This window comes from Akkermansia sp. NBRC 115031 (genome assembly GCF_030268505.1).
GTDB lineage: Bacteria > Verrucomicrobiota > Verrucomicrobiia > Verrucomicrobiales > Akkermansiaceae > Akkermansia > Akkermansia massiliensis.
In genome coordinates this window covers 1-115,343 of the sequence record NZ_BSQU01000006.1, presented here as the reverse complement: position 1 = coordinate 115,343, position 115,343 = coordinate 1, and the positions used below count along the sequence as shown (strand labels likewise).

Annotated in this window: 80 protein-coding genes and 5 tRNA genes (1 of these 85 running past the window's edge); 32 read left to right on the top strand and 53 right to left on the bottom strand. The window is 56.9% G+C overall.

Going from position 1 to position 115,343, the window contains the following annotated elements; translation table 11 throughout:
* A protein-coding gene (locus QSJ36_RS09235; protein ID WP_285468401.1) for a hypothetical protein crosses the window boundary here: on the bottom strand, positions 1 to 241 show its beginning. It extends 947 nt beyond the left edge of the window; the window shows 241 of its 1,188 coding nt (coding positions 1–241); it begins with the start codon at positions 239 to 241; its stop codon lies off the left edge, out of view.
* Positions 242 to 423: 182 nt separating this feature from the next.
* Here QSJ36_RS09235 and QSJ36_RS09230 point away from each other — a divergent pair, with 182 nt between their 5' ends.
* Positions 424 to 1,302, top strand: a complete 879-nt coding sequence (locus QSJ36_RS09230) for a fumarylacetoacetate hydrolase family protein (protein WP_285468400.1) — start codon at positions 424 to 426, stop codon at positions 1,300 to 1,302.
* Between the two features lie 200 nt (positions 1,303 to 1,502).
* On the top strand, positions 1,503 to 1,871 hold the full coding sequence (locus tag QSJ36_RS09225; protein ID WP_215442733.1) for a rhodanese-like domain-containing protein: 369 nt from the start codon (positions 1,503 to 1,505) through the stop codon (positions 1,869 to 1,871).
* A 187-nt stretch (positions 1,872 to 2,058) separates the two neighbouring features.
* Here the strand turns inward: QSJ36_RS09225 and QSJ36_RS09220 are convergent, their stop codons facing one another.
* The 9 genes from QSJ36_RS09220 to QSJ36_RS09180 all read right to left on the bottom strand — a co-directional run bounded on the left by QSJ36_RS09220 (position 2,059) and on the right by QSJ36_RS09180 (position 13,198).
* A complete protein-coding gene (locus QSJ36_RS09220) occupies positions 2,059 to 2,850 on the bottom strand; it encodes a PEP-CTERM sorting domain-containing protein (protein ID WP_250715126.1) in 792 nt (263 codons plus the stop codon).
* A 363-nt stretch (positions 2,851 to 3,213) separates the two neighbouring features.
* Entirely contained in the window at positions 3,214 to 5,796 is a 2,583-nt protein-coding gene (locus QSJ36_RS09215; protein WP_022397025.1) for an ATP-dependent Clp protease ATP-binding subunit, read from the bottom strand.
* Between the two features lie 27 nt (positions 5,797 to 5,823).
* Positions 5,824 to 6,879: a protein arginine kinase gene (locus QSJ36_RS09210; RefSeq protein WP_102721370.1), complete on the bottom strand. Its 1,056-nt coding sequence runs from the start codon at positions 6,877 to 6,879 to the stop codon at positions 5,824 to 5,826.
* Positions 6,880 to 6,884: 5 nt separating this feature from the next.
* A complete protein-coding gene (locus QSJ36_RS09205) occupies positions 6,885 to 7,376 on the bottom strand; it encodes a UvrB/UvrC motif-containing protein (protein WP_102721371.1) in 492 nt (163 codons plus the stop codon).
* A gap of 112 nt (positions 7,377 to 7,488) precedes the next feature.
* Positions 7,489 to 8,352 (bottom strand): metal ABC transporter permease, encoded by an 864-nt coding sequence (locus tag QSJ36_RS09200; RefSeq protein ID WP_022397028.1) that lies wholly within the window; start codon positions 8,350 to 8,352, stop codon positions 7,489 to 7,491.
* The gene (locus QSJ36_RS09195) at positions 8,349 to 9,155 is read right to left on the bottom strand and encodes a metal ABC transporter ATP-binding protein (RefSeq protein WP_253231518.1); all 807 of its coding nucleotides are present in this window, start codon (positions 9,153 to 9,155) and stop codon (positions 8,349 to 8,351) included. The genes QSJ36_RS09200 and QSJ36_RS09195 overlap by 4 nt, the downstream gene beginning before the upstream one ends.
* The gene (locus QSJ36_RS09190; RefSeq protein WP_102721372.1) at positions 9,146 to 9,580 is read right to left on the bottom strand and encodes a hypothetical protein; all 435 of its coding nucleotides are present in this window, start codon (positions 9,578 to 9,580) and stop codon (positions 9,146 to 9,148) included. The genes QSJ36_RS09195 and QSJ36_RS09190 overlap by 10 nt, the downstream gene beginning before the upstream one ends.
* Entirely contained in the window at positions 9,577 to 10,509 is a 933-nt protein-coding gene (locus QSJ36_RS09185; protein ID WP_285468394.1) for a metal ABC transporter substrate-binding protein, read from the bottom strand. The genes QSJ36_RS09190 and QSJ36_RS09185 overlap by 4 nt, the downstream gene beginning before the upstream one ends.
* A gap of 67 nt (positions 10,510 to 10,576) precedes the next feature.
* Positions 10,577 to 13,198 carry a DUF2339 domain-containing protein gene (locus tag QSJ36_RS09180; RefSeq protein WP_285468393.1) on the bottom strand — a complete coding sequence of 874 codons (2,622 nt, stop codon included), beginning with the start codon at positions 13,196 to 13,198 and terminating at the stop codon, positions 10,577 to 10,579.
* 314 nt (positions 13,199 to 13,512) lie between these two features.
* On the opposite strand from QSJ36_RS09180, the gene QSJ36_RS09175 reads away from it, so the two are divergent.
* From QSJ36_RS09175 to QSJ36_RS09160, 4 genes are all read left to right on the top strand, one after another.
* Entirely contained in the window at positions 13,513 to 16,374 is a 2,862-nt protein-coding gene (locus tag QSJ36_RS09175; RefSeq protein ID WP_285468392.1) for a beta-N-acetylglucosaminidase domain-containing protein, read from the top strand.
* 307 nt (positions 16,375 to 16,681) lie between these two features.
* Positions 16,682 to 18,364, top strand: a complete 1,683-nt coding sequence (recJ, locus tag QSJ36_RS09170; RefSeq protein ID WP_285468391.1) for a single-stranded-DNA-specific exonuclease RecJ — start codon at positions 16,682 to 16,684, stop codon at positions 18,362 to 18,364.
* A 347-nt stretch (positions 18,365 to 18,711) separates the two neighbouring features.
* Positions 18,712 to 19,872, top strand: a complete 1,161-nt coding sequence (locus QSJ36_RS09165) for a 2-isopropylmalate synthase (protein ID WP_102731430.1) — start codon at positions 18,712 to 18,714, stop codon at positions 19,870 to 19,872.
* Between the two features lie 479 nt (positions 19,873 to 20,351).
* The gene (locus QSJ36_RS09160) at positions 20,352 to 21,383 is read left to right on the top strand and encodes a glycosyltransferase family 10 (RefSeq protein WP_102731429.1); all 1,032 of its coding nucleotides are present in this window, start codon (positions 20,352 to 20,354) and stop codon (positions 21,381 to 21,383) included.
* A 50-nt stretch (positions 21,384 to 21,433) separates the two neighbouring features.
* Here the strand turns inward: QSJ36_RS09160 and QSJ36_RS09155 are convergent.
* The 4 genes from QSJ36_RS09155 to QSJ36_RS09140 form a co-directional block, all read right to left on the bottom strand.
* Positions 21,434 to 21,509, bottom strand: a tRNA-Ile gene (locus QSJ36_RS09155).
* Between the two features lie 121 nt (positions 21,510 to 21,630).
* A complete protein-coding gene (locus QSJ36_RS09150; protein ID WP_285468388.1) occupies positions 21,631 to 23,136 on the bottom strand; it encodes an MATE family efflux transporter in 1,506 nt (501 codons plus the stop codon).
* On the bottom strand, positions 23,133 to 23,804 hold the full coding sequence (locus QSJ36_RS09145) for a ubiquinone/menaquinone biosynthesis methyltransferase (RefSeq protein WP_022397040.1): 672 nt from the start codon (positions 23,802 to 23,804) through the stop codon (positions 23,133 to 23,135). Before QSJ36_RS09145 ends, QSJ36_RS09150 begins: the two co-directional genes overlap by 4 nt.
* Positions 23,805 to 23,861: 57 nt before the next feature.
* Positions 23,862 to 23,936 (bottom strand) — tRNA-His (locus QSJ36_RS09140).
* A 640-nt stretch (positions 23,937 to 24,576) separates the two neighbouring features.
* On the opposite strand from QSJ36_RS09140, the gene QSJ36_RS09135 reads away from it, so the two are divergent.
* Entirely contained in the window at positions 24,577 to 25,341 is a 765-nt protein-coding gene (locus tag QSJ36_RS09135; protein WP_022397042.1) for a hypothetical protein, read from the top strand.
* A 37-nt stretch (positions 25,342 to 25,378) separates the two neighbouring features.
* Here QSJ36_RS09135 and dapF read toward each other — a convergent pair whose 3' ends face one another.
* From dapF to QSJ36_RS09105, 6 genes are all read right to left on the bottom strand, one after another.
* On the bottom strand, positions 25,379 to 26,203 hold the full coding sequence (dapF, locus tag QSJ36_RS09130; RefSeq protein WP_285468385.1) for a diaminopimelate epimerase: 825 nt from the start codon (positions 26,201 to 26,203) through the stop codon (positions 25,379 to 25,381).
* Between the two features lie 59 nt (positions 26,204 to 26,262).
* Positions 26,263 to 28,479: a primosomal protein N' gene (priA, locus tag QSJ36_RS09125; RefSeq protein WP_102726742.1), complete on the bottom strand. Its 2,217-nt coding sequence runs from the start codon at positions 28,477 to 28,479 to the stop codon at positions 26,263 to 26,265.
* A 27-nt stretch (positions 28,480 to 28,506) separates the two neighbouring features.
* Positions 28,507 to 29,421: a peptide chain release factor N(5)-glutamine methyltransferase gene (prmC, locus tag QSJ36_RS09120; protein WP_022397045.1), complete on the bottom strand. Its 915-nt coding sequence runs from the start codon at positions 29,419 to 29,421 to the stop codon at positions 28,507 to 28,509.
* Between the two features lie 15 nt (positions 29,422 to 29,436).
* A complete protein-coding gene (prfA, locus tag QSJ36_RS09115; RefSeq protein WP_022397046.1) occupies positions 29,437 to 30,513 on the bottom strand; it encodes a peptide chain release factor 1 in 1,077 nt (358 codons plus the stop codon).
* 239 nt (positions 30,514 to 30,752) lie between these two features.
* Positions 30,753 to 30,828: transfer RNA gene (locus tag QSJ36_RS09110), tRNA-Glu, on the bottom strand.
* Between the two features lie 88 nt (positions 30,829 to 30,916).
* Positions 30,917 to 32,326, bottom strand: coding sequence for a sodium:alanine symporter family protein (locus tag QSJ36_RS09105; RefSeq protein WP_285468382.1), 1,410 nt, complete (start codon positions 32,324 to 32,326; stop codon positions 30,917 to 30,919).
* 348 nt (positions 32,327 to 32,674) lie between these two features.
* Between QSJ36_RS09105 and QSJ36_RS09100 the strand changes: the two genes are divergently transcribed.
* Entirely contained in the window at positions 32,675 to 33,085 is a 411-nt protein-coding gene (locus QSJ36_RS09100) for a GNAT family N-acetyltransferase (protein ID WP_022397048.1), read from the top strand.
* Positions 33,086 to 33,215: 130 nt separating this feature from the next.
* On the opposite strand, the gene glsA is transcribed toward QSJ36_RS09100, so the two are convergent.
* From glsA to QSJ36_RS09085, 3 genes are all read right to left on the bottom strand, one after another.
* Entirely contained in the window at positions 33,216 to 34,157 is a 942-nt protein-coding gene (glsA, locus tag QSJ36_RS09095; RefSeq protein WP_022397049.1) for a glutaminase A, read from the bottom strand.
* The gene (gene gadC / locus QSJ36_RS09090; RefSeq protein ID WP_022397050.1) at positions 34,150 to 35,634 is read right to left on the bottom strand and encodes a putative glutamine/gamma-aminobutyrate antiporter GadC; all 1,485 of its coding nucleotides are present in this window, start codon (positions 35,632 to 35,634) and stop codon (positions 34,150 to 34,152) included. Before gadC ends, glsA begins: the two co-directional genes overlap by 8 nt.
* A 393-nt stretch (positions 35,635 to 36,027) precedes the next feature.
* Complete coding sequence (locus QSJ36_RS09085) at positions 36,028 to 36,417, bottom strand: hypothetical protein (protein WP_285468378.1); 390 nt, start codon at positions 36,415 to 36,417, stop codon at positions 36,028 to 36,030.
* A gap of 571 nt (positions 36,418 to 36,988) precedes the next feature.
* On the opposite strand from QSJ36_RS09085, the gene QSJ36_RS09080 reads away from it, so the two are divergent.
* The 3 genes from QSJ36_RS09080 (at position 36,989) to QSJ36_RS09070 (ending at position 44,402) form a co-directional block, all read left to right on the top strand.
* Positions 36,989 to 42,745: an RHS repeat-associated core domain-containing protein gene (locus tag QSJ36_RS09080; protein WP_285468376.1), complete on the top strand. Its 5,757-nt coding sequence runs from the start codon at positions 36,989 to 36,991 to the stop codon at positions 42,743 to 42,745.
* Positions 42,742 to 43,323 carry a hypothetical protein gene (locus QSJ36_RS09075; protein ID WP_285468375.1) on the top strand — a complete coding sequence of 194 codons (582 nt, stop codon included), beginning with the start codon at positions 42,742 to 42,744 and terminating at the stop codon, positions 43,321 to 43,323. Before QSJ36_RS09080 ends, QSJ36_RS09075 begins: the two co-directional genes overlap by 4 nt.
* Positions 43,324 to 44,126: 803 nt before the next feature.
* The gene (locus QSJ36_RS09070) at positions 44,127 to 44,402 is read left to right on the top strand and encodes a hypothetical protein (protein WP_146017916.1); all 276 of its coding nucleotides are present in this window, start codon (positions 44,127 to 44,129) and stop codon (positions 44,400 to 44,402) included.
* 210 nt (positions 44,403 to 44,612) lie between these two features.
* Here the strand turns inward: QSJ36_RS09070 and QSJ36_RS09065 are convergent, their stop codons facing one another.
* The 5 genes from QSJ36_RS09065 to QSJ36_RS09045 all read right to left on the bottom strand — a co-directional run bounded on the left by QSJ36_RS09065 (position 44,613) and on the right by QSJ36_RS09045 (position 48,874).
* A complete protein-coding gene (locus QSJ36_RS09065) occupies positions 44,613 to 45,125 on the bottom strand; it encodes a phage integrase SAM-like domain-containing protein (RefSeq protein WP_345783937.1) in 513 nt (170 codons plus the stop codon).
* Positions 45,126 to 45,152: 27 nt separating this feature from the next.
* The gene (locus QSJ36_RS09060; protein ID WP_285468374.1) at positions 45,153 to 45,473 is read right to left on the bottom strand and encodes a hypothetical protein; all 321 of its coding nucleotides are present in this window, start codon (positions 45,471 to 45,473) and stop codon (positions 45,153 to 45,155) included.
* A 161-nt stretch (positions 45,474 to 45,634) separates the two neighbouring features.
* Positions 45,635 to 45,709: transfer RNA gene (locus tag QSJ36_RS09055), tRNA-Gly, on the bottom strand.
* An 897-nt stretch (positions 45,710 to 46,606) separates the two neighbouring features.
* On the bottom strand, positions 46,607 to 48,127 hold the full coding sequence (gene proS / locus QSJ36_RS09050; protein WP_285468373.1) for a proline--tRNA ligase: 1,521 nt from the start codon (positions 48,125 to 48,127) through the stop codon (positions 46,607 to 46,609).
* Between the two features lie 54 nt (positions 48,128 to 48,181).
* Positions 48,182 to 48,874: a site-2 protease family protein gene (locus tag QSJ36_RS09045; RefSeq protein ID WP_102721397.1), complete on the bottom strand. Its 693-nt coding sequence runs from the start codon at positions 48,872 to 48,874 to the stop codon at positions 48,182 to 48,184.
* Between the two features lie 103 nt (positions 48,875 to 48,977).
* Here QSJ36_RS09045 and QSJ36_RS09040 point away from each other — a divergent pair, with 103 nt between their 5' ends.
* From QSJ36_RS09040 to QSJ36_RS09015, 6 genes are all read left to right on the top strand, one after another.
* A complete protein-coding gene (locus QSJ36_RS09040) occupies positions 48,978 to 49,697 on the top strand; it encodes a hypothetical protein (RefSeq protein ID WP_102721398.1) in 720 nt (239 codons plus the stop codon).
* Positions 49,698 to 49,772: 75 nt separating this feature from the next.
* Positions 49,773 to 50,681 carry a sugar phosphate nucleotidyltransferase gene (locus QSJ36_RS09035; RefSeq protein WP_285468372.1) on the top strand — a complete coding sequence of 303 codons (909 nt, stop codon included), beginning with the start codon at positions 49,773 to 49,775 and terminating at the stop codon, positions 50,679 to 50,681.
* Between the two features lie 12 nt (positions 50,682 to 50,693).
* Positions 50,694 to 51,788, top strand: a complete 1,095-nt coding sequence (locus tag QSJ36_RS09030; RefSeq protein WP_102726727.1) for an aminoglycoside phosphotransferase family protein — start codon at positions 50,694 to 50,696, stop codon at positions 51,786 to 51,788.
* Positions 51,789 to 51,816: 28 nt separating this feature from the next.
* Positions 51,817 to 52,743: an NAD-dependent epimerase/dehydratase family protein gene (locus QSJ36_RS09025; protein WP_102726726.1), complete on the top strand. Its 927-nt coding sequence runs from the start codon at positions 51,817 to 51,819 to the stop codon at positions 52,741 to 52,743.
* Between the two features lie 437 nt (positions 52,744 to 53,180).
* Positions 53,181 to 53,507, top strand: coding sequence for a hypothetical protein (locus QSJ36_RS09020; RefSeq protein WP_102726724.1), 327 nt, complete (start codon positions 53,181 to 53,183; stop codon positions 53,505 to 53,507).
* Positions 53,508 to 53,797: 290 nt separating this feature from the next.
* The gene (locus tag QSJ36_RS09015) at positions 53,798 to 55,108 is read left to right on the top strand and encodes a replication-associated recombination protein A (RefSeq protein WP_345783936.1); all 1,311 of its coding nucleotides are present in this window, start codon (positions 53,798 to 53,800) and stop codon (positions 55,106 to 55,108) included.
* Positions 55,109 to 55,373: 265 nt separating this feature from the next.
* Here the strand turns inward: QSJ36_RS09015 and QSJ36_RS09010 are convergent, their stop codons facing one another.
* From QSJ36_RS09010 to QSJ36_RS08995, 4 genes are all read right to left on the bottom strand, one after another.
* On the bottom strand, positions 55,374 to 56,591 hold the full coding sequence (locus QSJ36_RS09010; RefSeq protein WP_022397066.1) for a hypothetical protein: 1,218 nt from the start codon (positions 56,589 to 56,591) through the stop codon (positions 55,374 to 55,376).
* 26 nt (positions 56,592 to 56,617) lie between these two features.
* A complete protein-coding gene (locus QSJ36_RS09005; protein WP_285468367.1) occupies positions 56,618 to 58,846 on the bottom strand; it encodes a discoidin domain-containing protein in 2,229 nt (742 codons plus the stop codon).
* Between the two features lie 109 nt (positions 58,847 to 58,955).
* Complete coding sequence (locus QSJ36_RS09000) at positions 58,956 to 59,555, bottom strand: manganese efflux pump (RefSeq protein WP_102731414.1); 600 nt, start codon at positions 59,553 to 59,555, stop codon at positions 58,956 to 58,958.
* 791 nt (positions 59,556 to 60,346) lie between these two features.
* Positions 60,347 to 61,066 (bottom strand): GDSL-type esterase/lipase family protein, encoded by a 720-nt coding sequence (locus QSJ36_RS08995; RefSeq protein WP_285468364.1) that lies wholly within the window; start codon positions 61,064 to 61,066, stop codon positions 60,347 to 60,349.
* A gap of 142 nt (positions 61,067 to 61,208) precedes the next feature.
* Between QSJ36_RS08995 and rpoN the strand changes: the two genes are divergently transcribed.
* Positions 61,209 to 62,606: an RNA polymerase factor sigma-54 gene (gene rpoN / locus QSJ36_RS08990; protein WP_285468362.1), complete on the top strand. Its 1,398-nt coding sequence runs from the start codon at positions 61,209 to 61,211 to the stop codon at positions 62,604 to 62,606.
* 150 nt (positions 62,607 to 62,756) lie between these two features.
* Positions 62,757 to 63,911, top strand: a complete 1,155-nt coding sequence (locus QSJ36_RS08985; protein WP_102726718.1) for an MFS transporter — start codon at positions 62,757 to 62,759, stop codon at positions 63,909 to 63,911.
* A gap of 23 nt (positions 63,912 to 63,934) precedes the next feature.
* Here QSJ36_RS08985 and QSJ36_RS08980 read toward each other — a convergent pair whose 3' ends face one another.
* Together QSJ36_RS08980 and eboE are read right to left on the bottom strand one after the other, a co-directional pair.
* Positions 63,935 to 64,885: a hypothetical protein gene (locus tag QSJ36_RS08980; protein WP_022397072.1), complete on the bottom strand. Its 951-nt coding sequence runs from the start codon at positions 64,883 to 64,885 to the stop codon at positions 63,935 to 63,937.
* A 3-nt stretch (positions 64,886 to 64,888) separates the two neighbouring features.
* On the bottom strand, positions 64,889 to 66,154 hold the full coding sequence (eboE, locus tag QSJ36_RS08975; protein WP_285468360.1) for a metabolite traffic protein EboE: 1,266 nt from the start codon (positions 66,152 to 66,154) through the stop codon (positions 64,889 to 64,891).
* A 94-nt stretch (positions 66,155 to 66,248) separates the two neighbouring features.
* Here eboE and QSJ36_RS08970 point away from each other — a divergent pair, with 94 nt between their 5' ends.
* Together QSJ36_RS08970 and QSJ36_RS08965 are read left to right on the top strand one after the other, a co-directional pair.
* Positions 66,249 to 68,621 (top strand): glycoside hydrolase family 95 protein, encoded by a 2,373-nt coding sequence (locus QSJ36_RS08970; RefSeq protein ID WP_285468359.1) that lies wholly within the window; start codon positions 66,249 to 66,251, stop codon positions 68,619 to 68,621.
* 232 nt (positions 68,622 to 68,853) lie between these two features.
* Positions 68,854 to 69,606: a GNAT family N-acetyltransferase gene (locus tag QSJ36_RS08965; RefSeq protein WP_345783935.1), complete on the top strand. Its 753-nt coding sequence runs from the start codon at positions 68,854 to 68,856 to the stop codon at positions 69,604 to 69,606.
* Positions 69,607 to 69,948: 342 nt separating this feature from the next.
* On the opposite strand, the gene QSJ36_RS08960 is transcribed toward QSJ36_RS08965, so the two are convergent.
* From QSJ36_RS08960 to QSJ36_RS08950, 3 genes are all read right to left on the bottom strand, one after another.
* A complete protein-coding gene (locus tag QSJ36_RS08960) occupies positions 69,949 to 71,394 on the bottom strand; it encodes a Gfo/Idh/MocA family oxidoreductase (RefSeq protein WP_022397076.1) in 1,446 nt (481 codons plus the stop codon).
* A gap of 489 nt (positions 71,395 to 71,883) precedes the next feature.
* Positions 71,884 to 72,492 (bottom strand): hypothetical protein, encoded by a 609-nt coding sequence (locus QSJ36_RS08955; protein ID WP_022397077.1) that lies wholly within the window; start codon positions 72,490 to 72,492, stop codon positions 71,884 to 71,886.
* 112 nt (positions 72,493 to 72,604) lie between these two features.
* Positions 72,605 to 73,894, bottom strand: a complete 1,290-nt coding sequence (locus tag QSJ36_RS08950) for a DEAD/DEAH box helicase (RefSeq protein WP_102721414.1) — start codon at positions 73,892 to 73,894, stop codon at positions 72,605 to 72,607.
* A 343-nt stretch (positions 73,895 to 74,237) separates the two neighbouring features.
* Between QSJ36_RS08950 and QSJ36_RS08945 the strand changes: the two genes are divergently transcribed.
* Together QSJ36_RS08945 and QSJ36_RS08940 are read left to right on the top strand one after the other, a co-directional pair.
* Complete coding sequence (locus QSJ36_RS08945) at positions 74,238 to 75,191, top strand: hypothetical protein (RefSeq protein ID WP_285468355.1); 954 nt, start codon at positions 74,238 to 74,240, stop codon at positions 75,189 to 75,191.
* 11 nt (positions 75,192 to 75,202) lie between these two features.
* Complete coding sequence (locus QSJ36_RS08940; protein ID WP_285468353.1) at positions 75,203 to 76,027, top strand: hypothetical protein; 825 nt, start codon at positions 75,203 to 75,205, stop codon at positions 76,025 to 76,027.
* A gap of 45 nt (positions 76,028 to 76,072) precedes the next feature.
* Here QSJ36_RS08940 and pgsA read toward each other — a convergent pair whose 3' ends face one another.
* From pgsA to pheA, 4 genes are all read right to left on the bottom strand, one after another.
* Positions 76,073 to 76,681, bottom strand: coding sequence for a CDP-diacylglycerol--glycerol-3-phosphate 3-phosphatidyltransferase (gene pgsA, locus QSJ36_RS08935; RefSeq protein ID WP_253231547.1), 609 nt, complete (start codon positions 76,679 to 76,681; stop codon positions 76,073 to 76,075).
* A 253-nt stretch (positions 76,682 to 76,934) separates the two neighbouring features.
* A complete protein-coding gene (ligA, locus tag QSJ36_RS08930) occupies positions 76,935 to 79,319 on the bottom strand; it encodes an NAD-dependent DNA ligase LigA (protein ID WP_285468352.1) in 2,385 nt (794 codons plus the stop codon).
* A 24-nt stretch (positions 79,320 to 79,343) separates the two neighbouring features.
* A complete protein-coding gene (locus QSJ36_RS08925; RefSeq protein WP_285468350.1) occupies positions 79,344 to 80,960 on the bottom strand; it encodes an alpha-L-fucosidase in 1,617 nt (538 codons plus the stop codon).
* A 45-nt stretch (positions 80,961 to 81,005) separates the two neighbouring features.
* Positions 81,006 to 82,163 (bottom strand): prephenate dehydratase, encoded by a 1,158-nt coding sequence (gene pheA, locus QSJ36_RS08920; protein ID WP_285468348.1) that lies wholly within the window; start codon positions 82,161 to 82,163, stop codon positions 81,006 to 81,008.
* Positions 82,164 to 82,304: 141 nt separating this feature from the next.
* On the opposite strand from pheA, the gene QSJ36_RS08915 reads away from it, so the two are divergent.
* Positions 82,305 to 83,084, top strand: a complete 780-nt coding sequence (locus QSJ36_RS08915) for a hypothetical protein (protein ID WP_285468346.1) — start codon at positions 82,305 to 82,307, stop codon at positions 83,082 to 83,084.
* A 397-nt stretch (positions 83,085 to 83,481) separates the two neighbouring features.
* Positions 83,482 to 84,015, top strand: a complete 534-nt coding sequence (locus QSJ36_RS08910) for a TlpA disulfide reductase family protein (RefSeq protein ID WP_180971782.1) — start codon at positions 83,482 to 83,484, stop codon at positions 84,013 to 84,015.
* Between the two features lie 62 nt (positions 84,016 to 84,077).
* Here QSJ36_RS08910 and QSJ36_RS08905 read toward each other — a convergent pair whose 3' ends face one another.
* The 7 genes from QSJ36_RS08905 to dnaA all read right to left on the bottom strand — a co-directional run bounded on the left by QSJ36_RS08905 (position 84,078) and on the right by dnaA (position 92,893).
* Positions 84,078 to 85,049: an RluA family pseudouridine synthase gene (locus tag QSJ36_RS08905; protein ID WP_022397085.1), complete on the bottom strand. Its 972-nt coding sequence runs from the start codon at positions 85,047 to 85,049 to the stop codon at positions 84,078 to 84,080.
* A gap of 16 nt (positions 85,050 to 85,065) precedes the next feature.
* Entirely contained in the window at positions 85,066 to 85,842 is a 777-nt protein-coding gene (locus QSJ36_RS08900; protein WP_285468344.1) for a Nif3-like dinuclear metal center hexameric protein, read from the bottom strand.
* A 13-nt stretch (positions 85,843 to 85,855) separates the two neighbouring features.
* Complete coding sequence (locus QSJ36_RS08895; protein ID WP_285468342.1) at positions 85,856 to 87,910, bottom strand: DUF4340 domain-containing protein; 2,055 nt, start codon at positions 87,908 to 87,910, stop codon at positions 85,856 to 85,858.
* A gap of 27 nt (positions 87,911 to 87,937) precedes the next feature.
* Positions 87,938 to 89,509: a Gldg family protein gene (locus QSJ36_RS08890; protein WP_022397088.1), complete on the bottom strand. Its 1,572-nt coding sequence runs from the start codon at positions 89,507 to 89,509 to the stop codon at positions 87,938 to 87,940.
* A gap of 42 nt (positions 89,510 to 89,551) precedes the next feature.
* Positions 89,552 to 90,334, bottom strand: coding sequence for an ABC transporter permease subunit (locus QSJ36_RS08885; protein WP_022397089.1), 783 nt, complete (start codon positions 90,332 to 90,334; stop codon positions 89,552 to 89,554).
* A gap of 54 nt (positions 90,335 to 90,388) precedes the next feature.
* Complete coding sequence (locus QSJ36_RS08880) at positions 90,389 to 91,324, bottom strand: ATP-binding cassette domain-containing protein (RefSeq protein WP_022397090.1); 936 nt, start codon at positions 91,322 to 91,324, stop codon at positions 90,389 to 90,391.
* A 162-nt stretch (positions 91,325 to 91,486) separates the two neighbouring features.
* Positions 91,487 to 92,893: a chromosomal replication initiator protein DnaA gene (dnaA, locus tag QSJ36_RS08875; RefSeq protein WP_285468335.1), complete on the bottom strand. Its 1,407-nt coding sequence runs from the start codon at positions 92,891 to 92,893 to the stop codon at positions 91,487 to 91,489.
* 527 nt (positions 92,894 to 93,420) lie between these two features.
* On the opposite strand from dnaA, the gene QSJ36_RS08870 reads away from it, so the two are divergent.
* Positions 93,421 to 93,978: an NUDIX hydrolase gene (locus tag QSJ36_RS08870; RefSeq protein ID WP_285468333.1), complete on the top strand. Its 558-nt coding sequence runs from the start codon at positions 93,421 to 93,423 to the stop codon at positions 93,976 to 93,978.
* A 215-nt stretch (positions 93,979 to 94,193) separates the two neighbouring features.
* Positions 94,194 to 94,268 (top strand) — tRNA-Met (locus QSJ36_RS08865).
* 929 nt (positions 94,269 to 95,197) lie between these two features.
* Here the strand turns inward: QSJ36_RS08865 and QSJ36_RS08860 are convergent.
* Positions 95,198 to 96,382: a hypothetical protein gene (locus tag QSJ36_RS08860; RefSeq protein WP_285468331.1), complete on the bottom strand. Its 1,185-nt coding sequence runs from the start codon at positions 96,380 to 96,382 to the stop codon at positions 95,198 to 95,200.
* 252 nt (positions 96,383 to 96,634) lie between these two features.
* On the opposite strand from QSJ36_RS08860, the gene QSJ36_RS08855 reads away from it, so the two are divergent.
* Positions 96,635 to 96,985: a hypothetical protein gene (locus QSJ36_RS08855; protein WP_102728047.1), complete on the top strand. Its 351-nt coding sequence runs from the start codon at positions 96,635 to 96,637 to the stop codon at positions 96,983 to 96,985.
* Between the two features lie 19 nt (positions 96,986 to 97,004).
* On the top strand, positions 97,005 to 97,529 hold the full coding sequence (locus QSJ36_RS08850) for a helix-turn-helix transcriptional regulator (protein WP_285468328.1): 525 nt from the start codon (positions 97,005 to 97,007) through the stop codon (positions 97,527 to 97,529).
* A gap of 59 nt (positions 97,530 to 97,588) precedes the next feature.
* On the opposite strand, the gene QSJ36_RS08845 is transcribed toward QSJ36_RS08850, so the two are convergent.
* The 3 genes from QSJ36_RS08845 to secA all read right to left on the bottom strand — a co-directional run bounded on the left by QSJ36_RS08845 (position 97,589) and on the right by secA (position 102,757).
* Positions 97,589 to 97,828 (bottom strand): hypothetical protein, encoded by a 240-nt coding sequence (locus QSJ36_RS08845; protein WP_146021077.1) that lies wholly within the window; start codon positions 97,826 to 97,828, stop codon positions 97,589 to 97,591.
* Between the two features lie 399 nt (positions 97,829 to 98,227).
* Positions 98,228 to 99,328, bottom strand: coding sequence for a GNAT family N-acetyltransferase (locus QSJ36_RS08840; RefSeq protein WP_102721467.1), 1,101 nt, complete (start codon positions 99,326 to 99,328; stop codon positions 98,228 to 98,230).
* A 75-nt stretch (positions 99,329 to 99,403) separates the two neighbouring features.
* On the bottom strand, positions 99,404 to 102,757 hold the full coding sequence (gene secA, locus QSJ36_RS08835; protein ID WP_102726697.1) for a preprotein translocase subunit SecA: 3,354 nt from the start codon (positions 102,755 to 102,757) through the stop codon (positions 99,404 to 99,406).
* Positions 102,758 to 103,030: 273 nt separating this feature from the next.
* Here secA and QSJ36_RS08830 point away from each other — a divergent pair, with 273 nt between their 5' ends.
* From QSJ36_RS08830 to uvrA, 3 genes are all read left to right on the top strand, one after another.
* On the top strand, positions 103,031 to 103,348 hold the full coding sequence (locus tag QSJ36_RS08830; protein WP_146019629.1) for a hypothetical protein: 318 nt from the start codon (positions 103,031 to 103,033) through the stop codon (positions 103,346 to 103,348).
* Positions 103,349 to 103,441: 93 nt separating this feature from the next.
* On the top strand, positions 103,442 to 104,440 hold the full coding sequence (locus QSJ36_RS08825) for a hypothetical protein (protein ID WP_285468320.1): 999 nt from the start codon (positions 103,442 to 103,444) through the stop codon (positions 104,438 to 104,440).
* A 211-nt stretch (positions 104,441 to 104,651) separates the two neighbouring features.
* Positions 104,652 to 110,174 carry an excinuclease ABC subunit UvrA gene (gene uvrA, locus QSJ36_RS08820; RefSeq protein ID WP_285468319.1) on the top strand — a complete coding sequence of 1,841 codons (5,523 nt, stop codon included), beginning with the start codon at positions 104,652 to 104,654 and terminating at the stop codon, positions 110,172 to 110,174.
* Positions 110,175 to 111,097: 923 nt separating this feature from the next.
* Here uvrA and QSJ36_RS08815 read toward each other — a convergent pair.
* Positions 111,098 to 115,303: an RHS repeat-associated core domain-containing protein gene (locus QSJ36_RS08815; protein ID WP_285468318.1), complete on the bottom strand. Its 4,206-nt coding sequence runs from the start codon at positions 115,301 to 115,303 to the stop codon at positions 111,098 to 111,100.
* Between the last annotated feature and the right edge of the window lie 40 nt (positions 115,304 to 115,343).

Sequence of the window (115,343 nt, the reverse complement as noted above, 5' to 3'; positions counted from 1 at the left end):
GTGCTTGATTTGCAATTTCAATGCTTTTATGAGCATAAATTATATTTGATGTTGCTATAAGAATGGAAATTATAGCAATAAATACGGGCCATTTTTCCCACCACATAGCCTTCCGTTTTTCGTTTCCGGTGTCCGTTCCCTTTTCTTTGATCCCATTTTCGATTGGTATGACTTTAGACTGATTAGTGGGATTTCTATTATTAGCAGTTTGCTTTGGTAATCTTGTTTTGGAAGTTTTCATAGGATTTAAATTAAAAAAATATGTGTAGATTTATGTTATATAAAAAAAATCCATTTTCAATAAATATCTATAAACATTTAAAATCTAATTAGTTAAATGATTTAATTTGTGTAAAAATGGTATTTTCTAAGTATGACAAGTCTAATATTTGTCGATACGATTTCTTTTGTTATAAAAGTTAGATGCAAATCAGATTTTACCTGAATGACCAGGCGGAACGCATCATGGCCCTGTGGAGCGAAAGCCGCGGGGAGTACCTGGTGGCGGATTCCGTGTTTGCGGAGGTGGATGCCTGCATTTGCGGGGAAACGGATTCCAGCGGAGAGGAGATGAAGCGCATCGCTGCGTTTCTGGATAATCCAGCCGCCAAGGCTGTAGATCCTGACTGGATGATTGATACCGCGCTGCCCTGTTCCCCCTCCAAGCTGGTGTGCCTGGGAAAGAGCTATGCGGACCACGCGAAGGAGTTTGACGGCGATCCCGTGCAGGAGCCGGCCATTTTCCTGAAGTCCCCTTCCGCCATTACCTCCTGCAGCGACGTCGTTTTATACCCGCCCGGGTGTGACAAGCTGGATTATGAGATTGAACTGGCCGTAGTGATCAAGAATGTGCTGAAGAACGCTTCTCCGGAGGAAGCTGCGCTGGCCATCAGCGGCTATACCCTGATGTGCGATTATTCGGAAAGGGCCAACCAGCTGGAACATGGCGGCCAGTGGACCAAGGGGAAGAGCTACGACAGCTTTGCCCCGATGGGCCCCACTTTTATTTCCGCGGAGGAACTGGGGGACGGCTCCGGTATTCCGCTTGAATTGAAGGTGAACGGGGAAGTTCGCCAGCAGGGCAATACGGACGGCCTGATCTGGCCCGTTCCTCGCCTGATTGCCTATATTTCCCGTTTCATGACCCTGTGGCCGGGAGACGTGGTTTCCACCGGCACTCCGGGAGGCGTGGGCATGGGAATGAATCCTCCGGGTTATTTGAAGCCCGGGGACGTGGTGGAGTGGGGAAGCCCCGCTTTCGGCTATGCCTCCCAGGCTGTGGTGATTGATGACGAGGAGTAGGCCGGGCGTTCAAGCCTTTCAGGAAGTGGAGAAGGGAAAGGCTTCTCCGCGCGTGGACTGTGTTTTCTCCTGTCGCCGGAGCATCGTTTTTCCGGAGGACGGCCCCGCCGGTGTGGAGTGGGCAGCAAATACTGGCGGCATCCGGAAGAAAGGCATTGTTTTCTCTTGATTCCTCCGCCATGGTTTAGTGAAGTGGATGCGTGAAAAACGTGGTTCTGTACGTGGTGATGGTGACCGGGCTGACGGCCCTCTTCGTCTGGCTGAAGGGGAGGAACACGGAACGTGCTCCGGCTTCCTCCGCCATGGTGGTGTCTCCGGAGGATGACGCCGCGCACGATGTCGTGCTGGTGGATGTCCGTACCCCGGAGGAATACCGCGCGGGCCACAAGGAGGGAGCCTTGAATATTCCGGTGGATGAGGTGGAGCAGCTGGCTCCTCAACTGCTTCCGGACAAGAATGCCGTAATTCTGTTATATTGCCGGACGGGCAAGAGGGCGGACAAGGCGATGGAAACCCTCAGGAAAATGGGGTATTCCCATTTGGAGAACCTGCACCGGTTTGAGATGTAGCCCTCGGCCCGTTTTGCCGGTGCGCGGAGCCCGGAATGCGTACGGCCATGCCGGTTCCGGTTTGCGGAGCATTGTTTGATGTCAAAAGCACAGGCCATGAAATCCATCCATGCCTGTCCTGTAAATAAATCAAGCTCCGGACGCCCTGTAGAAGAACGGCCGGAGCTTGATGAAAATGAGGCAGGGTTTATGCCCGTTTGCGGCGCATCAGCAGAGCGCCCAGGCCCAGCAGTCCGAGGCTGGCCGTGGCCGGTTCCGGAACGGAGGCCAGCGCCAGGGCATTGATGCTGCCGCTTCCGCCCTGGGACTGGATATTGAGCTGGGTTCCGTCGGCAGCCACGTCGAATGTATAGGTCACTACCATCCAGTCTCCGGTATGCGTGTTGCCCGTGACGGTGGCGCCGTTCAGCGTAGCGCCGGACCCGGTGGAGTAGTCGTCCAGGCTGGCGGAAATGTTGGAGATTCCGGTGCCGTCAAGGCTGAAGGAAGAAGTGTTGCCCGCACCGTAGTTGTTTCCGCGTCCCACCAGCATGGTCAGCGTGTAGGTGCCGGCGGACAGGTTGTTCAGGGACATCGTGAAGTTGCCGTTGGCACTGTTTCCATTGATGACGCCGCCCATCGGGTTGCCGGTGGTCATATCCTGGCCGAAAACATCGTAAAACTTGTTGCCCTGGCCCAGAGCGGAGTCTTTGGCGGAACCATCCGTCAGAACGCCTCCGCTCCCGCAGCAGACGCCGCCGGTCGTCAGGGTGATGCCGGTAGCGTCGCCTCCGCTGGTCACCAGTGTTCCGGAAGTGTAGGAAGAGGAGCTGCCCGTGGAGATTTTGTTCACTTGTTGTCCGGATTCCCCTAGATACGTGCCGTCCACAATGGAGGTGCCATTGCCCGAATTGATCCCGAACGAAATCAGAACGGTGGAGGCTTCAGCCGCAACCGCTGCTGCCGCCATGGTTGCCAGAATGAATAATGTCTTCTTCATGCTATCAATGAGATACGTGATTGGAAATGATAGAACACCCTTCCTAGGAGTAGATAAATAGCGAATTATAAATCCGTGACGTTTAAAAATCAAAATCAAGATTTATTCAATAAGTAAAAAGGCTTTTATCCCAGCCTTGGAAAGTGCTGTTCCACCGTTGCCGGATAAGACTGTTTTTTCCCGGCAATTCTGGACAATGCCGCCCGGGCAGGAATCGTTCCTCTCCCTTTCCTGACGGCAAGCCCATAGAAGGGAGCGGGATGAAGATTCCTCCCGTTCCGGCGGGACGGCATTCCCTTCAAAGAAGAAAACCCTCCGCATGGAGTCATGCGGAGGGTTCCTGTTTAATTGTTGTCCGTAAGGTTATTCCGCCTTCGGCTTGCGGGGAGTCCTTTTACGGGGAGTTTTGGTTTTCGGAGCCGCCTTGTCCTTGACGTGCAGGAAGGTGAGCGTTTCCGTTCCGTCCGTTTCCACGGCTTCAATCTTGTCGCCTGGTTTCACGTCTCCCCTCAGCAGGGATTCCGCCAGGGGGTCTTCCAGCAGCCGTTCGATGGCGCGGCGCATCGGGCGCGCGCCGTACTGCGGATCGTAGCCGTTTTTGATGATCAGGCTCAGGGCTTCCGGGCTCAGGGCCAGCGTGATGTTCTTGGTCTTGAGGCGGGAGATGAGCTTGTCCGCTTCCAGCTGTACGATGCGTTCCAGGTCGTCCCGTTCCAGCATGCGGAAAACGGAGATGTCATCAAAGCGGTTCAGGAATTCCGGGCGGAATTGCTTGCGCGCCGCTTCCAGAATCTTTTCCTTCATGGCGGCGTAGTCCGCATTGTCGGCAGACATGGCGCCGAAGCCCATGGCGCTCTGCCGCTTGGCGGAGGCGGCCCCCACGTTGGAGGTCAGGATGATGATGGTGTTGCGGAAGTTGATCTTGCGTCCCAGGGAGTCCGTCACGCTGCCTTCCTCCAGAATCTGGAGAAGCAGGTTCATGACGTCCGGGTGGGCCTTTTCCACTTCGTCAAAGAGGATAACGGAATAGGGCCTGCGCCGGACGGCTTCCGTGAGCTGGCCGCCTTCGTCATGGCCTACGTAGCCGGGAGGCGAGCCGATGAGGCGGGACGTGGTGTGTTTTTCCATGTACTCGCTCATGTCCACCTGAATAAGGGCGTCCGCGGTGCCGAACATGATTTCCGCCAGGTTGCGGGCCAGGTAGGTTTTGCCCACCCCGGTGGGCCCCAGGAAGAGGAAGGAGCCGATTGGGCGGCGCGGGTCTTTGATGTCCGCGCGGCTGCGCCGCAGGGCGCGGGCGATGGCGGAGGCCGCCTCATCCTGGCCGATGACCTTGCTTTTCAGTTCTTCCTCCATGCGCAGGAGCTTGGTGGTTTCCTTTTCCTCCATCCGGGCCAGCGGAATGCCGGTCCATTTGGCGAGCACGCTCATCACGTCTTCATCCGTTACGGGGACGTAGTTGGTCTCGTAGGAGTTGCGCCAGGTGTCCAGCATGTTCTGGAGTTCCGCCTTGGCCTGTTTTTCCTCGTCGCGGAGGCGGGCGGCTTCCTCAAAGAGCTGGCCGTCCACGGCCTTGTCCTTGCGTTCCTTGATTTCCTCAATGCGGACTTCCATCTCGCTGATGTGGTCCGGGCGGGTCATCTGGGAGACGCGCTTGCGCGCTCCCGCTTCATCCAGGATGTCGATGGCCTTGTCCGGCAGGAAGCGGCCCGTCAGATAGCGGTGGGAGAGCTTGGCTGCGGCTTCCACGGCCTCTTTCGTATAATGAACCTTGTGGTGTTCCTCATACTTGGGCTGGATGCCGGCCAGGATCTGGATGGTATCCTCCACGGAGGGTTCCCCCACCTGCACCTGCTGGAAGCGGCGTTCCAGGGCGGCGTCCTTCTCAATGTGTTTTCTGTATTCATTGAGCGTGGTGGCGCCTATGGCCTGGAGCTCCCCGCGGGAGAGGGCGGGCTTGATGATGTTGGAGGCGTCCATGGAGCCTTCCGCGGAGCCCGCGCCCACGATGGTGTGCAGCTCGTCAATGAAGAGGATGACGTTGCCTTCCCGGCGTATTTCATCCATCACGGCCTTGAGCCGTTCTTCAAACTGGCCGCGGTACTTGGTGCCCGCCACCATCAGAGCCAGGTCCAGGGAGATGACTCTCTTGCTGCGCAGGAGTTCCGGAACGTGGCCCTGGGCTATTTCCTGGGCCAGCCCTTCCACGATGGCGGTCTTGCCCACTCCGGCTTCACCGAGCAGGACGGGGTTGTTCTTGTTCCTGCGGCACAGGATCTGGATGACGCGCTCAATTTCGGAGGCACGGCCAATCACGGGGTCCAGCTTGCCGTCCCGGGCCAGCTGGGTCATGTCCCGGCCGAAGGCCTGGAGAGCGGGAGTCTTGGATTTCTGCTGCCGGGAGTAGGGGGGGGAGGAAGGTTCGTCCGTCGGGATGGCGGGGGATTCGTTTTCCTCCTCGTCGTCATCGTCGTCCGGGATGATGTTGTCTTCATCCGCATCCATCTGGTATTTGGGCGTCAGTACGTCCAGCAGCTCGCGCCGCGCCTGTTCCAGATCCACGCCGAAGTGGCGCAGAATCTGGCCGGCCACGCCGTCGCCGTCCCGGATGAGGCCCAGGAGCAGGTGCTCCGTGCCCACATACGTGTGGTTGAGTTCCTGGGCTTCCCGGTTGGCCATCGCCAGGACCTTGCGGACTCTGGGGGTGTACGGGATGTTGCCCTCCGCCTGGGGCTCCGTGCCCCGGCCTATTTGTTCCTCCACCTGCCTGCGCACGGCGGTAAGCTCCACCCCCAGGTTTTCCAGGATGGTGACGGCTACGCCCTTGCCCAGCTTGAGCAGCCCGAGGAGCAGGTGTTCGGTCCCTATATAATGATGATTGAAGCGGTCCGCTTCCCGGCGCGCATGCGCCAGCACTTGTTGCGCCCTAGGCGTAAAGTTGTTCATGTATTGTAAAGAAGTTTTGTTGTTGCATCAGTTTCCGGAAAGTTCCTTCCGGATAATGTCCGCACGGATCTGGTCCCTGTCTTCGGGAGTTGTCTGGTCCGTAGTGGACAGGCGGGCCAGGTGGGCCGGCTGAATGTTCAGTATGGTTTTATTGACGTTTTTTAATGCCTGGTGGGAAAAGATGTCCAGGGATGCTCCCATCCGGAGGAAGGAGAGCAACGCCAGCGCCTCCTGCGTGGATAGCAGGGTGGCGTTGGTCAGGAGGCCGTAGGCGCGGGAAACGCGGTCTTTTACCTGGAGCGAGGAAGCCTGGAGCAGCCGCCTGCGGGCGTTCCATTCCTGGTGGGCCAGGTCGGAGGTGAAGCGGGTCATGCGTTCCACGATCTGGTCCTCGCTGTCTCCCAGCGTGGTCTGGTTGGAAATCTGGAAGAGATTGCCGGTGGCTTCCGTCCCTTCTCCGTACAGGCCGCGGACAGTGATGTTGAGCTGCACGGCCGCCTGGACGACCTGTTGCATCTGTTCGGAGATGACGAGGCCCGGCAGGTGCATCATCACGGAGGCCCTCATGCCCGTGCCCAGGTTGGTGGGGCAGGCGGTGAGGTAGCCCAGCCGCGTGTTGTAGGCGTACGGGAGCCTGGCTTCCAGTTCGGAGTCTATTTTGGAGATGGCTCCCCATGCTTTTTTAAGCTGGATGCCGGGCAGGATGTACTGAAGGCGCAGGTGGTCCTCCTCATTGAAGAGGATGCTGGCGTTCTGGCTGCGTGAGATGAGAACGGCGCAGCCTTCCGAGCGCGCGGCCAGTTCCCGGGAAATGAGGTGGCGTTCCACCAGCAGCTGTTTTTGCTGCTGGGTGAGTCCGGAGAGTTCCGCGTAATAGCCTCCCTTCATGACGGGGATTTGGCGCGCTTCACCGGAGGTGAGCTTCAGCGTTTCCTCCCTCTGCTGGCGCGTGGCCCAGCCGGGAAAAGGGGTGGCGGTCAGATTGCGTGCCAGGCGGATGCGGGAGGTGAGAACGATGTCGTGTTCATCCCGTGATTCCACCATCCATTTGGCGGGGTTGTTTAGTAAGTCGTCAAAGAGCATGTACGTTAATTGGTCGGCGTGCGCAATTGCTTGATTTGATCGCGGAGCTTGGCCGCGCGTTCATAATCCTCTCTTGCCACTGCCAGGGAAAGTTGTTGTTCCAGATCACTGATGGTATGGGTTTCCGTTTCGCGCTTTTCCGCCCGTTCGGGCGTTTTTCCGTGATGGTGGGAATCAGGCTGAATCTGGGTGAGAAGAGGGAGTATCTCTTCTTCAAAGACGTTGTAGCATTCACTGCAGCCCAGGCGTCCTACATTTTTGTAATCCTGAAGGGTGAAGGAGCAGATCGGGCAGCTTGTGAGCGGTAGGGACTGCAGGGCCGGAATGGGGGCGGCGGGGTCCGCCGCGCCTTCCTTGCCGAACTGGCCCTGAAGGTTCGGGAACAGTTTCTCCGCCAGATCAAAGGCGTCCGGGTCCAGCAGGCCCCGCTCCTGGGCGCATTTGGCGCAGAGGCAGAATTTGGTGGATTTCCCGTTGATGATCTGTGTCAGGAACACCGTTGCCGGTGCAGAGCATATCTCACATTTTTTCACAACCCGCATTATAATGGCGACCCCCACGGCGGACTAGTAGTCTGCGTGTCATGGATTGTCATGAAAACGGGCCTTGTTATTGTACGGAGGAAGAATTCTTTCTGCGCTGTTTTAGAAGCCCGCACCGTGATGAATACAAGTAGGCTGCGCAGAAGAAGGTTCCCAGCACCAGAATGATGGTTGCGCCCAGGTGCCAGCCCAGCGGGAAGGACAGGTAAAAGGCCAGCAAAGAGCCCAGTCCACCGATGATTCCGCCCCCCCAGAAGAGGTGGGAAGGCTTGTTGGTGAGCATGTACACCGTGGCGGCGGGACCGACGAGAAGCCCCAGCGTCAGGAACGCCCCCACGGCCTGGAGGGAAGAGACGAGCACCAGGATGATGAGGGTGAAGATGCCGTAGCTGATGAGGCGGGAGGGAATGCCCAGCGTGGTGGCGATGTCCGGGTCAAAGAGGTAGATCAGGATGGGGCGGCGGAAGAGCAGCAGGATCAGGACGCTGACGGAACTGATGGCGAAGGCGATCCACAGGTCGGAGTCGGACAGGCTCATGATGGAGCCGAACAGCCAGTCGTCAATTTTCTGCTGCAGGCCCAGCCGCACCAGTACGATGAAACCCGCAGCGAAGGCCGTGGTGTGCAGGATGGACAGGGCGGTATCCTGGTTCAGCCGGGACGTGCGGGAGACGAAGAGGGAACCCAGGCCCACCAGCAGGGCGGCCACCACGGCCCCCGTCAGGAGGCTCCAGCGGGTGAGGCCGAAGAGGAGCACCGCCACCGCTATGCCCGGCAGCAGGGCGCAGGAGAGCGTGCCGATCTGGAGGGCCGATTTTTTCAGGATGACCAGCCCGCTGACGAAGCCGTTGGCGAAGCCGATCATGACGCATGCCAGCAGGGAGCGCTGCGCGATGGGTTCGCGGAGGAATTGAAGAAAGTCGTCCATCATGAAACTTGGGTTTCCGGTTGAGGTTCCATTCCATACGTCTCCCGGATGCGTGAGGGAGCAAGCACTTCCCCCGGGGGGCCGAAGGCGACCAGCTCGCGGTTCATCAGCAGGATGGCGTCAAAAATGTCCGCCGCCGTGTTCAGGTCGTGATGGGAGGCGATGACCAGCCGTCCTTCCGCCGCCAGGGAATCCAGCAGCCGCCCCAGGGACTGGCAGGCCGGGGCGTCCAGCCCTGTGAAGGGTTCGTCCAGCAGCAGGACGTGGGCTTCCTGCGCCAGGGCGCGCGCCAGGAATGCCCGCTGCTGCTGCCCTCCGGAAAGTTCTGAAATCTGGCGGTCCGCCAGGGATTCCATGCCCAGCGCGTGAAGGGATTTTTCTACGATGTCCCGGTCATGGCGCCCGAATTTTTTCCACAGTCCCAGGGACGGATAGCGGCCCATTTCCACCAGCGCGCGAACGGTGATGGGAAAGGACCAGTCCACGTCGGAACGCTGGGGCAGGTAGGCGATTTCTCCCGGCGTATCGTGAAGAGGGCTGCCGTTCCACAGGATTTCCCCGGAATCAGGACGGAGCAGTCCGGCCAGGGCCTTGATCAGCGTGGATTTTCCCGCGCCGTTGGGGCCCATCAGGGCCAGCGTGTGGCCGCAGGTGATGGAAAAGCTGATGCCGTCCAGGGCAAGAAGGCTCCCGTAATACACGCTGAGGTTCCGCACTTCCAGCCGGTGGCGGTCCGGGTGGCTGGCATGCGCGCCCCAGCAGATGTGGTCCTGGGCGCAGTGGGGGGCTGGACTGTTTATTTCCATGAGAAGGAGTAGCTGTCGTTCAGGGAAGGGCCGAAGGACCAGCGGGTGGCGGAGGAGGACGGCCTGCCCTCCGGTTCCAGTTCCAGCGTAACGGGGGTGTCCGGCGTGCCTTCCGGCCAGCGGGCGGAAACGGTGAGCGTCACGGAGCCGTCTTCCAGCGGAAGGCCGCATTCCACTTCTTCATGCAGGCCGGGCGTCCCGGATTGCCAGAGGACACGGCCTCCATGGGAGATGGAAAGAAATTCCGGACGGTGGGCGCACCTGACCGTGATGACCGTGGGAACGTCCGCGGCCTGCGCCGCGGGGGAGGAGAGGTCCGCTTCCTGTGCTCCGGGGGTGCCTGCCGTCATGTTATAAAGGAAGAACCCCAGCAGGATGACGACTCCCAGAGTAGGGAAAAACTGGCGCAGGGGCGTGCTGGTCATGGCCTGGGGGACGGGGAAAGGGCTTCCTTGATGATGCCGACGTTTTGCTTGAACATGGACTCGAACGTATGGCCGTCCGGAGCCAGCCCGTCGGTATTGATCGGCTTGGCAACGGGGATGTTCAGGGATTTGGCGATCTCCGTGAGGCTCTTGGGGTTGGAGGAATATTCCGGGAACAGGGCCTTTACCCCGGCTGCGCGCAGCTTCTTCAGCGTGGAGGCCAGCTGGGCGGAATTGCCTTCGTCTTCACGGCTCACCCCCTGGATGCTGATGCTGCGGAAGCCGAATTCCTTGCAGAAATGGTTCATGGCCGCGTGCCCCGTCACCAGGATGCGGTCCGCTTCCGGAATGTCCGCAAGCTCCTTCCTGGCCCAGGAGGAAAGCTGGTCCATTTTTCTGTTCCACCGGGCCAGTCCGGCCTTGTAATCCTGCTCATGGGCCGGGTCCATCCGCGTGAGCGCGGCGGCCAGGGCGCGGGCGGCGCGTTTCATATTGGCCGGGGTGTGCCACCAGTGGGGATCGTTGGGGCCGTGGGCGCAGCAGTCCCCGTCGTGCCCATGGTCATGGTCTGCGGTGTCCGCCGCCACGGGAACGTCCGGAATGGAGGCCCCCAGGTCCAGAATTTGCGCCCTGCCGCCCAGGGCGTCCTTCAACTTGGGAAGGTACGGCTCCAGATTCTTGCCGGAGGCCAGAACCAGGCGCGCCTGCCCGGCGGCGGCGATATCCTGCGGAGCGGGTTCAAAGCTGTGCAGGTTGCCGTTGGGGCGCAGCAGGTCCGCCACCTGCACGTGGCTGCCGCCGATGGCGCGGGCCATATCCCCCAGAATTGGGTGCAAGGCCGCGATTTTCAGGCTGGGGACGTCCTGGGCCTGAAGAGTGCAGAACAGGCCCAGAAGACACAGAAAAGGAATCAGAATGCGCCGGAGCATGTTCCGCATTATGAACCGCCCTTCAAGTGATGCAATGGTCAAATTTGTCTTCCAAAGTGAGATGACGCTAACTTTTCGGAGCCTCTCCCTGGCTCTTCTTTTTGTTCCTCAGCTTCATGGTGAACTTCTGGTACAGGAAGGAGGAGATGAGCACGATGGCGGCCAGCCCCACCAGGGCTCCCACGCGGTAGAGCTGCCCGAGGCTGGAAATATCATAACAGACGGCTTTCAGCAGGGTGATGCCCAGCAGGGCAAGCCCCGCCATGCGCACCCTGGAAGACCTGATGTCAAATCCCGTGGCGATCAGCCCCAGGGCGAAAAGGCTCCAGGCGATGGAAATGGTCAGGTCCTGCGCCACGCTGCTCCCTAACTGGATCATCAGCGGGCGGTCTCCCGGCGCGGCGAAGCCGCAGGATATTTCCGTATTCATCCAGATGAAAAGCAGGATGGCCCCGAAAATATTCAGGGCCGCGACAAGAACGCGGAGGCCGGAGCTGCGGCCCCCCCGCAGGCGTGGCGTCACTTTCTTCTGGACCCACCAGGCTCCGGCCATGCAGCAGAAAACCATGGTGGCGAACATCGTGCGCAGGGCCGGCATTCCGGCAGGGTCAAGTTGCACGAAGGCTTGCGACAGGCCGTTGCGGACGAACAGGAAGGCCAGCAGGAAAAATCCCGTCCAAGCCAGCCTGGGCAGGGGAAATTTGCCGCACAGCAGCAGAAGGGCCAGCCCTTCCAGGGACCAGGCTACGGTCAGGGGGGCGCCCGTCCACTGGAGGCCGATGGCCAGCGTCAGCATGCCGATGGCTGCTCCATAATAAAAGCAGAGGATGGCGGAACGCTTCAAAAGCGTTTCCTCCGGCAGCCGCCGCAGGGCCAGGGCCGCCAGCAGCGGAGGTGCCGCACAGGCAAGCGCGACGGTGGAATCCCATAAATGGGTGGCCTCGGGATGGTGGGCCGTTCCGAAGAGCCACCAGGAAAGGTAGAAGAGGGGGAATGCCAGGGCGGAGGCGCTCCAGGCCAGCAAGCCGCTGCGGAACCGCCGGACCAGCAGCAGGGGCAGCAGGAAGATCGCCAGGAAAATCACCGCGGAACCGGCAGGGTGGATGTCCTGATAGGACGCCGCAATCGTGTACCCGGCCGCCGCGGCCATCAGGGCCTGCCCTCTCCGGTGCCATGCCGCCATTCCGCAGAACGTGGCCGCCGTCAGGAAAACGTAAAAGGGGGAAGGTGAAAGCGGGTGCATGACCAGCAGCCACGCGAGAGCCGCCGTGGCGAAGCAGGAAATCCTGACGCCGGGCTGAAGCTCCGCCAGGTAGGCCCCTCCGGAAGGCGTGCGTGCGGACAGCACCGCATAAGACGCCGGAATCATAAACAGGCAGAAAAGGCCCTGGAGCTGGGAGGATATCCAGAGGGCAGATTGCGAGGCTTCTTCCGCGGAAGACTGGTAAAAATAGAAAACGGTGAAAAGCCCCATGGGAAGAAAGCAGGACCAATACGTGCTTTTGGCGCGGGCCAGCGGGAGCAGGGCGATCATGGGGAGCATGCCCGCCAGCAGGAGAAGCAGGTGGGAGGAAGGGGAAAGGAACCGGAAGCTGCACTCCGCCTGAAGGCGGAATGCCGTCAGGCAGGTGACCGCAATGGCGCAGAAGGCCAGCAGGAAGGGACCTCCCTTCCGGTCCGGTTCAGCCTGCCGTGTGCCGGCATAAAGGCCGTAGCCCCCGTACAGGAGCAGGGTGCAGATGGACAGGATGACGACGGCGAGAATATGGGAGGGGCCGCCGTATTCGTCAAACCAGCCCATCAGCAGGATGGTATAGGCAGCCAGTCCGGCTCCTCCGGCTCCTGTCCACCTGGTTGCGGCCACGACGGCTAGCAACCCGGCGTTCAGGATGGTCATGTACAGGAACAGGGAGGCCGTATGGTCCTGGCCGGTGGACAGGATGACCGGGGTCAGAAAACCGCCGATGATGCCCAGGAAGGCAATTATGCGGAACCGCATGCGCACCGCCAGGATGAAGGCCGCCGCCGTGGTGGCCGCCAGCAGAACGGTCGCGATGGCCGTCGTGAAGAAGGGAAGCTCGTAAAACATGCGTCCGGCGCAGGTAGCCAGGTACAGGACCAGGATGCCCGTGGAGGTCAGCGTGCCGGAAAGGATGGGGTACTTCTTCCTCAGCCGCGACAGGCCGGCGCCCAACAGGCCGGCGGCAGCCAGATACGTGAGGGTTACCCTCCATTCCGGAGAGATCAGATCATTGTCAATGCTGTACTTGACGAAGAACCCGGTTCCCAGAAACAGCACAAACCCTCCTATCCAGGAGAGCAGCTTGGCGCCGATGAAGTATTCCCAGGAAAAGGACGCGGGGCGCGACGGTGCGGGCCTGGCGTTCCGGACCGGCTGCAGGCTGTGCCGGGAGGGAAGGGCGCAGGCGGGTTCCCGTACCGGGGCGGCGGCAGGAAGCGTACGGATGGGCTGCACCGGACTTTCCACAGGGGGCGGAAGGCTCTTTCTGGTTTCCGCGGGGGGCCTTTGGGGGGAGGAACGGGAATTCAGACGTTCCTTTAATCCGGAGACTTCCGTTTCCAGAGTGCGGACTTTTTGTTCCAGAGAAACGACCTGGCAGGCCTTCACAAAGGTGAAGACCATTCCGGAAAGCAGGCCGAGGACCAGCAGAAGAATGAAAAATTCCATGGGGAGGGAAGGGGTAGGGAAAATGTATTCTACACCGGAAGAATGGGACTGCAAGACGCAAAAAGGTACATGGCCGCCTGTCCTGAAAGAGCCGCACGGAACCGTCGGCTGAAGGCCGTCCCGGCGGTGGATTTCATGCGGGGGGTGGAATGGGCCAAGGCGGCACAGGAAACGTTCGCGGGGAAGAGACCGGAAGGCGCGCCGCCTGGAAGCCCCCTTCCGCGCCTTTCCCGGGTTGACGTATTGAGGAATGGGTGCGGACGGTTTTTTCTTGAGGTGGAAAGTGTTTTCTGATTCCATTATCGCGCATCATCATGAATGGTTTTCAACTTCTTCAATGTGGTTTGAGCGTGGCTGCCCTGCTGGGCGGCTCCGCCCTTGCGGCGTCACCTGCCGTGTACCCGGTTCCCCAGCAGTCCAAGCTCTCCTCCCAGACGGTTGCTTTCTCCGGAAAGCCTTCCGTGGTGATTCGCTCCGCCAAGACGGCGGCCAGCAAGCTGCTGAACGGCGTTCCGGAAAAATCCGGGGCCTACAAGCTGGTCGTCTCCCCGCAGGGCAAAGTGGCCATAGGCGCCCATGACGAGCGGGGCGCTTTTTACGCCATGCAGACGCTACGGCAGCTCGGCACGAAGGCCGGCGGCGAAGGCGTGACCTTGCCCGTAGGGGAAATCACGGACTGGCCGGACATCGAATTCCGCGGAACGGTGGAAGGCTTCTACGGCACTCCATGGAGCCATGAGGCCCGTTTGAGCCAACTGCGCTTTTACGGCCAGAACAAGATGAACACATACATCTACGGGCCGAAGGACGATCCCTACCACTCCTCCCCCCACTGGCGGGACCCCTATCCCGCGGACCAGGCCGCTCAGATCAAGGAACTGGTGAAGGTGGCGAAGGAAAACCACGTGGACTTTGTCTGGGCCATCCACCCCGGCAAGGACATCAAGTGGACGGAAGAGGACATGAACAACGTCATCAAAAAATTTGAGATGATGTACAAGCTGGGCGTCCGGTCCTTTGCCGTGTTCTTTGACGACATCTTCGGCGAAGGAAAGAGGGGGGACATGCAGGCGCTCCTGCTCAACAAGATCAACAACGAATTCGTCAAGGTGAAAAAGGACGTCACCCCCTTGGTCATGTGCCCTACGGAGTACAACCGCGGCTGGGCGGACTCCAAGCCGGGAACCTACCTGGACATTCTGGGCGACCGTCTGGACCCCTCCATCCACGTCATGTGGACGGGGGATTCCGTCTGCCATGACATCACGCTGGAAGGCCAGCAATGGGTGAACAAGAGAATCAAGCGTCCCTCCTACGTCTGGTGGAACTTCCCCGTAACGGACTACTGCCGCTCCAACCTGTGCATGGGCCGCGTGTACGGCCTTGCCACGGAACCGGGCGCGAAGGAATCCATGGGCGGCTTCGTCTCCAACCCCATGGACAAGCCGGAGGCCTCCAAGGTCTCCCTCTTCGGCCTTGCGGACTACACCTGGAACATCAACGGCTTCAAATCGGAGGAATCCTGGAAGGAAGGCGTCAAGCGCCTGTTCCCGCAGGCGGCGGAAGCCATGCAGGTCTTTGTGAACCACAACTCCGACCAGGGGCCCAACGGCCACGGCTACCGCCGTGAGGAATCCGTGGAAATAGAACCCGTGGTCAAGCGCGTGCTGGAAGCCGCCCGGGAAGGCAAGGTGGCCAAAGCGGATACGGCCCTGCTCAAGAAGGAATTCGCCCGCATGGCCGCCGCCGCGCCCGTCATCCGGGCCAAGGCGGACAACCCCCGCTTGATGAAGGAAATCGGCGCGTGGGTGGATGCCTTTGAACAACTGGGCCACGCCGGCCAGCATGCCGTGGCGGCGCTGGAGGAAAACAACACCAGGGACGCCGTGACCCAGCTGGTGCAGGCCACGCAGGCCCTGGCGGCCATGGATGGCATTTCCCGCCGCCACAACCAGGAAGGCCAGTTGTACCGCTCCGTGGTGAAAACCGGTTCCCGGGTGATGACCCCCGCCGTCAATGAACTGGCGGACACCGTTTCCAAAAAAGTTTTCCCCGCTATTGCGGGCACTCCGGCCCTTTCCCCCAAGCCCCTGGTCAAGGGGGGCAATATGGACAAGGCGGAACTCTTTTGTGACGGAGACCGCGGCTCCTACTGGCATTCCGGCGCCTACGGCCAGCCGGGAGACTGGTATGGCGTGGACTACGGCATGCCGATTCCCGTACGGAGCGTGGAAGTGCTGATGGGCCGCAATGACAAGGACGGCGACTATGTAGCCAGGGGGCAGCTGGAAGGCTCCCGGGACCTGAAAACCTGGAAGCCGCTGGGACCGGAAACCTCCGGCATGCAGGTGGTATGGAAGGCGCCCAAGCCCGTCTCACTCCGTGCCGTGCGCTACCGCGTCATTGAACCGAAGAAAACGGACAACGGCCGCGCCGTCTGGACCGCCGTGCGTGAAATAGCCGTCAACACGCCTCCTTCAGCCATGGCCGCCTCCAACGTGGCGGGGCTGGAAGGCGTCTCCGTGCAGAAATCCGACAAAATCGTGCGCATCAACCGCGTGATGGAAACGCACAAAATGAAGCCCGGCGAATTCATCTCCCTGCAATTGGAAGGCCCCACGGACGCCACCTGGCTGGAAGTCAACCTGGAACGGGATGACGTCAACTCCTGGGCGGAAGTGGAGCTGGACGTGGAAGGCTCCGCCAAGCCCGTGGTGCAGAAGCTGGACAAGCAGGGTAAAAACTTCATTGCCAGGGCGAACCAGCTCCCCAAGGGAATCAAGGGCATGAAACTGGTCAACAAAAGCGGCAAGGAACAGGACATCGTTCTGAACATGTTCAAATTTGACGTTCCCCCGTCGGACCCCGGCACCAGCCTGGTCTCCCTGAGCGACAGGAACCTGAAAACGGTTTGCCGCGCCGACAAGCCGCTGGACGTGATCGTCCCCAATCTGGACAACCCCAAGGCTGCCAAGGTAGTCGTGGTAGGGTCCGCCGCCTTCGCCATCCAGGCGCGCCGCGGCGAGGGATCCTGGACGCCGGTGGGCAAGCGGAACGCCGGACCCGGAGCTTCCGAGTTTGCCATTCCGGCCGGGACCACTGCCGTGCGCCTGACCTACAAGGCCCCCCAGCCGGACGCGATCATCAATGAGGTGATCTTTTCCTCCCGGAAATAGTTGTTTCAGGGCTGATGCCTGATGCTGCGGCTCCGTCCGGATTTTCCCCGGACGGAGCTTTTCTCTTTGAAAAGATGGAAATGCAGCGTGAAGGCCGTTTCCATGCATCATGGGGGAAGGAGGAACCCGCATTCCGGCGGGACCGGCGGCCATTCTCCCGGAAACAGGTTAGGCACCTTCTTCTTCCCGCTTTGGCAGCTTGTTGTGGAAACAACCTTGACCCTGTTGGATGCGGGGCTAAAATACTGCCATGACACCGGGCTTTCATTGGACTCTCCGCCCTTCCGTGAAGGAGGATGATCCGGTCTTGAAAGCGTTTCCCGCGGAACTGCCCCTGCTGGTCAAGCAGCTTCTGCTGCAGCGCGGATTCACCGGGGGGACGGAAACGGAGCTCTTTCTGGACCCCAGGCTCTCCCACCTGAGCGACCCTTTCCTGATGGGGGAAATGAGGGCCGCCGTGGAACGCATCTTCCAGGCCGTGGACGAAGGGGAAACCGTGTGCATTTACGGGGACTACGATGTGGACGGAGTCACCTCCGTGGCGCTTCTCCGGGCCATTCTGATGTCCTATGACCTGGACCCGCAATACTTCATCCCCGTCCGCTCACGGGAAGGCTACGGGCTCAGTGAAGCGGGCATAGAACGCTGCCTCTGCGAATGTGCGGAAAAGCCCAGCCTGCTCATTACGGTGGACTGCGGCACCTCCTCCGTGAAGGAAGTGGAGATGCTCAACAGCCTGGGAATAGACGTCATCATTCTGGACCACCATGAAGCGGGGCCGCTGGGCCGGCCGGACGCCGTAGCGGTGGTCAATGCCAAAATTGAGGAAAACAGCCCGTACACCTACCTGTGCAGCGCGGGCGTGGTCTTCAAGCTGGCGCACGCCCTGCTGAAGGACCGGAAGCTGAAAACCTTTGACCTGAAACTTTATCTGGACCTGGTGGCCGTGGCTACCGTGGCGGACATCGTCCCCCTGGTGGATGAAAACAGGATACTGGTGCGCCACGGCCTGGGAAGGCTGGCGCACAGCCGCCATACGGGCCTGAAAACCCTGACGGAAATAGCGGGCATCCGCCCTTCCGACTCCGCCAACCACGCGGGCTTCCTGAACGCCGCGCACGTGGGATTCAGGATAGGCCCCCGCATCAATGCCGCGGGGCGCATGGACTCCCCCATGGATGCGCTGGAACTTTTGCTGACCATGGACAACAGGCGCGCCGTGCAGCTTGCCCAGATGCTGGACTCCCACAACCGCAAGCGGCAGGAGGAAGAGGAAGCCATCCGTACGGATGCGGTGGAAATGCTTCACAACTCCTTTGATCCGGAGCGGGACAACGTCATCGTGCTGGGTTCCCGCGCGTGGCATCCCGGCGTGGTGGGCATCGTGGCCTCCCAGCTCATGAGGCGGTACCACAAGCCCACCTTCGTTATCGCCTTTGATGAAAGCGGCGTGGGGAAGGGGTCCGGCCGCTCCATTCCCGGCGTATCCCTGGTGCAGGCCATCCACCACTGTGCGGATACGCTGGTTTCCGGCGGCGGCCATGACATGGCGGCGGGCCTCGTGATTGAGGAAGCCCGCATGGATGACTTCCGCCGGGCCTTCAACCGGTACGTCTCGGAAACCACCACGGAGGAACAGCGCAGCCCCGTGCTCAACATAGACATGGAAGTCTCCTTCCAGGCGCTGACGCTGGACCTGCTGGACAGCTATGAAAAGCTGGAACCCTTCGGCAACTCCAATCCCCAGCCCCTCTTCATGAGTTCCGACGTCTTCCCCACGGAGCCGCCCAAGCGCGTGGGAACCAACCACCTGAAACTCTTCATGCGGCAGGGAATGGTGGAGCGTGACGCCATCTTCTTCAACGGGGCGGAGCGGGAACTCCCCAATCCCCCCTGGGACATCGCCTTTACGATTGACCGGAACGTGTACCGGGGCCGCGCCTCCCTGTCCATCTCCATTCAGGAAATACGCTCCCACCGGGAAATGTAGCTTCTCCTCAAAGGGGGGAGCGTGCACGGTTTTTTCTGCGGAAAAAGTCATGCATCCCGCCGTTCTTGACAAAACCGTGTCAAAAATGCATCGTCTGCCTTGTTCCTCCATTCAGGGCGGAGTTATGGTAAAAATAAGCAAGATGAACACCCTGTTCCTTCAAGGTCGTCTATTGCTGCTTCTCGGACGGTAGTCCGTGAAGATATCTTGATATGCGCCGGTGAGCCGTTCCGGCGCGAGGGAAGTAAACGGCTGGTCTTGATTTGCGCCAAAGGAATGATTCCATAACAGGAGCGTTTTCCGTGCGCAGTTTCCGAAGGAACGAACCCTTAACATTTTTTACTGTAATGAAAGAACATATACACATTTTTGATACGACGCTGAGAGACGGGGAACAGTGCCCCGGCGCGGCGATGACCGTGGAGCAGAAAATACAGGTCGCCATGCAGCTGGAAGCTCTGGGAGTGGACGTAATTGAGGCGGGCTTCCCCGTCATCTCGGACGGCGACTTCCACGCTGTCCGCACCGTGGCGGAACGCACGGAAAAAAGCCGCGTCTGCGGGCTGGCACGCTGCGTGGAGAAGGACATCGTTGTCGCCCATGAGGCGTTGAAGGCTGCCGGAGACCGGGAACGCATCCATCTGGTGGTGGCCACGTCCCCCATCCACCGGAAATACAAGCTGGAAAAAAGCCGGGGGCAAATCAGGGAAATGGCTGTCAAGGCCGTCGCCATGGCTTCCGGATTATGCGGGGAAGTGCAGTTCTCCGCGGAGGACGCCTCCCGAACGGAGCCGGAATTTCTGGCGGAAATGGTGGAAGCCGTGATTAATGCGGGCGCCGCCGTCGTCAACATTCCGGATACGGTGGGTTACACGATGCCGGAGGAATACTACCGCCTGATTTCCTACCTGAAATCCAATGTTCCCAATGTGAGCCGCGCCAGGCTGTCCGTCCACTGCCATGACGACATGGGAATGGCCGTAGCCAATTCCCTGGCAGCCATCCGCGCCGGAGCGCAGCAGGTGGAGGGCACTATCAACGGCATTGGTGAACGGGCCGGAAACACCGCTCTGGAGGAAGTCGTCATGGCGCTGCATTCCCGTCCGGATTTCTTTTCCGGTGCGGGGACCGGAATCCGGACGAAGGAACTGGTGAGGACCAGTCGCATGGTGGCCGCCATGAGCGGGTTGCCCGTCTCGCGCTCCAAGGCTGTGGTTGGGGCGAACGCCTTTGCCCACGGTTCCGGCATTCATCAGGACGGCGTTCTGAAGAACCGGAGCACTTATGAAATCATGGATCCGGAGGAAATCGGCTGGGGAGCTACGGAACTGCCCCTGACCAAGCATTCCGGGAGGCATGCCGTGAAAATGCGCTTGGATGCGCTGGGCTTCTCCGTTCCGGATACGGACATGCCGCGCCTGTTTGAACTGTTCAAGCAGCGTGGGGATCAGTGCAAGTTCGTGTATGACGACGACCTGGCCGCCATGGTGAACGCCATGCGCGCGTGAACCTCCTCCGTCCGGGAATTCTGCGGAGAATTCCCGGACGTTTTGTTTTTGTTCACGATGAAAGCCATCTCATCCTTTACGGTGAAGAATTCCTGTCAAGGGCGGGCTATCCTGGTTTGCTCCGGAAGGTTTACCATTTCTTTTTTGCTTCTTTTGCAGGCTGCGGGAGGGAATGGTGGACGAATGGATTTTTGTGCGGGAATGGTCTTCAAGGTTTTAATGCCGCCTTCATTCTGCCTGAAGAAGGCGCATGGCCGCCCCGCATAGCCGTCCTTGGGATTAGTGGAGAGTTGATGAAGCCGTGATTGATGCGGGCGCCGCCGCACCGTTTTGGTGGATGAAATTCCGCTGATGCGCAAAAAGTATTTTAAACAAGCATATTACGGGAGGCAAATATCTATGGCTTCATTCCCTGCACATTGACTATCCGCCTTGGACCTGTATAATCATCCCGCTGGTATTTTAGAAAAAATGGGGCAATGAAGGTAAAGATCGGATTCATGGAAGGTGCCGAGGAATGGCAGATCAAGGTGTTTTTATACCGTTTCAGGAATATTGATCCATCCATTCTCGAGTTTGAAATTGATAAGAACAATGCGGATTTTCTTATTGCCTTTCCATGGTTGTATAGGTCAACTAAAGAAACATTTCTTCAATTTTTACAGGAATCTGTAGGAAAAATCACGATCATGGACGTATTGGGGGAAGCTATCGCCCCCAATTTGAATCTGTTTGACTACCATATAGGGTTTGATCCGTCCGGCCAGGACGGGCGCGTGCTGGAAGCTCCCTATATTTTTTCTTACCGTGTTTTACTGGACAGCCTGTCTCCGGAAAATTTGTCCGGAGTCCTGGCCGGAAAAAGCGGCTTCTGCAATTATATTTATTCCCATGGGGAGGGGCATCCGTACCGCATCCAGTTATTCTCCCGCCTTTCCGCTTACAAGAAAGTCAATGCCATAGGCAAGCATTTGAATAATACGCCCTGTAATTTTCCCAGGGAGTCCGATGATTGGATGAAAGGAAGCGTGCTGCTGAAGGAACCTTATAAGTTTTCCATCTCCTGTGAAAATGCCTGGTACAGGGGATATTCCACGGAAAAAATAATCACGAGTTTCCAGGCCCGCTCCATTCCTGTTTACTGGGGTAATCCGTTAATTGAAGAAGAATATAACCCCAAAGCTTTTATCAATTGCCACCGTTTTTCCTCACTGGATGAAGTAGTGGCAGAGATCAGGAGAATTGATGAGGATGATGAGCTGTGGCGTTCCATGGTGGCGGAACCCAAGTGCCTCCCCTGGCAGATCGAACGCACACAGGAGAAGGAAGATAAAATGATGGCGGCGCTGTTGGAAATTTTTACATCGCCCGTGGAGCAGGTGAAAAAAAGGGGTGACGGCTTGTGGCTGGATCATTACAGGAATTTTTTCATCCGTCATTTAGGCAGCAGGAAGAAAACGCCTAAGGAAAAGCTGGAAATTAGATTGAAGAAGCTGTTCCGGCGGTCTTGAACGGTGCAAAAGAAAATCCCCGCAAGTTTTTAACTTGAGGGGATTTGTTTTGGTAGGCCCGGTAGGGTTCGAACCTACGACCAAGGGATTATGAGTCCCCTGCTCTAACCGCTGAGCTACGAGCCCGTTGAAGAACAACGTGGACGAATGCTAGCAGAATTTGAAGAGGAAAGCAAAGTTTTTATCCTGCTGTAAACGTTTTGGATTTGCAGACGGAAAGGCATGGAGGGTGAAGCGGAAAAAGGGCTCAGACCTGCAGTTTCGTCCAGCTCCGGCCCTTGACGATTTTATAGAGGATGGTGGACTGGACGGCCATTTCAAAGGCGAAGAGCAGCCAGATGCCCCACAGGGTCATGGTTTCCGGAGCCAGCTTGAACCAGACCCAGGTGCAGACGACGCGGAAGAAGCCCATGATGCCGTAGGAGATGAACATGACCCTCCGCGTGTCGCCCGCGCCGCGCAGGGACATTTTCATCACGATGCAGGCGGCAAAGAAGGGCTCCACCAGCAGCATGGTGCGCAGCACGGGAATGCCGGTGTCAATGAGCGTCATGTTCCCGTTGGAGAATATCTCCATGAAGAGGGAGGGGAAGGCGCAGAAGAGCACGCCCAGCCCCGTCATGAAGATGATGGCGTACCGCATGCATTTCCAGATGGTGATGCGGGCCATGAGCGCGTTCCGGGCGCCCAGGTACTGCCCCACCAGGGTGGAGGCCGCCATGCCGATGGCGAATCCGGGCAGGAAGCTTAGCGATTCAATGCGGACGGCGATGTTGTGGACGCCAAGCACGCCCTTGATGGGCAGTTCGCTGATGATGGAGAGGCAGAACATCTGGATGCCCCACATGCCGAAGACTTCCACGGCCTGCGGCAGCCCGATTTTCAGGATGCGCTTCTGCATGCCCATGTCCGGCCGCAGATGGGAGAAGCTGAGGTACAGCGGCGGAGCATAGTGTTCCCCGCGTTCCTTGACGAGTTCTTCCAGGGATTCGTTTTCTCTTCCCGCGAATATTTTTTTCCTGCGCCGCAGCATGATGAAGAGGAGCGCGCACATGCTGATGCCGTAGCCGCAGACCGTTCCCGCCGCAATGCCTCCGATGCGCCAGCCGCCCAGCGGGGCGTCCGCAAAGACGAAGGTGACGCTGAAAATGACGTTGAGGATGCCCACGCCCATCATGATCCAGAAGGGCAGCCGCGTGTCTCCGGAGCCGCGCAGGGCGGCATTGATGGCAAAGACCACGCCGCTGAAGGGAGCGGCGAACGCGGCCACATAGACGTATTGCAGGGCGTAGGCCCTGGCGGCTTCATTCATGGTCAGCACGTGCGTGACCAGGAAGCCGCTGCATGCGAAAAGCAGCCCGCAGGAGATGATGCCGGCCAGCAGCCCCAGCATGGCGGCCTGGTGCAGCCCGTGCTGCGCCTGGGGGTAATCCCTGGCTCCGGTCATGCGGGAGACGATGGCCGTGGCCCCCATCATGATGGACCCCTGGATGACGAAGCCGAACCACATGAGGAAGACGACAGCCCCCATGCCGTCGGAGATGTTGATGGTGTCCTGCGCGTCCAGCCCGATTTTGGTGGCAATGAAGAGGTCGGAGGAGGTGACGAAGAAGCTCAGAAGCTGTTCCAGGAAGGGCCAGAAGGCAATGACGGCGATCTGGCGGGGCAGGGACAGTCCGGCAAGTTTACCCCCCAGGCGGGCGCGCGACGCCCTGCCGCGGATAATGCCCTCTCTCGCGTCACCCGCACTCATCGCTGGGCGGTGTAGATGCTGGCGATCCCCCCGTTCAGGGGTTCCGCCGTGATGTTGCTGTAGCCGCAGTCCCGGAGCAGGTCCTGCATGGCCTGGCCGCTGGGAAAGGCTTCAATGCTTTCCGCCAGGTAGTCGTAGGCTTCCCGGTGGCCGGTCATCCAGCCTGCAATGACGGGGAGGATGCGGTGCAGGTAAAAACGGTAGGGGCTTTTCAGCAGGTTTTCAGGCAGGGAGAAATCCAGAATGAGCAAATGGCCCCCCGGCCGCAGCATGCGGCCCATTTCCCGCAGGGCGTCCGGATAGCTGGCCATGTTCCGCAGGCCGAAGGCGACGGTGACTGCATCATAGGATGCGGAGGAAAAGGGCAGGTTCATGGCGTCCGCACAGACCAGGTTGTCCAGTCCCCGTTTGGCCGCTACGTCCAGCATGGGCTGGCAGAAGTCGGAACCGGTCAGCCGGATTTCCGGCATGGCGTTCAGGATGGCCAGGGCCAGATCCCCGGTTCCCGTCGCCAGGTCCAGGAGGCGTTCCGGCTTCCATTCGGAGACGAGCTGCACGACGCGCTGCCGCCACAGCAGGTCCACGCCCATGCTCAGTACATGGTTGGTGGCCACATAGCGCGGCGCAATGGCGGAAAAAGCGGCTTTGACGAATTCTGGATTGCGCATGCGGATGGATAGTAAAAAAGAGCACCATAAGTGCTCTTTTTCATGAAGGAAAGGGGATGGGGTGTCGGACGGGGCTCGAACCCGCAACAACCAGAATCACAATCTGGGGCTCTACCATTGAACTACCGACACCATTTAATGTTGTGGTGCGGCAGACATTACCCGTCCTCTTCCGTTTTGGCAAGAAGAAAATGAGTTTGATGAGTTTTTTAGACGGAATATTTTCTCAAAAATAAAATAAGGGACGGGTAAAGCAATTATTTGTTTCCCATTTGGAAAGTTACGGGGTGTTTGCGTGGTCTTCTATTGAATCCTCCTGGATTTGATGTAGACTTTTTTATTGTGGGAATTGATGTAATACACACCGCCTTTCGGGCCAACCCGGTAGGTTCTGTTTTCCCGTGCCTGGAGGGCGCGGGGGGAGGTGTGTTTTCCGGGCACCATTCCGGCACACAGGGGCGTGTATTCCGGAAGGAGCGGCTTGCGGCTGCATTGGGGCAGAGAGAGGAGAAGAGGAAGGATGGCCGCCGGGAGGAAAAGAGAGTGCTTCATCAGAGCGTTATTATCTTTTCCAGAAGGTTGTTTTGTCAAGTTGGAGAGTCGTGCTGAACGGTTTTTTATGAGAAGAATATGATTTTTTCTGCATTATTTGAAAACGAATGTTTGAATTTATTTTATTTCCAATTATTGTTGCCACAGTCACAGATGCCTTTGAGTCGTTAACCAGCCAGTTGTCCCTATCCAAGCCATGAATTTCTTTCCTCACATTCCCATGTTGTCCACTGTGTTCAGCAGTATCGGCTGCTATTTACTGCCTTTTGGCGTCGTTTTACTGTGGCTTCTGTATGAATCAAGAAAAGTAAAGGCCATCCTCCTTGCCGGGCTGGTGATTCTGAGCATGGTGTGCATGTTTTTTCATGAGGCATGTGCTCCCAGCAGGGAATATCCGTGGGACTGCATGGTGGAGCACATATTTACAGGAACGCTTCTCCCGTTCCTCTGTCTGCTGGGATATATTCTGTACGTGTTTCTTTGCGCCTGCATCCCGGTGTACAGGAAGGTGTGGAAGGGCATCGGCTTTTTTGCCCTTGGAGTAATGAGCCTGGCTTTTGAGTACGTGAATGTTTCCTTTCCGGTGATGCTGCTGGCGGGTTATTTGTTCCGTTTCTTCCTCTTCCGGAAGTTCCGGAACCACATCCCCTTTGTCAGGAAGTGCCACGGAGTGCTTGCGATAGGAGTGGTGCCCGGAATTTGCCTGATCAGCGTTGTCAGCGCCATTTTGTTTCCCCCGCCGGAGAGTTTTATTTGTGAGAAGATCAATGAGGAAATGGCGCGTGACATGGCCCTGTGGAATTACCAGAGCAACCTGGTTCTGCTGTCCAGCCGTTTTCTGAATGTGGAACGCAAGAAGGACTGCATTACCGTAAAGTATTATTGCGAGACGAATATGGGCCCTGCCGTGTACAAGGCATTCTGCAACAATTACGGCGGTTATGTAAAGGCGGAGTGTTCCCTGCTGAACAGGCATGCTCCCTGATGACGGAGGACAACGGCGTTTTTCCGCGAGGGGCCGGTCAGAGTTCTATGTCTCCGGTAAAGACGAGGTCTGCCGGTCCGGTCAGCGTCACGTTGGTAAAGCGGTCTCCCGTGCGCTGGAAGCCTACTTTGAGCGTGTCCCCTCCCGCTACGTCCACTTGAATGGGTGAAGGGGCATCCGTCAATACGGCGTGCAGCAGCGCGCTGGCGGTCATGCCCGTTCCGCAGGCAAGCGTTTCATCCTCCACGCCGCGTTCATAAGTACGTATGGCGATGTGCCCCGGAGACAGGATTCTGGCGAAGTTGGCGTTGGTGCCTTTTGGAGAGAATGCGCTATGGTAACGCAGGTAGGCGCCCAGACGGGGAACGTCCAGGCCGTCCAGCTTGTCCAGAAACGCTACGGCGTGCGGAACGCCTGTATTCAGGAAGTGGACGTCCGCCCCCACCGCCGGGTCCGCATTCAGCACAAAGAGCTGCAGGGAGTGGGGATCCGTCAGGTTCACGGTGACATTCCCGTCCTTTTCAAAGGTGGCGGTCACGATGCCGGCCATCGTTTCAAAGGGGAGGGGAGCGGATTTGTCGTGATGAAGCAGGGCCGCGGCGAAGTTGCCGAAGCAGCGGGCTCCGTTGCCGCACATTTCCGCTTCTCCGCCGTCGGCATTGTAATAGCGCATGCGCACGGTTCCCCCTTTGCCCCGGGACGGTTCCACGGCAATCAGGCCGTCCGCCCCGATGCCGAAGCGGCGGTCGCACAGGGCTTCAATGGTCTCCTTGTCCAGCACGGAGGAAAGTTCCAGGTCACGGTTGTCCACCATGACAAAGTCATTTCCGGCGCCCGTCATCTTGTAGAAATGAAGCAGCATAATAGTAAGTTGTGTTGTGCCGGAATTTTAATGCGGCCGTCCGGATTTGGCAAGGCGGCTTACATGAATGACATGGCGTCCACGTCGATCACGGCGGTCAGGTCGTCCCCCAGCCCGGCTTCCTGCACCAGCTTCCGCAGGGTGCGGGAGAGGATGCGGGCGGACGGCCCCTTGACCGTGATCTGGAATCTGAACTGGCCGTGTGCGCGGGGAATGGGCGCCGGCATGGGGTCCGTCATCGTGGCTGGAGGGGGCAGCATGCCGCGGAGGCGCGCCGCGAGCGTGCGCGTGGCGAATTCCGCCATGTTTTCATGCTGGGAGCGTATGGTCAGCACGGCGATGTGGGTGAAAGGCGGCAGGTCGAAGGAGCGGCGCATTTCCAGCTCCTGCGCCGCAAAGCCGTCCGTATCGTGATGGCGGGCGTACTGCAGGGAAGGGGACTGGGGGGTAAAGGTCTGGATGATGACCTCCCCGGAAAGGTCGCCGCGGCCGGCGCGGCCCGCCACCTGCGTCAGAAGCTGGAAGGTGCGCTCTCCCGCGCGGGGATCCGGGATATGGAGACCCAGGTCCGCGTTCAGCACGCCCACCAGCGTCACGTTGGGAAAGTCCAGCCCCTTGGCAATCATCTGGGTGCCAAGGAGAATATCTATCTTATGGGCGCGGAACTGGTTCAGAATGGTTCTGACGGCGTTTTTGCGCCGGGCCACGTCCGCATCCACGCGCGTGATGCGCGCCGCAGGAAAGGTGCGCCGCAGGATTTCCTCCACCTTCTGGGTACCGTACCCCTGGAGCAGGATATTGGCGGACCTGCACTCCGGGCAGGTGCGGGGCGGCAGGGCCTTGAACCCGCACAGGTGGCACATGAGGCGGTCCTCCGTACGGTGGTAGGTCAGGGGCAGGGAGCAGTGCAGGCACGTCACCACGTGGCCGCAGTCCGGACACTGGATGGAGCGTGCGAATCCGCGCCTGTTGAGCAGAAGGATGACCTGTTCCCCCTTGTCCAGCCGCCGGTCGATGGACATTCTGAGCCGCTCGGAGATGACGTTGGGGCCGGATTTGTTTCTGCCCTCCGTCTTCATGTCCAGAATGCGGATGAGGGGGAGCTGCTGGCCGTCCGCCCTTTCCGTCAGCTTCACCAGGGAATATTTTCCGGTCAGGGCGTTATGGATGCTTTCCAGGGAAGGGGTGGCGGAGCCCAGGACCACGGCGCAGTCTTCCAGATGGGCGCGCAGCACGGCCAGGTCCCGCCCGTGGTAGCGGGGGGAGCTTTCCTGCTTGTAGGACGCGTCATGCTCCTCATCCACAATCACCAGCCCCAGGTTCTGAAGAGGGGCGAAGACGGCGGAACGGGGGCCGATGACGATGCGTGCTTTTCCGGAACGGATGGCGTGCCATTCGTCAAAGCGTTCTCCGTCCGATAGGAGGCTGTGCAGCACCGCCACGGAAGAGGGCAGTTCCGCAAAACGGGATTTGAAGCGCTGGACGGTCTGGGGCGTCAGGGAGATTTCCGGTACCATGATCAGGGCGGATTTTCCGGATTTCACCATTTGGGAGACGGCCTGAAGGTAAACCTCCGTTTTGCCGGAGCCGGTGACTCCTTGCAGGAGCACCGGTTTTTTGTGCTCCGCCGTGCACATGGCCGTGATTTCTTCCAGCGCCTTCTGCTGCTGGTCGTTCAGCTTCATGGGCTGGCTGGGGACGAACTGCTCTCCGGTGCTGGGGTCGCGGTGCACGGATTCCTCCTTCAGGGAGATGAAGCCCTTGGCCGCCAGGCTGCGGGCGATGTTCAGAGCCCCCGTGCCGAATGCGGCCAGAGGCGCTTCCATCTGTTCCGCAGATGAAAAATAATCCAGCATTTGGGCCTGCCGGGGCGCTTTGCGGTACAGGGCATCCAGCTCCTCACGGGACGGACGTTTTTCCAGATGCACCATTTTCCGCATTTTTTCCGCCGTGTTTTCCTGACGGACGGTTTCCGGGAGCAGGCAGCGGATCATTTGGTCCAGCGCTACGGAATAATAGTCCGCCGCCCAGGAAGCCAGATTCATCATGACCGGAGAAATCAAGGGTTCCGGGTCGATCAGTTTCAGAATGGGCTTGAGCCTGTCCTTCCAGGCAGGGTCCGGCTCGGACAGCGTAAGAACAGTGCCGGTGGCCGTCCTGTTGCGCAGGGGAACCTGCACGCGGCAGCCCGGCCTGACGTCCCCCGCTTCCGGCGGAATGCCGTAGTCCAGCACCAGATCGCTTTGTCCGTCAACCAGAATGCGCGCCGCCTGCATGGAGTGAAAGGGGGGAAGGAATAATTGTTAATGATAACCGAAGGGGAAGCGGGCTACGCCGCTCATGTCTTTCAGCACTTCAATGTAATTATAGCCGTAGCCGTCCATGATCTGCGTGACGGCTGCCGCCTGGTCATGTCCGATTTCCAGGGCTACGAAGCCGTTTTCATTCAGGTAGTCCCGGGCGCGGGCCAGAAAGCGTTCAATGATTTCCCAGCCTTCCGGGCCTCCGAACAGGGCCGTATGGGGATCTTTCATAACTTCCGGGGCAAGCTCCTCTCCATCCGCAATGTAGGGCAGGTTGGCCACGATGACGTCAAAGCGCATTTCCCGTCCGGCATCCTTCTCTTCCTCCTCAGGCACGGAAGCGGAAGAATCCGCTCCTTCCTGGCGCAGGACCGGTTTTTCCAGGGGGATGTTTTCAAACAGGTCCGTCTGGACGGTGGAGACCCTGGCTCCCAGCCGCATGGCGTTTTCCAGCGCCAGGTCCAGAGCCTGCGGGGAAATGTCCGCCAGAACGACTTCCTTCGCGCGCTCCTTGAGTTCCAGAGCCAGCGTGACGCCGATGATGCCGGAACCGGTACCCATGTCCAGCACGCGTACCGGACGGTCCGGGATTTTCTTTAACACCATTTCCACCAGTTCTTCCGTTTCCGGGCGGGGAATCAGGGCGCGCGCGTCCGTCAGGAAATCCCTCCGGAAAAATTCCGTGAACCCCAGCAGGTGCTGCAGCGGTTCTCCCGCCGCCCTTCGTTTCAGCAGCTCGCGGAGGGGAGCCAGTTCCGCTTCTTCAACAGGCCTGTCAAACCGGGAGTAAAGAGCCGTGCGGTTGCAGTGCAGAACATGGGCCATCAGGTGCTGCATGGTGGCGCGCGCCTCGTCACAGCCCTGGCGCGCCAGGTAGTCCGTGCCGGACTGAAGAACTTCCAGTAGGGTTTTCATGAAAGGAAAAGGGGGTTAGGACATGCCGGCTTCCGCCAGGCGTTCCTGCATTTCCGCATGCTGGAGAGCCATGATCAGGTCTTCCATCTGCCCCATCAGGATGCCGTCCAGATTGTGGGACGTATAGCCGATGCGGTGGTCCGTCAGGCGGTTTTGCGGGAAATTGTACGTCCGGATTTTTTCTTCACGGCCGCCGGAGCCAATGAGGTTGCGGCGTGCGGCGGAATATTTTTCCGCCTCTTCCCGCTTCTTGGCTTCAAAGAGCTTGGCGCGCAGAATCTTCATGCCTTTTTCACGGTTCTTCATCTGGCTGCGCTCTTCCTCGCAGCGGACATAGACGCCCGTAGGGATGTGCCAGATCTGCACGGCGGATTCCGTCTTGTTCACGTGCTGGCCGCCTGCGCCTCCGGAACGGCACACTTCAATGCGGAGGTCCTCCGGGCGGATTTCTATGTCCACTTCCTCCGCTTCCGGCATGACGGCCACGGTGGCGGTAGAGGTGTGGATGCGTCCCTGCGTTTCCGTGGTGGGCACGCGCTGCACGCGGTGCACGCCCCCTTCATACTTCAGGAAGCGGAACACTTCTTCCCCGGCAATGCGGCAGACGACTTCCTTGAAGCCGCCCACGTCTGACGGGCTGCTTTCCAGATGCTCAAAGCGCCAGCCGCGTTCTTCCGCAAAACGCTGGTACATCCGCAGCAGGTCTCCGGCAAACAGGGATGCTTCATCCCCGCCCGTTCCGGCGCGGATTTCAATAATGGCGTCCCGGTCTTCCGTCGTGTCGCGGGGGAGAAGGCTGTACTGGACGTCACTGCGCAATTTTTCCAGCGCCGCTTCCAGTTCCGGGATCTCCAGGGAGGCCAGCTCCGCCAGTTCCGGATCATCCGTCTTCGCCAGCTCCTGGTTGTCAGCCAGCTGCTGTTCCGTGGCGTTCAGGGCATCCCACGTGTCCATCAGTTCCTTCAGGCGGCGGTGCTCCCTCATGGTTTCAGAGGCCCGCTTCTGGTCATTGAAAAAATCCGGTTCGGCAATGACCGTTTCCAATTCTTCCAGGCGCTGGCGGCGTTTTTCAATGAGAGGTGTGTAATCCATGGCGTTTGCGTGTAAGGAATTCTAAAAGATAACAGGGCTTTCTGAAAGCCAAATCCGGGGGATGTAAGACATGTTCCGGCATTTGAAAAGGAGGGGGATACCGCTTCCTGCCGTCCTGTCCGCGCTTTCCTGATTCCGGAGGAACCGGACCAAAAGAAAACCGCAGCCATTACGTCTTTCCAATATGCCTTCCCTGGTAAGGAGGGGCGGAAGCATCGTAACTGCTGCGGCGGTAAAGCTGGCATCGCGTACGGGACTCGAACCCGTGTTGCCCGCGTGAAAGGCGGGAGTCCTAGACCGCTAGACGAACGCGACTTTTAGGTTTGCAGGGACTGCGCGGCGAAGTAAATACTACCGGAGGCTGAAAGGCAAGAATTATTTGAATCTGAATTTAAAAAAATCGTTATTTGCCTTCCGGAATGTGGGAATCGTCATAATCGTCCAGCCTGTGCTGCCAGAGGTAGTGCCGCGTTTGCTGGACAAGCACTCCGGAAAGGGCCAGCAGTGAAATAAGATTGGGAAGGGCCATCAGGCCGTTGGCGCAGTCCGCAAACACCCATACCAGGTCTATCTTGGAAACGCAGCCGGTAAAGACCGCCGCCACCCAGATGACGCGGTAAGGCGTGATCAGCCGGATGCCCCCCAGGTACTCCAGGGCTTTTTCCCCAAAGTAGGACCAGCCCAGGATGGTGGAGACTACAAAAGTGACCAAACTGACCGTCAGGAGGGGGGAGCCCACATAAGGAATTTTACTGAATGCCAGCGTAGTGAGCCGGGGGCCGTCACTGGACGAAATATCCGGGTGGGCGAGGATGCTGGTAGTCAGCACAATGCCCGTGAGTGCGCAGATGACCACGGTATCCCAGAACGGTCCGCTGGAAGAGATGAGCGCCTGCCGTACGGGGTTGCGGTTCTGTGCGGCGGCGGAGGCGATGGCGGCGGAGCCCAGCCCGGCTTCATTGGAAAAAAGGCCGCGGGCCACGCCGGTCCGCATGGCTGTCATGACGGCGGCGCCCACCACGCCCCCGGCGGCGGCTTCCCCGGTAAAGGCGCAGTCCAGAATGTACCGGATGGCCGGAAGAATGTAGTGGGACTGCACGGCCAGGATGTAGACACAGCCTATAATGTAAATTACCGCCATGAACGGGACGAAGAAGGCGCATGCCTTGGCAATGCTCCGGATGCCTCCCAGCATCACCAGGGCCGTCAGGATGGTCAGCACCGCAGCCGTTCCCCAGGAGGGAATGGCAAAGGCGTGGTGGAGCTGTTCCGCCGCGGCATTCCCCTGCGTCAGGTTGCCGATGCCGAAGGCGGCAATGGCCGTGAACACGGCAAAGGCTACGCCAAGCCATTTGCATTTCATGCCGCGTTCCAGCACAAACATGGGGCCGCCGCTCATGTTGCCGTCCTTGTTTTCCACCCGGTACTTGATGGCGAGCAGCCCCTCGGAATACCGTGTAGCCATGCCAAGAACGCCCGTCAGCCAGCACCAGAAAATGGCCCCCGGCCCTCCGGCGGCAATCGCCACCCCCACGCCGATGATGTTGCCCGCGCCGATGTTGGCGGCCAGGGCCACCATCAGGGAACTGAACGGGGAAATGTCCCCCTTGTCCGTATGGTCCTTCACAAAGTACAGTTTCAGGGCCTTGAGCAGGTAGCGCTGCGGAAAGCGCAGAATGACGGTGAGGTACAGGTGAGTGCCCAGCAGCATGATGAGCAGAGGCCATCCCCACAGGAAACTGCTGAAGGCGGACAGCCAGGTTGTGAGCGCGTCCCCGGTCTGGAAGAAGGCGTTTTGCAGGGCTTCAAGCATACCGGAAAGACTCTAAGGAAAAATGCTGTGGTGGCAAGTCCTTAAAACACGGGAAGGGCACGGAAAAACAACTTCTGCGGTTCCGGCGGCGGAAAGCCATTTATAAGGGCGCACTGGCTTCATCTGCCATGGAGAACGGCACGGGCTGGTCCGGAAGCCAGCTTCCATGTGATCCATGTGGAGGAATGCCTCAGGCGCCTCCGGCTCTCCTCATGCTGTTTAATGAAGAATGAAGGAATGGATGATCGTTGCTTGTCTCCGGGGTCTGCGGCCTTTATCATAAGGCCCATGGCCTGGCATGCGGACGTCATGCCGCGTTCCGGCCATCAGCTTGAACCAAGAGGGAAAATGATTGTTTTTACGGAAGAAAAGAAGTTTACCAGGGAAAAAGTGCAGGAGCTGTTCCTGTCCGTTGGATGGATTTCCGGCCAGTATCTGGCCCGGTTGTACAAGGCCCTGATGAATTCGTCCACGGTATTTACCGCGTGGGATGGCGACCGGCTGGTCGGGCTGGTGCGGTTGCTGGACGACGGCGAGCTGGTAGCCTACATGCACTATGTCCTGGTGCATCCCGACTATCACGGCAGGGGAATTGCGGGAAAAATGATGGAAATGGTCAAGGAGAAGTACAAGGACTACCTGTACATTGAAATCATGCCGGAGGAGAGCAGGAACGCCGCCTTTTATGAAAAGCATGGCTTCCATGCCATGGAAGACGGCGTACCCATGCAGTGGTGCAATTTTTCAAACAGGACTTAACGCCCGCGGCTGGACAGTCAATTTCCGGCAAGCGCGGAAGGCGGGGCGTTATTTCGTGTGGCCGGGATACAGTAAACCCGCGGGTATCCTTTCGGATCTTGGCTCCGCGGGTTTACCTTCTCATCCCGGATTAGCTCCGGAAAAGGTTCAGATTCAATTCCTTGATAATGGATTGAAGAGCTGCCTGGCCCTTCACGGTGTTTCCGGCGGGGTCCAGGGGCGGGGAGAAGGCCGCCATGGCCATCTTGCCGGGGACCACGGCCACTAGGCCGCCACCCACGCCGGACTTGGCCGGAACGCCTGCCTTGTACATCCAGTCCCCTGTGGAATCATAGAGGCCGGACATGCACATTTCCGCGAGGATGGGAGAAACGTTCTCATCCTTCACCACCCGCTTTTTGCTGACGGGGTTGACGCCCCCGTTGGCATAGCAGGCGCCCATCAGCGCCAGCTGGGAGGTGGTGATGTTCAGAGAGCACATGCGGGTGTACAGGTCCACGATCATGGGCGGCGTATTGTAAAAATAGCCGTAGCTGTCCAACAGCCACGCGATGCCGCGGTTGTGCTGGTTGGTGGCGCTTTCCGACTTGTAAATCTCCTGGTTCACGGTCAGGGCCGTATTGGCGAAGTTGTTGAAATTATGGATCATGTTCGCCCATATTTCATCGGAGTCCGAACCGTTGACCAGGCTGACTGTCGCCATGGCCCCTGCGTTGACCAGGGGGTTGAGGGGCTTGCCGCCGTGCAGCTCAATCGCCATCACGGAGTTGAAGGGCTCCCCGGTGGGGTCTGCCCCGATCTTCGTGCGCAGCTCCTTCATTCCGATCAGATCCATGACGTAGGCCAGGTTGAAGGCCTTGGAGATGGATTCAATGGCAAAGGGCGTGTCCGCGGAGCCTGCGGTCAGGATATCTCCGTTGACAGTGACTACGGCAATCGCCAGCAAGTCTGAGGGGACTTGCGCCAGAGCGGGGATGTAGGAGGCGTTTTTGCCTCCCTGGACCGTTTTGGCGTAGGCGTACGCGTTGTCCACAGCCGTCTGGATTTGTTCATTGGAAGGGACGTTACTCATGGGATATGGTATGGATTGGGGTTACTGTAGAATGGGTTCCATTAGTTTTTTCCCATCCGAAGGGTTCGAAGGCGTCTTCAGGATCCACAGGCCGCTTCCAGGAGGGCTTGGCCATGGCATGGATGATGAAAGGAATGCCGGCGAAGATGAAGGTGCCTATCACCAGAAGCATAATGTACATCGTATTGCTGCCGACGGTAATTTGGTTCGGCGGAATGAAGCTCACCAGGAAGGCCGCCAGGCTGGCCAGGAAGCCGAGGCCGCCTACAATCCACATGCCGAGGGTCTTGCCTCCGGGAATGCGGAAAGTGCGGGGCGTATTCGGTTCCCGGTAGCGCAGATAAATGCCGGAGGCGAACATCAGCATGTACATGATGAGGTACAGGATGATGGTAAGCTGGGAAATAATCTGGTAGGCGGACTGCACGGAAGGCATGATCACGAACATGATGGAAAGCAGGGTGACGATGCAGCCCTGAATGAGCAGGATGCCCATCTGGACGTTGTTCTTGTTCCGCTTCTGCATGACGGGCGGCAGGTTGCCGGCCAAGCCTACCTGGTACAAGCCTTTGGAAGGACCTCCCACCCACGCTGTTACCTGGGCCAGAACGCCTACGGCCAGCGCAAGCGCCAGAATCCAGTTCATCCAGCCGAGGCCGAAGAAGCTGAAGTAACTGTCATAAGAAATCAGCAGGCTCTGCACTAGGTTGATCTGGGAGTTCGGAATGATGAAGCCGATGGCCAGCGTGCCCAGAACGAAAATGAGTACCGTAATGATGGCGGAAATCAGAATGGCCAGCGGATAGTTGCGGCCGGGATCATTCACGTCCTTCACATGCACGGCGGACATTTCCATCCCTGCATAGAACAAGAAGATGCTGGCGGCCAGAACGAGGTTGTTGAAATTGCTCATATCCGGTATCAGCTTGTCCCAGCTCATGTCCAGCAGAATCGGGTTGCCTCCGGCCCAATAGCTCAGGCCCAGCAGAATCAGGATGGCGCCCGGAATGATGGTTCCGATGATGGTGCCCCATTTGGTGACGCCTGCGGAAGTTTTCATGCCGCGCAGGTTGAGCAGGGTAGCCGCCCAGTACACGCACAGCACCACGATGAGCACATACCACTTGTTGGCGGCAAGAGCTTCATCCCATCGCTGTCCGGGTCCCATGAAAGCCAGGGAGACGGCGGCGAAGGTTAGCACGGTCGGAAACCAGATGGTGCTTTCAATCCATTGCAGCCAGATAGCCAGGAACCCCCATTTTTTGCCGAAGGCTTCGCCTACCCAACGGTAAACGCCGCCTTTCTGCGGCCATCCGGTGGTGAGTTCCGCGGCTACCAGGGAGACGGGCACCAGGAAAAAGACCGCTGCAAAAATATAGTAAAAAACGGAACTGAGTCCGTACGTGCTTTCCGCCGGCATGCCGCGCAAGCTGACAATGGCGGAAACGTTAATCATGGCGAGCGTAAATACCCCCATGCGAAGGACGGATTTTACCGCCGGAGCGTTATTGGTTGTAGCGGGACCTGTTGGAGAGGTCCCTGATTGAGTCGTATTATTCATTGGTTTATTCCGGGTTGAGAATTGGGACGGCGTATAGAAGTGCCGACACCGACCTTATCTGAACGACCAGAAAAAGAGCTCTTTCGTTGAAGAGATGGTGCAGATAGGGGTGCCGGAGTCTGTCTTAACAGCGGTTACCGCTTTCCGGATGGAATGGGAAAGGCCGTCCGCTTTCATGCTGGCGCTTTTTTGAGCGGCAAAGCAGGAGCATACGGGCAGAACGTCCGGAATGGCTCTCCGGCTGCGGGGGATTATCTGCCAGGAATGAAAATGAACGCTGCTAATGCCACTTAAGGGGATTCCATTGTCTCAACCCAGTTTTCTGTTTCCCGGGGGACGGCTCCGTGTAGAAAAACGGGTAAGAACGGAAAATGGATTGGTATGGTCCAATTTTTCCCTTCTGGCGGAATTCCGGAGGGGGCTTCGGCTTGTAAGGATCATCGCCCCTTTGACGGGGTTCCACTCGTAGGAATAAACCTTGACGGGAGCTCCCTGCGGGACGGCTTCTCCGCGAACATTCCTGGAAGCCTGGGAGACTCCGTATTGGGAGATGATGAGGTTGTTGGAGGAACGGCTGAAACTCAGCATGCCGTCCCTGGAACTGGTGATGCTGTTGATGTTCCCCTGGCTGTTTTTGGAAATCTGGACTTGGGAATCGTAGGACTGTTTCGAAATAACGGCCCCGGTTTTGGTGGTCATGGAATGGACGCTACCGGTGGAGAGATTCAACGTCTGGGAAGAACCGTCCGGCTGGACAACTTTAGCGAATGCGGCGTTGCCAGTGGTGCAAATATCATCGCAGGGATCAGAACAGGATTGGCAGGGATTGCTTTCCTTGGTCGGTGGAACGCTGCTGGAGCTGGAGGACTCGGAGGGACGCGCAGTTCCGCGTGGAGGCCCGTTCCGAATACGTGGACGTGCGCGAACAGATTACCGTGAAAGCTGCCCTGGGGACTACGCGCCCGGACAACAAGACCGTTTTCCTGATGTCCTGCAAAGAGGCATAGGTACAAATGTGCGATAGCATAACGTGTCCGGATGTTTGCCTGTAAAGTAAAGATCATCAATTATTCAGATAATAAAAAATCCATTATTTTACAAAAATCCGACGTTGTGCTATCACACCTCCTGAATGGCCGAGGGAGATAACCCACTGCACTTTTTTTTCTGTTTATTTCTCCCGGAAAGGTCCCTGGCAGCCGCCAGCCTTCCGGGCATTTTCCAGGGCGGTTGCACCTTCATATCAACATCAACAAATTAAATTAAAATCATGAATACTCCTGTTACTTTACTTGAAGCGGAATTTCCCCTGGACAAATGGGAAGGCCAACTGAAAGGCGACCAGCCCCATTTGAATGTGGAAGCTCCCGCTCCCGAAAAGACGACCCTTTGGGACGGCTACATCAAAATTGAAACCGCAGGCTCTTATGAAATCAAAATCGGCGCGGACGATTATGGTTATTTTACGCTGGGAGGCCAGGCAGCCAGCCTTGCCAACCCGGGACAATACCGGGAATCCGATCCTGTCACCGTGGAACTGGAAGCGGGATGGCACCAGGCCTTCCTTTCCCACACCAACATCGACTACAAGCCGGAATCCGGCAACGTCTCGCGTTTCGACTCCTACCTCAACGGAGTCCAGGTGGAGCTCTACGACATCGTGCCCGCAGAAAACAAGCCGGTGGTATGCAAGAAGGGATGTGACGGCAAGGAAGTTTGTGAGGACCCGGACGCCCCCAGCGGGGGAACCACCCCCAGTTCCTCCCCATCCTCCGCCCGCATGTCCTCCCGGCTGGCCCGTTCTACGGTGTCCGGCTCCTCCGCAGGAACGAACGTGGCGGCGGATGCCTCCCAGGAAAGCATGTATTGGCAGTGCAACTTCGGCCTGTTCCGGGGATTGCCCGGCGTACCCGGAGGCCAGATTGAAATCGTGGAGGAGGAATTTACAGAACGCCTCTGGTCCCCCTCCGCCCTGTTGTTCCGCCATGTGCTGCACAGCAAATTGCTCAAACCCACGGAAGGCTTGAGCAACAACTGCATGGTAGCCGTTCGGAAAGGTTCCCTGCTGGCCTATTACTTCATCACCCAGGGGGAAGAGGACAACGGAAGTGTGGGCAACATCGGCTACAACACGCGCCTGACCAACCGCGCCCGGATGCTGGGAGAAGATTTTACACCAGTCGTTTCCAATCCGGTTTACATTGAAGTGGCGGAAGCCAATGGCAGCAAGATGGTCTATTCCGTGGAAACGGGAGATCCCGTGCGTTTTACGGCATCCAGCGGCCAGCAGCTCACGGAAGCGGATTTTCATGCCTTCATGGATGTGGTGTATGCGGAAGATGGTTCCCTGCGGCAGGTGAGCAATATTTCAGACGGCCTTGCCAGCGTGCAGGACGTGACGGAAGCGGGCTATACGCTGGCCCTGTACCTTCCTTCCCAGGTAGGAGCCAAGGATGAGACGACAGGGCTTTATGCCGTGACGGGAGAGCCGTTCAAGCGCTTTGTTTTTGCCCGCAATGAGGAAGGGGACAAGGCGAGCGTGACGGAAAGAACGCCCGGAAGGAATGATTTTGTCACAACCTGGTGGAAGAATGGAGAGGTATGGTGTCTGGGCAAGGGCACGGGAGACTCCGCTATTCATACGGTCAGGACGCGCACGGAGGTCTCCGAAAAGGAATGGAACCTGCTGACGGAAGTGCGGATGGGGGAAGAAGGAATGGCGGTTTCCAGCCTGATGGAGAACTACAAATCCACCCCGCAGGGCAATCTGCTGATGAGCAGAACGGAAGGTTACGGTTCCGACATGGCCCGCACGACTTCTTATGAATATTCCGCCAACGGGGTTCTGACGAAAGAAACGCGTCCGGACGGTTCCGAAGTCAAGTACGAACAGGATCGTCTGGGTCGTCAGACTCTCGTTTCCACTCCGTATAAAGGCTTTGCGGAAAAGAGAGTGAAGACGACCTACTGCGAAGCGAAGTTCAACGATCACGATCCTGCAGAAGTGACCACCATACTTCGGCAAAAGAACAAGGCGGACGTGCAGTTGAACCAGACGCTTTATACCTATACGGAAGAAAACGACGTCAGGCGCGTGGAAGAAAGGACGACCGCGCTTGGGGCTGAAGGAACGCGGCTGGAAGTGACGGAAACATGGCTGGCCTCCGCGCCCAATCCGTATGCCAGGGGACGCCTCAAGATGCGCCAGGGTATTGACGGCGTACAGAGGGTTTATTCTTACGAACTTACAATCTGGCATGGAGCGGCCTATACCGTGACGGAGGAAACGCAAATCGACGGAGCGCCCGTACCGGGGCAGAGCCGCCGAATGGTGTCCTTCATCTCGGCGGAAGGCAACACGGTCAGGACGGAGGAATACATCCTGCTGACGGATGGAACCTGGTCGCTGCTGGACAGCGCCGACTACGAGTTCGACCTTCAGAACCGCTGGATCAGGAAGACGCGCGGCAACGGACGAATAACGGAACGGGAACTGATGTGCGACGGGCGTCCCCTATTGGAAAAAGACGAAGACGGCATCCTGACCAGCTATGGCTATGACAGCGCAAGGCGGTTGGTGGAAATGATCCGCTCTGCGACGGAGACTACCCCTGAAACCATCATCTCCTATACGAGGGATGCCCTGGGGCGTGTAGTTGAGGAGAGAAAGGACATTGGAGCCATGAGCACTGTGCGCCGGACGGCTTATGACGTGCTGGGGCGCGTCAGCTCCGAGACGGATGAACTGGGAAGGGTTACGACCTACGCCTATAGCGACGACGGATTAACGACGACGGCGACGCTTCCCCATGGAGCAACCCTGATTCGGACGACTGCCCCTGACGGTACTCTTCTCTACCAGGGAGGGACGGGACAGAAGGAACTGTCCCACAGGATTGACATCATTGAGGATGGCATCCGGAAAGTCACATTGGAACCTCAGCCAGAAGGAGACCCGGTAGCAACGTTCCGGGAAATCACCAACGGTTATGGGTTAGTCATCCGCACGGCTACAGCCAACGCCTTGGGCAGTTTCTATTACAGCCGGTTCACGTATGATGAACGGGGGTATCTTGTCAAGACGGAGGTGGATGCGGGAACGCCTGCTACCGCCATGGCTCCAACCTTGAAGGAATACGACGCCTTCGGCAATGTAACGAAGGAAACATGGAAGCTGGACGATCATCCCGATGCCACCAATTCCCGCATCACGATTTATTCCTATGCGGCTGAACAGGGGGATGACGGCATCTACCAGATCACGACCACGACTATGAACAACAGCCAGGGAACAACCTATTCCCTTACGGAAAAGGTTTTGATTTCCTCCCTGTCCGCAACTTTGGAAGACAAAACGGTTTCTATTGACCCGAGAGGGCAGGAATCTGCTTCCTGGACGGAGTATGCCGGAGATGCCAAGCGAATCAGCAAGAACAAAATCCCGGGTTGTGAAACTGCGGCAATCTCCCTGATCGTGGATGGCCTGGCTGTGTCCCGCACTGATTATGCCGGAGTAACGACAAGTATTGCCCGCAGCTACACGGAAACAGGCATTGTTCTCGCCTCCACGGATGTCCGCGGCAATGTGACAACAACTGTCCAGGACATCGCCGGGAGGACAGTCAGCGTAGCGGATGCTGCGGGGAATGCCACTACTTACGCTTATGGGGAACCGATCGACTCTCCTACGGTCATCACGGACGCTTTGGGGCATACTTCCTACTACGCCTATGATATGAGAGAAAGGAAGATCGTGGAATGGGGAACGGGCATCCAGCCTGCCGTCTTTGCCTACGACAACGCCGACCATCTGATCAGCATGCGAACGTTCCGGGTGAGCGGGGAAACCATTACAACCGACCCGCGGGAACGGACTGATGGCGACACGACTACCTGGACTTACGAGAAGGCCAGCGGTCTTTTGCTGTGCAAGACCTATGCGGATGAGACTCATGAGAATATATCTTATAACGTTTTCAATATGATTACTTCAAAGATAGATGCAAGAAATGTGACTGTTTCTTTTATTTATGATCTCAAAAAAGGAGTAAATACTTCTATTATTGCCGATGATGGAACTCCAAGAATTACCTATGCTTATAACCACTTGGCGCAGATGACCCGTGTGACGGACGATGCCGGTACCAGGGACTTTACCTACAACCAGTACAATGAACTGGTGACGGAAACGACGACGGGACTGGCTCAAAGCGCTTTGACTCACCAACGCGACAGCCAGGGCAGGGATGCGGGCTACAGCCTGCAATACGGCAATTCCACCGTCCAGCAGACGGCGCTGGGTTACGATACTGCCGGAAGGCTCTCAACCGTGGAACTCAACGGAATGGCAACTCCTTTTGCCTATGGCTACAATGCCAATAACGGCCTGCTGGAGACGCTGAATTATCCCAATACGCTGAAGAGATGGTACACACGGGAAGAAAAGCGGGACCTGGTTATTAAAGTGGATTATCTGCGTCCGGGAGGTCAGAATTATCCGGCCAAGGTTGATTACACCTATGACTCCCTGGGGCGTCCCGTGACGAAAAAGGATTATTTCAACACACCCGGTCCCGATTTGACACATGCCTACACGTATAATGACCGTGGCGAGCTGACTGCCGATGCCATGAGCCGGGGAGGAACCTACAGCTACGCCTATGACAATATCGGCAACCGGGAAATGTCCCGGGAAGGCACGGCTGTTCCCACTGCCTATGAAACCAATGAACTCAACCAGTATATTTCCATTGGAGAAGGAGAGCAGGCTGTGTTCGTTCCGGAACATGACGCTGCCGGGAACCAGACGAAAATCAGGACCGCCACGGGAGAATGGACCGTTGCCTACAATGCCTTGAACCAGGCGGCGAGTTTCACGCAAGGCGGCAAGCGCGTGGAATGCCGTTACGACTACATGGGAAGGCGAGTGGAGAAATCCGTTTATGAGGGAGAAGATCTTGTTTCCCGCAAGCGCTTCCTGTACCGCAATTACCTGCAAATTGCGGAACTGGATGCCACCGACACAACGGAGGAGGCAACACCCATTCTCCGCAAAACCTACCTGTGGGACCCGATGGAACCGGAAGCCACGCGCATTCTTGCCATGAGCCTGTTTGATGAAACGGGAACGTACCAGGAAGACTTGTATTACACGCATGACTTCATGAAAAACACGATAGCTCTGTTTGGCATCCAGGCAGGAAGAAGAGCCTTGTATGAATACGGGCCTTATGGTAGTGTGGTCAAGATGGAAGGTAATGCAGCCGAGCTGAATCCGTTCCGCTTTTCAAGCGAGTATTCCGATGACGAATTGGGATTGGTCTATTATAATTACAGATATTATCATGCCCTCTCCGGGCGGTGGCTGACGAAAGACCCCATGGAAGAATATAGTACGTTGAATATGTACAGATTTCTCAATAACAATTTGGGAATTGATCAACTTGGATTAATCAGCGTGTCTCAACAACAGCCTTTGCCCAGCGGGCCTCCTCGCGTGGAAGGACCTCCCGAATTAGGCTATAAAAGCATCTCAAAGAAAGCGGGTGAGTGTGGACACTTTCGCTGGGATATTCAATGGATTCTTAAGGGAAAAACGAACCCAGATGGAGTAATATATCAGGAAGTCAAAATAAAGGGAAAAATTAAAAACTGTGATAAAGAAGATCCTAATTCTGTTCCTCTGTCGAGCTTAGAAAAAGAAAGCTGGAATGTGAGTGGAACGATGAAAGATACATGGTCATTTGCTAAACTGTTTTCTCACGAGGAACGGCCTACGGAAGGAACAGCTACCTTTGAGGGAACGGCTTACTATACATCGAAAAAACCTGGTATGGGAAAACCTCCTGTATGGACATATGCAGGAGACGAGGCGGAACCTCTGTGTAAAGGAGGAGTTTGCCTTGCCGATACATCCCACAATGGACTTGAAAAAGAGCCGCCAGCCAACTCTAACAAAGTCACAAGAACCTTGAAAATATCATGGTGCTGTTGTAAATCCAATAAAAAGACTAAATTTGAATCATGAGAATATTACCCTCTGCCTGTTGTATTGGATTTCTATGTACGTTGATTTCCTGTACTCACAACAATATTGGACAAAACGATATTGAGCATATTGAAATCATTCATGATCAATTTAATCCAAAAGTAGATGATTTGTATTTACCTGGTTACAAACGTTATTCTTGGACGGATTATCCCTCCGACAGTATTCGGGAGATCAGGGAGAGGGCGAAACGCCTGAAACAAGGAATGGATGAACAACAGGTGATTGCCCTGATGCGTCCTTTGGTTGTAAGTTCGTCTTTTTCTTTTCTGCTGGCAAAGTACAGGGATCCGGAAATTATAAAAAAGGAGTTTCATTTTAATGAATCTTCAAAAGATTTGGTGAAGATCAATCAGTCATCTTATGATCCAAAACGTTCTGATAGATTCTACATCTTCATGGAAATTCCCTTTTCTGAGAAAACAGGGAAACTCCGGAAAGATGGACGGGAGCTTGAATTGGATGTAAAAAGAATTCGTCATGGGACGGATGCTTTAGAATTTGAGGGATATCGCCTGCCCGTTTCTGAAAAACGTCCGATGTATCGGTATAGATAACAGATGAAATGAGGTTTCCATGAGGATACATGAAGAGCCCCGAAATATTTCGGGGCTCTTTTTTGCTCAATGGTATTTTACCTGTTTTCTTATCATGTGACTTTTGATGCCGAAAAATGGCTTGAAATGAAAAATGTGAAGTAGCCTTATGATAGTGTAATCAGGATGGAAGGTAATGCAGCCGAGCTGAGTCCGTTCCGTTTCTCAAGCGAGTATGCTGATGACGATGTAGGATTGGTCTGTTATAATTACCATTATTTCAATCTTATGGATGGCAGATGGATCAGTAGATATTCTATTCAAGAATCTGATAGCTGAAATTTGTATGAATTTACTAGGAATAATAGTATTTACATTTCTGATTTTTTAGGACTGCTGTTTTTGTTCTTTCTACCTTCGATCCGAATGATCCTCAACTAAATGGGTCTCAAGTCAAAATAGCCGATAAAGATATAAAAGCTATAGATGATTTTTTAGCGGATTTTGATGCAGTAGATGAAGATATGCGGATAAAACTTAAGTAAAACACTGGTAAAGAGTGGTTGATCAGTAGATCAGTAAAAAACTCCCAGTTCCTGCCTTGATGAGGTTCTCCCTTTAGGCAGGAATTTTTGTGATCTGATATTATCAGGAGACCAAGTTTTTATGGATGATTTTCCAAAAGCGCATAAAGCCCTCATGAAGAATCCATATTTTATTGTAAAGGGCTCCCGGATGTTCCGGGAGCCTTTTTGTTTTTCCATTTTCCTGATGGATTTTTCGGGAAAGAAGAAGTAGGTCGGGAATTGTTTCCCTGTCTCTCCATGAATATTCCTATTCATTGCCTGCTGCTCCAGACTCCGGGAGAACTCCTGGAAGGTGAAAAAGACTTCCTCCGGCTGGGGTATGCCGTGGAAGCCTTTCCTTCCACACAGGACGCCTCCTGCCTGGATGATGCGGAACCGGAAGAACTTCCGCTGCATGCCTATGCCCCCGGCTGGCGCCATGGCGACCTGCCTGTGGTTCGTTCCCGCCGTGCTTCTCTGGTCCGGATGCTTGCCGATCCCCGCTGGCAGAAGGAGGATCATGCCCGACAATGAACCGGCACAAGTCCGCAGGAACATTCGCCAGACGCAGAACAGTAACTGCCGTTGCGCGCAGACTGTGGAAACTCAGAGGGGCAAGTCTCCGCCTGTTTCCTTTCGCTGCTGGAGGATTCTTTTCAATGTATCCGAATTTCTTCAGCAGAGCGTTGAATTCGATGGAAAGTTTGCTCGACGTATGATCCGCCTGCGCGTGACGCATTGCCGCTACCGGAAATACGTAATCGCTCGCACGGTTGCAAGCCGTCTGTCCAGAACTTCCTTCAAAGGCAAGATGATGGGCTTGTTCATGTGCCTTTTGGTTTTTTGGGCCGTCATCAAAATGCTTCCACCTTCCATGTCAATTTGCTTCCATTGGAGGGTAGCGATGTTGTCCAAACGCTGGCCTTCCGTATAAAGGCAGACGCGTATCATGTCGGGCCATTCTCCCGGCAGGATTTCGGTCAATCGTTGAGCTTCCTCGACTGTGAAAGCGCGCCTTTCGGTAGCATCGGCACGGTTGATCTTGCTGGGACGCACCCCCTTGAAAGGATTGTACGGAAAGAGCCGTTCGTTGACTGCCTGTTGAAAGGCTGCATTCAAACCGTATAGGTAAATGCTTACCGTCTTGGAACTCAGCAATTCCAAATATTTTTCCATGAACCTTTGCGCCTGGGCCTCCGTCACCGTGTCCAGGGGCATTTCCTGTTTGGGTCCCAGAAAGTCGAGAAAACACCGGATAGCCTTCCCGTAACGAAGATTGGCACGTCAGTTGGGGCGGGTTGCCAGCCATTGATGCGGATAATCCTTGTCGCTGGGCATGTATTTTTTGTTTCGCAGGACGGACTTGGCCTTGTTCCCGGCGAGTGAAACGATAACATCGGCATTTAGAAGTGCCCCTTTTGCTTCCTTCTCCAGCTCTTCTGCGATGATGCGCGCCTGAAGTTCAGCTTCTTTCATGGCGGCGTTCTTCAATTTGCCTGGAGTAACCAAGGGAGTGATCTTGATGCCGGTGGTACGAACCTTGAGTTTGTCTCCAACTCGGAAGCAGGCGTACCATGTGTCTTTTCTTTTGATAATTCCAGCCATAATGTTGTGGTGTTAGCGGTTTTGAATCTGCTATGCACCGGAAAGTCGATGTATAGCACAGTGCATAACAAAACCATGTAATAGGACTGAATATCACACAATCTGCTACCAAGGGAGGCCTTGTAAAATGAGGGGTTTACAATAAACCCGAAGGCAAAAAATGGAGCGGATGATGGGATTCGAACCCACGACATCAACCTTGGCAAGGTTGCGCTCTACCCCTGAGCTACATCCGCTTTGGATGACCGGAGCCTTGCGGCATCCGTGTGGCAGAAAATATATAGGGTTATCCGGATTTGGCAAGATTTTTTTAGAGAAAAATTCATGTTCACCGGAATAGGGCCATGCTGCCGTACCTTTTAAAGAGGACTGATGGTTCTGTGGAAGGAGCGGGGAGGACGGGAAGGTGCCAGGCTGCTTTTTCCGGTTGTTCCGGTTTGACTTCGGGGAAGGCGGCGTTTTGTTGCTCTTTCAATTCCGCGGCCGTTTTGGTTCCATGTTCCAGCAACAGTTTTCCTTGGCGGCGTCATGGCGGTTCCTGGCGTGGGCCAGCATGGAAATCGTTCCCCTATGTACGGCATTGACGTTGGCTCTCTGTTCCAGATAAAATTAACCTGCTCCGTATTGCCGCGGCAGATGGTATTCTTGAGCGCCGTATCTTCGTTAACCGATCGTTTGCAGTGTGGTTCCGTAGGTTTCAGCAGTTGCTGGGCCTGGGGCGTACGGATGACGGTAAAGGCGTACGGGGTGAATTCATCCGGCTCCGGGGCCAGGCGGTTTTCCGCCACGGCGCGGACGAGCCGCTTGACGTTTTCCGCCAGCAGGTCTTCCGAGTCCACGCTTTCAACCGGGCGAAGGCCAGCAGGTTGTCCCTTCTGTCCCGCCATCAGGAGACGCAATCCTCCAGAGGATGACTGTGGTCGGCATCTCGGGGTGGTCTTAACCGGAAGAGCATGTATTTATCCCTTATAACGGCGGAATGGCGTCGGTGTCCGAAATGAAGCGGTTTTTACGGCAAGAATACGGAAAATCATGAAGGGCTCCCTGTTGCCATAAAAAACGGGACTGTTCCGGAAGGCGCGTTTTCCTTGCCTTGGAACAGTCCCGTGAAGAAAGGGAGCCAATGGAGGAGATCAATAGCTTCTGGCCCAGAGGACGCGGCGTTCCGTCATGCGGCCGGTGAGGATGCAGGGGGCGGGTTCCCCGCGGCCCAGTTCGCCGAGCGGGATGCAGCGGATGGAGATGCGCAGGCGCTTGGCGAGTTCCTCTTCCTCTTCCGGAGAGCCGTCCCACGGCACCTGGAGCCAATCGGCGTCTCCTTCTCCGGAGAAGTTTTCTTCCAGCTCCCGCAGGGTGGAGGCGGGGCGGATGTGGGCATCCCGGAAGGCGATGGCCCGTTGAAGCAGGGTATCCTGGATGTTCTGGAGAATGTCCGTAACGGTATCAACCAGTTCCGTTTCCGGGACAAAGGATTTTTCATTGACGGGCTGGACGCGCCGCTGGAGGCAGACGGAGCCTTTTTCCAGGTCCCGGGGGCCGATTTCCAGGCGCACGGGCACTCCCTTCTTCACCCATTCCCATTTCTTGGCGCCGCCGCCCAGGTCGCGCCTGTCCACCAGCACGCGGAGCGGCTGGCCATGGAAATTCTTGGCGCGGAGGGTGCGTGCCAGTTCCTCGCAGTGGTCCAGAATGGCCTGGCGGCTTTCTTCCTTGGGCGTAACGGGGATGATGACGACCTGCTGGGGAGCCACGCGGGGCGGGCAGACCAGGCCGTCGTCGTCGGAGTGCATCATGATGAGCGCCCCGATCATGCGGGTGGAGACACCCCAGGAGCTGGTCCAGGCGAACTGCTGGGTATTGTCCCTCCCGGCAAAGCAGATGTTCTGGGATTTGGAGAAGTTCTGTCCCAGGAAGTGGGAGGTTCCGGCCTGGATGGCCTTGCGGTCCTGCACCATGGCTTCCACCGTGTAGGTCTGTTCCGCGCCGGGGAAGCGTTCCGCCTCCGTTTTTTCCCCGGGGATGGTGGGAATGGCGAGCACATCCCGCTGGAAGTCCTCGTAAACCTTGTGCATGGTGAGGGTTTCCTCAATGGCCTCCTCACGGGTTTCATGGGCCGTGTGGCCTTCCTGCCACAGGAATTCAGCCGTGCGCAGGAAGATGCGGGGCCTCATTTCCCAGCGCATCACGTTGCACCACTGGTTCACCTTGAGGGGCAGGTCGCGGTAGCTGGATGTCCAGCGGGCGAAGGCCGCGCCGATAACGGTTTCCGAGGTGGGGCGGATGACGAAGGGTTCCGTGAGCTCCCCGGTAGGAATCATGCGGGTCTTTCCGGTGGCTTCATCCTTCTGCGCTTCCAGCCTGTGGTGCGTGACCACGGCGCATTCCGTGGCGAAGCCTTCGGCGTGCTCCGCTTCCTTCTCCAGATAGGAAATCGGAATCAGGAGGGGGAAATAGGCGTTTGTGTGGCCGGTGTCCTTGAAGCGCTGGTCCAGGTCCTTCTGGATGAGTTCCCAGATGGCGTAGCCCCACGGCTTGATGACCATGCAGCCGCGCACCTCGGAATTCTCCGCCATGTCAGCGGCCTTGATGACTTGCTGGTACCACTCGGGAAAGTCCTGGGCGCGGGTGGGGGTGATTGCAGTTTGTTGAGACATATTGGATGGTATGTTGAATGGAGCGGGCGCGGCCCGCAAAGGAAGCTCGGAATATTAAAAGGGGGCGTTTCTGTATTCCCGGTAATTGCTGTAGGCGAAGAGGGCCATGAATATGGGAATGAAGTAGCCGTGGAAGAGCTGGAAGCTGAGCAGCCCGATAATGATGGACGTGATGAATCCGGTCATGAACACTTTTTTGGGGGAGCGGATGAACTGGGCGATCAGCTGGCCGCCGTCCAGGGGGTAGATGGGCAGCAGGTTCAGGATTGTCCACCATTCCCCGATCATGATGAGGCAGGAGAGGATGTAAAGCTGGGGGGAGATGGCCGCCGCCGTGAAGGGGCTGATGGCCAGGTCCCAGAAGGTCAGGTTGTGCGCGGTCATGACCGGGGCGACGATGTTCCAGGTAATCCACAGGCTGATGATGCCCAGCAGCAGGGTCATCATGGGGCCCGCCAGAATCATGAGGGCCCTTCCTCCGCGCGTCAATTGCATGCCGTGGCTGCTCGTCAGGCCGCCGAAGAGTTCCAGAACGATCGTCTGCTGGCCCCCGCCCAGCCTGCGGCCCACCAGAGCGTGCCCCATTTCATGGGACAGGATGGCGACGAAGCCGGCAATGACGAACAGGGCCGGATAAATGAGGCCTTCCACACTGTTGATGCTGAGAGCGCCGCCGAAGATGGCCAGCACCACCCAGAAGCTGGGGCGGATGTAAACAGGTATCCCGAACAGGGTGAAATGAATCATGCGCGAGAGGGTAAGGGCAGATTCCCCTTTTGCCAAGCCCGGAGAATGTGCATGCACCGTTTTGGCGTTGGTGCGGTGCAGGGGATTGTGTTAAAAGGCCTTCATGAGGCTGTTTCCCATCATCCTGTGCTGCGCCGTGCAGGCCGTACGGGGGTATGACGGACCCCCGCCCCTGACGGAGGTGGACGGCCGTTCCCCCATCCGCATGGGGGGGGAATTGCTGGGCGGCTACCGTTCGGACTACATCCACCGCGGGGAAAAGATGGGGCCCAATTCCGTGGAAGGCCAGATTTCCGGCGGGGCCTCCCTGTCGGACTCCTGGGCGGTCAGCGGGGAATTCTTCGCCATCCGCAACTGGCAGGGGCGCAATTTCAGCCAGACCACCCTGCACGGGGAACTTCAGTATTACCTGGCGGACGAGTGTACGGCCGGACTGTTTGTCAACGGGCAGTGGTATGATTCCTGCCCCCTGAAAACAGGAACGGAGCCCGGCCTGTCCCTCAAGTGGAACCCCATGCCGTCCTGGTCGTTCAGCGGCTCTTTCCTGTATGATTCCGGGCAGGAGGGGATGTACTCCCAGTGGGGCGTTACCTGGCAGCCCCTGCTGTGTGAATCCGTCGCCATGGTGAATACGGTTTCCCTGGGGTTTTCCCATGATTACCTGGGGAGAAACGGCTTGAAGGAACTGATGGTGCGCACGGGCGCGCGGTGGGCCGTTTCCGGCAGTCTGCGGTTGGAGCCTTTCCTGGGGTGGTATTGCGGCTACGGGCGGGACGATTTCAAAAAAGTGGTGCTGGGCCTTTGGTGCTCTTACGTTTTTTAACGGGCGGATTTCTCCGGTTTTCCGGCATTTTCCAGTTGCCAAACGGGGAGGCTTGGTCATAATGGCCCGCGTATTATGAAGCCTACACTTCTTGTTTTAGCAGCTGGTATGGGTAGCCGTTACGGCGGTCTCAAGCAACTTGACCCGATGGGTCCCAATGGTGAAGTCGTTCTCGACTATTCTGTTTATGATGCCATCCGGGCCGGTTTTGGAAAAGTGGTATTCATTATCCGCCGTGACTTTGAAGATATTTTCAAGGAAAAGGTCGGCAGCCGCTTTGCCGGCAAGATTGAGGTGGATTACGCCTTCCAGTCCCTGGACGACCTGCCTGAAGGCTTTTCCGTGCCGGAAGGCCGTGAAAAGCCCTGGGGCACCGCCCATGCCCTGCGCGCCGCCCGCCACGTGGTAAAGGAACCCTTTGCCGTGGTGAACGCGGATGACTTTTACGGCGCGGACGCCTTTGTGCAGGCCGCCAAGTTCCTGACCTCCACTACGGATGAACCCGGAAAGGCCCATTACGGCATGATCGGCTATCCGCTGAAGAACACCCTCTCCGACAACGGGGACGTGAACCGCGGCATCTGCTCCATCAAGGAAGGCCTGCTGGACGGGGTGGAGGAATTCGTGAAAATCCAGGCTGATGAAGACGGCGTGGTGCGCGGCAACAACCTGAAGGGCGAACGCCTGCCTGTGGACCCCGGCGAACTGGTTTCCATGAATTTCTGGCTCTTCTCCCCCTCCTTCATCGATCTGACGGAAGACCGTTTCATTGACTTCCTGAAGGAACACGGCCAGGAGCCCAAGAGCGAATGCTTTATTCCCACCGTGGTGGACGCCCTGATTCATGAAGACCGCGCGGACTGCGCCGTTCTTCCCACCTCCTCCACCTGGTTCGGCATGACCTATCCCGGGGACAAACCCATGGTCGTGGAGGGCATCAACAAACTCATCAAGCAGGGCGTATACCCTGAAAAGCTCAACTAAGCCTCTTTTCCCATGCACGATCTCAAGGCTGTATCATCCCTGTTCGATCTCCGGGGCGACTTCGTCCACGGTTACTCCTACGGCAGCGGCCACATCAACGACACCTACTGCATCTGGGTGGACCAGGCGGGCCAGCGCATCCGCTACATCCTCCAGCGCGTGAACCATAACGTGTTCAAGCAGCCCATCCCCCTGATGGAAAACGTGAAGCGCGTGACGGACCACGCCCTGAAGCGCCTGAAGGAGGAGGACTGCCCGGAAGCCTACCGCCGCACCCTCACGCTGGTTCCCTCCGTGGACGGCAAGCCGTACGCCCTGGATGCGGACGGCAACTGCTGGCGCGTGTACCCGTTCATTGAACGCGCACGCACCTATGACCAGATTGAAACTACCAGGCAGTGCCAGGAAGCGGCGCGCGCCTTCGGCGAGTTCCAGAAACTCACGGCGGACCTGCCCGGAGAACCCCTGTTTGAAACCATCCCCGATTTCCACAACACCACTTCCCGCCTGGAGGCCCTGAAAAAGGCCATCCAGTCCGACCCCCTGGGCCGCGTGAAGGAAGTGCAGAAGGAAATAGACTGGTACCTGGCCCGTGAAGCGGACTGCCATCTGGTGGTGGACTACCTGAAATCCGGCGAACTGCCCCTGCGCTGCACGCACAACGACACCAAGCTGAACAACGTGATGCTGGACGACGTGACCGGGGAAGGCATCTGCGTGATCGACCTGGACACCACGATGCCCGGTTCCGCCATTTACGACTTCGGGGACATGATCCGCACGGCTACGTCCCCCGCCGCAGAAGATGAAAAGGACACCTCCAAGGTCACGATGCGCATGTTCATGTTTGAGGCGCTGGTGCAGGGTTACCTGAGCTCCGCCAAGAGCTTCCTGACGCCTCTGGAAAAGAGCCTGCTGCCGTTCTCCGGCAAGCTGCTCACGATGGAATGCGGCATCCGCTTCCTGACGGACTACCTGTCCGGAGACGTGTACTTCAAGATCCACCGCCCGGAACACAACCTGGACCGCTGCCGCACGCAGATGGCCCTGGTGGAATCCATCGAGGCGCAGATGGATGAAATGAAGGCCGTTGTGGACCGCTACTAACCAATACCTACCAACATCGGAAAAACATATGAAGATTCTCGTAACCGGCGGCGCCGGATTCATCGGTTCCCACATTGTGGAACACTATCAGGACAAGGCGGAGGAAATCCGCGTGCTGGACAACCTGCGCACGGGCTACCTCAAGAACCTGGACGGGCTCAGGCACACCTTCATTGAAGGCTCCATCTGCGACCGCGAACTGGTGCGCCAGGCGGTGCAGGGAGTGGACTACATCTTCCACATGGCCGCGCTCGTCTCCGTGCCGGAATCCATGAGCAAGATCGGAGAATGCATTGACATCAACGTCAACGGCCTTCTGAACGTGCTGGAGGAAGCTTCCGCCGCCGGGGTCAAGAAAATCGTGCTGGCGTCTTCCGCCGCCATCTATGGTGACAACCCCACCGTGCCCAAGCTGGAAACCATGTACCCGGAACCCAAGAGCCCCTATGCCATCACCAAGCTGGACGGGGAATACTACCTCAACATGTTCCGGGCGGAAGGCAAGGTCAACACGGCCGCCGTGCGCTTCTTCAATGTCTTCGGCCCCCGGCAGGACCCCAAGGGGGCCTATGCCGCCGCCGTGCCCATTTTCATTGAAAAAGCCGTCAAGGGAGAAGACATCACCGTGTACGGCGACGGCACCCAGACGCGCGACTTCATTTACGTGAAGGACATTGTGGGGGCCCTCACCTTCGTGGCGGAGCATCCGGAAGTCACCGGCGTGTTCAATGCCGGGTACGGCGGCCAGATCACCATTGAAGAACTGGCGGACAACATCATCAAGGCCGCGGGTTCCTCCTCCAAGGTGCTCCATGCCCCGGAACGCGCCGGCGACGTGAAGCATTCCCGCGCCTGTGCGGACAAGCTCCGGAGCGCCGGATGGCAGCCCAAACACACCCTGCCGGAAGGCCTGGCGACTACGCTGGAATATTTCAAGGGCATCCTGGGCAAGTAACTTTCCGGAACCTCCGGGTTCATCATCATTCAGGGACTGTCTCCGCTCCTGCGGCGGAGACAGTCTTTTTTCATGCCGGAATGGCTCATGTATGACAAATTCCGCCGATGCTATCATCTGAATCATTCAAAAAGACATTTTGCCATAACGGGAATGGCAGAAGCGCAGCATTCCGATAGGAATGAAAATTCATTCATCATCAAGCAGGTTTCCCGGAATGAGGCAATACTTTGCAGCTACAATAAGATGATTGGCGGAAGTTGATATTTCGTATTTGTTAGAGAAAAAGATTTCTTACAGGAAGGGCGGTCGCCGGGATTGAATATCATTGACAGGAGGAAGGGTTAATAATAGAGACCAAAAACGATATGCATCCCTTCAGAAGTACTTCTGCCAATCATCTAGCTGCGTTTAATGATCCCTATCTTGAACTGGTCATGGCCCGCCGGAAGGAGGAAGCCCGCTGGGGATGGATACCTTTTGCCGCATTCGTCTCCTTTTTATTCGTGTACCGTATCTTCGGCTTGTTCATGCCGAGCAATGATGCGGACGGCTCGGAACCCTGGCTTTTCGTGCTGGCGCTGGCAGGCTGGGGGCTTCTGGCGCTCATCCACATGATTGTGCTTCCCATCTGGATGCTGATCGCCTCCCTCCGTTACTGGGAGGTGAACCGCAGGATGCTGGCGGTGACGGGGCTTCTGTTCAGTATTCTTGCCCCTGTCTGCATGGTTCTGATGCTGTCCTGCTGGTCCGTGTCCGGTTGAAGCGGTGCTTGACCGTTCCACTGGACGCCGCGGGGAAGGGGCATTCTGCGGCGTGAGTCCGGTTGCCGCGGGCTCCCCTGGCTGATGGCCGTTTGGCGGGGCGGGTAATTTCTTCTCCTCTCTTTTTCCTCCTCTTTCTGCGGGGAGGGGACGGCGTTCCCTCCGTGAAACTTGCCGGATTCCGGGGATTGGCCTTTTCTCCGGTCTTCCCAGCGGGTAAAATACCTCCAATGGATCTGTTCAGTTTACAGGAAGCGGACGCGAGAGAAGGCTTCGAGCCTGGAGCGGATATGTCCGCCATGCCCCTGGCCGCGCGCATGCGTCCGCGCACTCTGGATGAAGTGGCGGGACAGAGGCACCTGCTGGCGCCGGGAAAGCTGCTCAGGCGCGCGATTGAAACGGACAGGTTCACCTCCCTGATTTTTTACGGTCCTCCCGGCTGCGGGAAGACCACCCTGGCCGCCGTCATCGCCCGGACGACGAACGCCCATTTCATGATGCTCAACGGGGTGGAATCCAACGTGGCGGACATCCGGGAGAAAATCGCCCAGGCGCAGATGAGGATGAGCATGCACGGGCGGAAAACCGTCCTCTTCGTGGATGAGCTGCACCGATTCAACAAGGCGCAGCAGGACGTCCTGCTCCCCCATCTGGAAAAGGGAACGGTCAGGTTCATCGGCGCGACGACGGAGAACCCCTACTTTGCGATCAACTCCCCCCTGCTGTCCCGCTCCCAGGTTTTCCCGCTGGAACCCGTGCCGGAGGAAGAGCTGGCCGCCCTGCTGAAGCGTGCCCTGGCGGACGCGGAGCGCGGGCTGGGAGCCTCCCGCGTGGACATGGAGGAGGAAGCCCTGAACCACCTGGCCGCCAAGGCGGACGGAGACGCCCGGAAGGCCATCACGGCGCTGGAAGTGGCCGTTCTGTCCACCCCTGCCGGGGAAGACGGCGTTATCCATGTGAACCTCTCCGTAGCGGAGGAATCCATCCAGCGCAAGGCCATCAAGTACGACCGCCTGGGAGATTCCCATTACGACACGATTTCCGCCTTCATCAAGTCCATGCGCGGCTCTGATCCTGACGCCGCCCTGTACTGGCTGGGGATGATGCTGGAAGCCGGGGAGGACATCCGCTTCATCGGGAGAAGGCTTGTCATCGCCGCGTCGGAAGACGTGGGGCTGGCAGACTCCAACGCCCTGCGCGTGGCGCTGGACGCGGCGCGCGCGGCGGAAATGATCGGCATGCCGGAGGCGCGCATCCCGCTGGCGCACGCCACCGTTTACCTGGCTACGGCCCCCAAGAGCAATTCCGCCTACATGGGCATCAATGCCGCCATGGATGACGTGCGCAACGGAAAAACGCTGGCCGTGCCGGAGCACCTCCGGACGCCCACGCGCAAGAAGCTGGCCGCCGCCGGCGGTGCGGACGCCGCCAGGCTGGAATACCTGTATTCCCATGATTACCCGGAACATTACGTCCCCCAGGCCTACCTGCCGGAAGGCCGCGTTTACTACACCCCCACCGGAAACGGGCTGGAACTGCGCATCAAGGAGCGCATGGAATACCGCCGCAAGCTGGCGGAGGAAGGCGGGAAAAAGGGCTGAACAGGGCGCTTCCCTTGTCCAAGCTGACGGCGCCAGCATGCCGGCAGATGCACGGGCCGCCTCTCAATTCGTTTTGATTTTTCCGGGAATGCGGCTCCATTCGTCGACAAAGAAGGAAGGAAACGCTTGCGCCAGCTCCTGCATGGGAGCGGGCAATCACTTTTTCCGGGAAAAAGGGGAAGGCAGGAATTCCCGCGGGAACATCCTGCCTTTTTGAAGGTTTTGATAGGGAGAAGGCTTGTGCGCCTCCGCTTTCCGGAAGGAATCAGGGTTCCTTGGTTACGATGATGTCGCAGTCCGCGTCAAACCAGCCCTGGCCCTGGCAGTCGAAGACCAGGTCCGGTTTTTCGGAACCGGAGAGGCGCAGGGTGAATTCGCGCCCGTTTTTGTCTTGCTGGTCCTTGGGCAGTTCGCTGACCACGCGGCTGCCCCTCATGAAGCGGGGATTGCGAATGTTGCAGCCGCCGCTGTTCATCTTGAAGGTGATCTTGTAGTTGCCGGGGCCGTTGAGCATGCTGCCGATGTTGACGCGGGTGGGCGTAAATTCCGGGCGCAGGTCATAGCCCGTGAAGCGCGGCTCCTTGAGGGTGACGGGTTCCGTCAGGAAGCGGTAGTAGTTCTGCGCGCCTGTTCCCATCAGGGTCTTGGGGGAGATTTTGGCGATGTCCGCCAGAGTTTTCAACGCCTGGTCCTTTTTCCCCTCGCTGCGGTAGAGCCAGAACCTGGCCGCCATGACCTGCTGTTTTTGCAGGGGAGTCAGGCCGGGGATTTTGAGCTGCTTGTCCACATAGGCATGGGCGGCCTTGTAGTCTTTCTGGCCGCCGTTTTTGCCGGAGTCTTCCACCATCCGCTGCACCTTTTCAATGTAGGGCAGGTGCTTGAAGGTGTATTTGAAGTGCATGCCCCTGGTGTCTTCCGGGTCCGCCTTCTTGATTTTTTCCAGAATGTCCTTCCTGGCGGAGGCCGCGTACGGGGGAAGCTGCTGGAGGCCTTCCCCGTAGAGAAGGGCCGCGTTCGCGCCGGAAGAGGCGTCCGCCTTTTCCCACAGGGCATTGGCCTTCTCCTGCTGCTTCACGGCTTCCAGCGCCTGCTTCATGACGGCGGGCAGCGTTTCCTTGGAAACGCCTTCGGACAGGAAGACCATGCCGCCGGCGGGGGAAACCACCTGGATGGCCGGGATATTCCAGATTTCACCGGGAGGCTTGGGCAGCTTCTTTTCCTCTTCCGTCATTTCCTCCCGTTCATCCTGGATGCACCAGAGGACGGGTTCCGGGGAGTCCTTGGCCAGGTGCTCCACGGCGCGGGTGACTTCGCGCGATTTGGGGGACCAGTCCGTGCCGGCCCACACGACGATCATGTATTTGTTGACGGTTTTGGCCTCGTCCTTCACGGCGCTGTAGGCCGGAAGGGCCGCCTGGACGGGCGCGGACAGGAGGAGGGCTGCGGCCAGCAGGCCGGGAACGATGTTGAGATGATGAAACATGGCGTTAATGGAAAAGGGTGCAGGGGTTATTTTTCGTAAACGAGGATGTGGCGCAGGTGCATGAATTCCGGCTGGGCGTTCTTGGCTTCCACCTTGATCCACTTGGCCTTGGTTCCTTCCGGAGCGGTGATGACCCATTCCTTGGGCATGTTTTCCGTGGCGGCCAGGGGGAACCAGGTGGCTCCGTCCGTGGAGGTGGAGACCTCCATCTTCTTCATGCGGTCTTCATTGCCGTTGCGCTTGGTGACCACCAGCCCGGCCAGGTCCACGCCGTTTTTCAGTTCCACAATGACGTTGGGGTTCGCTTCCTTGTCCGTATGCTGGGAGCCGCCGCAGGGGCGCAGCAGGTTGATGTGGTCCCACGGGCTGTCCCACTGGCAGGTGGTGGAGCACCGGACCATGCCGTCCGCGGGCACCAGCTTCCAGCCCTGGGGGATGGCTGCATTGACCGTGTTGGCAGACGTATCGGCGTCAGAGAAGGAGGCGGCCGCTTTGCTCAGGGTCTGGAAGGCCGGGATGGAGCGGGCCATTTCCGTGGCGTAGATGGCTTTGCCGTAGGCTTCCTTCAGCTTCTTGGGATCGGGGGCTTTTCCGGAGGCTCCGGCTTCCCCCGTCTGCTGGGCTACCTTGGCGAAGGCGTTGGAGAAGACGTCCGCCTGTCCGTTTTCCACAAAGGTTTTAACGGCCCATTCCAGCGCCTGGCCGAAGTTGGTGCCGTCTCCCGTTTTCAGGTGCATGGAGAGGACCGTTTCCAGATAGGCCGCCTTTTCCTGCGGATTGGTCAGGAAGGCGGACTGGGAATCCAGCACGGGCTGGAATTTCACCGCCCAGGAGGTGGGGGTGGTGGCGATGGTTTCATGCAGGTCCCGGAACCAGGCGATCCGGTCCTGGGACGGGATGTCCATCAGGAACTTGTTCTGCACGTCTTTCAGGATGTCGAACGCGGCAAAGCCGTTCCCCTTGTAGTGGGAGAGGGCGTCTTTGGCGTACACGTACCAGTCGATGGGCTGCATGCCTTCCTTTTCCATCAGCAGGCGCTGAAGCTCCGTGCGGAAGAACGGGTGCAGCGGGGTTTGCTTGAGCGCTTCCCCCCAGGCCTGGATGGCCTTGTCCTTGTTGCCGGCTGCTTCGTCCAGGCGGGCCTGCGCGGCCCACAGGTAGGCTTGGTCCGCCTTGGCGTTGTCCGCAAAGACGTTTTCCATCAGCAGGTAGGAGGTGGGGGCCTGTCCGCCGAAGATGTGGTTGTGCATGCCTCCGTCCGGTCCGCCGAAGCCGCCTTTCCATTCACCGCGCTTCACGCGCACCGCATAGGCGCAGTGGCCGGGCTGCCCCACCGGGTAGGCCGGGATGCCGTGGGCCTGGGCAGCCATGGTGCCGAAGTAGGAGAGGCCGCCGCACACGCCGCCGATGACCTGCGTGTTTTCCGCGGAGGTGTTGACGTCGCGCCACGGCACGTAGAAGAGGGGCCCCTGGATGGTGTCTCCGAAGAAGTTGTTGCCCGTATAGGGGGCGGCCCAGCAGGCGTCCGTATAGCGCCGCCAGGGGAGGTTGACGTGCTCATTGCTCCATTCGTAGGATTTGTCGTCCCACGTATGGCCCACGACGAAGCGCATTTCCCACGGGCGCAGCTTGATGAAGCCGGGATGCAGCTTGTTTTCCTGATGCAGCTTCTTGAAGATCTGGTAACGGCGCACCGGGTTGCTGTTGGCGGAGTTGGTTTTCAGCTTTCCCGCCATGGGGCCTGTGGAGAAGACGGAGGCCAGCCCCGTGGCGAGGGACTGGTAGTCCCGGAAGTCCGCGTTTTTACCGTCCGCCTTCCAGATGTCGGAAAGGATTTGAAGGCCCTCCGGGGAGTTTTCCGGAATCAGGCCCGCGCCCAGGTAGAGTTCCATCCATGCCGGGTCCTGTAAAAAGGCCTTGATGAAAGCCGCGTCCTGCGGGCTTTTGGAGAAAACGGCCTTCACGTTGTCCGGTCCCGTGACGCGCAGGAGTTCGTGAATGTCCAGCAGGTGGCGGTATTGCTTGTCCTGAAGCAGTTTTTGCCCCGATTTGGTTTGTTCCCCAGCCTTCAGGAGGGAGGAGCGAAGTTCCGTTTGCAGCCCGGCAAAGTCGCCCGCGGCTATTTTCTGCGCCAGGGAGGTCGGCAGCTGGCTGGCGGCAGACGGCGCTTCCGTTTCAGGTTCCGTCAGATCCTGCGCCATGCAGACGGGCGCGGCGAGCAGGGCGGTGCAGAGAAGAAGGTGTGAAATATTCATGTGGAAAAGCTTGTTTAAGGATAGCGGAAAAAAGGGGCCGGAGCCAGTTTGTTTTCCGACTTACTACGGCGCCGGAACAGTATTTTTATCATCCGCCGCGGGGCATCTTTCAGCATAAATGGTCACAGAGCATTTTCACGCCCAGGCCAATGAGGATGAGCCCGGCCCCCGCTTCCAGGTGGAAGGTGGGGAAGCGGTGCAGCCGCCGGGTCAGGAAGAAGCCTGCCGCCGTGCACAGGAAGGTGGTGAAGCCGATGACGGCGGCGGGGAAAAGTACGGCGTGGAGGGTGGGGGATGCGCCGCACTGGGCGGAGGAGAGGTAGATGCTGACGCCCGCCACCAGGGCGTCTATGCTGGTGGCAATCCCCACGGCCAGGAGGGTGGGCAGCGTCAGGCTGGTGACATGGGGCATGTGCTCCTCTTCATCACGGTGGTTCCAGCCTTCCCTGATGACGTTGATTCCCAGAAAGGTGAACACGGCAAAGCCCAGCCAGTGGTCCCAGGCGGCAATGTACTGGTGGACGGAACCCGTAAGCAGGAAACCCAGCACGGGCATCAGGAATTGTCCCGCCCCGGTGGACACGGAAAGCTTGATGCCGTTGACCAGACGTTTTTGCTTAATGAGCAAGCCGTAGGTGAACGCCACGACAAAGGCGTCTACGGACAGGGCGAAAGCCAGGAATAACAAGTCGGCAAGCGGCATGCTCATTGCGGAGAGGCACTCTAGGACATCCCCGGGAAAAAGCAATTTTTTTGTTCCCCGCGGTTTTTTCCGGGTTCCGGGTGCATGGGAGAGAGAAGAATCGGCACGTTCCCCATGAGGGACTGCCCAAATGCATGGAAGTCTGTTGTAGAGAGACTTTTCCGTTTTTCGTCAGGAGATTCGCCTATGCAATATTACCTTTTCAAATGCAAAAACTGCTGAATAACAGCCTTTGCGTGATCGGGGGATCAGTTAATTTGGCGTTGGCGGTTTCTTTTACGCCCAGGTGCAGTAATTCAACGGAATAGCGATTGTCATGAAGAAGATAATGAGAATGGGAAAATTCGTGGTGTTCTCTGTTTTTAGAATTTCCCCTTGATAGATAAAAATTTTTTTTATTCATTAATTTACTCAACGTCAATATTTTAGATTACTTGCATATTTTCTTGCTTAAGAAAATGAATGAGACGGTAAAAAGTAATGCAGCAATAGATGAAAATATAATAGAAAATGTGCTATGGAACCATTCATCAAAACACAGTTCTCTAAGTCCGGAACATACACATAATACGTTGAAGATAGCTACACTAACGAGAATAAATTTCATTTTCAAAGGGTATTAAGCGAAGTAATTTAATCCTGAGGAGTGAAATTCTCAAGCATAAAGGCCTGAAAATGTTTCTGCAGGAGCCGTAAATTTCCCCCAATGATATTCCCGGCGCTACGGCTCCATAAACTGAATGCTGGAAGAGGGACATTTCTTCCGTCCGTCATGCGGTGAAGAAGAAAGGAGAGGATTACTTGCAGTATTTTTTCATGTAGGGCAGCACGGCGTTTGCCCAGATGGCATAACCCTTTTCCGTAAAGTGCAGGTTGTCCCTGCTGATGCCGGGCAGGAGCTTTCCTGAGGGGTCCAGAAAGCGCTTGTTGATGTTGGCGTAGGTGGTGCGGGGCAGTTTGCACTGGGCCAGGACGGCATTGATTTTGTCATTGTGCTGGCGCAGCTTGTCCTGCGGCCCCGTGCCGCGCGGGAAAATGCCCAGCAGCAGAACGTGGGTGTCCGGGAACCTGACCAGCAGGTGCTGAACGGCTCCCAGAATGCCCATGGCCGTTTTTTCCGGAGCTTCTCCTCCCTTGAAATGGCCGGTGTTGTTGGTGCCGATCATGACGATGCAGAGTTTGGGTTCCGTCTGGGCCGGAATGCCGGAGTCCGTGATGCGGTAGATCAGGTTGGTGGTCTGGTCCCCGGAAATGCCGAAGTTGCAGGGATGGTAGGGTTTGAACGCCTTTTCCCATACTTGCTTTCCTTCTCTTTTCCAGTAGTCCGTGATGGAGTCTCCCAGGAAAAGGACGCCGCAGGAGTTGTTTTTTACCTGTTCCACCTGCTGTTCATACTGCTGCCTCCACCATTGGGGCTGTTCCCGCGGCAACGGGAGCAGGGGGGACGGCAGGTCGGCCGCCGTCGCCATGGAGAGGGAGGCCAGGAGGGAGAACGCAATTGCATGCAAGGTTTTCATTTACTTTCATAGTATACGTATGTTTTTTTTAAACGTTACATGAAAGTTGTGGTCTTTTTCCGCTTCTGCTGTGCGCTGGCAGCTCTTGCGCCGGGGCGTTCCCCCTTGCCAGATTCCGGGGGGTGGTGTAGCTTGTGACGGTATGAGTGAGGTATCCCTGCAGCATGGAATGGCGCGCCAGATGGCCGCCTCCCAGTCCATGCAGGCCGGGATGCAGATTCTCCAGGCCTCCGCTCTGGAATTGAAGCAGCTTCTCCGCCACGCGCTGGAGACCAATCCCATGCTTGAGGAATTGCCGGACGCTTCTCCGGAAGCTCTGGAGGACGGTCCGGACGGAGACGCCTGGAATGAGCGGGAGGACGGCTGGAACGAGTTTACGCCGGAAGGCCGCCCATCCGCGGAGGCCGCCGCACGCCGCGATTTCATGTATGAGTCCGTGGTGGCTCCGGAGTCCCTGAAAACCCATTTGATGGACCAAGCACAGCATTCCGCGCTGACCGGGCGCGCCCGGGACGCCCTGTTCCTGCTGATTGACGCCCTGGACGACCGTGGCTTCCTGACGGAGTCCCCGGAGGAGCTGGAGGAACGGGAGTGCTTCAGTATGCGGGATATGCAGGAGGCCCTGGCCGTACTGAGGGGGATGGACCCTCCCGGCGTGGGGGCGGTGGATTTGAGGGATTCCCTGCTGATTCAGCTTGAGCAGCGCGGCCTGAAGCGTTCGCTTGCCTTCCGCCTGGTCAAACGCTGCTGGCGGGAGCTGGCGGCGCACAAGTATGAGGAGGCCGCGCGCTTGCTGGACGTGGAGCCGGAAGCCGTGGCGGAGGCTCTGGAAGTGATCCGCAGCCTGACGCCGGATCCCGGCTGCGCCTATGCTCCCGGCGGCAATCCCCATCTGCTTCCTGACGTCGTCGTGGAGGAAGGGCCTTCCGGGGTTCTGGATGTAGTCCTCACTTCCGAGTACCTGCCGCGCCTGTCCATGAATGAACGGTACATGGAGCTGATGGCGGAGAGCTCCGGCAGCCGGGAGCTCCGGCAGTACCTCCGCAAGGCCTTCCGGGAAGGGCAGGAGCTGCTGCGCGCCCTGGACATGAGGCAGGAGACCGTGCTGCGCCTGGCCCGCGCCATTGTGCGGCGGCAGAAGGATTTTTTCAGGTTCGGCCCGTCCCGGCTGAAGGCCATGGGCATGGAGGAGGTGGCGGAGGAAATGGGCGTGCATGTCTCCACGGTTTCCCGTGCGTGCCGGGACAAGTACCTGTTGTGCAAGTGGGGAATGAAGGAGCTGAGGGCCTTTTTCAGCGCGGGCGTTCCGGCTGAGGGGGGCGCTTCCCCGGACGGAGCGGGCGCGGAGGCCGTGGCGTCCGGCGCCGTTCAGGAGCTGATGCGGCGGTTGATTGCAGAGGAAGATTCTTCCAAACCCCTCAGTGACGCCAGGCTGGCCGCCGCGCTGCAGGAGCAGGGGGTGAACATCGCCCGCCGCACGGTGGCGAAGTACCGGGAGCAGATGAAGATTCTGCCCGCCTCCCTGCGCCGGGGGATATGACAGTCCACTATATTTTTTTAATGGTTTATTGATAGTTTATTATCAATAATTTATGTCTTGTTCTGCGGGAATGCTTTCCCTGTTTTTATTTCCGGCGGAAGAGGCGGTTGACTGATGCGGCTTTGGTGCTATAGTCCCCGCTTTATCGTGATGCGTACATTTACCTGGCCTATTGCCCTGCTGCTGGCGGGGCTTCTTTTTCAGACGGTGGCGTTTGCCGTTCTGAATACGGTGGTTCCGCTGTGGATGGAACAGTCTGACGCCGCCACCTGGGAGGCCGGGCTGGTGGGGGCTTTTTTCTTTCTGGGGAACCTGGCGGGCACGCTGATGGCCGGCGGGGTGATCCGCAAGGCCGGGTTCAAGGGTAGCTACCAGTACGCGTGCGTTTTATGCGCGGCGTCCACCCTGCTGCTGCTTGTGTTTCCCGGCGCGCTGGCCTGGAGCGGCCTCCGGCTGCTGACGGGGATAAGCTGCGCCCTGGTCTGGGTGGTGGTGGAAAGCGCCCTGCTGAGGGCCGGAACGCTGAAAACCCGCGGCATTCTTCTGGCATCCTACCTGGTGGTTTATTATCTGGGAACGGTGCTGGGCCAGCTCCTCCTGGGCTGGTTCCCCAGTGACATGTCCTTGGTGGTGACGGAGGTATGCGTTCTGTCCGCAGTGGGCATGATTCCCCTGCTGTTTGCCCGCCTGGAGTCTGATTCCGCGGGCGCCCTGTCTTCCACCCATGTGGAGGTTCGGACGCTGCTGAAACGCCGCAGCGTATTCCTGGGCGTGGTGGGGTGCGTTATTTCCGGCGTGGTGCTGGGAACGATTTATTGCCTGATGCCCCTGTTCCTGAAACACCAGGGCATGAACCACTCCTCCGTGGGGTACTGGATGGCCCTGCTGATTGCCGCGGCCATTCTGGGCCAGTGGCCCATGGGACGGCTGGCGGACAAGTACGGGCGCGCCTTCGTCATGAAATGCCAGTCCCTGCTGGTGGTGGCCGCCTGTGCCGGACTGGTGCTGAAAGGCGGCCTGATGGCCCCCTCCCTGATCGCGCTGGGGCTGGCGGGTTTCTCCCTGTACCCCGTCGCCATGGCCTGGGGGTGTGAAGAGGCCTCACGGGATGAGCTGGTGACCATGAACCAGCTTCTGCTGCTGAGCTACTCCATTGGCACGCTGGCCGGGCCTTCCCTGACCTCCTTCCTGATGCAGCGGTATTCCGACAACTGGATGCCGATGGTCATTGCGCTGGTGGCGCTCTCCTTCATGCCCGTGCTGATGCTGGGCGGCGGCCACGGAAGAAGAAAGCTGTCCCGGTAAAAGAAGAGGGGGAGAAAGAGGCGTCAGGGTTTTTTCTGGTCCGCCGCGGCGTTTTTCTCCGGTTTGGGCACGTCATTGTCCGCCACCTGGTGAATCATGTCCGTCAGGGCGTGCACATAGTCCTCCGTATGGGAATCCGTAATGGCGTACTTGCACAGGCATGAGACCGTGGGGATGCCCAGCGCCGCGTAATGGCGGTCATTGCCCGCAATGGCGGAGGGCTCCCGGTGGAAGGTGGGGGGAGCCTGCTCCCAGGATTTGGTGAAGGGAGTGGCGCACTGGCCCGCGAATTCCTTGCCGCGGAGCGTGGTCATGAACAGCACGGCTTCCTGCGGGGATTCCGGTTCCGGCTGTTTCTGCTCCGCAGCGGCGGCCAGTTCCTGCGGTTCCAGGTTGATCATGCCCAGGATGTTGGCCGCGCCGATGCTGCCGCTCAGGGTTTTGGCGTGGACGGAGGCTCCTGAGGAGGCGGATGCGGGTTCCGCTCCGTTTGCATACGCGACGAAGTAAATGTTGTGGTTGGTGGGAATGTCCTTGAGGCCCCTGGCCGTTTCCAGCAGCAGGGCCGCTCCGCTTCCGTTGTTGAACCGTTCGCTGGAATCGTAATTGGCCCCCACCACGATGCTCTGGTTGTTGGAATACAGTCCGGGCTTGTAAACCAAGACGTTGTAGATGGCGGTCCCCTTTTTCGCATCCCCTCCGGAAACGGGCTGCAAGGTGACGGCATAACCCATGTCCGAGAAGCTTCCGGCGATGTATTTGGCGGCGGCTTCCATGGATTTGGGCTGCCGGGCGTTTCTGGGCCCGATGTCTTTTTGCAGGACTTCCGTATGCTTTTCCATGCGCGCGCCCAGGCTCCGCGGCGTATCCGGGCTGCCGGAGGAGGAAGCGGGAAGGAGGGTGCAGGAGGAGAGGCCGGAGGCCAGCAGCAGGAATCCGGCGGTCAGGGCGGCGTGTTTGTGAATGCGGGTCATCTCTTACAGGGTTTCAACGTAATGCAGTTCACGGGCAATCTGGGCGGCCAGGGGAATTTTCAGATGGTCCGGCAGGACGCTCCACGTATAGGTTTCCACCTCCAGGTGCGGGTTCAGGCCCGGATGGCTGCGGAGGAAGGCGTGCGTTTTCAGGATGAAATCCTCCGTGCCCCGCAGGGGCGGTTCCGGGGAGGCGTACAGGGGAATGTGGTAATGAATGCGCCATTGGGAATCCCGCGTTTCCTCCGCGTAATCCCGCCCGTAGGCCAGGGCGTTCGGCAGGTCCGGGAAAAGCATGGTTCTGCCCCGGTGGAGAATGCTTGTCTGGTGGAAATAAACGCCGTCGTCAAACTGGCGGAGGAGTTCCAGGTCTTCCTCCCCGCGTATGCGGCATTCCAGGGCGTTGGAGAACTGCACCTTGCAGAGGGAGATGTTGTTTTCCTCCCAGGCGGAGAGGGTGTCTGCCGATTCCTCCCGCAGGATGGCGAAGTGGCAGGTGTCATACGTCAGTCCCAGATGGCGTTCAACGAGTTCGGGGCGGCGGGAGTGGTTGCGCAGGCCGTTGAAAAAGCGGATGGCGCCCTCCGTATCGTGGAAATGGCCGAAAGGCTCCGGCTCCAGCCCAAGCTGCATCAGGCGTCCGGTCTGCCTGCTCAGCACGTCCAGGAATCCGCTCATGGCGTCCAGACGGGAGAACATGCGCTCCTCCTCCGCATGGAACCAGCTGTGGGAGGCGGGGAGCGTGCTGACGGTCAGCCTGTCTGCGTTTTCATCCCCGATGCGGGCCAGGATGCGGAAGAGGTTGCAGGTGTATTCAAAACGTTCCGGCGTGGTCCAGTCCGGCTGGAAAACGTGTTCCTTCACCCGCTGGCCGTGAAAGTTCCCGTAGGGAAAGCCGTTGAGGGTTTCCACGCGCGCGTCGTGTTCGTCCAGCCATGATTTCAAGGCTTCCACGGCGTGCGGCGTTTCCAGCAGTTCCGCTGCCGCCCTGGCGGACAGGCGCAGGCCGATGCCCAGGGGGCGGTCCTTCAGGGGGGAATTCAGTGCGGCCAGTTCCTGCCGGATGCGGGGAACGTGGGTCTGGAGGGCTTCCCGGGTTTCCGCCCAGGATTCGGCGGGATGGATGTTGGTGCAGTAGGAAAGCATGGCGGGGCAGTATGTGCTGGTTTGGGGAACGGCGTTCCACTCCGGGGGAAAATAGTGGAAGATGCGTGCGCATGGGGCGTTCCTCAAGCCTACATACGGTTCCGCAGTGAGGAAAAATTTCATGGAATTGCGGCTTTTGGCGTCATCCGGAAGCGTCCTTTCCGGCGGAAAGAATGGCTTTGAAAAGGCTCCGGATATATGGTAGTATCTTTCCGTAATGCGTCCGTTCTTCTTTCTCCTTCTTGGTGTTCTGTTCCACGGGGACGTCCTGCGCGCGGCGGAGGAATCAACGGCCTGGAAATCCTCCCTGATCCGGTTCAGCCGTCCGGCGGAATGGAAGGAGACGCGGCCCCAGAAGGGAACCGGGGACAACTCCTGGGCGAAGGACGCCACGCCGATCGGCAACGGAAGAATAGGAGCGCTCATTTACGGAGGCGTGGAAAAGGACCGCCTGGAGCTGACGGAAATCAGCATGTGGTCCGGAGGTTTTTGCAGTGCGGAAGTCAAGGACAAGGGGCCGGATTCCGTCAAATTCGGATCCTACCAGCCGTTCGGCACGCTGGAAATCACGTATCCGGCAGCAGAGAACGTGCAGGATTATAAAAGGACGCTGGATGTGGCGGAGGCGCTGGCCTCCGTGTCCTACAACTCCGGGGGAGTCCGTTACCGGAGGGAGTATTTCGCCAGCGTTCCGCACCAGGTGGTTTCCATTACGGTGCAGGGGGACAGGCCCCGTTCCGTGGAAGCCTCCTTCCGCCTGGCGACCTTGCATCCTCAGGACAGGATTACGGCCACGGCCGGAGGGGGCAGGGGAATGATTCTGATGCAGGGTTCCCTGAAAAACGGATTGACCTATGAGGCACGCATTGCCGTTCTTCCCAGGGGTGGAAGTGTCACGGCTGACGGCGGCTCCATCACCGTCCGGCAGGCTGATTCCTGCCGCGTGCTGGTTTCTCTGGCTACGGATTACGTGCTGGACGCTTCCCGGAACTGGAAGGGGGAGCCGCCCCGCAAGAGGAATGAAGCCGTTCTGGCCCGTGCGCTCAAGGCGGCTCCGGAGCAGCTGAAAGCCGCCCACCGGGGCGCCTACGGCAAGCTTTACCACCGCGTTTCCCTGGACCTGGGAGAGACGGAGGACGCCACGGCGGAACTCCCCGTCAACGAGAGGCTGAAGAGGTACAGGCAGGCGGTGGACGCCGGAAGGGACGCCCGTGATCCCGATCTGGAGGAACTGGTGTTCAACTTCGGCCGCTACGTCATCCTTTCCTCCTCCCAGCCGGGGAATCTGCCCGCCAACCTCCAGGGCCTGTGGAATTACAGCCTGATTCCGCCGTGGGATTCCGACTACCACAATAATATCAACATCCAGATGTGCTACTGGGGAGTGCTCCCCTCCAACCTGGCGGAATGTTATGACCCGCTGGTGGATTACATCCGGGAAATGGCGCCCGCCGCGCGTAAAATCACCCGGGAGGAGAAAGAGTTCAGGACGGCTGGCGGCAAGCCCGCTCCGGGCTGGACGTCCAGGACGGCCCAGAACATTTACGGGGGCCAGGGATTTAAATGGAACAAGCCCGCTTCCGCGTGGTATGCCCTGCATCTGTGGGAACGCTACCTGTTCACGATGGACAGGGAGTATCTGAAAACGACGGCTTACCCGATGATGAAGGAAATCTGCCGTTTCTGGGAAAGCCAGCTCAAGCCCCTGCACGCGGGAGGAAGCAATTTCCGGACGGAGGACAGGAAGGTGACGCCGGAAATAATCTCCCGGAAGTTGAAGGACGTGAAGGAAGGAACGCTGGTGGCTCCGATGGGCTGGTCCCCGGAACACGGCCCCAGGGAGGACGGCTGCGCGCATGACCAGCAGATCGTGTGGGAATTGTTCAATGATACCGTACAGGCCGCGGAAACCCTGGGCGTGGACGCCGCCTGGAGAAAGGAACTGACCGCCAAGAGAGACCTTCTGGCCGGTCCCAGGGTGGGGGAGGACGGCCTGCTGCTGGAATGGATGATCGCCCGCAAGCCGGGCGGCTCCTGGGACCCGCGCCACCGGCACACCTCCCACCTGTTTGCCGTTTATCCCGGCAGCCGGATCAACCCGGAAAAGACGCCGGAATGGGCGGAAGCCGCCCGCAAATCCCTGCTGGCGCGCGGAACCACGGGGGATTCCCGCCGTTCCTGGACCTGGGCGTGGCGCGCCAGCCTCTGGGCGCGTTTTCTGGACGGGGAAAAGGCTTATGAGATGATTCGGGGCATGATGCGCCACAGCATGATGGACAGCCTGTTCACCACGCATCCGCCCATGCAGGTGGACGGGACCATGGGCATCGTGGCCGGTTTTGCTGAAATGCTGCTCCAGTCCCGCACCGGCCGCCTGCATCTTCTGCCGGCCCTGCCGGAAGCCTGGAAAAACGGGAGCGTGCGCGGACTGAAAGCCCGCGGCAACATTACCGTGGACATGGACTGGAAGGACGGCAGGGTAACGCAGTTCCGCCTTTCCTCCCCGATGGCGCAATCCGTCCGGGTGGCCGCCAATGGCACGGAAAAGACGTATGAACTGACGCCGGAGACGCCCGTCAGGGGCAGTTGAGGAATCTTCAGAACGGTTCAGGACCGATGTCTCTCACGCCGTTACAGCTGTTTTTCAGCAGGTACAGCCTTGTTTCTGTTGTAATGCGCCCCATTTGCCAAGGGAGTAATGCGCCCGCTGATGCCCGGATGAACAAAAGGGCTTGTGCCTGCAACGGGAAGTCGGGGCACGGAATGAGTTTTTGACATTTCCGCAGGCGGATATTAAAATTAGTAGAATGGAAGATGCGCCTTTGAATACGGATTTTATCAATTTAACGGCGGACAATCTGGCCAGTGAACATTTATGCTGCATTATCCGCAGCCGGGCCCCCCATCCGGGCGTTGAAGCAAAGCGGCAATGGCTTTCCGGCCGGATCAGGGAAGGCCACGTCTTTAGAAAGTTAAATGCCAAGGGAGTGGTTTTTATTGAATATGCCCCTCTGGAGACGGCCTGGGTTCCCATCCTTGGGGACAACTACTATTATATATATTGCTTGTGGGTTTCCGGCAGCTACAAGGGGAAAGGGTATGGAAAATTGCTGATGGAATATTGTCTGGCTGATGCCAGGGAAAAGGGCAAATCCGGCGTTTGCATGCTCGGAGCTGAAAAACAAAAAGCCTGGCTTGCCGATCAATCCTTCGCGAAGAAGTTCGGCTTTGAGGCGGTGGATGCTGCCAGCCATGGCTATGAACTGCTTGCTCTTTCCTTTGACGGCACAACGCCGAGGTTTGCGCCGAATGCCAAAAAGGGGAGAATTGAGAGCCGGGAGCTGACAATTTATTATGATATGCAATGCCCCTTTGTGCATCAAAACATTGAGATCATAAAACGGTACTGTGGAGAGAACGATGTTCCGGTATCTCTCATCAGGGTGGATACGCTGCAAAAAGCAAAGGAATTGCCCTGCGTCTTCAATAACTGGGGCGTGTTTTACAAGGGGAATTTTGAAACGGTGAATTTGTTATTGGACATTGCCAATCTAAAGAGAATCCTCAAGAAATGAGTTGAGTCGGCGCTTTCATAAATTATTCAGGCTGTGTGGTTGTACCTTCCGGGTGCAAGGCATTCTTCCTTTCCTGCCTTTTTCACTAACAGCAGGCAGGGAACCAATGCTTATTGCGGGTTTTCATGCTCCGTCTTTATGAACGTGAGCGCCCGTTCCATCAAGGAACAGGGGGGCTGCCAATGGAACAGCCTGCTTCCTTTTGCCCCTGCAACCGCTGTTCACGCCAATAAAAAACAGGCACGCCTTGCAGCGGCCTGTTTTCTGAACGGGAAATCCGCTCCGGCCTGGAAGCCCGCTGTAAAGGCGGAAAAGCTCCAGGCCGGATGGGGAATGAGTTTTTTACTGAACGATGCCCAGCGGGGCGGTCGTCTTCCAGTCTCCGCGGGTGAAGTCCGGGAACACCTGGGGCATGCCGCCCTGGGCCACGGAGTATTCGGAAAGCTCGGAGACGGAGGACCAGAAGGCGCCTTCGTATACGTTCTGGTCCATCGGTTCGCCCTTGCGGAGGCATTCGATGATGCGGTAAAGCATCACGAAGTCCATGCCGCCGTGGCCGCCCATCTTCAGGGCCAGCGGGCCGACTTTCTTCCAGAGCGGGTGATCGTACTTTTCAAAAATGGGGGCCAGTTTTTCGTTGCCTTCAATCCATTCGTGATAGTTGCCGTTGCCCAGCTTTTCACCGGCCACGCGGGTCGGGAAGCCGGCCAGCGTGCCCAGGGTGCCCTGAATGAGGTTCAGGCGGGAGTAGGGGCGCGGGCTGGTTTCATCCCATTCCACCAGGATGGTGCGGCCCATGGTGGTCTTGATGATGGAGGTGTTCATGTCGCCGCAGGCGAAGTCCAGCTTGTTCCACTTGTGGTCCGCCGGGAAATTCTTCTTGGCATAGGCGGCGCGGCCCAGGGCCGGGCTGGAGAAGGAAACGAGCCTGCCGAAGCAGTCGTCCTTGCGGGCCAGGTTCATGTACTGGGCGATGGGGCCGAGGCCGTGCGTGGGGTAGACGTTGCCGTTGCGCTTGGCGTAGTGGTAGGTTCTCCAGGAGCCGGTGCCGCGGTCCACCTGCTTCATCTGGCCGCGCAGTTCGTGGATGTAGGCGGCTTCCCCGTACAGCAGGTCGCCGATGACGCCCTGGCGCACCATGTTCAGGTACATGAGTTCTTCACGTCCGTAGTTGACGTTTTCCATCATCATGCAGTGTTTCCGGGTTTCCTCGGAGGTGTTCACGATTTCCCAGAGCTCCTTGATGGAGACGGCCATGGGCACTTCCACAAAGGCGTGGGCGCCCATCTTCATCACGTCGCAGGTGACGCGGCAGTGCCATTCCCAGCTGGGGCAGACGATGACGGCGTCCGGCTTGACTTCCTTCATCATGCGCTTGTAGTCTTCCGGGCCGTTCGTGAAAATGGGAGGGCGCTTGCCCGTCTTCTTTTCCACCAGCGCCGCGTTGCGTTCCGCCCAGTCCTTGTACAGGTCGCAGATGCCGACGACTTCCGCGCCTTCAATGACGGCCATCTGGCCCACGTGCATGGAGCCGCGTTCACCTACGCCGACGAAGGCCACGCGCACCTTGTCCAGCTTGGGGGCCCTGAAGCCGCCCATGTAGATGGCGCCGGGCTTGCGCGGGGGCCACGTGGTCATGGGACCGATGTTGTTCGGGTCCGGAACGATGATCTTTTTGGGAGCCAGGGGAGCTACTTCCTGGGCGTTGGCGAAGGAACCGGCAGCCAGGGCGCCAGTAGCCAGACCCAGGGTCTGAAGGAAACGACGGCGTGATGATGAATTATCCATGGATGGTAATTATATGGAAGGATTTGAGTCCTTAGTTTGCCATACATACCCGGACTTGAGAATCTTTCTTTCACGGATGGTGCAAAAAATGCATTCTCCTGCGGGAGAGAGGTGCTCCGCGCCGGAGGCGTCAAAAGAGGGGAAGGCAGGCTCCTTCCGGGAGGCGGGCATGAAAAAGGCCCCATTCCTGCCGCAGTGCGGGAAGGACGGGGCCTGTCAGGTGCATCACCCGGTTGTGCCGATGTTGCATGCCGTTGCTTGGGAGTGAAGGGGGGTGAGCGTATCGCTGCACCGCGGTCCGAAGGATCGGCCCTGCATCGGAGGACATCCGGAGAGTGTTGCGTGGTGTCGCCGGCGCTGGCTGTTGTTTCCTTTCCTGGCGACGGGGAAGATCATTCCGTTTCCTGCGGCTTCTGTTCAGGGAACCTTGACGGGGTCCGCATGCCGTGGAATCGGGATCATCTTCCCGGTCGTTTTGAAGTGGTCCGGTTACTGAGCCGTGCCGGCGGCGGGAAGTTTTGACGCGGCAAGCCTGGCATAAGCTTCATTCAGCGCCTTGCCCAGCCTGGGGCGGAAAACGGTGGTGGTCGGCAGCTGCGTGCCTTCCATGTCACAGGAGCGGAGGATGTCGGGAATGGACGGGGCCAATGCACGTTTCATGATATTCATGCAGTCTTCCAGGTCCACTCCGTATTTTTCCTCCATCAGGTTTTCAATACGGTCCGCCATCTGCTCCATCCTCTCAATCTGTTTTTTAGTCAGAATCGGCTGAATGGTCGCGTTCGGGTCGGGGACGTAGCTGGTCAGCATTTCAATGGCCCGTTTCAGGTCGTCCGGCAATTCCGTTGCATTGCCGCTGTTGAGAACCTGAGCCAGAACCTGATAGCTGCTGGTAGCGTTTTCGTCATAATCATGAATGCCTGAGGCCAGCGCCACGCCTGCGATGCTCTGCACGTAGCGGGCTACTTCCGGGGAATAGTTGCCTTCCACAAACGTGGAGGGAACGTCATCCGCGTAAGCCTGCATGGCGGCCTGGCAGGCGAGGGAACCGACGGTACCCACGCACAGTGTCTTGATGATGGACGAGATGATTTTCATGATTGAAACTCCGGTTGAAGCTTCCCGACTGGAACGGTCCGGTGAACCGTTTGTAGCAAGTGAGACTGTGCAGCCCCTGATTTCGTTCAAAAGTTTTTTTGAATGATTAAAATCATGCGCCCGCACGGCTTCCCTGCCTTCCGGCGGAATTCCGCCTTCCGTAACTTTTCCGCGGCCCCCTGCGGGAGGCGGAACGGTTTTCCTGCATGGAGTTTTTCCTTTCCCGGTGCGTGCCGGGAACCGTCTGCAATTCAGACGGTATGGTGGCGCTGGAGGAATGGACGGGAAGGAGGCGCCCCAGCAGCTTGTGCACGTCCCTGGCTTTTTTGATTTCATCCGGGGAACAGAGGGCGATGGCTTGCCCGGCGGCTCCGGCGCGTGCCGTGCGGCCGATGCGGTGCACATAGACTTCCGGTTCTTCCGGCAGATCGTAGTTGATGACGAGCTGCACGTCTTTCACGTCAATGCCGCGGGCGGCGATGTCCGTGGCGACGAGAATGGGCGTTTCCCCGGAACGGAATTCCCGGAGCATGCGTTCACGCGTGCCCTGGCTCTTGTCGCCGTGGATGGCGGAGGCCGGGTGGTCCTTTCCGGTCAGGAAGGAGGCCAGGCGGTTCGCGCCGTGCTTGGTCCGGGTGAAGATGAGCGTGCGGCCCGGCTGTTCCTGCTGTTCCAGCAGATCCAGGGTAAGGGGCCTTTTTTCCGCCTGGGAGCCAACCATGCAGAGGGACTGTTCCACCCTGTCCGCCGTGGCGGCCGGGGGGGTGACCATCACCGTTTCCGGTTCCTGAAGCAGGGACTGGGCCAGTTGCAGAATGTTGTCCGGCATGGTGGCGGAGAACATCTGGGTATGGCGTTTCTTCGGGATTTTGGCGACGATCTTTTTCAGGGCCGGAGCGAAGCCCATGTCCAGCATGTGGTCCGCTTCGTCCAGAATCAGGGTTTCCACACCGCCCAGGTTGACGGTCTGGCGTTCCAGATGGTCAATCAGCCTGCCGGGCGTGGCTACCAGAATATCCAGGCCGCCGGCCAGCTTCTTGAACTGGGGGGCGTACCCCACGCCGCCGAAGATGACGGCGGTGGACAGGTTCAGCCCTTTGGCGTAGGCGCAGATGTTGTCATGAATCTGCGCGGCCAGTTCCCGGGTGGGGCTCAGGATGAGCGCCCTTACCTGGCGGGCAAGCGGCTTTCTGGGATGTTCTGAAAATTGTTGAATAAGGGGCAGGGCGAACGCGGCCGTTTTGCCGGTTCCGGTCTGCGCCAGTCCCATCAGGTCCTTGTTCTGCAGCAGCAGGGGGATGCAGGCTGCCTGGATGGGGGTGGGGGTCTTGTACTCCAGTTTCTCCAGCTGGCGGAGAATGGGAGCCGACAAGCCAAGCTCCCTGAATGTGGTTGATACCATGTTTATTGATGTGTCTGTGAATGCGCCTCGGCTGCAATGAACTGACGGAATCACGACAATAGCGGAACAAAAAGAAGCCCGCAGGAGCGATACTGAAAGGATCAATACGGAGACGCCCGTATTCCGCCAACCGCAAATGACTATCAAAAATCAACAACCAAGCACCATTCGGCGGGAACAGGGCCATAAAAGCACGGCAAAGGACAGCCGTCAAGAGAAAAAATTCCATACGTATTTGTTTGATGGTAAATAATTCCGTTATATTTATTTATAAAATATTAATTATCAGATTTTTGTAAAAAATCTAACATGATTTGATATGGTTGAGGATAAGAGTTAGCATATGAAAATGCATAGTTCTGTAGTGGTGGTTTTTATAACAATCATACCCATCAGCATAAATATAACCGATGCTGAGGAAATGGAACCTGACACAGGGGAACTGGAGATAACATCTAAGACAGTATTGAATTCGGTAATATGCCTTGTTAAAAAAACAGATAAGGAAGCAGATAAGAAAAGGACAGATGTAGGGATAGGAGAGGAAATCAAGTTGTCTTTGGGTGGTAAGAGAGTGGGCGATGTAGATAAAGAATCCGTTAAATGGTTTCTGGAAGATAAATGTAAGGATATGGCTGTGTTGGATATGAATAATGAAAATCCATTAAAGGCTAATTTAAAAGTAAGTAATAAAATTATAAATAATTGTGATCTTACTGTAAAAGTAAAAACGAATATTGGGGAAAAACCTGTTGAGAAGAAATTTAAAATATTTGTTCCCAGTGATATTAAAGGTATTTCCTCCGGTTTCAGAGTACCGGGTTATCCCGTGGATGGTGGACGAGATAAAAATCTAGTAGGGGCTTCCTCTCAAATTATAATAATAATTCATCCATTGACGGTCAATTTTCAAGAATTGGGGTTGATTGAAAAGGCAAATGATAAAGATTTGCCTGAGGATGCTCCGGTTCACGAACCTGTCAAGGATGTTGCTGTTCTTGGATCAAGGAACCATTTTCAATTTGATAATATTGGATTTGAGCAAGGAACAGTATGGGATGTTCAGAATAGACCTTATCCAATCACCTATATATATCAGTGTGGATTTTATGTTCATGTGGACAAAAAAGAATATTGTCAGGTCAGTGGAAAAGATTTTCCTATGACTGCTGTGATTGATTTTGATGGACAGAGACCGAATGGGAATGGTTTAAAAGAAGTGAAAGTAACAGTCTCCAAGTTTGATCGCGGTGTTGAACGAAGTACAGCAGGAACTGCTAAAAATATAGATTCTTAATGAATAATAAGATGAACGGAATTTTATTTTTTATCTGTGTGTTATCGTTATGCGGTTATTCCTCTGCCATTGCAGATGAGCTGAAGGTGCCTCCTTATACTGATATTTATAAAGACTCTTCCCGTTCTTTAATGAAACTGGATGAATCTTTGAAAAAAGGAAACGTATGCAGTTTTTTCAATATAACGGATAAAATATTGAAAAGATTGATGGAAAATAGGGATCATGCATGGAACGGAGACGATATTAAAGAAGTATTGTGGCTACGTTATTTGATTGCAAAAGCTCCTTTTGCAAATGTCAATGCGGAGGAAGAGCTGCAATGGTTAATTCGCAGAGGAGATTTGGATTACAGTATTAAGGAAGGCATCCTGCGACGTTTATCCTCCCGATTGATCAGGGATAAAGCGACTGTGAAGGAAATGGATTTGGACCCAAAAGTGGCTCTTGAAATTTTCTTAGCTTCCAATGCTGTGATTCTAGGCCAATTTCGTAGTGAAATAGTGCATGGTCTTGACGAAATGATTCAGAAATCAGAACAGGAATTTTTAGTGAATCAAAAAAACTTGCAGAAATCAGATGCAGATGTTTTTGCGTTTTTTAATACATTACATATTAGGGAAAGACGTGCAAGAAAGGCTGAGAGTATTGTTGAGGATATGGAAGAGGATTTTGTAAGCTTGTTAGTAAAATGCTATCCTGCAAAAGCATTGGAAGTGAAGAAATATTTGAGGATGGCTGGCTATGACGATAGACAAATTCCCGATCTATTGGATCGTACTATTGGAAAAATTCCCAAAGCGGACTATCTCTATCGAGGATACCGTAAACGCTGAGAGTAGATGGGTGATATTCCTGTTATTTGTTAACAGTCATTGAATCTACCGATTGAAAAATTTGCGCGCGCCCACGCAGTAAACGGCCCCGGAATAAACGGTCAGGATGATGGAACCCCACAGCGTGAACTGGTACAGGAAATTGGAGGCTCCGGATCCGTGCCACAGGCAGAGCGCTGCAAGCTGGTCCAGGAAGGAGGGCAGGTATTCCGGCGTATGCGTCCAGGTCAGGGCCAGTAGGCAGGCGATGCAGAAAGCCAGCTGGAAGGCGGTTTTCCATTTGCCGGACGTTCCCGCAGGGATGATGATGCCGTGGTCCTGGGCGATCTGGCGCAGGCCGGTGACCAGGAATTCCCGGCTGATGATGAGAATGGTGGCCCAGACGGGGCAGAGCCCCACGCCCGTCAGGTAAATGAAGGCGGCGGAAACGGCAATCTTGTCCGCCAGGGGGTCAATGAGCTTTCCGAAGGTGGTAACCTGGTTCAGGCGGCGGGCCAGGTAGCCGTCCAGCCAGTCCGTGCAGGCCGCCAGGATGAAGGTGACCAGTGCGGCCAGGTATCCCCAGGAATACTGATCCGCGATGCTGACTGCTGCCGTGAAGACGACTACCAGGGCAATCCGTGTCAGGGTAATGGCGTTAGGCAGGTTCAGCATACGCGGTTTATTAGGGAGCAGATGCCGGTCCGTAGCAAGCTTTTTTGCAGGATTCAGGAATTAAATTCCCGGAATGCGGCACACGGAAAAAATCAGACGGACCATGGAAGGGAGAAGGGGTGGACGGAGGGGGCACATTGGGCGTTTTTGCCTTGAGCTCCGGCGGGATGGAACAGGCGGAAGCCTGCGGCATGATGCAGGGAACGGGTTTCTGTAGCGTCGATGGGAAACAGAGTAGGGTAGGGATGGCGGCCTATTCCCCGACCAGCTTGTTGAAGTCTTCCTCGGAGATGACGGGAACGCCCAGCTTGAGGGCCTTGTCCCGTTTGGAGCCGCCGCCGCTGCCTGCCAGGAGGTAGGAGGTGGATTTGGAAATGGCTCCGGTGGCTTTCCCCCCGTGGGCGGCAATGAGCTGTTCAAAGTAGTCCCGCGGTTGGCTGAGCGTTCCGGTGATGACGAAGGTCTTGCCGGACAGGGCCCCCGCCGGGATTTCCAGAAGGTTGGCCCGGTAGGACTGGGACTGGGGATTGATGCCCAGGCCGCGCAGAACGTCCATCGTATGGTTCCCCGCTGCGGAGGTGAAAAAGCTCTGGAGGGATTTGGCCGCCGCCACGCCGATTTCGGAGCCATAGCTGAACTTGGCCGTATTTTTGCGCAGGTAGCCCGTTTCCAGATAGGGGGCGGTCAGGCGGTTGATTTCATCCGTCAGTTCCTGATGGCGCTCCTGCGCCGCCTCTGCGGAAAGCGCGCCTTCCTTCACCGCCTTCCTGTTTTCACGGGTGTTGGGGTTGGTTTTGGCGGCTTGTTCCATCAGCTCGTCCAGGCGCACGATGTCCCGGAGGTAGGAGGAGTCCGCCACATGCTCCAGGTCCGGGTGCGTGTCCGCCAGCGCCTTGGCGACTACTTCCCCCACCAGGGGAATGCCGAAGGCGATGAGCCAGCGTTCCAGCGGAAGCTCGCGCGCGTGTTGCAGGGCATCCAGCGCTTTCTGGGCGTTCTTTTCCCCATAGCGGCGCGGTTCCTCCGGCGTGCCCAGGTTCAGGTTGGCGAGCTGTTCCAGCTTCAGGGGGAAGAGGTCCAGCGCGGAGGCAGCCAGGCCGGAGCTTCTCAAAGCTTCCGCCACGGAAGAGCCGATGCTTTCCACATCCAGCGCGGAGCGGGAGCAGAAGTGGGTGATGCCCGACACGGCCTGCGCAGGACAGGTGAAGTTGGTGCAGCGCCAGGCCACTTTTCCCTCCTCCTTCATGATGGGGTTGCCGCACGCGGGGCACAGGCCCCCCGTGGCTTCCAGAATGCTGTAGGGCCTGGCATCCGCCGGACGTTTGGAAAGGTTCACTTTCAGAACGGCGGGGATGATTTCCCCCGCCTTTTCCACCAGCACGGTATCTCCGATGCGGACGTCCTTCCGGTCGATTTCATCCTGGTTGTGAAGGGTGGCTCGCGCCACCGTGGAGCCGGACAGCAGCACGGGCTTGAGTTCCGCCACGGGCGTCAGCACCCCAGTGCGGCCCACCTGCACGATGATGTTCAGCAGGGCGGTTTCCTTCTGTTCCGGGGGGAATTTGTACGCCGCCGCCCAGCGGGGCGCGCGCGCCGTGGCTCCCAGGGCCTCCCGGGTGGCCATGGAGCTGATTTTAATGACGGCGCCGTCCGTGCCGTAGGGGAGCGTGTGGCGGAGCCTGTCAATGTCCCGCACGGCCTGACGGGTGGATTCCAGGCTGTCCGTATAATACACCGGATCATTGCAGGGAATGCCGCAGTGGCGGAGCATGTCCCAGAAATCCTTTACATTCGTGAGTTCCGGCCCTTCATACGCGCCAAGCCCGTGGGCCAGGAAGGCCAGGGGACGGGCGGCCACCTGCCGGGGGTCCAGCTGCTTGAGGGTTCCGGCGGTGGCGTTGCGCGGGTTGGCGAAAGCGGGGAGCCCTTCGGCGTCCCGTTCCTCGTTCAGTTTGGCAAAGGCTTCATTGGGCATGAAGACCTCCCCGCGCACTTCCAGCACGGGAGGGGCGCCAGGGGGAAGGGTGAGGGGGACGCTGCGGATGGTGCGGACGTTGGCCGTTACGTCGTCCCCCACGTCTCCGTCCCCTCGCGTGGCCGCATAAGCCAGCTGGCCGCCGCGGTACATGATGGAGAGGGCCACCCCGTCAATCTTGGGTTCCACGGAGACGGGCACCGTTTCCGTTTTCAGCGCCTTGACCAGCTTGTTGTAGAATTCCACCAGTTCCTCGTCCGGAACAGGGGCGTCGCGCTGCTCGAAAATGTCGTCAATGGACAGCATGGGCACCGCGTGCCTGATCTGGTTGAAGCCCTGGAGCGGCGCCCCCCCCACACGGCGCGTGGGTGAATCCGGGTCAGCCAGTTCAGGATGGGCCTGTTCCAGTTTTTCAAGCTCCAAGAACAGGGCGTCATATTCCGCATCGGAGATCTCCGGTTCCGCCTGTTCGTAATACAGCCGGTTGTGGCGGCGCAGTTCGGAACGCAGGTAGTCCACGCGGTTGCGCACGTCTTCCTCCGTCTTGCCGGGCTGGACGGGGGCGGCGCTTTCCTGCGGTTCTCCGGCTTGGGATCCCGCTTCATCCTTTGCCTGCTGTGACGGCTGCTTGCCGGCCGCCAGGGAAAAAAGGTCTTCCTCCATAAGGAAAATGAGTGGAAAAGAGGGCTATTTGCTCAGTTTGATGACGGAACAGGGCGTTTTGGAGTGTTCGTGCGCCTTGAACAGAACCGTTCCGTTGACGACGGGCAGGGCGGTGTTGTCTCCCAGCAGCACCGCTTTGGAGTAGCCTGCGGGAAGGGAGACGGAGGTTCCTTCCTCGTCCTCGTATCCGGTGGAATCCAGCGGCTGCATGCGGGCGTATTCCGCGCCTTCCGTCAGTTCCTTCATGGTCCCTTCGCTGGGCGGCTGGGCCGGTCCCTTGTCCGGCGGAGGAACCAGGAAGACGAAGATGTCCCCCTGCCGGTTGATGGAGGCGGGCTGGTCCAGTTCCGTGAAGGCCCGCGTGCCGTACACGGCCTCCCCGTTGATCTTGAGCCACTGGCCCACGCCGCGCATGGTGGCGGCCACTTTTTCCGGAACGGTTCCGTCCGCCATCGGGTTCACGTTCAGCAGGAGGTTGCCTCCCTTGGTGACGCATTCCACCAGTTTTTCAATGACGGTTTCCGGAGACTTGATATTGGTGTCATACCGGTTGTAGCCCCATTTGTCGCTCACCGTCATGCAGGATTCCCAGTCCACGCCGGGATAGCCGCGCCGGGGGATGAAGCGTTCCGGGGTGATGTAGTCCCCGCAGCGCAGGTCCAGCGTGCCGGCCTGGTCCCGGTTCAGGCCGGAATAGGCGTACAGGCGGTTGTTCATGATGACGCCGGGATTGATGGAGCGCACCATGTCCATCAGTTCCGGCGCTTTCCAGCCCCTGGCCCCTTCCATGGCTCCCTGGGAATAATCCCACCACATGATGTCAATGGGAGCGTAACGGGTCATCAGCTCCCGGACCTGGGCGTGCAGGTACTTCTGGTAGGCGGCGTGGTCCCGCGGGATGTTTTTCCTTTTAAGCATTTCCGCCTGTCCCGCGGGGTAGCAGAGGTCCGGGCAGATGGTGTTGTCATAGGACGGGTGGTGCCAGTCGATGACGGAGTGGTAAAGGCCTACCTTCAAGCCGCGCTTGCGGCAGGAGTCCACGTATTCGCGGATAATGTCCCGGTTTACGGCGCTTTTGGCGTCGTAATCCGTCTGGGCGCTGTCAAACAGGCCGAAGCCTTCATGATGCTTGCTGGTGAGCACCACGTATTGGCACCCTGCGTCTCGGGCAAGCCGGGCCCATTCTTCCGTCAGCCCTTCCTTGGGCTTGAACAGGGGCAGGGCTTCCGCAGCGTAGGAATCCGTGTCCACTTCCACGTTTTTCTGAATCCATTCGGAACCGCCGGGCTTGCCTTTCCATTCCCCGGCCAGCCCGGAATACAGGCCGTAGTGGATGAACATGCCGAATTTGGCGTCCCTCCACCATTCCATGCGACGGTTGCGTTCTTCCGCCGTTTCCTTCACAGCGGCGTGGTTGGCGTCCGCGGGGAGGGGAAGTCCGGGGGCGGCTGCCGAGAATTCCGAGGGAACCGTGGCGGGGGCGTTTTGTTCCGTCCTGCCGCTGCGCAGCCGGGCCGCGAACTGTTCATCCAGGGCCAGCGTGGGCTGCCCGTTCTCCGTAACGATTTTAGTGGCGGACTGCTGGGCCAGAGAGGGAAGTACCAGGGTGAGGGCCAGGGCGGCAATCGTAGCGATTTTCATGGTTTTTCAGGGTGGTATGAAGCGGGGGGAGAAAGATTAAGCCGGTCAAATGACGTCCGTATCCGCGTAACTGCCCAGGATTTTCAGCATGGAGCAGTGCTGTTCCAGCTCCGGGAGGGTTTCCCGTAGGGGGGATTCCTGAATGTGGCCTACGGCGTCTATGTAAAAGACGTACTCCCAGTTGATGACCTTGGAGGGGCGGGATTCAATGCGGATCAGGTTGTTGTTGTGCCGCTGGAAGCAGTTGATGACTTCCGCCAGGGTGCCGGGCTTGTGCTGGATGCGGATGAGCAGGGACGTGCGGTCCCTGCCGCTGGGCTGCGTTTCCTGGCGGCCGATGACGGCAAAACGGGTGGTGTTGCAAGCCTGGTCCTGCGCGTCTTCTTCCAAAATGTTCAGGCCGAACAGTTCCGCGGCCAGCGGGCAGCCCAGGGACGCCGCGCCCATGGAGGCGTTCTCCTTGGCGAGGATGCTGGCCTTCGTGGTGGAGGAGGTTTCCACGAGCTCCGCGTTCGGGAAGTGCCGCAGAATCCAGTTCCGCGTCTGGCCGAGAACCTGCGGATGGGAATACAGGATGCGGATGTGTTCCCGCGGGATGTCCGCCATCAGGCTGTTGCGGATGTTCAGATTGATCTGGGCGCAGATTTTGAGGGGGGAGGTGACGAAGAGGTCCATCACGGCGGTCACGGAGCCTTCCGAGGAGTTTTCCACGGGCACCACGCCGTACTGGGCCTTCCCGCGGTCCACCATGTCAAACACGTCCTTGAAGCTCTGGCACGGGATAAGTTCGCAGCTTTTACCGAACTGCTTGAGGGCCGCCTGGTGGCTCCACGTGCCCTTGGGGCCCAGGTAGGCAATGGTAAGCCCCCCTTCCAGGAAGAAGGAGCAGGAGATGATTTCACGGTAAATGGCCTGGAGGGAGGCCTCCGGCAGCACGCCCGCGTTCAGTCGGTTCAGCTTGCTGAGCAGGGCCGTTTCCCGTTCGGGAACGAAGATGGGGGAATTCCCCTCCTTTTTAATGCGGCCGACTTCATGCACCCATTCGGCGCGGTTCTTAAGCAGCTCCACAATCCGGGCGTCCACCTCGTCAATGGCCAGACGCGCCTTCGTCAGGGCGATGGTCTGTTCATCCGTGTTTTCGCTTTTCTGCTGCCGGGGGGGATTGGCCGGGGAGGCGGAATCCCCGTGTTGAGTGTTCTCCATGTCTCTGTGAAAGCTGTGTGTTTAAAGCCGCGTCAGGGTAGCGGTTCCGCGGGGGCAAATCAAGATTAAAGGGGGGGCTTCTCCATGGCGGATTTTTCTTGCATGCACGGAAGATGCAGGGTAGGTTCGCCTCTCTTTAATATGATGAAAAAAACATTGTTGCCGACTGCCGTGGCATGTTTCCTGGGCGCCGTTTCCCAGATAGCCTGCGCCAGCGGACAGGCCGTGAACGTTTATGTCTCCCAGGTCTCCCTGTCCTTCCCTGATCCTGCCGGCGTGGATGACATATTTAACAGAAATAAGGATGCCGTGGAGGTGGTGCTGGGTTTCGTTGCTCCCAAGGGCTGTAAATTCGTTAAGGGCGGTGAGGACTCACAGCTTGAAGTTACGGATGGCCGCGGCGCCAGGACAAAAGCCAAATTCGACAATTTTTTTACCCGCATTGGTGATTCCGGAGCCTTTGCCAAACATTCCCTGAGGCTGAAACAGAAACCTGTGTTTCCCCTGAAGCTGGACGGAGTGGTCAACATGAAGGTTTCCGAAGGAAGCAGGACTTTTCCGGGCCAGGAGTTTGACGCGCGGAAGGGCGCCAAATTCAAGGTGGAGGGCATGGAAATCACCGTGAAGGATGCAAAGGACCACGGCAAGGCTTCCGGTGAGGTGGAACTGGAATTCAGTGATACGCTCCATGTGGAGGAAATAACGCTGACTGACGCGGAGGGCGGCAAACTGGAGATACCCGGCGTGTCCAAAAGTTCGTTCAGCTTCGGTTCCGTTCCTTCCCGCACTTATACGTACCAGGTAAAGAACATGCCCGCTAAAATGAAAGCTACGGTGGTGGCCAGCAAGGGCGTCAAGGCCATGGATGTTCCCGTGAAGGTGACCGTGGATTTGAATGCTCCGCCCAAAAAGGGGGCATAAGGGAATATTTTTATGTTGGACTGTTTTTTACAAGGGCCGGGAGGCCCTTGTTCCCGGTTGGCTGTTTGTTGATGGGACGCGGGGGCGGTTGTTGAGCCTTTGCCGGGAGAATGGGGGCCGCCAAAAAATCGGCGGTTTAGCTCTTGTGCATTTTCTGTCCAGCCGCCAAGTTAGGTTCCGGCCTTCTTCCTGAAGAACCGTGGTGCGGCGCGCCGCTGAATTCTTTCTTTTCCCGCTCCCGGCAGGTGAAAAACAAATGCAAATTCCTGTTCCTTCGTTCAGCTTTTTTCCCGGCCTTCTGAAGCCGGCATTACCTGCCTGTTTTCCTCCTCTTCAGAATACGCTCCGGCGAATAATCTTGCTTGACCGTTATTTTTTTATTGATAATGATGGGTCTATGAAAAAATCCATCAAACTGTGCTCTGTTGCTCTCATGCTCGCCGGATGCGGTGTGGCCGGAATGTTTTCCGCCAGCGCGGATACTCCGGCTCCCAAGGCCGGGGAGGCTGCCGTTTCCGCCGTGGGGAAGGCTCTGGAAAAAGCCGATTTTTTAACCAAGGACAGGCCGAACCCAAAAGCCAAATATTATCTTTTCCTGTATTCCGCCAGTTGGTGCGGCCCCTGCTGCCGGGAAATGCCCCACGTGGTGCGGACCTACCGGAAGATCCGCCAGACCGATGATGTGGAACTGGTGCTGTTTTCCTGTGACAAGACGGAGGAGGCCGCCAAGGCATGGGCCAAGGAGGAACGGATGAAATTCCCCATCGTCAAGCCGAAGAAAGGGAACGGCATTCCCGGTTACAAGCCGGGAGGCTCCATTCCACGGCTGGGAATTGTGGATGGCACGGGCAAGATCATCATCACAGGGCATCCCGCCACGCTTCTGAAAGACTGGCGCAAGTTCTGCAAGCCGGAGGAAGGCAAAAAATAGGGGCTTCCTTTGCCTTTTGGCGCTCCCTCCGCCGTTTCCGAAATACGGAAAACAGGGCCGCTTCAGCTCTGCTCCCCGTTTTTCCTCACCGGGCGCGGCTCCGGAACGGCTCCGTAAAGCCCGTTGGGAAAGAGCTGGAGCCACGGCGTATATTCCGGCGGGATGGGCGCTTCAAACTCCATGCGCTTTCCCGTGCGCGGGTGGTCGAAGCCCAGCCGCCACGCGTGGAGCATGAGCCTGCCGGGTTTCGCCTTCTGCCGGGCGGGTTTGGCGTAAATGGGGTCCCCGATGAGCGGATGGCCCAGATGGAGCATGTGCACGCGTATCTGGTGGGTTCTGCCCGTGTGGAGCGTGCACAGGACCAGGGAGGAATCCGTGGCCGGGTCTGCGCACAGCAGGTCGTAGTCCGTAATGGCGGCTTTCCCGGTGCCCGGATTGACCACCGCCATTTTCAGGCGGTTCACGGGATGGCGCCCAATGTGGGTGAAAACCGTGCCGGAGCTTTGGGAGGGAATGCCCTGGACAACGGCCAGGTACCGTTTTTCCGTGCTGCGGGCCGCGAACTGCGCCGTCAGGGACTGGTGTGCTCCGTCGTTCTTGGCAATGACCAGGCAGCCTGACGTATCCTTGTCCAGGCGGTGGACGATGCCGGGGCGTTCCACGCCGCCGATGCCGGAGAGGTCCCCGCAATGGTGGAGCAGGGCGTTCACGATGGTGCCGTCCGGGTTGCCGGCGGCGGGATGCACGACCATGCCGCTTTCCTTGTTGATGACCACCACGTCTTCATCCTCATACAGGATGTCCAGGGGAATGTCCTGCGGCCGTGCTTCCGCCGGTTCCGGCTCCGGAATGCGGACGGTGATGGAATCACCGCGGGAAACTGGGTTTTTAGGCTTGGCGGGAGTGCCGTTGACCAATACGTCCCCGCTTTTGATCAGGCTCTGGATTCTGGAACGGGAAAGCTCCGGAAGGTGGGCGGCAAGGTATTGGTCCAGGCGGATTTTCCCGTCGGCATCGTCCGTGGTCAGATTCATGATCCGTGGCGTTTGGTCAATGGCTGTAGGCGGAGGGCGGCAGGTCGATGAAGGCATACTCCAGACCGTAAACGTCCTTGAGCAGATGCCCCAGGGCTTTTACGCCGAACGTCTCCGTGAAGTAGTGGCCGCCGAAGACCAGATTGACGCCCAGTTCATGGGCCATGGGGATGTTCCAGTGGGAACCCTCCCCGGTCACGTAGGTACGGCAGCCGAGGGCTGCGGCCTGGACAAGGTCGTCCCCGGCTCCTCCGGAGCAGATGAAGACGTCGCCAGCCGGGGCATCCGGGGAGTCCGCCCAGAAAGTTTGAATGGACGCTCCGAGGACGGTTTCCAGCCGCTGCGCCAGCTCCCGGCACGTGCCGGGGAATTCCCCGTGCGTACCCAGGGAAACGCCGTGGTAGTCCAGTCCTTCATTGGAACATGGCCGGATTCCGCAGGCCTTCGCCAGCAGGGCGTTATTTCCGTACACGGGGTGGACGTCCAGAGGAAGGTGGGCGGCGTAAATCGCCAGGTTCCCGTCCATGGCGGCTTTCAGCTTCCGGTATGCAATGCCGGTAATGGGCTGCATGGTCTGCCAGAAAATGCCGTGATGAAGGAGGAGCAGGTCCGCCCCCGTCTCCAATGCCGCATGGATAGCCTTCTCCGAGCCGTCCACGGCGGCGGCTACCCTGGAAACGGCTCCTCCGTTTTCCAGTTGAAGGCCGTTCAGGGCGCGGGATGCGTCCGGAATGGAATCCACGGAAAGGATTCCGTCCAGAAAAGCGGTAACGGTTTGCAGATCAATACTCATGCGGGAGGAATGGTCAGTTGTCTTCCGAGAGGCTGGCGCCGAGCAGGCGCACGGCGTCCATGTTCAGGATAAAGTAGTTGGGGGATGTATTCACCCTGCCGTAATAAAACCTGCTGTATCCGGCCTCTCCTGCCGGAGCGATTTCCAGCGTGATGACTTTTTCCTCCGTCTCCGGTTCCGGGGCGAAGGTGATGTCGCTGGGGCCGGCCTGGGACTGCACGGGGGCCGCCTCCTTGTAAACCTGGAGGATGAGTTTCAGGCGGAAAACGGGGTTCTTCAGGGCCTCGTGCGCCGTGGCGTCCGTATAGGGCAGCCAGGTGCTCACCTCCATCTTTTCCAGCTCGTCCAGATAGCGGTTGGCGCGGTTCGGATTGATGTTCAGGGTTTCATCCTTCCCATCCTTGGCAGCGGTCCAGGAATCGTCCAGACGGTCGAATTTCAGGATCAGGGGACTGCCGGAGCCGATGCGTTCCAGATGCATTTCCTTGAGGTCGAACCTGCTGAAAGAGAAAAGCATCTTTTTCTTCCAGGCCAGGGCGTCCGTCAGCAGGTCCTTCATGTAGGCGCTGTCCAGCATGACGACGGTGGGCTTGCCGGCCTGGCGGGCGTACCAGGAACCGTCCGTTCCCTTGGAGAAAAACACCGTCACGGGGGGGCGCGGTTCTTCACCGGGCTTGGGCAGCAGGGACATGGTGAGCGTCATCCTGGGATTGTCCAGCCCGTACACGGAAAGGTCCGTAGCCTTGTCAGAGGCGAAGCCGGCCACCTTCCCCAGCTTGACGGTTTTCAGCAGGGAAACGAGATGCTCCGGATTGGCCTCCTGGTAGCGGGAGCCTTCCGCCGTGTACAGCCAGGTGGGCTTGATGCCCTTTTTCTCATCACCCTGAATAAAGCGGGCGATGGTGGGGTAATCCTGAAAACTCTTGCGGATGGAAAGCCCGGTGATCTTGTAATCCCCGATGTCCGTCAACTGCTTGGAGCGCAGAAGGCCCAGGTCCAGCGGAATGTTGCGCACGCCGGGCACCTCCTTGTTGGTCTCCGTCGTCTGCGCCAGTTCAAAGACGGCCTTGCGGTCGGAAACGGTGGCCTTCACCAGTTCGGACAGGCTTCCGTTGTCGGAAGGGGGGTAAATGCGGAGCGTAACGGGCTGTTCCTCCGTTTGCAGGGATTTGCCGTCCTCCGTGGGGAGGCCTGTGAAATTCCTGATGGAGACGGAGGTGATCTGGTCGTCCGTCATGTCCGGCACGCTGGTTTCCTCCGGATTATACACGCGCACGGCGGTCAGCTTCTGGAGCGTGCCCAGCAGCACGTCCATCATGGCCGGGTCCGTATCCAGGGAAAGGGGGTACGTGATTTTCCAGGGGCTGCCGGGAGTCTTGCGCTCCAGGGCGATGCGCTGGCCTCGGTTGTTGATTTCAATGGAGGCGGGCATGGCCGGATGCAGGAGCAGGGGGCGGTGGTCCCGGAGCTGGCGGATGCCGGACTTGAACAGGGGCAGGATATTGCCGGTGCCCACCAGGATGCGGGTGTCCCGCCCGTAGAAATCCGTCTGCATGTAGGTGGTATCGTCCGTGGTCTTGTTCTCCGGATCGTCCACCAGCCAGGGAGCGAGGGACCCCAGCGTGTAGCGGGCCACGGTGGAGGAGCGCTTGCCGTCGTCGCTCATCTCCTTCAGGGTGATGGTGACGGGCGTCGTCTTCACGCCGAACTCCTTCAGGGAGGCGGAATCAATCTTGTGCAGGGGCAGCGCGTCCACGATGCTGGTGGAATATGTGTACTGGAGGATGGCCGCCGCCGCGCGCGGGTCCATGCGGTCGTCCCACGGCTTCTCGCACCACCAGACGCCGTTGGGCTTGCGGCGGAACTCCGCAACGTCCCCCACGCAATTGATGCGCATCCAGGAAACCTCGTTCATCTCCTCCCGGGTATAGGGGAAAAGCCGTTCTCCGGAACTGAAGGCGGTGCGCCCGATGATGCGGGACAGGTTGCCGTCAATGGTCAGGAGCACCGCCGCGCCGATGGCGGCGAGGGTGACGAGGATAAGAAGGATGAAGCGGAATGTGCGCATGTGCTTCCGGTGATGGGCGTGGTGGAGTTAATGGCGGCGCGTGTTCCAGATAATCAGGGCAATCAGAAGCGCCAGCAGGGGAAGGCCGATGTTCGTCAGGAGTTCCAGAATGCCCAGGGCGTTGCGGTCCAGGTTCAGCTTCACGGTCAGGTCATGGCGGGAGCCGAGGCCGCGCAGTTCTTCACGGTCCGTCATCCAGCCGACCAGCGTGCGCATGAAGTCCCGCTGTTCCGGCTTGATTTGCCTGGGCTGGAGCAGGTCCGTATTCCCCAGCAGCACCAGGCGCCCGGTGGTCTTGTTCTGGTTTACGTCCCCGGCGTTCCCGCGGATGAGGGCCGCGCCGATCATCAGGGGCCCCGGGTTGTCTTCCCGCGCGTCAAACTGGGCCGGGAACTGGTTGTACTTGGTTTCTCCGTAATAATCCTCCGTAGTCACCAGCAGGGGGTATGGCGTGATGCGCTTCTGCTCCATGGCCGCGTTGTCGGAATCCAGGATGAGGGAGATGCTCTCCCCTTCCAGCCCGGTGCTGGAATTCCAGAATTCGCGCGTGCAGTTCAGGGAGGGCGCGAAAATGGCGTTAATCTCGAAAACGGAGCGGTTGCCCCTGTTGCGGAGCATCACGCGGTCATTCTGTGGGCGCAGGCCCTGTTCACGGAGGAACCGGTAAAGCTGTTTGGGCGTATCCTGCTGGGGTTCCAGCATGACCAGGATGGCGGCGTTCGGGCGCGCCCAGTACCGCTGGAGCACTTCCGCCTCCTGCGGGGACAGGTCGTACTTGGAGCCGATGATCATGAACCCCGCGGCGTCTTCCGGAATCTCCTTCAAGCCGCTCATGCGGATGGGAACGAGCTGAAGGTTGACGGAACGGCAGATTTTCCCCAGCGTGGTGAAAATGCTTTCCTCCTGGCTGTTGCTCAGCGCCTCGTTGAAATTGCTCTTGTCCGCCGCAATATACATCTTGCGGGGTTCTCCATTGGCCGCCCCGTAAATGCCGGCGGTCATCATGTCTTCAATCTGGAGGGCCACCGCCTTCATGCTCTTGCCGTCCGGGCTGGGGGCGTACACCACGAAGGCGTCTCCGGGCAGGATGCGCACGTGGGCGGCGTCCGCCTGGGTGCCTTCAAACGTCTTGAGCGCTTTTTCCGTGTCTTCCCGGGCATCGATGATGACCAGGTTCTTCTTGAATTCAATCCCGTAAATGTTCGCAATCTCCCGGGCCTTGTTCGGCTGGCGGAGGGGGTCCACGTACTCCACCTTCACCTTCCCGTTGGAATAACGTTCGTACTCCTCAAGCAGGGAGCGCATGCGGGTGTAATTCTGCGTGGTGCGCAGGAAGGCGAACGTGATCTTGACGGGCGTCTTGCGGTTCTGGATTTCCGGAGATTTCAGCATGTTGATGCTCTGCTGGGAAATCTCATAACGCTGGTCTTCCGTCAGGTCCCGGCGGTAATATTCGTGGCAGCCCACGTAATTCAGGCATACGACGATGAGGAACAGCAGGAAAAGCTTGATCCAGGTCATCCAGGGGCGTCTGACCTTGCGGGCGGGAGGGAGGGGGGATTCCGTGGCCGCGGCGGGGTTGTCTGGTGCTTCGCTCATAGATAAAAATGAAAAGGGGTGAAAGGGAAAAGGCGGGGTAGATCAGTGCTTCCAGCGGCGGTGGTCAATGATGCGGATGGTGACGGCCAGCGTCAAGACCGTCATGGTCAGGTAAAAGACGACAGGGCGCGTATCAACCAGCCCGGCGGAAAAGCGGTCCAGATGTTCCGAGCAGGACATGTAGTGGAAAATCCCCGCTGCGGGGAATTCCCCCCATACCACGGGAATAAGCCCCATGAAGAAAATCAGCACCAGCAGACCGATGGTGATGATGCCGGAAATGATCTGGCTGCCCGTCAGGGACGAGGCGAAAATGCCGATGGCCGTGAACCAGGCGCCGACCAGCAGCAGGATGGCGTACGCCCCGGCCCAGTCCGCCAGGCGGTAGGGGAGGACCATGCCCGCATCATACCCGTAAATCCACTGCACGATCAGGTTGGACCAGTCCGCCAGAAGGGGGTACAGCAGCATGGGCAGCCACAGGATGATGTAAAAGGCGTATGCGGAGAAATATTTGCCCAGGACTACCTGCCATGTCTTGATGGGCGTGGTCAGCAGGGATTCCAGCGTTCCTGTCTTCTCTTCCTCCGCCAGGGAACGCATGGTAAGCAGCGGGAAAATGAACAGGAAATAAAACCAGAACATGGGGGAATGCAGGATGAAGAACAAAATGCCTTCCTTCTGCGGGGCCAGCTGGAACGCCTTCAGCGTGCCGGACAGGGAAACGCTCTGCAGGGCCATGACGAAGGCCAGGATGACCCATCCGTACGGGGTCATCACGTAGCTTCTGAGTTCTTTTCTGAAAATGGTAAGTACCGGAGACATGGGGAGAAAAGGAAAATGCGGGGTGGTGGATAGAGAGGGAGAAGAAACGGGCGGTTAATCTTTACGGGTCATTTCCACGAACACCTCTTCCAGGGTGGGGGTGTGGCGGTAAATATGGCGCAGGGGGCAGCCCTGTTCCGCAAGGAGGCGCGCGGCCTTCTCACGGGTATCCGTTCCGGCCTCCGCGCGTACGGTCAGCGTATGCCAGCCATCGGCGTCCGTGCCTTCATGGATGACCTTCTTCACGTGTTCCAGGCTTTCCAGCTTCTGCGTAATCAGCTCCAGATCCCCGCGGAACTCCAGCGTAATCTTGCCGGCGGCGCGGAGGTTGGCTGTCAGGTTAGAGGGGGTATCCGCTGCCTTGATGGTCCCCTGGTCAATGATGATGACCTTGTTGCAGATCATCTCCACCTCACTCAGAATATGGGTGGAAAGAATAATGGTGTGGTTGGCCGCCAGCCCCTTGATCAGCTCGCGTATCTGGCGTATCTGGTTAGGGTCCAGGCCGTTGGTGGGTTCGTCCAGAATCAGCAGGTCCGGTTCACCCAGCAGGGCGTCCGCCAGGCCCACGCGCTGGCGGTAGCCTTTGGAAAGGGTGCGGATCATCTTGCGGCGCACGGGGTCCAGGCCGCATTGCTCCACGACCTTGGAGACGGCGGGCCATATCTGCTTGGAAGAAATGCCTTTAAGCCTGGCGCGGAACTTCAGGTACTCCGTCACGCGCTGGTCGTCGTAAAGAGGCACGTGCTCCGGCAGGTAGCCCAGGTGCTTGCGCGCCTCCAGAGGATTTTTAACGATGTCGAATCCCGCAATCGTGGCGGTCCCGGAAGTGGGGGGCAGGTAGCCGGTCAGCATGCGTAAAGTCGTGGTCTTGCCTGCGCCGTTCGGCCCCAGGAACCCTACGATTTCCCCCTTTTCAATCTGGAAGGAGGCATTCTTTACCGCTTGAAAGCGGCCAAACTCTTTGGAAAGCTGGTCGGCGTGGATCATGGAATCAATGGGAACAGGGTGATTCTAATCCAAACCGCTCCCGTCTCAAGCTTATTCTCCCCTGTGCCGCGGAGACGCCGCCGCCGCTTGAAAAGCAACACATGCTGAAAAGGAACAGCGGCTGTTCCAACATTACTGGGGAAGGGCTGGCGGGAAGGAAAATCAATCCTTCAAATCCTCCTCCAGCCGCAGGACGATATCCCGCACGCGCACGTCCTCCTCCATGCGGGAGGCAACCAGCTTGTTGGCATGGATCACGGTGCCGTGGTCCCGGCCTCCGAAGGCCTGGCCGATATCCTTCAGGGAGCATTCCGTCAGGCGGCGGCTCAGGTACATGGCAATCTGCCGGGGAAAGGCGATGCTGTTGGGGCGGCGCTTGCCGGTCAAGTCGCTCACCTTGAGCTCGTAAAAATCCGCCACGCGCTTCTGGATGGAATCCACGGTCAGGATGCGGCTGGTTTCTTCCCGCAGGATATCGCGCAAAAGCTGCTCGATCTTGGCGATGTCCGGCATGTCCCCGGACAGGGAGGTAAAGGTGGCTACGCGGAGCAGGGCCCCTTCTAGGCGGCGCACGCTCTTCTGGATGCGGCTGGCGAGGAACTCCAGAATCTCGTCAGACACATTCATGCCGGCCCGGTCGCGCTTGCTGCGCAGGATTTCCAGCCGGGCGTCATCATCCGGAAGATTCAGTTCCACCGTAAGGCCGGACTCCAGGCGTGCCGCCAGGCGGGAATCCAGGTTGGAAATATCGCATGCGGCGGCATCGGCGCAAATCACGATCGTCTTGTGGGAGTGGAACAGCTCGTCAAACGTATGCAGGAACTCTTCCACTGTCTTCTCCTTGCCGGAAATAAATTGCACGTCGTCCACCAGCAGGACGTCCGCCTTGCGGTACTTGCGGCGCAGCTTGGCGAAGCTCTGCCCGTTCTGGGTGCGGGACGCGTCAATAAACTCATTGGCGAACTGTTCGCCCGTGACGTACACCACATTCGCGGAGGAATCCTGGTGAAGCACCTCATGGCCGATGGCCTGGAGCAGGTGCGTTTTCCCCACGCCGGACTTCCCGTACAGGAAAAGGGGATTGAACAGGGCCCGTTCCGACTGGGCGATGGACAGCCCTGCCTGATAGGCAAAGCGGCTGTCTTCATAAACCACGAACGAATCGAACGTGTACAAATCATTCAGGCATGCCCGGGTTCCCTGGCTGCGCTGTTTTTTGGCCGGGGCGGCAGGGGAATCCTGCATCTGGGGCGTTTTGGAGCGGGAGGAAGCCTTTTGTGGTTGGCCTTCGGCGGCCGGCAGGGATGCCACCTCGTCCGCGCAGATGAACTTCACCTGGCGCTCCGTGCCCAGGGCCAGCATGGCGGCCTGCTTCAGCTCCGGCGTATAGCTGTTCTCCACCCAGAGGGCGGCCATGGGATCGTCACACACCAGCGTCAGCGTCTTTCCGGAATCCTCCAGGAGGGAAAACTTGGGAAACCACAATCCATACACCTCCGGAGACATGATTGTTTGCAGGGCTCCCGTGATCCTGGACCAGGTGGCTGACAATTCTGATGGTGGCGTCATTGTTGTGGAAATAAAAGATGTTGCTGGTTATAAATGGCTGTGAGGCCTTCCGTCTCGCTACGAGGCCGCCCGCGGATGGAACCGGAATGGGTTCATCCGCAGCCGTGACAGCTCGTGGCGTCCATCGGGATGGAGAAGGCGAACTCATCCGCTTTCAGCTCGACACCCCGGTCGACGGAAGCGCCAAAGTACTGATTTGCGCCTGAGGAAAAAATATCTTTTTGAAGCAGCGTGAGTCATCGTTCCGCGGCTCTACGTTCCACGGGGGTTCCACACCAAAAAATATTTTAGTCTTGCTTCCTCCGATAATTTAGTCCTCCTGAGTATATTCTTTGAATGACACTATAATAATTTTATTATCAGTTAATTACTACTTTGTTATTGGGGTGTGTGACGAAAAGGAAACAATTACGCCGCCGTAAATCAAGCACTTACAGGCACCGGACCAGAAAGCCCCGGAGAGGTTCCGGAAGAGGGCTGCCGGGATGGTTGACAAGGGGCGCCGGGAAACCTAACGTGGCTGCATCATGGAACAGATGGAACAAACCGGGGAAACATATTATTCCCTCTGCCGGGGAAAATTTTTGGAGCTCTTGAAAGAAGGAAGGTGGGAATACGTGCGCCGGGTCAATGCCAATGGAGCCGTCATGATCGTGGCCGTGACGGAGGACGGCGAACTGCTGCTGGTGGAGGAATACCGGGTTCCCCTGCATGCCCTCACCATCGGACTGCCTGCGGGCATCTCCGGAGATAAAGGGGAGGAAAGCACATTGCAATCCGCCCGGCGTGAACTGGAAGAAGAAACGGGATACCGGGCGGATGCCTGGACGTACCTGTTCACGGGGCCTTCCTCCCCCGGATTGACCACGGAAATGGTATCCTTCTACCTGGCGGAAGGGCTGCACCAAATATCGGAAGGCGGCGGGGTGGCTCATGAAAACATCACCGTGCACCGCATTCCTCTTCCGCTGGTGCATGGCTGGCTGATGGACCAGACAGGGCAGGGAAAAGTGGTAGACCCGAAAATCTTCATGGGCCTCTATTTCCTGTCCCGCTCTGTAAATGGCGTGGGACTGGAGGAATAAGGACGCTCTGCGCCGCAAGTGTCCGGACGCAGGAAACGGCCTGGGCGGCAGGCTGTGTGAAACGGTTGGAGGAAAAGAACGATTCATCGTCAATGATTTTTCTGGATGGAGAAGCGGGCTGTCGTGATAAAATGCTCCTGACCCATAAAAAAATCTGGACATTCTTTCCAATCCGGGCTAAATATCTCCCCGCTTTCCAGCACCAACCACTTAACGGCAGGGTAGCTCAGTGGTAGAGCAGAGGACTCATAAGCCTTTGGTCGGGTGTTCAAATCACCTCCCTGCTACCAATTTTACAAACTCGCAAGTGTTTAAAATACAGCACTTGCGGGTTTTTATTTCTGACAACTGCAGTACATTATTGTGGTTTTTGGAAGCAATGGACAGGTGAAATTACTTAATTCGAGCAGGCTGATGAGGCGGTTGTATTGGCGGGATCAATACCAGAGTCCGAGAGAGCCATTCTTGAAAATGCGTATCCCGATCATCGCTCTCCTGGAAAAGCATATTTTACCTTGAAGTGGGTGGATGAGTATGTGCAGCCTATTTTGTCCGATAAGTACAATCGCATGCGGTATCGTTTCCTACGAGTTTGGATGGCATCTGCATATGCTGGGGATTGTGACACGTCCAGAGAGTTTCAGGGGGCAGAGGAAACGTTGCGTTTGTCCGAATACGTTTCATTCACTGCGGGCGACAGCCACCACGGTTCTGCATGCGGCAGGGGCGGATCATGCTCTTGCCCGCGAGATTGTGGGGCATGATTCCGAGATGTCTCACCAGCTGCATATCCGACCTTCGGACGATCAACGCAAGGAGGCGATGGAGAAGCTTTCCGAGATGATTGCTCCTTGGCATGCAGTGAAGATCCCATTGAGATGGAGAAGCGTGATCTTGTCGCTCTTTGTCCCAAGTGTATCCGTGCCTTGATGAAGATCAGTTAAATGTACTGAAAGAAACTCTAAATAAGATAGACATTTTAACTTACAATACGTGATGATACAATACACACAATAGGCGAAGGGGCGCGGGTGGAAGGAGGAGTTGTGGTAAGAAGTACGGCGAGAAATCAAGCCTGACATACAAATTTATGAAAATGCATACCTGTGTTTGTTGTTCTCAATTCGGAATGGTGCATATCTTTGACTCCCCCGTGTCTTCCCCTCATAGAGAATACTAAAAACGATCGAATTGAACTAACACTAATTAAACTTGAAATCTATTCGAAATAATCAATTATATTTTTTTCCAAATCGGAAATTATAATCTGCAATAAATCACCAGTTTCAGTATACGGCTTATATAGTATTTTGTTTTGTATATCTTTTTTGAATTTCTGCAAATTATCCCAGTCATTTTTTATTATTTCAAGATCATCTAAATCAACAGAAACGGAAGGAGCTTTTGAATAGAAATAAGCCATACCCAGAGGCTTGTCGGCCATCGAATTATTCAAACTTGTTAATAACTCCTCCGCTGTACCTGAAACGGAACGTTCTTGGTTTGTCGCAATATCAATTGTTGGAGTTCCCAGTTTATATTTGAATATTGCGACAACAAAATCAACGTTGCAAATTATTTGACGATTTATAATATCTTGAGAATACCCTGATTGAGATGCTAAATCTTCCCAACCATGTACGATTAAACGTTTACAACAATATGATTCATGATGTCCACGTCTAAATTGAATTTCTAATTTTTCCAATAAATTCTTCCGTTCTAACCAAGCATCACTAGGTGAAGCTATCACAACATTTATCTCTCCAGATTTTTTAGATTTCCTTTTCTTTATACTTTGATGTTGTGGAATTACGAGGTCCAATATATCTTGATTCCACTTTGAAGAATCAGAAAGAAAATTCATTAGAATTTTTAAATCCTCCAAAATATTAATTTGTTCAGGCGAAGATAAATTATTAGAAATTCGTTCTAGACAAGTTGGGCAAATCCTGGCTTGCCTCATTCCATCATCAATTCCTGTCTTATTTTGCAAAAAATCATATATGCAACCTGTTGTGATTTTATGTCTAAAAGCTGTATCATCAATATATAATGCCAAATAATCAACAATAAAATATAATAAGCCATTGTTCTTCGATAAGTCCGTTAAATAAATCCATCCCCAAAAAGAAAAAATGGACAATTTTTTATGTTCATGGAAAAAATAATTATCTATATATTGTTTTTCTGTAAAACAAAAAATTTTATCAAATTCATGAATTTTTTTATTAATTTTATTTAAAATGGATATAAAGGAATCCGGTTTTGATATTATATCAGAATCTATGTTTATATCGCCGCCATTAACAAATTTAAGATGCGTAGTTTTATTATTAAGAAAGTTGCAAATTCTGTTTTTATTGATTTCAAAATCAACATCAAAAAGAAGTAGTATTTTCATAGTTTTCCTTAGTTAAAAATACAATAATAGACAAGTCAATGATAATCATCACTTACTAGCACTTTGTTATTATCGACTGAATGAATGCGGTGGTAGAGGAACCGATTTTCGAGAGACAGGTTAATATGCTGCGGGGGCTGGTAGGGGAGAGGAGGAGCTTTTTTGAGGGACGAGGGATGATTTGCGAGGAACGATGTTGAAATTTTGTGAGGATTGCCTGATAAAACATCATCTGCAGATTATGTTGACGACATGAGCGAGTGGAAGGTTATTCCGAGTGATCAATTTGTACGCGATATGAAGTGGATGGGTAAACGTTATCCTCGGGAGACCGCGCAAATGATTCGCAACCTGGACGAATACCGGGCTCATCTGGAAGATTACGGCAATCCCATGCGAATGGTGGAGTATTCCTACGTTCACCGGGAATACGTCGGGTTGCCACGCCATCGCACAGCAACCGCTCGCATCCGCTGCTCAAACTTGCCTACATGTTTTTACTGTTATGTTCAAGCTTACGAGTTGCATCTGATTTGTGCCGGAGACAAACAAAGACAGTCCAAGGATAATAAATACTGCAAGGATTATGTCTCACAATTTTAATTCAACCTCTTCTGTAACCATGGAAAATAAAGAATACGTTCCGATCGATCTGTCAAAGAACAAGCGTTATGCAACGGTCGAAGATGACCTGAGAGACTGTGTATCGCCCGAGATCATGGAGGAAGCCAAACGGATCGCTGCCGCTTCCACCGTTTCCTCGGCTCTTGCCCATATGCGCGTCAAGGCAGGAATTTCGCAGAATATGATGGCTGCGGCACTCGATTGTTCCCAGCCGCGCATTTCCGCGATTGAAAGCGCGACCAATGACAAGATGAGCATGGCCGCCGTTCTGAAGTATGTGGAGGTGACGGGCTTCCCCTTCAAGGTTCAGTTGGAAGACGGTAGGGTTATTGCCGTGTCTTCCGTACCGAAGGGAAGGAAATCTCGCAAGAGCGTGTTGCGAAAACCTGTAAAGCCTAGGACAAAAGTCCATCCCAGTGCCATCCCCTCTCCTGCGCTACCAGCCCTCCTCACTGTCCTCGGCAAATATTATATAACCCACCCCACAAAGACAAATCCACTGTGTTCGCAATTGGAAAAATAGCATTCGCCTTTCCACGAAAAAACGTTCCGTTTTTGGGCTATTGCAAGAAAACCTGTTCCTCAAACTGTCATTTTTTTCTGGAAGTTCCTGGTTTCCTCTTCTTCGGAACGGTTGACACCTTGAAAGGCAATCCCGTCACCTCCACGTATTTCAGGAGGGCAGGCATATGGATCTTTTCGTTGTTTGCCATTTCGATGGACGAAAATACACCGAGAAGAATATCCAAGAGCCGCAGCCATCATCTTCCGAGAAATACCCGCCTTGGTCCGCATGGCCATCAGGGCATAGGCACAAGACATGCGAGCATTGCGCCACTTGATCTCCCCGATTTCCCCCCGGTATATGTGTCGCATATATTTGATAATTGTTATTTAAGTTAAAACTAACTAGTTGTCTGCGCTAATTATTCAATGAAAATCTATAAGAGAGGCGTAAGATTTTTTATATGAGACTAGTTATAAAAACTTTCATAAAAATCTCAATGAATAATGACTCGTGAGTTGCAATGAACGTCAACCTGGAAAGTTGAAGGAATACCTAGATGGCCTGCCCTGTATTCGCTCCTATTTGGGGAATGGTCTTCATGGGGGCAAACGGTAAAGAAGAACCGTCAGAAAATAAGAGATTTCCTCAATTCCAGTCAATAGACGCGAGAATGGCGAAGCTACTGAAGTTGAATAAACAGGTAAAGCGCGTTTTTATTTAAGTCTCAGTCCAAAAACCCCGGATTTGCGGCCGCTGAGTTCCAGGGCGCGCAGGCGTTCCGGAGGGAGGCAGTCACGGGAGAATTCCGCGTAGTGCATGCGGTCCCGGAAGTAGTGGACGGCGCTTTGAGAGAGGGCGAAGATAAATTCCATGCCCATTTCCTCCGCTTTTCTTTTGGCGAATTCACACAGGGCGCGGCCATAGCCGCGGCCTTCATGGCGGTGCTTGATGTACAGGCAGCCCAGTTCCGCGCTGCGGTGCTTCGGGTAGGGATAGACGGCAACGCAGCCCACGATGCTGTCGTCCAGAGTCAGCACGTAGTAGTCATCCATTCTGGCGGCGATGTCCTCATAGTTCCGGTTGACCAGCTTGGAGTCCACTACGGAGCGGGCGATCATGGAGAGGAGCTCCGGAATGTCCTCCTCCTTCAAGGGGCGTATTTCCCGGTAGGAGTCCGTGTGGACCATGGTGCCTACGCCTTCTTCCGAGAAGAGTTCCTCCACCAGTACGCCTCGCATTTTGCCGTCCAGCAGGTGTACCCGGGGGATTCCCGTCCGGCAGGCCTCAGCCGCCTGGTCCAGTAGTTCCCGGTGGGTTACTTCTCCTTCCAGGCCCGCCACTTCCGATTCCAGAATGGCGGCAATGGGGCGTCCGTCACGGGAGGGAACCTTATGGTCGTTGAGCAGGGCGATGTATTTGGAGGCTCCCAGACTGAATGCCATACGGACGGATTCCGGGTCAAAGGAGCCGGAACGGCCGGAGGCCACCACGGGGATCTGATGCCTCCCCAGGATTTCCCGGACTCTTTCCCGGACAAGCTGACCGCCTTTCAACGGCGCTTCCACCAAGGCGGAGCGCATTTCACAAACGCGCGTGTGTTCGTACAGCGCGGAGGCGTCCGTTCCTTCCACTATCAGCACGGGCCTGACGCCTATTTCCTGAAGAGCGTCCAGGTCCAGCAATGCGTCCACCAGCTCTTCGGAATCCACCAGGGGGCGTTCCACATGCACGGCAAAGATTTTGTCCCTGAAGTACGGGACGTACTCCAGCACGGAACGGACGTTGGTGGATTTGTTGGGAGGGAGCGTGGTCAAGGGCGGCCCGGAAGCTTGAAGACGGAGGGAACGGCTGTATCCGTTTCCTCCGTCCTGTAAGTGATGCGTAATGTTTTAGAACGTGCGGGTATCGGCGGAATCCCGGTTGTCCATGGTTTCCGCGAAGTCCTGGGAGTCAAGAGTGACGGCGATTTCTTCTTCATCGCCGGCGGCAGGCGTTTCCGCCGGCGCCTGGGCGGCTCCCTCCTTGCGGAGCACGACGCTGACCTTGCGCCTGGGCATGACCAGCTTGGGTTCCGCCACAGCGGGCTGATAGCCTTCCCCAATGGTGGTGGCGTCGGAAATGACGGCTGGAGCTTCTTCCTGTTCCGGCTGTTGTGCGGACTGGTGTTCCCGTGCACGGGAGACTTGTTCCCGCAGGGCGGAGAGCAGGTCGCTGGGCATGCCGTCAAAACCTATTTCCGGCAGGTTGGCGCCGTCTTCCTGATTTTCATCGGAAGAATCAAACTGGGGCAGGCTGGCCAGGAAGTCTTCAAACGCATCCAGGTTGGTGGTGCTCTTGAAGAGGTTGCCGATGGCTTCACCCTTGATGCTTTCCATCAGGGTAACGAACAGGTCGTAGGCTTCAGACTTGTATTCCACCAGGGGATCCTTCTGGCCCTGGGCGCGGAGGCGAACGCCTTCCCGCAGAGAGTCCATGTTGTACAGGTGCTCCTGCCACATTTTATCAATAGCCCCCAGGATGATCTGGCGTTCCATGTGGTCCAGGTATTCCGGACGTTCGCGGGAAGCCTTGTCTTCATAAGTGGCCTTGACCTTGTCAATGAGGAAGGCGATGGTGTCATCCATCTGGCGTTCTTCCAGCTTGGCGGCGTCCGCCGTCAGTCCCAGCGGGAAGGAGGAGTTCATCCAGGCGAGCAGTTCGTCCGGATGGGTCAGGCCTTCCGAGTCCGGATCCAGGAATTCATGGGCGCGGGTGGCGATTACTTCTTCCAGAATGTCGTAAATCATTTCCCGCGGGTTTTCCGTGGAAAGCACTTCATTCCGGTAGCCGTAAACGATTTCACGCTGCTTGTTCATGACGTCGTCATAGTCCAGCACGTGCTTGCGCCACATGTAGTTGCGCTGTTCCACGCGTTTTTGGGCGGATTCCACGGATTTGTTCAGGAAGCTGTGTTCCAGGGCTTCGCCGTCGGCCACGCCCAGGCGTTCCATCATCTTCGTCATGCGTTCCGCCGCGCCGAAGTTGCGCATCAGGTCGTCTTCAAAGGAGATGAAGAACTGGGAGGCGCCGGGGTCTCCCTGGCGGGAGCAGCGGCCGCGCAGCTGGCGGTCAATGCGGCGGGATTCATGGCGTTCCGTACCCAGGACGAAGAGGCCGCCGAGGTCGGCCACGCCTTCGCCAAGCTTGATGTCCGTACCGCGGCCCGCCATGTTGGTGGAGACGGTGACGGCTCCGCGCTTGCCGGCCAGCGCCACGATTTCCGCTTCGCGCTGGTGGTTTTTAGCATTCAGCACTTCATGGGGGATTTTGGCCCTCTTGAGCATGCGGGAGAGCGTTTCAGAGGCGTCCACGCTGGCCGTGCCAATCAGGATGGGCTGGCCTTTATCATGGAGTTCCTGAATTTTGTTGATCACCGCGTTGAATTTTTCACGGCGGGATTTGAAGATAAGGTCGTTCTGGTCCTTGCGGATGCAGGGGCGGTTGGTCGGGATGGGGAGGACGTCCAGCTTGTAAATGTCATGGAATTCCGCGGCTTCCGTTTCCGCCGTGCCGGTCATGCCCGCCAGTTTTTTGTACAGGCGGAAGTAGTTCTGGATAGTGATGGTCGCGTAGGTCTGGTTTTCACGCTCCACTTCCACGCCTTCCTTGGCTTCCACGGCCTGGTGCAGTCCGTCGCTCCAGCGGCGCCCCGGCATTTCGCGGCCCGTGTTCTGGTCAATGATGATAACCTTGCCTTCCTTGACGACGTATTCCACGTCTTTTTCGTAAATGCAGTAGGCTTTCAGCAGCTGGGAGGTGGTGTGCAGGCGTGCTCCCGTTTCATCAAGCTGCTTGGTCAGTTCATTCTTGCGGCGCAGCTTGTCCTTTTCCGTCATGCGGGGGTCTTCATCCATTTCCGCAAAGGCGGTTCCCAGGTCCGGCAGCACGAAGTCCTCCGGGTGGCCGGGGGAGATGACTTCACGGCCTTTTTCCATCAGGTCGGCGTCGTGGGTCTTTTCATCCACGGTGAAGAACATTTCCTCCTTCAGCTTGTAGAGTTCCTTTTTGCGCGTATCCTGGTAAAGGGTCAGTTCATATTTTTCCACGATGCGGCGCAGCTCGGGATCCTGCATGGCGCGCAGGAAGGCGCGGTGGCGGGGCTGGCCTGTCTTCACCTTGAACAGGCAGCGGCCCACTTCTTCCGTGCGGCCTTCCTCCTGGGCTTTCAGGGCCTGGGACATGAGCTCGTTGCAAAGGTCCGTCTGCGCTTTCACCACGCGTTCAATGGCGGGGCGCAGGGTATCGTACTGCTGTTCCCGGGTGACGACCGCGGGACCGGAAATGATGAGGGGCGTACGGGCCTCGTCGATAAGGATGGAGTCCACTTCGTCCACAATGGAGAAGTAGTGCCCGCGTTGCACCTGCTCGGATTTGGAGGTCGCCATGCCGTTGTCGCGCAGGTAGTCGAAGCCGAATTCGGCGTTGGTGCCGTAAGTGATGTCGCAGGCATATTGCTCCCGGCGCAGCTGGGAGGGCATCATGCTCTGGATGCAGCCGACCGTCAGCCCCAGGAACTGGAAGAGCATCCCCATCCATTCGGAGTCGCGGCGCGCCAGGTAGTCGTTCACGGTCACCACGTGCACGCCCATGCCAGTCAGCGCGTTCAGGTATACGGGAAGGGTGGCGACAAGCGTTTTGCCTTCCCCCGTGGCCATTTCCGCAATGTAGCCGCGGTGCAGGGCGATGCCGCCCAGCAGCTGCACGTCAAAGTGGACCATGTCCCACAGTTGTCTTTGTCCGCAGATATCGCGTTCTTCCCCGCAGAGCAGCCGGGCGCCGTGTTTGACGGCGGCAAAGGCTTCCGGCAGGATCTGGTTCAGGTAGCGTTCGCGCAGCTTGTCAAACTGGGGGGTGATGTTGTTCCAGGCGGCCTTCCCCTCTTCAATGGAGGCGGGAGTGGCTTCCACCGTGGGGAGGGCGGCAAATTCGTCTTTCAGGGATTCAAAGCGTGCGTTCAGCTTGGCGGCTATTTCCTCCAGCTCTTCCCTGGGAGCGGCTTCCACAATGCGCACGGGGGGAAGCTCCATGGGGAGGAAGCGGTGAAGATAGCCCTGCCATTCCTTCGTTTTTTCAAGCAGGAAATCCTGACCCTTGCCGTTCCATGATTCTTCAATGGAGACGATTTGTTCCACAATGGGGCGCAGACGGCGCACTTCACGCTGGTTTTTGGTACCGACAATCTTGGTTAGAATCCACTTAATCATCTTTGTCTTGTTGAAAATTGACGAGGTAGAGTCGCTTTCAGCGGTCTAAGAATCGAAAAATACTAGCGGCTGCCGGAAGAATTGCAAGCACGGCCCTCCATTTGCTTTGATGATGACGTAATAGGTTGGATTTGGGCGGCATCATTCTGTCTTCCTTCCGTTTTTCCTTGCCTCTCCCTTTTCCCTGTAGGAGTGTATAAGGGAAAGGAGAGAATGAGCATGTACGGAGTATTCCATTCCGCCGGGCCGGCCCTTTTTCTGCCGGCTGTTTGCATGATGGCCGGCTGCCAGGAAAACGGCGCCGTAAAACAGCAGGAAGTGAATTTGCTGTCCGAGGGGATTGATGAGGACGGCAACCTTTTCATGCATTTTGAACTTGATTCCCATTACCACGGGGATTTGTATGCGGAAGTTTCCATGAAGGGGAATGAAATGCGCATTGCTCTGTATACTCATTCCACTCCCGGAGCTTCCCGGAAGGTGCCTTATGCGGACGGTTACAGGCTTGTTGTCCCATGGCCCGAGGGAACGGATTCCGTGGATGTTACCCTGTGCGGAATAAATTTGGGAGGGTGGGAGAAACATAAATAGTAATGGAGGGAGGTTCCATTCAGAGTCGGATTGTTATCTGAATGTTAACGGAAATTCCTGTGCGGAGGCTCTTGCTTGTGGTATGAAGGCGGAATGAAGCCTCTTTTGGGGATGGGATGTGCGGTGCTGACCGTTTGCGCCGTCGGCTTTTCAGCGTACCGCATCCTGATGGAGAGGATGCCCGATGAAATTCGGGGAACGCGCCTGGTGATGGAACATGACGCTTCTTACCTGCCGAAGGCGGGCATGGTGCGGCTGGAAAATGCCGGATTTTCCAGCATGGTTCACGGGTTGGAGAACGGGGGGAAGTTTTTCTCACTGGCGGAGTGCATCGTGGAGGCGCGGCAAAAGGATATTCTGGATGATATGCTGGATAGGGTAGATCCGCAGCGTTCTTTGCGTTTCCATGTGATTTGCAACGCTTCCGGTGCGATGAAGGAAACATGGCTGGGCGATGGAGGGAACGGGGAGAACGCCGTCCTCATCAACCGATGCATGGCCGTTCTGGGAGCCTATTGGCTCTTGCGCCGTTATTGTGATGATGAACAGTTGTTTTTCAAATGGATGAGGCTTTCGTTGAGGAACAGGAAAACGGCGCTTCTGGATGCTTCCGTGGAATACCTGTTTCCCTGGCTCAGGCCGGACCGGGAACAATATGTTCATGGAAGGTGGATTTCGGACATAGAATCCATCACCTATTATTGTTACCCTTTGGAAGAAAGGGGAAAGAGTTTTCTTCCTTCCCCATTCATGTACGCGGTTACGAGCCGGAAAAGGTTTTCTTCCGTCTCCTTGGAGATTCGATGCTCCGCGTTGAAAGGAGCATTGATAGACGTGGAGATCAAACAGGACAGCCAGATGATTCGTGCCGGAAGGGCCGTGTTCATCCGGATTGATGGGAACGATCATGGCCGGTCTTATTCATGGAACAGGCGCCCCGGAAAAATGTTGCCCGTGCGGCTGCCTTCCATGGAGATTCCGGAAGGCGGTCCTCCGGCCATGATACTTCCGGTTCCGGAAGACTTCCGTTCCTGTCCGGAGGAGGAAATTTTGCCTGCATTAATTGAAGAATGCCCGTGCATGAGCATGTAAGCCGGCGCTTGAGCACTAGGCATGAAACGGGAGGCTGCATGCCATTGCATTCCGGCTGCGTCATACATGGAAAGAGGCAGACGATCAGTTGGGAAAGAGGATAAACGTAAACTTTTTCTTGGCCGGTTTTGTTGTGGAACCGTGTGGTGGCCCATGGTTCATGACAGGTACTTCTCTTGGAATGATTCCAAATTGATGATATAATCACCCTATGAGTCATTGTGAGGATGGGCGCATCCGCATCCGCGGCGCCCGTGAGCATAATTTGCAGAATGTGGATGTGGACATTCCCCTGGGGCGGCTGACGGTGGTGACGGGACCTTCCGGATCGGGGAAAACGAGTCTGGCCATGCACACGCTGTATGCGGAAGGGCAGAGGCGTTATATGGAAACCTTTTCCCCGTACGTGCGCCAGTTCATGGACCGTATGGACAAGCCGGACGTGGACGCCGTGGAGAACATTCTTCCGGCCATCGCCCTGCATCAGCGCAACTCCGTCAGGACGTCCCGCTCCACGGTGGGAACCATGACAGGGCTGAACGATTACTGGAAATTCGTTTTCGCCCGTCTGGCCGTGGGGATAGATCCGGAAACCGGACGGGAAATCAAGCCGGAAACACCCGGCTCCATTGATGAAAAGCTGCATGAGGAATTTCCTTCCGGAACGGAGGTGATGGTTTGCCTGGAAGTGGCGCGGCCCGAATCCGTGGACCTGCCCACGCTGAAAAGGAACCTGGTGGCGCAGGGGTATTTGCGCGCCTTTGCGCATGGAGAGGCCCTCCGGCTGGAGGACGAGGAATGTACCCTGGAAGACGGGGCTCCTTTACTGGTGATTCAAGACCGCGTGAAGCTGGCGGAAGACCAGCGGGAGCGCAGGCTGGAAGCGCTGGAAACGGCCATGCGCCTGGGTGGCGGCGTGGCCCATGTGATTCCCCGCGTGGACGGCATCTGGCTGCCCGCCATGAAATTCCGCGGGGACTGGCATCCGCTGATGGAGCCGCGGCCCGGATTGTTCTCCTTCAATTCCCCCCTGGGGGCATGCCCGGAGTGCCGCGGCTATGGCCGCGTGATCACCATTGACTACAACCGGTGCATCAAGCCGGAGCTCAGCGTCAATGACGGGGCCATCCATATTTTTGAAGGGGAAAGCAAGGTGTTTTCCGAATGCAAGAAGGACCTGATGCGCGGCTGGCGCAAAAATGCCCGCAAAGTTCGTCTTGATGTACCGTGGAAGGATTTGAAACAGTGGGAACGGGACTGGCTGCTGTACGGGGACGGAGAGGATCCGGATGAAATGTATGAACAAGGCCTGTGGTACGGCATTGCGGGCTTTTTCAGGTACCTGGAAAGCCGCACGCATAAAATGCATGTGCGGGTGTACCTGAGCCGTTTCCGCACCTATCAGGAATGCCCCTCCTGCCATGGCTTGCGCCTGAGGCCGGAAGCCCTGCAATTCAAGGTGGGCGGCAGAAGCATGCCGGAACTCTCCGGGATGCCCATGGACGAACTCCTGGCCTGGGTGGATCAATACGTCACGCCGCGCGCGGATGAAGACCCCGGCTTGAAGCATGCCGTGGCGGAACTCAGAAGCCGCCTGGAATATCTGCATGAAGTGGGTCTCGGCTACTTGACGTCCGACCGTCCCACGCGCTCCCTTTCCGGCGGGGAGATTGAACGCGTGAGCTTGACGACCTGCCTGGGCGCTTCCCTGACGGATACCCTGTTTGTGCTGGATGAACCCACCGTAGGGCTCCACCCCCGCGACACTTCCCGTTTGATTTCCGCCATGAACCGGCTTAAAAAGCGCGGGAATACGCTGGTGGTAGTGGAGCATGAGGAAGCGGTGATGCGTGCCGCGGACAGCCTGGTGGACATGGGGCCCGGCTCTGGCCGGGAGGGGGGAAAACTGGTTTATTCCGGAGAACCTGCCCGGATTGGGGAAGTTGCGGACTCCCTGACGGGGGCGTTCCTTTCCGGCAGGCGGCGCATCGCGGTGCCTAAAAAGAGGCGCAAGCCGCGTCAATTTCTGACCGTATCCGGCGCCACGCGCCACAACCTGCACAAGCTGGACGTGAAAGTGCCTCTGGGCGTCTTCACCTGCCTGACCGGCGTCAGCGGGTCTGGAAAAAGCACCCTGGCGCACGACGTGCTGTACCTGAACGCTCTGGTGGAAAAAGGGGCCGTATGCGAGGATGAACCCGCCCATGTCAAATCCATCAAGGGCTGGGAACAACTGGATGAAGTGGTGATGGTGGACCAGAGTCCCATCGTCCGGACCCCGCGCTCCACTCCTGCCGTTTATGCCGGGGTCTTTGAAGAAATACGTTCCCTCTTCTCGGAGACGGAAACGGCCCGTGCGCGCGGCATGAAGCCCGGTTTTTTCTCCTTCAACAGCGGCGACGGCCGCTGTCCGCGCTGCATGGGCATGGGGAGTGAAAAGGTGGAAATGCAATTTCTTTCAGATATCTTCGTGCAGTGCCCGCTGTGCCACGGCTCCCGGTACGGAAGTGAAGTGCTGAGCGTGTACCGCGACGGCAGGAACATTGCGGACGTGCTCGGCATGACGGTGGCGGCCGCGCTGGAATACTTCAGAGCGGAAAAAGGGGCCAAGGCCTCCCGCATTGCTTCCAAGCTGGGCGTGCTTCAGCGCGTAGGGCTGGGGCACCTGACCCTGGGGCAGCCGCTGAACACTCTCTCCGGCGGGGAAAACCAGCGGTTGAAGCTGGCTAAAATCCTGCTGGACCAGATTGGATCCGGCGCGAACAGCCCCAAGATGCTGATTCTGGACGAGCCGGGAACGGGACTTCACTTTGCCGATATTGAAATTCTGCTGGCCGTGTTCCGGGAACTGGTGGAGCAGGGGCACACCCTGCTGGTCATCGAGCACAACCCGGAATTTATCAAATCCGCGGACTACGTGATCGACCTGGGGCCGGAAGGCGGCGCAGGCGGCGGCCATGTGGTAGCCACGGGAACGCCGGAGGAAATTGTAGCCTCCGGGAAGGGATATACGGGCAAATACCTCCGGGATGTGCTGGAAGGGCGTCCTTCCGTTTACGATCCGGCGGACGCCGCCATGCCGGAATCCGCTGACGTGGACATACCGGAAGGCGTGATGGCCCTGCGGGGAGCGCGCCACCATAACCTGAAAAACGTGGACCTGGACGTGCCGCGCGGAGAAATGACCGTGCTGACCGGGCTCTCCGGCTCCGGGAAAAGCTCCCTGGCCTTCGACATCTTTTTTGCGGAAGGGCAGCGGCGTTTCATGGACGTCATGTCCCCGTACGCCCGGCAATTCACGGAACAACTGGAAAGCCCTGACATTGACCGCTTGACCGGATTGCCCCCCACGGTGGCCATTGAACAGAACATGTCCCGCGGCGGCACCAAATCCACTGTGGGCACCGTGACGGAAATCTGGCAATTCATGCGTCTGCTATATGCCAAGCTGGGGCAGGCCTACTGCCCGCAGTGCGGCGTGCCGGTGGGCAAAAGATCGGAGTCCGAAGTGGTGGAGCTGGTGGTGCGGCAGCTGAAAAAACACGGCAGTCTGGCCTTGCTGGCTCCCCTCGTCAGGGGACGCAAAGGGCATTACGCGGACCTGGCCCGCTGGGCGGAAGGAAAGGGATATGAGGAAATGTGGGTGGACGGCAAATTGGTCCCCTTGAGCGGATTCCAGCCGCTGGACCGTTATTCCAGCCATGACCTGGACCTGGTCGTTTCACGTCCGGAGGCCTCCTGGACCCCGGAAAAACTTGCCGGAGCGGTGCATGCCGCGCTGGAAATGGGGGAAGGGTTCCTGCAAGTGCTTCCGCCCGGTTCCAGCCGGCCGGAGTTGATGGGGACCAAGCTTGCGTGCGCCTCCTGCGGGCAATCTTTCCCGGAACTGGAACCGTACACGTTCTCCTTCAACTCTCCACGCGGGTGGTGCCCTGTGTGCCGCGGGCATGGCATCGTGGGCAAGGGAAAGATGAAGGAAGACCAGGCGCAATCTCTGCTGGAAGCCGAACTGAAATATGACAAGGAACTGGCGCGGCAGGCGGACGATGACAAAGGGGTGAAAACCTGCCCCGCCTGCCAGGGAGTGCGTTTGAATGAATTTGCGCGCGCCGTGCGGCTTCAGGGAGTGACTCCCGGTGAAATCGCCTCCCTGCCTGCCGTAGCCGCCGCGGAACTGGTCAAAGGATGGAAATTTGAACGGGAGGAAGCTCTCATTGCCCGTGACGTGGTGGCGGAAATCACGCAGCGCCTCAACTTCCTCCAGCGGGTGGGGCTGGGCTACCTCTCCCTGGACCGCAGCGCCACGACGCTTTCCGGCGGGGAAACCCAGCGCATCCGCCTGGCATCCCAGCTGGGTTCCCACCTGCGCGGCGTGCTTTACGTGCTGGATGAACCCACCATCGGCCTGCATCCGCGGGACAACGAACTGCTGCTGGGTACACTGGATGAACTCAAGCGCCGGGGCAACACCCTGCTGGTAGTGGAACATGATGAAGACACCATGAAGCGTGCGGACCACATTGTGGACATGGGGCCGGGAGCCGGCATCCATGGCGGCAGGATTATGGCTCAGGGCACCTTTGAGGAACTGGCAGCCATGCCGGACTCCGTCACGGGCGCAGCCCTGCATCATAAGCCGCGCCATCCCTACCGCGGGAAAAGGCGCAGGATTCCGGCTAAAAAGGATGAATCCGCATGGCTGAGGGTGGAGGGCTGCTGCCTGCACAACCTGAAGGACGTGAACGTGGCCATTCCCAAGGGGCGGCTGACGGTGCTTACCGGCGTATCCGGCGCGGGGAAAACCTCCCTGATGACGGGAACCATCCGGCTGGCGGCGCGCCAGGCCATCGGCGACAAGCTCACTCGGGACCAGAAAAAGCTGTGGAAAACCTCCTCCGGCTTTGACACCATCCGCATGGTGTACGGTGTGGATCAGAGCCCCATCGGCAAGACGCCACGTTCTACTCCGGCCACCTACGTGGGCTTTCTGGACGATATCCGGACCCTGTTCGCGCAGACGGCGGACGCTCGCAGACTGGGCTTCGACCGCGGCCGCTTTTCCTTCAACACGGGGCAGGGTAACTGTGAATCCTGCAAGGGCACGGGCATGCAAAAGCTGGAAATGGACTTCCTGCCCCCCTGCTACGTGCCGTGTGAAACCTGCCGGGGCAAGCGCTATAATGCCGCCACCCTGACCGTGAGGTACAAGGGGAAAACCATTGCGGACGTGCTCCAGATGGACTTTGCGGAAGCGGCGGAATTCTTTGAAAGCCAGCCCCGCATCTCAGACCCGCTCAAACTGCTGGCGGAAACCGGCTTGGGCTATCTAACCTTGGGGCAGGCTTCCAATACGCTCTCCGGCGGGGAGGCTCAGCGGCTCAAGCTGGTGACGGAGCTCATCAAGGGTCGGCGCGTCAGCCGGAACGCCCTGATGAAGGGCAAGGAACTGCCCGGTGACCTGTACCTCATTGAGGAACCCTCCATCGGCCTGCATCCGCGGGACGTGAGATTGCTCATCGACGTGCTGCACCGCCTGGCGGACCAGGGAAACACGGTCATCGTCATCGAACACAACACGGAAATCATGGCGGAGGCGGACTACATCATCGACATGGGCCCCGGCCCCGGTGAAGCCGGAGGAACCATCGTGGCGGAAGGAACCCCGGAGCAGATAGCCAAAAAGAACTCCCCCACGGCGGAATACATCCGCCGCGAGTTGGACGAGGGTAAATAGCCGTAACATTGGCAACGCCGTTCCGGATTTTTTCGAAACGGCGTTACCATGTAGGAAGGAAACAAGGTCCAGTCCGGAAATGTTTTTTCAAGGGAAATAAAATACGTGTATTATCTTTTCTTTGTTTTTCCAGACGGCACTTTACTTTTATCATGGAAAAAGCAACGTGCTAAAGAGAAGGACCGGCAACATGCCAATTCTTTTGACCCTCTTTTTTGTATCTATAGGTGCACACCACCTTTCGATATCATGTAAGCTAATCCGTCCGTGCGAAACTTGGAATAAATTTTCCCATGATTTTATCAACAACTTTTGCATGGTCTGCAAGAATGGTGCCATTGTGAAACAAAAACGGAATTATTTATTTTAATCTTGTACTGATTCAGTTGTTTAATCTGTATTTGTCTGGTGATTGAATAAGAGAAGCATCACAAGCGTACAAAATTTCAATCTCATCATCTAATGTAGGATAATTGACACAACAAGAATATTTTGTATATTTTCGAATTTTTTATATTGATTCGATTTATTGGATGACTATTACAATTGTTTATAGAAAATATGTGGAGGAATAGGATGTTGAATTAACGTATTTTCAGATACCTTTTTAATATTATCATTCATCATATCAACTTCGTACCATTCATTGTCTATACAGACGAATATAGTATGAATATCATTTTGATAAATACAAGAAACTGCCTGATTGAAGGGGATACCAGGTAATGGAGAATACTTTTTCCACAAGACATACATATCTCCCTCTCGAAAATAATATAAATAATAGTCTTTGTAAATATTGCGGCCATATAGATTAAACGGATCTTCCAAAGACGGACAAAATAGAATACTATGTCCAATTATAAAAACAGTAATCAATAATAATATTATTACAGCAAAGTATTTTATTATTTTCATAATTTTTAAAAAGGAAGACAAATGCTAGTCGGTTGGAAATGTTCTGGTAAATTATAGGGGAATGTATTTTTTAAAATATCATCAATTTGGTACTGTATTTTTATTTCTTCAGGCATATCTTTTAAGCAACACGAATAGGAAATACTCCATCTATAGGTTTGTTTCCAATTTCCCAAGGGACCTGAATATTTAAGTTCGGGTCCTATACCATATAAAAATGATGTAAGAGACGTTGTATTTTCTACTTGAAAATGGGCAATAATTTTACTTAATTTTAAATCCACTTCAAGAGAAACATCACCGCGACCACTTCCTACAAAATGGGCTCGACCATTGGGTAGGTCTCTGATAAATTCATTTGGGCCAAATTTTAATTTTACATTCGTATATCCTTCCCATTCCCAACATTTCTTTCTATTTTTATTTTTTTTGAGAAATCCGTCAATCAATTTTTTCCCTATGGAAGAATTCTTTATAAGCAAAGATTGTTCTGAATTTTCTATGTGCTCAGTTTTACCGGGGTGCACAGCGACAACCCAACGAACAAAATCAAGCCAGGTTTCTGACCATCCTTCCGTTTTACGAAGTGAACATGGTGGTGTGGAGTAACCAAATTGAGGGTCAAAAGCAGAACAACTTGCCATTCCAAGACTATCCCATGCCATGTTGATCATGTTTTTTATTATTCTGTACAAATTCCACCCTCCTTTTTCCTGAATCGGGTCCCTATTGATCCACCTGCCATCGAAGGGATTGAGATGGCGGTAATTGTAGTAAACAAGGCCTAATTCATCATCCGAGAACTCACAGGAGAATCTGAATTTGTTTTCCCGGGCCATGTCTCCCTTAGTAATGAGTAGACTACCGAAGGGAGCATACTCGTATTGGACTCTTTTCATCTGCTGTCCATCAAAGATGGAGGTGACATTTTTCATCGCATCGTGCATGAAGTAAAGATGTTCTTTCACTGCCGTTTCGTTCTCTTTCCATTTGGTCATCATCAGGAGACGCGTGCCTGTTAGTCCGTGCAATTCCCATAAATAGCTTTTTTCTAATATCGGCTTAGGATACATCAAATTGATTTCGGCTATTTGTAGATAACTATGGTATAGATAATAAACATGGCTTGAGGTCGTTCCATTGGTAACAATCTTTTTGTTAAAACGACGTCCCATATAATCATAGTTACAAGTAACAACGATCCGTCCGTCCCCTCTGGTAAAGACGACGGGGCGGTCGTTGGCATCGTAGGAGACTTCCCAGACGCCCGTTGAGGTCTTGATGCGGGTTTGGTTGCCGTCGGCATCGAAGGAAGGGGTAAACGGTTCACTCTCTCTGGTCACTTGAGTGTACTGGTTGAGCCGGTTGGACTCGTAGGATACTTCTTCCTCCAGTTCACAGGCAGTTTTGCGGTTGCCGATGTTGTCGTAGGAATAAATAAAGATTTCTCCCCGGCTGATGCGGTCTTCAATCAGCTCGCTGCGGCTGTTGTAGGTAAAATCTCTTAGAGTGGCAGGAGTGGCGACATCCCAGGAATCACGTCGCTGAATGGGACGCCCCAGGGCGTCGTAGTCGTACTCATGGCAGGTTGCCCATTCACCATCCGCTCCCTTCCTGTACCCGATGGTGGCCAGGAGGTTCAGTTTAGGATGGTAGGTGTTTTGGCGGACCATGCCGTTGGGATAGGTGAGGTAATTGAGGAAACCGCTGGTTGGATCGTACTGCCAGGTAAAGGCAGACTCCAGTCCTTCCAGATTCATGCCGATGATGGCACCTTTGGAATCATAGTCAAGATGGGAGTGCTGCACGGTTCGGCTTCCGAGCATAAGCCAATATCCGTTGGAACGTCCCAGGATATCGTATTCTTCCTGAATGGAGCTTTCCACCTGTCCAAAGGAAGTCTCTTGATACATTCTTCCATAAATATTATAAGAGATGTCTCGAATACCCGAGGCGTCCCGAACAGAAGTCATTTGACCCAAGTGGTTGTACGAATAAAGCCATGGATGTGTGCCGTCATTATGGGAGACGGAGACGAGTTCCCCAGTGAGCGGGGCGTAGGCATGGGTGGTGACGATCCCTCTGGCTTTAGTCAGGGTCTGGAGACGATTGAGATGGTCGTAGGTTTTGGAGATGCAGGAGCCGTCGGCATAGGTCTTGTTCAATTCCAACCCCGTAGCCTCGTCATAGAGCCAGGTGGTGGTATCCCCGTCGGTGCGGTCGGAAGGATCAGTGGTGATTTCACCTGCATCCGTTCGGAAGGTGGTCAATGAGACCATATGGTCGGCTTCGTCGTAGGCGAAACAGGCCGGCTGGATGTCCGTGCCGTACTCGGCTGTCTTTCTGCCGCGCATGTCATAGGAATAGCAGGTAGTTCCTCCCAGGGCATCGGTGATGCAGGCAGGATGGTCGCAGCAGGGCAGGTAGCTGGTGGTGGTTACGTTACCTGCAGGATCAGTGACTTTGACGGAACGTCCGGCTGTATCAGTTTCAATCGTCGTCACATTACCCCTGGCATCGGTCTGTTTTAGAATCATTCCCGTAGAGGTATAAGAACGTTCCTGTGAAGAATGAATCCCGGCATGATTCGTTTGGCTTACGGTGACTCCGTCAATTGCTAACGACTCGGCTACGATAGTTGAAGTAGGAATGCGGTTGAACTGAGTCCGTGTGGCGGGAGCAGTGTACTCCGTCCACTGGATGCTCTGCTGTCCATAGACGTCCGTGGAAATGGTCTTGCTTTCCAGGAGGAGATCAAGCTGAGAAACCATACTCTCAGTGGTTTGGGTGAGAGGAAGGCCATCCGCATTATAGGTAGTAGAAGTCTGCACCTGGTAGACGCCGTCTTCCCGGAGCCGGTAGCAGGTGGAACTTTCCGATATCCGGTTGCCGGAGGGATCGTGCGGGTACGCTTCATCCAGCAGGACAGTTTGCTTCATCATCTCTCCCAGTTCATTGTAGTCTGTGAGGGTAGGAGCCATGTCCTCCGTCTGGGAATGCACGAGCAATCCTTTACTATTGTAAGTGTTTCTAGTGACCATGAATTTTCCCTGGGTATTGGGAGTTTCTTCTCTGGTGATCTGACCAAAGCCGTTTTCCAGAGACCGTGACAGCACAACTCCCTTGGACAAGGTCGTGGTCAGGATGCCTTCTTCGGTCAGTTCCAGCCGGGTTTCGATCTCGCGCTGTCCGGTTCCTCCCTGCCAGAGCGTGGTCCCATCATAGTACTTTTTAGTGATTAGCGTAGCGCCTGACGGGGTGGTGGCAGTAGTGGTGAGTCCGTCTTCGCCGTACTCGGTTCGGGTGGTGCGTCCCAGTAGGTCTATGGAGGAAACGACCCGTCCCTGATCGTCGTACTCCGTCCTTTCCGTCGTCGTCATCGGACCCACGTCGCGCCGCACGGCGATCGTCCTTCCCGCCGCATCATAGCTGTAGGAGGTAATCATTTCAGGGGTGGTTTCTGTCGCCGAGCGGATGGTTTCCACCAGCTGCTTGGCCGAGTTGTAGCCGTAGCTGGTGGTGATGCCGTCTTCGTCGGTTTCCCTCAACGGGCCGCAGCACATCCACTCAGTCGTACTGACTCTGCCGTTGCCCTTCGTCGTCTTGACGAGCCTCTGTTCGTCATCATATTCATAGTCCTCCGAGGCAATCAGCGACCAGCCTTCTCCGGTGTGAACGTATTGTTCTTTCCTGGTAGTGGCGCCGTTTTCAGCGATGTATTGCACGTTTCGTGTACTTTGTCCCGGAACGATGCTTCCGTTGGCCTGCACGGTCTCCGTCACCTTGTGGAGGGCTCCGTATTCCGCGGTGGCTTCGTAAGTATAAACGGTTTGCACCCCGTCAATACTCTGGCTCATCTTCCGCCTGCCCCGGGCGTAGGGATACTCCGCTGCCTCCCCATAAGTCTCTTCCACGCGGGTATGAACCTGGTCGCTTCCCAGCGCGGTTTCCGTCACGGTCGTGCGGCTGGCCTGCGGACTGTCTTCATAGGTATAAGTGCGTTTGAGAAGCGCCGTTTCTTCTCCATTCTCGGCAATAATTACTTCGGTTTCCGTAGCGGGCCTGAAGTCGTTAAAGCGCAAGTCGGCGTAAGTCGTGCGTGTCCCCTTTTCACCGCCTCCGGCCCAGGGAGCAGCGGAAAGCACGGTTCTGCCCTGGTCATCGTACTCGTAGCGCGTGTACCCTCCATCGGGCTTGATCTCCAGGGACACCCGGAACTGGTCGTTGTAGGTGTAAAGCGTAGTCTGGGCC

Excerpts from the sequence above, each read along its gene's own strand:
- QSJ36_RS09230 (WP_285468400.1), top strand. The coding sequence starts at position 424 with ATGCAAATCAGATTTTACCTGAATGACCAGGCGGAACGCATCATGGCC.
- QSJ36_RS09220 (WP_250715126.1), bottom strand. The coding sequence starts at position 2,850 with ATGAAGAAGACATTATTCATTCTGGCAACCATGGCGGCAGCAGCGGTT.
- QSJ36_RS09215 (WP_022397025.1), bottom strand. The coding sequence starts at position 5,796 with ATGAACAACTTTACGCCTAGGGCGCAACAAGTGCTGGCGCATGCGCGC.
- QSJ36_RS09210 (WP_102721370.1), bottom strand. The coding sequence starts at position 6,879 with ATGCTCTTTGACGACTTACTAAACAACCCCGCCAAATGGATGGTGGAA.
- QSJ36_RS09200 (WP_022397028.1), bottom strand. The coding sequence starts at position 8,352 with ATGATGGACGACTTTCTTCAATTCCTCCGCGAACCCATCGCGCAGCGC.
- QSJ36_RS09195 (WP_253231518.1), bottom strand. The coding sequence starts at position 9,155 with ATGGAAATAAACAGTCCAGCCCCCCACTGCGCCCAGGACCACATCTGC.
- QSJ36_RS09190 (WP_102721372.1), bottom strand. The coding sequence starts at position 9,580 with ATGACCAGCACGCCCCTGCGCCAGTTTTTCCCTACTCTGGGAGTCGTC.
- QSJ36_RS09185 (WP_285468394.1), bottom strand. The coding sequence starts at position 10,509 with ATGCTCCGGCGCATTCTGATTCCTTTTCTGTGTCTTCTGGGCCTGTTC.
- QSJ36_RS09180 (WP_285468393.1), bottom strand. The coding sequence starts at position 13,198 with ATGGAATTTTTCATTCTTCTGCTGGTCCTCGGCCTGCTTTCCGGAATG.
- QSJ36_RS09175 (WP_285468392.1), top strand. The coding sequence starts at position 13,513 with ATGAATGGTTTTCAACTTCTTCAATGTGGTTTGAGCGTGGCTGCCCTG.
- QSJ36_RS09165 (WP_102731430.1), top strand. The coding sequence starts at position 18,712 with ATGAAAGAACATATACACATTTTTGATACGACGCTGAGAGACGGGGAA.
- QSJ36_RS09160 (WP_102731429.1), top strand. The coding sequence starts at position 20,352 with ATGAAGGTAAAGATCGGATTCATGGAAGGTGCCGAGGAATGGCAGATC.
- QSJ36_RS09150 (WP_285468388.1), bottom strand. The coding sequence starts at position 23,136 with ATGAGTGCGGGTGACGCGAGAGAGGGCATTATCCGCGGCAGGGCGTCG.
- QSJ36_RS09145 (WP_022397040.1), bottom strand. The coding sequence starts at position 23,804 with ATGCGCAATCCAGAATTCGTCAAAGCCGCTTTTTCCGCCATTGCGCCG.
- QSJ36_RS09135 (WP_022397042.1), top strand. The coding sequence starts at position 24,577 with ATGTTGTCCACTGTGTTCAGCAGTATCGGCTGCTATTTACTGCCTTTT.
- dapF (WP_285468385.1), bottom strand. The coding sequence starts at position 26,203 with ATGCTGCTTCATTTCTACAAGATGACGGGCGCCGGAAATGACTTTGTC.
- priA (WP_102726742.1), bottom strand. The coding sequence starts at position 28,479 with ATGCAGGCGGCGCGCATTCTGGTTGACGGACAAAGCGATCTGGTGCTG.
- prmC (WP_022397045.1), bottom strand. The coding sequence starts at position 29,421 with ATGAAAACCCTACTGGAAGTTCTTCAGTCCGGCACGGACTACCTGGCG.
- prfA (WP_022397046.1), bottom strand. The coding sequence starts at position 30,513 with ATGGATTACACACCTCTCATTGAAAAACGCCGCCAGCGCCTGGAAGAA.
- QSJ36_RS09105 (WP_285468382.1), bottom strand. The coding sequence starts at position 32,326 with ATGCTTGAAGCCCTGCAAAACGCCTTCTTCCAGACCGGGGACGCGCTC.
- QSJ36_RS09100 (WP_022397048.1), top strand. The coding sequence starts at position 32,675 with ATGATTGTTTTTACGGAAGAAAAGAAGTTTACCAGGGAAAAAGTGCAG.
- glsA (WP_022397049.1), bottom strand. The coding sequence starts at position 34,157 with ATGAGTAACGTCCCTTCCAATGAACAAATCCAGACGGCTGTGGACAAC.
- gadC (WP_022397050.1), bottom strand. The coding sequence starts at position 35,634 with ATGGGGGTATTTACGCTCGCCATGATTAACGTTTCCGCCATTGTCAGC.
- QSJ36_RS09085 (WP_285468378.1), bottom strand. The coding sequence starts at position 36,417 with ATGACCACCAAAACCGGGGCCGTTATTTCGAAACAGTCCTACGATTCC.
- QSJ36_RS09080 (WP_285468376.1), top strand. The coding sequence starts at position 36,989 with ATGAATACTCCTGTTACTTTACTTGAAGCGGAATTTCCCCTGGACAAA.
- QSJ36_RS09075 (WP_285468375.1), top strand. The coding sequence starts at position 42,742 with ATGAGAATATTACCCTCTGCCTGTTGTATTGGATTTCTATGTACGTTG.
- QSJ36_RS09070 (WP_146017916.1), top strand. The coding sequence starts at position 44,127 with ATGAATATTCCTATTCATTGCCTGCTGCTCCAGACTCCGGGAGAACTC.
- QSJ36_RS09060 (WP_285468374.1), bottom strand. The coding sequence starts at position 45,473 with ATGGCTGGAATTATCAAAAGAAAAGACACATGGTACGCCTGCTTCCGA.
- proS (WP_285468373.1), bottom strand. The coding sequence starts at position 48,127 with ATGTCTCAACAAACTGCAATCACCCCCACCCGCGCCCAGGACTTTCCC.
- QSJ36_RS09045 (WP_102721397.1), bottom strand. The coding sequence starts at position 48,874 with ATGATTCATTTCACCCTGTTCGGGATACCTGTTTACATCCGCCCCAGC.
- QSJ36_RS09040 (WP_102721398.1), top strand. The coding sequence starts at position 48,978 with ATGAGGCTGTTTCCCATCATCCTGTGCTGCGCCGTGCAGGCCGTACGG.
- QSJ36_RS09035 (WP_285468372.1), top strand. The coding sequence starts at position 49,773 with ATGAAGCCTACACTTCTTGTTTTAGCAGCTGGTATGGGTAGCCGTTAC.
- QSJ36_RS09030 (WP_102726727.1), top strand. The coding sequence starts at position 50,694 with ATGCACGATCTCAAGGCTGTATCATCCCTGTTCGATCTCCGGGGCGAC.
- QSJ36_RS09025 (WP_102726726.1), top strand. The coding sequence starts at position 51,817 with ATGAAGATTCTCGTAACCGGCGGCGCCGGATTCATCGGTTCCCACATT.
- QSJ36_RS09020 (WP_102726724.1), top strand. The coding sequence starts at position 53,181 with ATGGCCCGCCGGAAGGAGGAAGCCCGCTGGGGATGGATACCTTTTGCC.
- QSJ36_RS09015 (WP_345783936.1), top strand. The coding sequence starts at position 53,798 with ATGTCCGCCATGCCCCTGGCCGCGCGCATGCGTCCGCGCACTCTGGAT.
- QSJ36_RS09010 (WP_022397066.1), bottom strand. The coding sequence starts at position 56,591 with ATGTTTCATCATCTCAACATCGTTCCCGGCCTGCTGGCCGCAGCCCTC.
- QSJ36_RS09005 (WP_285468367.1), bottom strand. The coding sequence starts at position 58,846 with ATGAATATTTCACACCTTCTTCTCTGCACCGCCCTGCTCGCCGCGCCC.
- QSJ36_RS09000 (WP_102731414.1), bottom strand. The coding sequence starts at position 59,555 with ATGAGCATGCCGCTTGCCGACTTGTTATTCCTGGCTTTCGCCCTGTCC.
- QSJ36_RS08995 (WP_285468364.1), bottom strand. The coding sequence starts at position 61,066 with ATGAAAACCTTGCATGCAATTGCGTTCTCCCTCCTGGCCTCCCTCTCC.
- rpoN (WP_285468362.1), top strand. The coding sequence starts at position 61,209 with ATGAGTGAGGTATCCCTGCAGCATGGAATGGCGCGCCAGATGGCCGCC.
- QSJ36_RS08985 (WP_102726718.1), top strand. The coding sequence starts at position 62,757 with ATGCGTACATTTACCTGGCCTATTGCCCTGCTGCTGGCGGGGCTTCTT.
- QSJ36_RS08980 (WP_022397072.1), bottom strand. The coding sequence starts at position 64,885 with ATGACCCGCATTCACAAACACGCCGCCCTGACCGCCGGATTCCTGCTG.
- eboE (WP_285468360.1), bottom strand. The coding sequence starts at position 66,154 with ATGAAATTTTTCCTCACTGCGGAACCGTATGTAGGCTTGAGGAACGCC.
- QSJ36_RS08970 (WP_285468359.1), top strand. The coding sequence starts at position 66,249 with ATGCGTCCGTTCTTCTTTCTCCTTCTTGGTGTTCTGTTCCACGGGGAC.
- QSJ36_RS08960 (WP_022397076.1), bottom strand. The coding sequence starts at position 71,394 with ATGGATAATTCATCATCACGCCGTCGTTTCCTTCAGACCCTGGGTCTG.
- QSJ36_RS08955 (WP_022397077.1), bottom strand. The coding sequence starts at position 72,492 with ATGAAAATCATCTCGTCCATCATCAAGACACTGTGCGTGGGTACCGTC.
- QSJ36_RS08950 (WP_102721414.1), bottom strand. The coding sequence starts at position 73,894 with ATGGTATCAACCACATTCAGGGAGCTTGGCTTGTCGGCTCCCATTCTC.
- QSJ36_RS08945 (WP_285468355.1), top strand. The coding sequence starts at position 74,238 with ATGAAAATGCATAGTTCTGTAGTGGTGGTTTTTATAACAATCATACCC.
- QSJ36_RS08940 (WP_285468353.1), top strand. The coding sequence starts at position 75,203 with ATGAACGGAATTTTATTTTTTATCTGTGTGTTATCGTTATGCGGTTAT.
- pgsA (WP_253231547.1), bottom strand. The coding sequence starts at position 76,681 with ATGCTGAACCTGCCTAACGCCATTACCCTGACACGGATTGCCCTGGTA.
- ligA (WP_285468352.1), bottom strand. The coding sequence starts at position 79,319 with ATGGAGGAAGACCTTTTTTCCCTGGCGGCCGGCAAGCAGCCGTCACAG.
- QSJ36_RS08925 (WP_285468350.1), bottom strand. The coding sequence starts at position 80,960 with ATGAAAATCGCTACGATTGCCGCCCTGGCCCTCACCCTGGTACTTCCC.
- pheA (WP_285468348.1), bottom strand. The coding sequence starts at position 82,163 with ATGGAGAACACTCAACACGGGGATTCCGCCTCCCCGGCCAATCCCCCC.
- QSJ36_RS08915 (WP_285468346.1), top strand. The coding sequence starts at position 82,305 with ATGATGAAAAAAACATTGTTGCCGACTGCCGTGGCATGTTTCCTGGGC.
- QSJ36_RS08910 (WP_180971782.1), top strand. The coding sequence starts at position 83,482 with ATGAAAAAATCCATCAAACTGTGCTCTGTTGCTCTCATGCTCGCCGGA.
- QSJ36_RS08905 (WP_022397085.1), bottom strand. The coding sequence starts at position 85,049 with ATGAATCTGACCACGGACGATGCCGACGGGAAAATCCGCCTGGACCAA.
- QSJ36_RS08900 (WP_285468344.1), bottom strand. The coding sequence starts at position 85,842 with ATGAGTATTGATCTGCAAACCGTTACCGCTTTTCTGGACGGAATCCTT.
- QSJ36_RS08895 (WP_285468342.1), bottom strand. The coding sequence starts at position 87,910 with ATGCGCACATTCCGCTTCATCCTTCTTATCCTCGTCACCCTCGCCGCC.
- QSJ36_RS08890 (WP_022397088.1), bottom strand. The coding sequence starts at position 89,509 with ATGAGCGAAGCACCAGACAACCCCGCCGCGGCCACGGAATCCCCCCTC.
- QSJ36_RS08885 (WP_022397089.1), bottom strand. The coding sequence starts at position 90,334 with ATGTCTCCGGTACTTACCATTTTCAGAAAAGAACTCAGAAGCTACGTG.
- QSJ36_RS08880 (WP_022397090.1), bottom strand. The coding sequence starts at position 91,324 with ATGATCCACGCCGACCAGCTTTCCAAAGAGTTTGGCCGCTTTCAAGCG.
- dnaA (WP_285468335.1), bottom strand. The coding sequence starts at position 92,893 with ATGACGCCACCATCAGAATTGTCAGCCACCTGGTCCAGGATCACGGGA.
- QSJ36_RS08870 (WP_285468333.1), top strand. The coding sequence starts at position 93,421 with ATGGAACAGATGGAACAAACCGGGGAAACATATTATTCCCTCTGCCGG.
- QSJ36_RS08860 (WP_285468331.1), bottom strand. The coding sequence starts at position 96,382 with ATGAAAATACTACTTCTTTTTGATGTTGATTTTGAAATCAATAAAAAC.
- QSJ36_RS08855 (WP_102728047.1), top strand. The coding sequence starts at position 96,635 with ATGAGCGAGTGGAAGGTTATTCCGAGTGATCAATTTGTACGCGATATG.
- QSJ36_RS08850 (WP_285468328.1), top strand. The coding sequence starts at position 97,005 with ATGGAAAATAAAGAATACGTTCCGATCGATCTGTCAAAGAACAAGCGT.
- QSJ36_RS08845 (WP_146021077.1), bottom strand. The coding sequence starts at position 97,828 with ATGTCTTGTGCCTATGCCCTGATGGCCATGCGGACCAAGGCGGGTATT.
- secA (WP_102726697.1), bottom strand. The coding sequence starts at position 102,757 with ATGATTAAGTGGATTCTAACCAAGATTGTCGGTACCAAAAACCAGCGT.
- QSJ36_RS08830 (WP_146019629.1), top strand. The coding sequence starts at position 103,031 with ATGATGGCCGGCTGCCAGGAAAACGGCGCCGTAAAACAGCAGGAAGTG.
- QSJ36_RS08825 (WP_285468320.1), top strand. The coding sequence starts at position 103,442 with ATGAAGCCTCTTTTGGGGATGGGATGTGCGGTGCTGACCGTTTGCGCC.
- uvrA (WP_285468319.1), top strand. The coding sequence starts at position 104,652 with ATGAGTCATTGTGAGGATGGGCGCATCCGCATCCGCGGCGCCCGTGAG.